General features: G+C 60.2%; 99 protein-coding genes, 2 pseudogenes and 1 riboswitch (1 of these 102 running past the window's edge). Of the genes and pseudogenes, 50 read left to right on the top strand and 51 right to left on the bottom strand.

Translation table 11 applies throughout. The features are described from left to right. From ppc to ABQ278_RS15325, 8 genes are all read left to right on the top strand, one after another. A protein-coding gene (ppc, locus tag ABQ278_RS15360) for a phosphoenolpyruvate carboxylase (RefSeq protein ID WP_349322180.1) crosses the window boundary here: on the top strand, positions 1-2154 show its 3' portion. 186 nt of this gene lie to the left of the window's left edge; the window shows 2154 of its 2340 coding nt (coding positions 187-2340); its start codon lies off the left edge, out of view; its stop codon occupies positions 2152-2154. A 230-nt stretch (positions 2155-2384) separates the two neighbouring features. Then, the gene (locus ABQ278_RS15355; RefSeq protein ID WP_349320361.1) at positions 2385-2660 is read left to right on the top strand and encodes a hypothetical protein; all 276 of its coding nucleotides are present in this window, start codon (positions 2385-2387) and stop codon (positions 2658-2660) included. Between the two features lie 338 nt (positions 2661-2998). Then, on the top strand, positions 2999-4489 hold the full coding sequence (zwf, locus tag ABQ278_RS15350) for a glucose-6-phosphate dehydrogenase (protein ID WP_349320360.1): 1491 nt from the start codon (positions 2999-3001) through the stop codon (positions 4487-4489). Between the two features lie 10 nt (positions 4490-4499). Beyond that, a complete protein-coding gene (gene pgl / locus ABQ278_RS15345; RefSeq protein WP_349320359.1) occupies positions 4500-5285 on the top strand; it encodes a 6-phosphogluconolactonase in 786 nt (261 codons plus the stop codon). Positions 5286-5295: 10 nt separating this feature from the next. Further along, a complete protein-coding gene (gene edd / locus ABQ278_RS15340) occupies positions 5296-7110 on the top strand; it encodes a phosphogluconate dehydratase (protein WP_349320358.1) in 1815 nt (604 codons plus the stop codon). A 4-nt stretch (positions 7111-7114) separates the two neighbouring features. Then, positions 7115-8131 carry a glucokinase gene (locus tag ABQ278_RS15335; protein WP_349320357.1) on the top strand — a complete coding sequence of 339 codons (1017 nt, stop codon included), beginning with the start codon at positions 7115-7117 and terminating at the stop codon, positions 8129-8131. Between the two features lie 131 nt (positions 8132-8262). Next, positions 8263-8895: a bifunctional 4-hydroxy-2-oxoglutarate aldolase/2-dehydro-3-deoxy-phosphogluconate aldolase gene (gene eda / locus ABQ278_RS15330; RefSeq protein WP_018081931.1), complete on the top strand. Its 633-nt coding sequence runs from the start codon at positions 8263-8265 to the stop codon at positions 8893-8895. Positions 8896-9169: 274 nt separating this feature from the next. Continuing rightward, positions 9170-10249 (top strand): LacI family DNA-binding transcriptional regulator, encoded by a 1080-nt coding sequence (locus ABQ278_RS15325; protein ID WP_349320356.1) that lies wholly within the window; start codon positions 9170-9172, stop codon positions 10247-10249. 77 nt (positions 10250-10326) lie between these two features. Here ABQ278_RS15325 and ABQ278_RS15320 read toward each other — a convergent pair whose 3' ends face one another. After that, on the bottom strand, positions 10327-10776 hold the full coding sequence (locus tag ABQ278_RS15320; protein ID WP_349320355.1) for an OmpA family protein: 450 nt from the start codon (positions 10774-10776) through the stop codon (positions 10327-10329). A gap of 224 nt (positions 10777-11000) precedes the next feature. Continuing rightward, positions 11001-12524: a thioredoxin family protein gene (locus ABQ278_RS15315; RefSeq protein WP_349320354.1), complete on the bottom strand. Its 1524-nt coding sequence runs from the start codon at positions 12522-12524 to the stop codon at positions 11001-11003. Positions 12525-12669: 145 nt separating this feature from the next. Between ABQ278_RS15315 and ABQ278_RS15310 the strand changes: the two genes are divergently transcribed. The 3 genes from ABQ278_RS15310 (at position 12670) to ABQ278_RS15300 (ending at position 17825) form a co-directional block, all read left to right on the top strand. After that, entirely contained in the window at positions 12670-12894 is a 225-nt protein-coding gene (locus tag ABQ278_RS15310) for a hypothetical protein (protein ID WP_349320353.1), read from the top strand. Between the two features lie 509 nt (positions 12895-13403). Next, a complete protein-coding gene (locus ABQ278_RS15305) occupies positions 13404-16058 on the top strand; it encodes an exo 1,3/1,4-beta-D-glucan glucohydrolase (RefSeq protein ID WP_349320352.1) in 2655 nt (884 codons plus the stop codon). Between the two features lie 162 nt (positions 16059-16220). Then, positions 16221-17825, top strand: coding sequence for a sodium:solute symporter family transporter (locus ABQ278_RS15300; RefSeq protein WP_349320351.1), 1605 nt, complete (start codon positions 16221-16223; stop codon positions 17823-17825). Between the two features lie 55 nt (positions 17826-17880). Here ABQ278_RS15300 and ABQ278_RS15295 read toward each other — a convergent pair whose 3' ends face one another. Both ABQ278_RS15295 and ABQ278_RS15290 read right to left on the bottom strand, forming a co-directional pair. After that, the gene (locus tag ABQ278_RS15295; protein ID WP_349320350.1) at positions 17881-18258 is read right to left on the bottom strand and encodes a hypothetical protein; all 378 of its coding nucleotides are present in this window, start codon (positions 18256-18258) and stop codon (positions 17881-17883) included. 11 nt (positions 18259-18269) lie between these two features. Then, a complete protein-coding gene (locus tag ABQ278_RS15290; RefSeq protein WP_349320349.1) occupies positions 18270-18674 on the bottom strand; it encodes a nuclear transport factor 2 family protein in 405 nt (134 codons plus the stop codon). Between the two features lie 94 nt (positions 18675-18768). On the opposite strand from ABQ278_RS15290, the gene ABQ278_RS15285 reads away from it, so the two are divergent. The 6 genes from ABQ278_RS15285 to ABQ278_RS15260 all read left to right on the top strand — a co-directional run bounded on the left by ABQ278_RS15285 (position 18769) and on the right by ABQ278_RS15260 (position 26660). Next, positions 18769-19215 carry a MarR family winged helix-turn-helix transcriptional regulator gene (locus ABQ278_RS15285; RefSeq protein WP_349320348.1) on the top strand — a complete coding sequence of 149 codons (447 nt, stop codon included), beginning with the start codon at positions 18769-18771 and terminating at the stop codon, positions 19213-19215. Positions 19216-19389: 174 nt separating this feature from the next. Further along, entirely contained in the window at positions 19390-21660 is a 2271-nt protein-coding gene (locus ABQ278_RS15280; protein ID WP_349320347.1) for an outer membrane beta-barrel family protein, read from the top strand. Between the two features lie 176 nt (positions 21661-21836). Further along, positions 21837-23363, top strand: a complete 1527-nt coding sequence (locus ABQ278_RS15275; protein WP_349320346.1) for an MFS transporter — start codon at positions 21837-21839, stop codon at positions 23361-23363. Positions 23364-23394: 31 nt separating this feature from the next. Then, positions 23395-24492 (top strand): Gfo/Idh/MocA family oxidoreductase, encoded by a 1098-nt coding sequence (locus ABQ278_RS15270; protein ID WP_349320345.1) that lies wholly within the window; start codon positions 23395-23397, stop codon positions 24490-24492. Continuing rightward, a complete protein-coding gene (locus ABQ278_RS15265; RefSeq protein WP_349320344.1) occupies positions 24489-25550 on the top strand; it encodes a sugar phosphate isomerase/epimerase in 1062 nt (353 codons plus the stop codon). The genes ABQ278_RS15270 and ABQ278_RS15265 overlap by 4 nt, the downstream gene beginning before the upstream one ends. A 117-nt stretch (positions 25551-25667) precedes the next feature. Next, complete coding sequence (locus ABQ278_RS15260) at positions 25668-26660, top strand: alpha/beta hydrolase (RefSeq protein WP_349320343.1); 993 nt, start codon at positions 25668-25670, stop codon at positions 26658-26660. Positions 26661-26853: 193 nt separating this feature from the next. Here the strand turns inward: ABQ278_RS15260 and ABQ278_RS15255 are convergent, their stop codons facing one another. Next, complete coding sequence (locus tag ABQ278_RS15255) at positions 26854-29202, bottom strand: glycoside hydrolase family 127 protein (RefSeq protein ID WP_349320342.1); 2349 nt, start codon at positions 29200-29202, stop codon at positions 26854-26856. 162 nt (positions 29203-29364) lie between these two features. Between ABQ278_RS15255 and ABQ278_RS15250 the strand changes: the two genes are divergently transcribed. The 6 genes from ABQ278_RS15250 to ABQ278_RS15225 all read left to right on the top strand — a co-directional run bounded on the left by ABQ278_RS15250 (position 29365) and on the right by ABQ278_RS15225 (position 33946). Further along, positions 29365-30357, top strand: a complete 993-nt coding sequence (locus tag ABQ278_RS15250; protein ID WP_349322179.1) for an ATP-binding cassette domain-containing protein — start codon at positions 29365-29367, stop codon at positions 30355-30357. Further along, positions 30354-31028 carry a methionine ABC transporter permease gene (locus ABQ278_RS15245; protein WP_349320341.1) on the top strand — a complete coding sequence of 225 codons (675 nt, stop codon included), beginning with the start codon at positions 30354-30356 and terminating at the stop codon, positions 31026-31028. Before ABQ278_RS15250 ends, ABQ278_RS15245 begins: the two co-directional genes overlap by 4 nt. A gap of 10 nt (positions 31029-31038) precedes the next feature. Continuing rightward, positions 31039-31833 (top strand): MetQ/NlpA family ABC transporter substrate-binding protein, encoded by a 795-nt coding sequence (locus ABQ278_RS15240; protein ID WP_349320340.1) that lies wholly within the window; start codon positions 31039-31041, stop codon positions 31831-31833. 2 nt (positions 31834-31835) lie between these two features. Then, positions 31836-32960 (top strand): M14-type cytosolic carboxypeptidase, encoded by a 1125-nt coding sequence (locus ABQ278_RS15235; protein WP_349320339.1) that lies wholly within the window; start codon positions 31836-31838, stop codon positions 32958-32960. A gap of 86 nt (positions 32961-33046) precedes the next feature. Continuing rightward, the gene (locus ABQ278_RS15230) at positions 33047-33337 is read left to right on the top strand and encodes a hypothetical protein (protein ID WP_349320338.1); all 291 of its coding nucleotides are present in this window, start codon (positions 33047-33049) and stop codon (positions 33335-33337) included. A 177-nt stretch (positions 33338-33514) separates the two neighbouring features. Then, the gene (locus tag ABQ278_RS15225) at positions 33515-33946 is read left to right on the top strand and encodes a helix-turn-helix transcriptional regulator (protein WP_349320337.1); all 432 of its coding nucleotides are present in this window, start codon (positions 33515-33517) and stop codon (positions 33944-33946) included. Positions 33947-34114: 168 nt separating this feature from the next. Here the strand turns inward: ABQ278_RS15225 and ABQ278_RS15220 are convergent, their stop codons facing one another. The 3 genes from ABQ278_RS15220 to ABQ278_RS15210 all read right to left on the bottom strand — a co-directional run bounded on the left by ABQ278_RS15220 (position 34115) and on the right by ABQ278_RS15210 (position 37529). Beyond that, positions 34115-34372: a DUF2171 domain-containing protein gene (locus ABQ278_RS15220; protein ID WP_349320336.1), complete on the bottom strand. Its 258-nt coding sequence runs from the start codon at positions 34370-34372 to the stop codon at positions 34115-34117. Positions 34373-34482: 110 nt separating this feature from the next. Beyond that, positions 34483-35832: a sigma-54 dependent transcriptional regulator gene (locus ABQ278_RS15215; RefSeq protein ID WP_349320335.1), complete on the bottom strand. Its 1350-nt coding sequence runs from the start codon at positions 35830-35832 to the stop codon at positions 34483-34485. Next, a complete protein-coding gene (locus ABQ278_RS15210; RefSeq protein ID WP_349320334.1) occupies positions 35829-37529 on the bottom strand; it encodes an ATP-binding protein in 1701 nt (566 codons plus the stop codon). The genes ABQ278_RS15215 and ABQ278_RS15210 overlap by 4 nt, the downstream gene beginning before the upstream one ends. A 262-nt stretch (positions 37530-37791) precedes the next feature. Between ABQ278_RS15210 and ABQ278_RS15205 the strand changes: the two genes are divergently transcribed. The 4 genes from ABQ278_RS15205 (at position 37792) to ABQ278_RS15190 (ending at position 44466) form a co-directional block, all read left to right on the top strand. Then, positions 37792-39162 (top strand): dicarboxylate/amino acid:cation symporter, encoded by a 1371-nt coding sequence (locus tag ABQ278_RS15205; protein WP_349320333.1) that lies wholly within the window; start codon positions 37792-37794, stop codon positions 39160-39162. 99 nt (positions 39163-39261) lie between these two features. Next, the gene (locus ABQ278_RS15200; RefSeq protein WP_349320332.1) at positions 39262-39969 is read left to right on the top strand and encodes a TorF family putative porin; all 708 of its coding nucleotides are present in this window, start codon (positions 39262-39264) and stop codon (positions 39967-39969) included. 579 nt (positions 39970-40548) lie between these two features. After that, a complete protein-coding gene (locus ABQ278_RS15195; RefSeq protein WP_349320331.1) occupies positions 40549-43506 on the top strand; it encodes a TonB-dependent receptor in 2958 nt (985 codons plus the stop codon). Positions 43507-43674: 168 nt separating this feature from the next. Continuing rightward, positions 43675-44466 (top strand): FadR/GntR family transcriptional regulator, encoded by a 792-nt coding sequence (locus ABQ278_RS15190; protein ID WP_349320330.1) that lies wholly within the window; start codon positions 43675-43677, stop codon positions 44464-44466. 124 nt (positions 44467-44590) lie between these two features. Here ABQ278_RS15190 and ABQ278_RS15185 read toward each other — a convergent pair whose 3' ends face one another. After that, on the bottom strand, positions 44591-47524 hold the full coding sequence (locus ABQ278_RS15185) for a TIM-barrel domain-containing protein (protein ID WP_349320329.1): 2934 nt from the start codon (positions 47522-47524) through the stop codon (positions 44591-44593). Between the two features lie 391 nt (positions 47525-47915). On the opposite strand from ABQ278_RS15185, the gene ABQ278_RS15180 reads away from it, so the two are divergent. Next, positions 47916-49310, top strand: coding sequence for a glycoside hydrolase family 43 protein (locus ABQ278_RS15180; protein ID WP_349320328.1), 1395 nt, complete (start codon positions 47916-47918; stop codon positions 49308-49310). Positions 49311-49325: 15 nt separating this feature from the next. Here the strand turns inward: ABQ278_RS15180 and ABQ278_RS15175 are convergent, their stop codons facing one another. The 3 genes from ABQ278_RS15175 to ABQ278_RS15165 form a co-directional block, all read right to left on the bottom strand. Next, positions 49326-50192: a substrate-binding domain-containing protein gene (locus ABQ278_RS15175; RefSeq protein WP_349320327.1), complete on the bottom strand. Its 867-nt coding sequence runs from the start codon at positions 50190-50192 to the stop codon at positions 49326-49328. After that, positions 50146-50358 (bottom strand): LacI family DNA-binding transcriptional regulator, encoded by a 213-nt coding sequence (locus tag ABQ278_RS15170; RefSeq protein WP_349320326.1) that lies wholly within the window; start codon positions 50356-50358, stop codon positions 50146-50148. The genes ABQ278_RS15175 and ABQ278_RS15170 overlap by 47 nt, the downstream gene beginning before the upstream one ends. Positions 50359-50433: 75 nt before the next feature. After that, positions 50434-52653 (bottom strand): glycoside hydrolase family 3 C-terminal domain-containing protein, encoded by a 2220-nt coding sequence (locus ABQ278_RS15165; RefSeq protein WP_349320325.1) that lies wholly within the window; start codon positions 52651-52653, stop codon positions 50434-50436. Between the two features lie 636 nt (positions 52654-53289). Between ABQ278_RS15165 and ABQ278_RS15160 the strand changes: the two genes are divergently transcribed. Both ABQ278_RS15160 and ABQ278_RS15155 read left to right on the top strand, forming a co-directional pair. Beyond that, positions 53290-55167, top strand: a complete 1878-nt coding sequence (locus ABQ278_RS15160; protein ID WP_349320324.1) for a carboxylesterase family protein — start codon at positions 53290-53292, stop codon at positions 55165-55167. A gap of 160 nt (positions 55168-55327) precedes the next feature. Further along, complete coding sequence (locus ABQ278_RS15155; RefSeq protein WP_349320323.1) at positions 55328-57631, top strand: glycoside hydrolase family 3 C-terminal domain-containing protein; 2304 nt, start codon at positions 55328-55330, stop codon at positions 57629-57631. Between the two features lie 6 nt (positions 57632-57637). On the opposite strand, the gene ABQ278_RS15150 is transcribed toward ABQ278_RS15155, so the two are convergent. Then, the gene (locus ABQ278_RS15150) at positions 57638-59272 is read right to left on the bottom strand and encodes an alpha-L-fucosidase (RefSeq protein ID WP_349320322.1); all 1635 of its coding nucleotides are present in this window, start codon (positions 59270-59272) and stop codon (positions 57638-57640) included. A 406-nt stretch (positions 59273-59678) separates the two neighbouring features. Between ABQ278_RS15150 and ABQ278_RS15145 the strand changes: the two genes are divergently transcribed. Further along, entirely contained in the window at positions 59679-60608 is a 930-nt protein-coding gene (locus ABQ278_RS15145; RefSeq protein WP_349320321.1) for a zinc-binding alcohol dehydrogenase family protein, read from the top strand. Between the two features lie 21 nt (positions 60609-60629). Here ABQ278_RS15145 and ABQ278_RS15140 read toward each other — a convergent pair whose 3' ends face one another. Next, positions 60630-62885 (bottom strand): prolyl oligopeptidase family serine peptidase, encoded by a 2256-nt coding sequence (locus tag ABQ278_RS15140; protein ID WP_349320320.1) that lies wholly within the window; start codon positions 62883-62885, stop codon positions 60630-60632. Positions 62886-63271: 386 nt separating this feature from the next. Here ABQ278_RS15140 and dusA point away from each other — a divergent pair, with 386 nt between their 5' ends. After that, on the top strand, positions 63272-64258 hold the full coding sequence (gene dusA, locus ABQ278_RS15135) for a tRNA dihydrouridine(20/20a) synthase DusA (protein ID WP_349320319.1): 987 nt from the start codon (positions 63272-63274) through the stop codon (positions 64256-64258). Here dusA and ABQ278_RS15130 read toward each other — a convergent pair. Then, complete coding sequence (locus ABQ278_RS15130) at positions 64242-64766, bottom strand: TIGR02281 family clan AA aspartic protease (protein WP_349320318.1); 525 nt, start codon at positions 64764-64766, stop codon at positions 64242-64244. The genes dusA and ABQ278_RS15130 overlap by 17 nt on opposite strands. 359 nt (positions 64767-65125) lie before the next feature. On the opposite strand from ABQ278_RS15130, the gene ABQ278_RS15125 reads away from it, so the two are divergent. Continuing rightward, entirely contained in the window at positions 65126-65266 is a 141-nt protein-coding gene (locus ABQ278_RS15125) for a hypothetical protein (RefSeq protein ID WP_349320317.1), read from the top strand. An 86-nt stretch (positions 65267-65352) separates the two neighbouring features. On the opposite strand, the gene ABQ278_RS15120 is transcribed toward ABQ278_RS15125, so the two are convergent. From ABQ278_RS15120 to ABQ278_RS15105, 4 genes are all read right to left on the bottom strand, one after another. Continuing rightward, positions 65353-65727, bottom strand: a complete 375-nt coding sequence (locus ABQ278_RS15120) for a hypothetical protein (protein ID WP_349320316.1) — start codon at positions 65725-65727, stop codon at positions 65353-65355. A gap of 247 nt (positions 65728-65974) precedes the next feature. Beyond that, complete coding sequence (locus tag ABQ278_RS15115) at positions 65975-66352, bottom strand: hypothetical protein (RefSeq protein WP_349320315.1); 378 nt, start codon at positions 66350-66352, stop codon at positions 65975-65977. A 215-nt stretch (positions 66353-66567) separates the two neighbouring features. Then, positions 66568-68292 (bottom strand): methyl-accepting chemotaxis protein, encoded by a 1725-nt coding sequence (locus tag ABQ278_RS15110; protein ID WP_349320314.1) that lies wholly within the window; start codon positions 68290-68292, stop codon positions 66568-66570. Between the two features lie 402 nt (positions 68293-68694). Then, positions 68695-69804 (bottom strand): cell wall hydrolase, encoded by a 1110-nt coding sequence (locus ABQ278_RS15105; RefSeq protein ID WP_349320313.1) that lies wholly within the window; start codon positions 69802-69804, stop codon positions 68695-68697. A 655-nt stretch (positions 69805-70459) separates the two neighbouring features. Here ABQ278_RS15105 and uvrB point away from each other — a divergent pair. From uvrB to ABQ278_RS15090, 3 genes are all read left to right on the top strand, one after another. Further along, positions 70460-72670, top strand: coding sequence for an excinuclease ABC subunit UvrB (gene uvrB, locus ABQ278_RS15100; protein WP_349320312.1), 2211 nt, complete (start codon positions 70460-70462; stop codon positions 72668-72670). 390 nt (positions 72671-73060) lie between these two features. After that, positions 73061-73438, top strand: coding sequence for a hypothetical protein (locus ABQ278_RS15095; protein ID WP_349320311.1), 378 nt, complete (start codon positions 73061-73063; stop codon positions 73436-73438). A gap of 163 nt (positions 73439-73601) precedes the next feature. Further along, positions 73602-74243 carry a DUF3617 family protein gene (locus tag ABQ278_RS15090; protein WP_349320310.1) on the top strand — a complete coding sequence of 214 codons (642 nt, stop codon included), beginning with the start codon at positions 73602-73604 and terminating at the stop codon, positions 74241-74243. 3 nt (positions 74244-74246) lie between these two features. Here the strand turns inward: ABQ278_RS15090 and ABQ278_RS15085 are convergent, their stop codons facing one another. The 5 genes from ABQ278_RS15085 to ABQ278_RS15065 all read right to left on the bottom strand — a co-directional run bounded on the left by ABQ278_RS15085 (position 74247) and on the right by ABQ278_RS15065 (position 76766). Beyond that, a complete protein-coding gene (locus ABQ278_RS15085) occupies positions 74247-74681 on the bottom strand; it encodes a hypothetical protein (RefSeq protein ID WP_349320309.1) in 435 nt (144 codons plus the stop codon). A 63-nt stretch (positions 74682-74744) separates the two neighbouring features. Further along, complete coding sequence (locus tag ABQ278_RS15080; RefSeq protein ID WP_349320308.1) at positions 74745-75293, bottom strand: DinB family protein; 549 nt, start codon at positions 75291-75293, stop codon at positions 74745-74747. After that, a complete protein-coding gene (gene folB / locus ABQ278_RS15075) occupies positions 75286-75642 on the bottom strand; it encodes a dihydroneopterin aldolase (RefSeq protein ID WP_349320307.1) in 357 nt (118 codons plus the stop codon). Before folB ends, ABQ278_RS15080 begins: the two co-directional genes overlap by 8 nt. Further along, the gene (locus tag ABQ278_RS15070; protein WP_349320306.1) at positions 75639-76196 is read right to left on the bottom strand and encodes a 6-carboxytetrahydropterin synthase; all 558 of its coding nucleotides are present in this window, start codon (positions 76194-76196) and stop codon (positions 75639-75641) included. The genes folB and ABQ278_RS15070 overlap by 4 nt, the downstream gene beginning before the upstream one ends. Before the next feature lie 90 nt (positions 76197-76286). Beyond that, on the bottom strand, positions 76287-76766 hold the full coding sequence (locus ABQ278_RS15065) for a hypothetical protein (protein WP_349320305.1): 480 nt from the start codon (positions 76764-76766) through the stop codon (positions 76287-76289). Between the two features lie 133 nt (positions 76767-76899). Here ABQ278_RS15065 and ABQ278_RS15060 point away from each other — a divergent pair, with 133 nt between their 5' ends. Beyond that, the gene (locus tag ABQ278_RS15060; RefSeq protein WP_349320304.1) at positions 76900-78009 is read left to right on the top strand and encodes a Fic family protein; all 1110 of its coding nucleotides are present in this window, start codon (positions 76900-76902) and stop codon (positions 78007-78009) included. A 35-nt stretch (positions 78010-78044) separates the two neighbouring features. Here ABQ278_RS15060 and ABQ278_RS15055 read toward each other — a convergent pair whose 3' ends face one another. The 6 genes and pseudogenes from ABQ278_RS15055 to ABQ278_RS15030 all read right to left on the bottom strand — a co-directional run bounded on the left by ABQ278_RS15055 (position 78045) and on the right by ABQ278_RS15030 (position 82804). Next, positions 78045-78266 (bottom strand): flagellar basal body rod C-terminal domain-containing protein, encoded by a 222-nt coding sequence (locus tag ABQ278_RS15055; protein WP_349320303.1) that lies wholly within the window; start codon positions 78264-78266, stop codon positions 78045-78047. Positions 78267-78646: 380 nt separating this feature from the next. Further along, positions 78647-78862, bottom strand: a pseudogene (locus tag ABQ278_RS15050) (flagellar biosynthesis protein FlgE); the annotation flags it as partial. A 28-nt stretch (positions 78863-78890) separates the two neighbouring features. After that, positions 78891-79445, bottom strand: a pseudogene (locus tag ABQ278_RS15045) (flagellar hook-basal body complex protein); the annotation flags it as partial. A 253-nt stretch (positions 79446-79698) separates the two neighbouring features. Continuing rightward, on the bottom strand, positions 79699-81816 hold the full coding sequence (locus ABQ278_RS15040; protein ID WP_349320302.1) for a TonB-dependent receptor domain-containing protein: 2118 nt from the start codon (positions 81814-81816) through the stop codon (positions 79699-79701). A 147-nt stretch (positions 81817-81963) separates the two neighbouring features. Next, positions 81964-82464, bottom strand: coding sequence for an SRPBCC domain-containing protein (locus ABQ278_RS15035; RefSeq protein WP_349320301.1), 501 nt, complete (start codon positions 82462-82464; stop codon positions 81964-81966). Beyond that, on the bottom strand, positions 82445-82804 hold the full coding sequence (locus tag ABQ278_RS15030; RefSeq protein WP_349320300.1) for a metalloregulator ArsR/SmtB family transcription factor: 360 nt from the start codon (positions 82802-82804) through the stop codon (positions 82445-82447). The genes ABQ278_RS15035 and ABQ278_RS15030 overlap by 20 nt, the downstream gene beginning before the upstream one ends. Positions 82805-83123: 319 nt before the next feature. Here ABQ278_RS15030 and ABQ278_RS15025 point away from each other — a divergent pair, with 319 nt between their 5' ends. Beyond that, a complete protein-coding gene (locus ABQ278_RS15025; protein WP_349320299.1) occupies positions 83124-83621 on the top strand; it encodes a DUF805 domain-containing protein in 498 nt (165 codons plus the stop codon). A 138-nt stretch (positions 83622-83759) separates the two neighbouring features. Here the strand turns inward: ABQ278_RS15025 and fba are convergent, their stop codons facing one another. The 6 genes from fba to ABQ278_RS14995 all read right to left on the bottom strand — a co-directional run bounded on the left by fba (position 83760) and on the right by ABQ278_RS14995 (position 90087). Beyond that, on the bottom strand, positions 83760-84797 hold the full coding sequence (fba, locus tag ABQ278_RS15020) for a class II fructose-bisphosphate aldolase (RefSeq protein ID WP_349320298.1): 1038 nt from the start codon (positions 84795-84797) through the stop codon (positions 83760-83762). Between the two features lie 266 nt (positions 84798-85063). Beyond that, positions 85064-86239, bottom strand: a complete 1176-nt coding sequence (locus ABQ278_RS15015; RefSeq protein ID WP_349322178.1) for a phosphoglycerate kinase — start codon at positions 86237-86239, stop codon at positions 85064-85066. 6 nt (positions 86240-86245) lie between these two features. Beyond that, positions 86246-86575 carry a hypothetical protein gene (locus ABQ278_RS15010; protein ID WP_349320297.1) on the bottom strand — a complete coding sequence of 110 codons (330 nt, stop codon included), beginning with the start codon at positions 86573-86575 and terminating at the stop codon, positions 86246-86248. Then, entirely contained in the window at positions 86575-87597 is a 1023-nt protein-coding gene (gene gap / locus ABQ278_RS15005) for a type I glyceraldehyde-3-phosphate dehydrogenase (protein ID WP_018081285.1), read from the bottom strand. The genes ABQ278_RS15010 and gap overlap by 1 nt, the downstream gene beginning before the upstream one ends. 197 nt (positions 87598-87794) lie before the next feature. Continuing rightward, positions 87795-89339, bottom strand: a complete 1545-nt coding sequence (locus tag ABQ278_RS15000) for a HAMP domain-containing sensor histidine kinase (RefSeq protein ID WP_349320296.1) — start codon at positions 89337-89339, stop codon at positions 87795-87797. Positions 89340-89346: 7 nt separating this feature from the next. Further along, complete coding sequence (locus ABQ278_RS14995; RefSeq protein WP_349320295.1) at positions 89347-90087, bottom strand: response regulator; 741 nt, start codon at positions 90085-90087, stop codon at positions 89347-89349. 215 nt (positions 90088-90302) lie between these two features. Between ABQ278_RS14995 and ABQ278_RS14990 the strand changes: the two genes are divergently transcribed. Both ABQ278_RS14990 and ABQ278_RS14985 read left to right on the top strand, forming a co-directional pair. Then, positions 90303-90836 (top strand): EF-hand domain-containing protein, encoded by a 534-nt coding sequence (locus ABQ278_RS14990; protein ID WP_349320294.1) that lies wholly within the window; start codon positions 90303-90305, stop codon positions 90834-90836. 175 nt (positions 90837-91011) lie between these two features. Further along, on the top strand, positions 91012-91476 hold the full coding sequence (locus ABQ278_RS14985) for an EF-hand domain-containing protein (protein WP_349320293.1): 465 nt from the start codon (positions 91012-91014) through the stop codon (positions 91474-91476). 300 nt (positions 91477-91776) lie between these two features. Here the strand turns inward: ABQ278_RS14985 and tkt are convergent, their stop codons facing one another. Continuing rightward, the gene (gene tkt, locus ABQ278_RS14980; protein WP_349320292.1) at positions 91777-93771 is read right to left on the bottom strand and encodes a transketolase; all 1995 of its coding nucleotides are present in this window, start codon (positions 93769-93771) and stop codon (positions 91777-91779) included. 172 nt (positions 93772-93943) lie between these two features. On the opposite strand from tkt, the gene ABQ278_RS14975 reads away from it, so the two are divergent. The 3 genes from ABQ278_RS14975 (at position 93944) to ABQ278_RS14965 (ending at position 95049) form a co-directional block, all read left to right on the top strand. After that, on the top strand, positions 93944-94240 hold the full coding sequence (locus ABQ278_RS14975) for a hypothetical protein (protein WP_349320291.1): 297 nt from the start codon (positions 93944-93946) through the stop codon (positions 94238-94240). Next, positions 94240-94566 (top strand): cell division protein ZapA, encoded by a 327-nt coding sequence (locus ABQ278_RS14970; protein WP_349320290.1) that lies wholly within the window; start codon positions 94240-94242, stop codon positions 94564-94566. Before ABQ278_RS14975 ends, ABQ278_RS14970 begins: the two co-directional genes overlap by 1 nt. Before the next feature lie 102 nt (positions 94567-94668). Then, positions 94669-95049: an endonuclease domain-containing protein gene (locus tag ABQ278_RS14965; protein WP_349320289.1), complete on the top strand. Its 381-nt coding sequence runs from the start codon at positions 94669-94671 to the stop codon at positions 95047-95049. Positions 95050-95086: 37 nt separating this feature from the next. Here ABQ278_RS14965 and ABQ278_RS14960 read toward each other — a convergent pair whose 3' ends face one another. The 5 genes from ABQ278_RS14960 to ABQ278_RS14940 form a co-directional block, all read right to left on the bottom strand. After that, on the bottom strand, positions 95087-95866 hold the full coding sequence (locus ABQ278_RS14960; protein ID WP_349320288.1) for a GDSL-type esterase/lipase family protein: 780 nt from the start codon (positions 95864-95866) through the stop codon (positions 95087-95089). Next, entirely contained in the window at positions 95866-96294 is a 429-nt protein-coding gene (locus tag ABQ278_RS14955; protein WP_349320287.1) for a GNAT family N-acetyltransferase, read from the bottom strand. Before ABQ278_RS14955 ends, ABQ278_RS14960 begins: the two co-directional genes overlap by 1 nt. Next, positions 96294-98627: a glycoside hydrolase family 3 C-terminal domain-containing protein gene (locus ABQ278_RS14950; RefSeq protein WP_349320286.1), complete on the bottom strand. Its 2334-nt coding sequence runs from the start codon at positions 98625-98627 to the stop codon at positions 96294-96296. Before ABQ278_RS14950 ends, ABQ278_RS14955 begins: the two co-directional genes overlap by 1 nt. A 157-nt stretch (positions 98628-98784) precedes the next feature. Beyond that, the gene (locus ABQ278_RS14945) at positions 98785-99351 is read right to left on the bottom strand and encodes a carbohydrate binding domain-containing protein (RefSeq protein ID WP_349320285.1); all 567 of its coding nucleotides are present in this window, start codon (positions 99349-99351) and stop codon (positions 98785-98787) included. Between the two features lie 64 nt (positions 99352-99415). Next, positions 99416-99718 carry a 4Fe-4S binding protein gene (locus ABQ278_RS14940; RefSeq protein ID WP_349320284.1) on the bottom strand — a complete coding sequence of 101 codons (303 nt, stop codon included), beginning with the start codon at positions 99716-99718 and terminating at the stop codon, positions 99416-99418. Positions 99719-99847: 129 nt separating this feature from the next. Between ABQ278_RS14940 and ABQ278_RS14935 the strand changes: the two genes are divergently transcribed. Continuing rightward, complete coding sequence (locus ABQ278_RS14935) at positions 99848-101023, top strand: hypothetical protein (RefSeq protein ID WP_349320283.1); 1176 nt, start codon at positions 99848-99850, stop codon at positions 101021-101023. Positions 101024-101080: 57 nt separating this feature from the next. On the opposite strand, the gene ABQ278_RS14930 is transcribed toward ABQ278_RS14935, so the two are convergent. After that, positions 101081-102103: a sodium:calcium antiporter gene (locus ABQ278_RS14930; RefSeq protein ID WP_349320282.1), complete on the bottom strand. Its 1023-nt coding sequence runs from the start codon at positions 102101-102103 to the stop codon at positions 101081-101083. 83 nt (positions 102104-102186) lie between these two features. Next, a riboswitch (yybP-ykoY riboswitch) is annotated at positions 102187-102307 on the bottom strand. A gap of 64 nt (positions 102308-102371) precedes the next feature. After that, positions 102372-103238, bottom strand: coding sequence for a 50S ribosomal protein L11 methyltransferase (locus ABQ278_RS14925; protein WP_349320281.1), 867 nt, complete (start codon positions 103236-103238; stop codon positions 102372-102374). A gap of 122 nt (positions 103239-103360) precedes the next feature. Here ABQ278_RS14925 and ABQ278_RS14920 point away from each other — a divergent pair, with 122 nt between their 5' ends. Further along, positions 103361-104167: a hypothetical protein gene (locus ABQ278_RS14920; protein WP_349320280.1), complete on the top strand. Its 807-nt coding sequence runs from the start codon at positions 103361-103363 to the stop codon at positions 104165-104167. A gap of 111 nt (positions 104168-104278) precedes the next feature. After that, positions 104279-106129 (top strand): ABC transporter ATP-binding protein, encoded by a 1851-nt coding sequence (locus ABQ278_RS14915; protein ID WP_349320279.1) that lies wholly within the window; start codon positions 104279-104281, stop codon positions 106127-106129. Here ABQ278_RS14915 and ABQ278_RS14910 read toward each other — a convergent pair. Then, positions 106126-106485 carry a hypothetical protein gene (locus ABQ278_RS14910; RefSeq protein ID WP_349320278.1) on the bottom strand — a complete coding sequence of 120 codons (360 nt, stop codon included), beginning with the start codon at positions 106483-106485 and terminating at the stop codon, positions 106126-106128. The two genes, ABQ278_RS14915 and ABQ278_RS14910, sit on opposite strands and share 4 nt — an antisense overlap. A 459-nt stretch (positions 106486-106944) precedes the next feature. Between ABQ278_RS14910 and fumC the strand changes: the two genes are divergently transcribed. From fumC to ABQ278_RS14895, 3 genes are all read left to right on the top strand, one after another. Then, positions 106945-108342 (top strand): class II fumarate hydratase, encoded by a 1398-nt coding sequence (fumC, locus tag ABQ278_RS14905; RefSeq protein ID WP_349322177.1) that lies wholly within the window; start codon positions 106945-106947, stop codon positions 108340-108342. A 93-nt stretch (positions 108343-108435) separates the two neighbouring features. Further along, positions 108436-108969: a hypothetical protein gene (locus tag ABQ278_RS14900; RefSeq protein ID WP_349320277.1), complete on the top strand. Its 534-nt coding sequence runs from the start codon at positions 108436-108438 to the stop codon at positions 108967-108969. Beyond that, complete coding sequence (locus ABQ278_RS14895) at positions 108966-109646, top strand: phytanoyl-CoA dioxygenase family protein (RefSeq protein ID WP_349320276.1); 681 nt, start codon at positions 108966-108968, stop codon at positions 109644-109646. The genes ABQ278_RS14900 and ABQ278_RS14895 overlap by 4 nt, the downstream gene beginning before the upstream one ends. Here the strand turns inward: ABQ278_RS14895 and ABQ278_RS14890 are convergent. The 4 genes from ABQ278_RS14890 to ABQ278_RS14875 form a co-directional block, all read right to left on the bottom strand. Then, positions 109643-110425: an EAL domain-containing protein gene (locus ABQ278_RS14890; RefSeq protein ID WP_349320275.1), complete on the bottom strand. Its 783-nt coding sequence runs from the start codon at positions 110423-110425 to the stop codon at positions 109643-109645. The genes ABQ278_RS14895 and ABQ278_RS14890 overlap by 4 nt on opposite strands. A 367-nt stretch (positions 110426-110792) precedes the next feature. Then, complete coding sequence (locus ABQ278_RS14885) at positions 110793-110957, bottom strand: hypothetical protein (protein ID WP_349320274.1); 165 nt, start codon at positions 110955-110957, stop codon at positions 110793-110795. 380 nt (positions 110958-111337) lie between these two features. Beyond that, complete coding sequence (locus ABQ278_RS14880) at positions 111338-112417, bottom strand: IS630 family transposase (RefSeq protein ID WP_023447558.1); 1080 nt, start codon at positions 112415-112417, stop codon at positions 111338-111340. A gap of 26 nt (positions 112418-112443) precedes the next feature. After that, positions 112444-112695, bottom strand: coding sequence for a hypothetical protein (locus ABQ278_RS14875; protein WP_349320273.1), 252 nt, complete (start codon positions 112693-112695; stop codon positions 112444-112446). Positions 112696-112875: 180 nt separating this feature from the next. Between ABQ278_RS14875 and ABQ278_RS14870 the strand changes: the two genes are divergently transcribed. Continuing rightward, positions 112876-113958, top strand: coding sequence for an IS5 family transposase (locus ABQ278_RS14870; protein ID WP_349320246.1), 1083 nt, complete (start codon positions 112876-112878; stop codon positions 113956-113958). Positions 113959-114079: 121 nt separating this feature from the next. Here the strand turns inward: ABQ278_RS14870 and ABQ278_RS14865 are convergent, their stop codons facing one another. Then, entirely contained in the window at positions 114080-114676 is a 597-nt protein-coding gene (locus tag ABQ278_RS14865; protein WP_349320272.1) for a GIN domain-containing protein, read from the bottom strand. Positions 114677-114716: 40 nt separating this feature from the next. Next, on the bottom strand, positions 114717-115151 hold the full coding sequence (locus ABQ278_RS14860) for a hypothetical protein (RefSeq protein WP_349320271.1): 435 nt from the start codon (positions 115149-115151) through the stop codon (positions 114717-114719). Positions 115152-115343 lie beyond the last annotated feature (192 nt).

The raw sequence follows: 115343 nt of genomic DNA, 5'->3' as shown, positions 1-115343 counted from the left end.
ACGCGCCTCAATCGCCCCGAACGCATCACCGTGCAGGACGAGATCAACAATCTGGTCAGCGCGGTCCAGCGTTCAGTCCTGCCGGCGCTGGTGACGCTCTACAGTGAATGGGGCCGCGATATCCCGCATGACGGCGCCCTGCCGAACGTGCTCAAGCTCGGCTCGTGGATCGGTGGCGACCGCGACGGTCACCCGCACGTCGATGAGATCACGCTGAACTATGCCTTCAAGGAACAGGCGCGCGTCGCCTTCGCCTTCTATGCCGGCCAGATGGACAAGCTCGATACCGAACTGACGGTGTCGGACGAGGTGACACCGGTCAGCGATGCTCTGCAGGAACTGGCGCGCAAGTCGCTCAACACCGACATCCACCGCGTCGATGAGCCCTATCGCCGCACCATCGCCCACATCAAGCAGCGTCTGGCGCGCACGCGGGCGCAGATCCTCGGCGAAACGCAGAACAGCCGCGCCACCGATACCTCCGCCCTGGCCTATGAGAGCAGCAAGGCCTTTGTGCGCGACCTGCGCGTGATCCGTGATTCCCTCGCCTCGCACGGCGGCCGTCGCCTGATCGGCACCACGCTCAAGACCCTGATGCGCATCGCGCGGTCGTGCGGTTTCCACCTGCTGTCGCTCGATCTGCGCCAGAATTCCGATGTTCATGAGCGCGTCATCGCCGAGCTTTTCACCCAGTCGTCGGAACTGGTCGATTATCTCGGCATGTCGGAAAGTGAGCGATGTTCGCTGCTGTATGCCGAACTGGCCAACGACCGAATTCTGCGCTGGGAATTTGGCAAGTATTCAGATGAAACGCGCCGCGAACTGCGTATCGTTGATGCGGCGGCCGAGATCGTCAAGATCTTTGGGCCGGAGGCTTTTGGTGCCTATGTCATCTCTAAGGCGGCGTCGGTGTCGGATATCCTGGAGCCGCTGGTGTTGCTGAAACAGGCCGGGCTGGTGCGCGGCGGCCCGCAGCCGCACTGTATGCTGAAAATCTCGCCCCTGTTCGAGACCATCGGCGATCTGGAAGCGGCGCCCGAGATCATGAAGAAGTGGCTGGGCAATTTCGCCGTGCGCTCGCTGATGGGGCGGCCGGCCATCCAGGAAGTCATGCTCGGCTATTCCGACTCGAACAAGGACGGCGGCTATACCTCGTCGCGCTGGTCGCTGCACAAGGCGTCGAAAGCGGTAAAGGCGGTATGCGACAAGGCGGGCGTGAGCCTGCGCCTGTTCCACGGCCGCGGTGGCTCGGTCGGACGCGGTGGTGGTCCGGCCTTCGCAGCGATCCTGGCCCAGCCAAAAGGCACGGTGGGCGGGCAGATCCGCGTCACTGAACAGGGTGAGATGATTGCGCGCAAGTTCGGCAATATCGTCACGGCGCACAAGACGCTCGACAGCTTCGCGGCGGCGACCTTCCTCGCCACGGTGCCGAAATGTCGTGACCATGGGCCTTCGCATGACGCCAAGCTGGAAGAACAGTTTGCGCCGATCATGGACCAGATCAACACGGTCTCGTTCGAGGCCTATCGCGGGCTGGTCTATGACGATCCGTACTTCCTCGACTTCTTCCATACGGTGACACCGGTCGATGAGGTCAGCCACCTGAAGATCGGTTCGCGGCCGGCCTCGCGCACAGCGTCGGGCAAGATCGAAGACCTGCGCGCCATTCCGTGGGTCTTCGCCTGGTCGCAGACGCGTTTCATGCTGCCCGGCTGGTACGGTTTCGCGGCGGCTGTGCGCGAACTGAAGATCGAGGACAGCGTGCTGCAGGCGATGATCCAATGGGATTTCTTTGAGGTGTTCATCGCCAATATGGAAATGGCGCTGGCTAAGGCCGATATGGAGATCGCGCGTCAATATGCCGATCTGGCCGGTGAGCCGGAAGAAGCCAACCGTATCTATGCTAAGATCAAGTCGGAGTTCGACGACACGGTGGCGCTGATCCTGCGCATCCGCAACGCGCCTTATCTGTTGTCGACGCATGAGCGTTTGCGCAACCAGATCGAGCGCGCCAATCCGCTGCTCAACTCGCTCAACCGCTTGCAGGTTTATCTGCTTGGCATCCGCCGCCATGGCAATCGCCACAAGCTGGTGCAACTGGCGATGCAGCTTACCGTCAACGGGATTGCGAGCGCGTTGCGCAATACGGGCTGATCGACCGCGAAGTGGTACTGACCGGAGAGCCGGCCGGCACAGTCTTTGACCGCTGGAGGCATGGGTTTCACATGAGGGTGAGGGTGAAAATTGGGCTAATTATTGGCGTGGGACTTGTTGTATGGGGCAGTCAGAGCGCATCTGCAAAAGCGCCTCAGGTGGTGCCTTTGTGTCATGTAAGTTCGGGCGAAGTTGTCCAGACCCTCGGAACTTATCGAACGTCCTATCACATGAGTTATCTCGCTTCGGAGGCCTGTCAGCAGCAATGGTATCATTTAAGAGTGCGTGGTACCGATACGGGGCAGGCTGCCCAGCGCTTCAGAGCGGCGCATGATGACCAGCAACGTATGAATGGCTCTGCCTATTACATTGAATTCATAGGCGAGTTTCATCAATATGCCAAAAATGAGAGGCGCCTCTATAAAGGATATGTGGGGTATTTCGATGTTATCGATCTGCGTAGTTTTACAGAGTTAGGGCATAGCGCCGGGCTTCAGGTCAACTAGGCCAAGACCTATGAGCACCTGCGTCTTATTACTAAACGCGGGAAGGGGCGTCGCGGTTAGAGACTTTGCCCGCAAAGTTGCGTCTAAGTGTTAAATTATGAGCCTCAGAGTTTGTGTTTTGTTCGTGAGGTTCGTGTTTCAAGGTCTGACGTTTCCACCTTGTATCTTTAGCGCCTCATGGCCTATATGGCCCGTGCGGGCGACAGCACTCTGGCGCCCTTGGTCACGCGGTTTATTTTCACGATTGACCTGCCGGAAAACAGGGTCTATGACAACGCTGTCATAACTATAAGCCCTGTTTAAGGGGCAGGTCGCAGGTTTCGGAACGAAAAGGTCTCATGTCGGCATCTTCTGCAAGTAATGGCGCACGCCAACCGGTTTTTGTTCTCGTCGGCGGCACGGGCGATCTCGCCATGCGCATGCTGTGGCCATCGCTGGCCATGCTCGATCAGGACGGTTTCCTCAGTTCCGATCTGCGCATCATTTCGGTGGCGCGCGAGGATTGCGGCACGGAGGTTTGCGTCGACCGCATCGGTGAGGCCGTGCAAAAGCGCGTGGGTGAATCGCTTGAGCCGGAAACCCTGTCGCGCTTCCGTAAGCGCATTGTCCACCTCGCTCTCGATGCCGCGCACGATGATTGGGGCGACAAGCTGAACGCTGAACTCGGCGATATCGATAAGCTCGACATCGTGTTCTTCCTGTCGGTGTCGCCGTCGCTGTTCAAGCCTATTTGCGAGCATATCGAGCGCGCCGGCCTGAGCAAGGCGCCGAACCGTGTCGTTATTGAAAAGCCGATCGGCCGCGATCTGGCCACCTCGAAGATCATCAACGATTCGGTGGCGCATGCGTTTGATGAATCGCGCACCTTCCGCATCGACCACTATCTCGGCAAGGAGACGGTGCAGAACCTGATCGCCCTGCGCTTTGGCAATATCGTTTTCGAGCCCTTGTGGAACGCGCAGTCGATCGACCACATCCAGATCACCATCGCCGAAACCGTCGGCGTCGGCGAGCGCCTCGGCTATTACGACGAATACGGCGCCATCCGCGACATGCTGCAAAACCATCTGCTGCAACTGCTCTGCCTGCTGGCCATGGAACCGCCCTCGGCCATCACGTCGGACGCCCTGCGCGACGAAAAAGTCAAGGTGCTGCGTTCGCTGAAACCCATCACCGCCGAAAACGTCCAGACCTCGACCGCGCGCGGCCAGTATGGTCCGGGCTTCGCCGATGGGCATCCGATCGCCGGCTACGAAGCGGAAAAGGGTTCGCCCTCGAACACCGAAACCTTCGTGGCCATCAAGGCCGAGATCGCCAACTGGCGCTGGGCCGGCACGCCGATCTACATGCGCACGGGCAAGTGCCTGCCGTCGCGCTCGACCGAGATCGTGATCCAGTTCAAGCCGCTGCCGCACTCGATCTTCGGTGCCGAGGCTCACGCCAACCGCCTGCTGATCCGCTTGCAGCCCGATGAAGATATCTCGCTGACCCTGATGAACAAGGCGCCCGGCCTGACCTCGGAAGGCATGCACCTGCAGGCGCTCGATCTCAGCCTGTCGCTGATCAAGGCCTTTGACGGGAACGGTGACGGCAAGCCGCCGCGCCGCCGCATCGCTTATGAACGCCTGATCCTTGATGCCCTGAATGGCAACAACGCCCAGTTCGTGCGCCGCGATGAGGTTGAGGCCGCGTGGACCTGGGTCGACGGCATCGTGCAGGCCTGGACCGACACCCACATGAAGCCGCAAATGTATCCCGCCGGCACGTTCGGCCCGGTTAGTGCTTTCCGCCTGATCGAGCGCGAGGGAGGCCGTACGTGGAATGATTGAAGATTTGGGAATGATTAATACCGCCGCAAACGTCGTCGATAACGTTCTGACCTGGGATGCCCACGGCAAGACCGTGACCGTCCATGCCTTCGATACGACCGGCGAGGCGGGCGTCTATATCTCCGGCCTGATTTCGGGTGCGCTGAAACAGGCAATCGATACGCGCGGCAAGGCGCAATGGATCGGCTGTGGTGGCACCACGCCCAAGCCGATCTACCAGAACCTGATCCATGCCGAACTCGACTGGACGAAGATCACCCTGGCCCAGGTCGACGAACGGTTTGTGCCGGTCGATGACGCTGCCTCGAACACGCGCATGATGCGCGAGGCCCTGGCGCCGGTGCTGGCTGATGCCGACCATACGGGCATGACCTTCCTGACGCTGATTCAGGACATCACCGATCAGGACGCCTGCGCCCTAAAGGCTGAGCAAACCCTGCTCGACCTCAATGACGGTCAGGCCCCGCTCTTCGATTTCGCCCTGATGGGCATGGGGCCGGATTCGCACTATGCATCGATCTTTCCCAACAATCCGGTCAATGCCGAGGTCTACACAACGGATCGCCTCGTCCTGCCGGTCAGGCCGCACAGCGATGGTTCGGAGCCGGCCCTGCCGCGCGTCACCCTGTCGGTGCCGGCCCTCAACCGTTCGCGTTGTATCGTCTTCTACATCACCGGCCAGGCCAAGCTGGATGCCCTGAAGGCGGCCTCGCAAAACACCGATCCTTACACGTCGCCGATCGGCGCGTTTCTCGCCCAGTGTCCTGTTCCCGTCGAGTTTGTCTGGGCGGCTTAAGGTATAGATTATGACTCAACTGCATCCCGTCATCGCCGAAGTCACCGACCGCATTATCGAGCGCTCAAAGGATCTGCGCGCGCAGTTCATGGAACGCGCCGACCGCTACAAGGCCGATGAGCCGCGCCGCAAGAAGCTGTCCTGCGCCAACTATGCGCACGTCGTGGCGGCTTCGAGCCCCGATGAAAAGCTGCAGCAGGCGCTCGACGCCGTGCCCAATATCGGCATCGTCACCTCCTATAACGACATGTTGTCGGCGCACCAGCCGTACCATGATTATCCCGAAAAGCTGCGCGTCATGGCGCGCGGCTACGGCGCCACCACCCAGGTCGCCGGCGGCGTGCCCGCCATGTGTGACGGCGTGACGCAAGGCCGTCCGGGTATGGAACTGAGCCTGTTTTCGCGCGATGTTATCGCCATGAGCACCGCCGTGTCGCTCAGCCATGACGCTTTCGATGCCGCCCTGATGCTCGGCATCTGCGACAAGATCGTGCCCGGCCTTGTCATGGGCGCCCTGTCGTTCGCGCACCTGCCGGTCATCTTCGTGCCGTCCGGCCCGATGGGCTCCGGCCTGCCGAACCCCGAGAAAGCCAAGGTCCGCACGCAATATGCGCTGGGTCAGGTGGGGCGCGATGCGCTTCTGGCCGCCGAAATGGCCTCCTATCATTCCGCCGGCACCTGCACCTTTTACGGCACGGCCAATTCCAATCAGATGCTGATGGAAATGATGGGTCTGCACGTGCCGGGCGCCGCCTTCGTGCATCCGGGCACGCCGCTGCGCGAAGCCCTGACGCAGGCCGCCGTGATGCGCGCCGCCCGTTCGGCCGAAAATTCCAAGACCCCGTCGTGCATGGCTGATGTCATCGACGCCCGCGCCATCGTCAACGGCGTGATCGGCCTGATGGCCACCGGCGGCTCGACCAACCACGCCCTGCACCTGCCGGCCATGGCCCGCGCCGCCGGCGTGATCCTGACCTGGGAAGACATGGACAAGATCTCGTCCGTGGTGCCGCTGCTGGCGCGCGTCTATCCCAATGGTTCGGCCGATGTGAACCACTTCCACGCCGCTGGCGGCATGGCCTTCGTGATCAAGGAACTGCTGGGCGCCGGCCTGATACACGCCGATGTCCAGACCATCTGGGGGCAGGGCATGGCCGATTACGCCAAGGAGCCGATCTTTCAGGATGGTCAACTGGTGTGGCGCGATGCGCCCGAGACCAGCCTTGACGAGAACATTTTGCGTCCGGTCTCCAATCCCTTCTCGCCCGAGGGCGGCTTGCGCGAAATCAAGGGCAACCTTGGCAAGTCCGTCGCCAAGGTCTCGGCCGTCAAGCTGGAGCATCAGATCGTTGAGGCGCTGTGCGTGGTGTTCGATGATCAGGACGATTTCCTGGCGGCCTTCAAGGCGAAACAACTGCCGGAAGGCGATTTCATTTGCGTGGTCCGCTTCCAGGGGCCAAAAGCCAACGGAATGCCGGAGCTGCACAGCCTGACTCCGTCTTTGTCGTCCATTCTCGATGCCGGCCGCAAGGTCGCGCTCGTGTCGGACGGCCGCATGTCGGGGGCATCGGGAAAGGTGCCCGCCGTCATCCACCTGACACCGGAAGCGGTGGACGGCGGACCGATTGCTAAACTGCGAAACGGCGACGTGCTGCGCGTGGATTGCGTGGCCGGCACCATAGACTTCCTCGGAGATGCCGCCGAGTTTTCACAAAGAACAAATGCCGATCGGCCCAAAGAGGCGGACGGCATGGGACGGGAACTTTTTGCGCACATGCGTCGAGCGGTAGGACCCGCCGATGAAGGTGGCGCAGTTTTTTGGTAGATATATGACAGCGCATTTCGAGACCAGTTCGGTCATCACATCGCATAACCGGCCCCTGCGCGGACTGGTGGGTGATATCGGCGGCACCAATGCCCGCTTCGCCATTGCCGAACGCATTGACGGCAAGACAACGCTTGCGGACTTCAAGTCGCTGGAAACAGTCGACCACAAGGATTGCTACGCGGCCCTGGCGGCCTATTTCACCTTGATTGGCGGCAGGCCCGATCTGGATTACGCCGTGGTGGCTGTGGCCGGTCCAGTCAAGGACGGCCGGATCAAGTTCACCAACCTTGACTGGGAAGTGCGCGAAGACCTGCTGGCGCAAGCCGTGGGGGTGCGCAAGGCGCGCCTGATCAACGACTACGCCGGCCTGGCCTTCGCCTTGCCGCACCTGGCCGACAGTGACACCAAGACGATCGGGCCGGTCAGCAAGGGCTTTGGCAATGTCCATGCCGTCATGGGCGCGGGCACCGGCTTTGGCGCCTCGGTGCTGGTGGGCGGTGAGTTCGGACCGTACTGCCTGTCGACCGAAAGCGGCCACATCTCGTTTGCGCCGGTCAATGACTATGAGTTGGAAATCCTGCGTTTCCTGCGCAAGAAGCATGGCCGAGTCACGGTCGAAATGCTGCTGTCGGGCCCGGGTCTGGTCAATCTCTATCAGGCTATCTCTTCGATACGCGGTGAGTTCGCCGAGAATCTGACGCCGGCGCAGATTACCCATCTCGAAGGCGAAGACGCCACGGGATCACGCTACACGGTCGAGGCCTTCCTCGACATCATGGCCTCGGTGTGTGGTGATCTGGCGCTGGCGCATGGCGCCACGGCGGGCATGTTCATCGCTGGCGGCGTGGCCCCGCGCCTGATCAAGCATATCGACGAACTGCGTTTCCGTGCCCGTATGGAGGCCAAGGCACCTTTGTCGGCCATGGTGGCCGCCATCCCGTCGAGCATTATTATCCATCCGTATGCAGCGCTGCTCGGTTCGGCGAACGCACTGACGGACATACAGATTACGGCTTAGTTTTTTCTCCTCCCTACGAAGTGGGGAGGGGGACCGCGAAGCGGTGGAGGGGCGCCCCTCCGTCATTTCGCTTTGCTCAATGCCACCTCCCCATCGCGATGGGGAGGAGAAAATTAGATAAGGAAACACCCATGTCCACGCATCCCGATATCCCCAAGTTCATGACCATGGGCCCCGTCCTGCCGGTGATGGTCATTCCGTCGCTCGATCAGGCGCTGCCTCTTGCCGACGCCCTGCTGGCCGGTGGCATCAAGGTGCTCGAAATCACCCTGCGCACCGATTGCGCGCTCGACGCCATCAAGCTGATCGCCAAGGAACGCCCGGAAGCGATCGTCGGTGCCGGCACGGTGCTGACGCCCAAGGATGCCGAAAAGGCCGCCAAGGCCGGCGCCAAGTTCCTTGTCTCGCCCGGCCTTACCAAGACCCTGGCGCATCAGGACGCGTTGCCGCTGTTGCCGGGCGTCGCCACCTCATCGGAAGTGATGAAGGCGCTGGAGTGGGGCTTCACCCATCTGAAATTCTTCCCGGCCGTGCCCGCGGGCGGCGTGCCCTACCTCAAGGGCATCGGCGGTCCGCTGCCGCAGGCCAGGTTCTGTCCGACCGGCGGCATCGACGCCAAGAACGCCGCGCAATTCCTCGCACTCGATAACGTGCTGTGCGTCGGCGGTTCGTGGGTCGCGCCGTCCAAGGCGATGGACGAAGGCAACTGGGCGGAAATCACCCGTCTGGCTGCAGAAGCCGTGGCGACCTTCGGCAAGAAATAGATACCACGACGACATGCTCTAGCGGCATGAGCGCAAACCTCCAAATCCCTTGGGATTTGGCAAGGGCACCATATTCTCGTTTTATGGCCGCCTGAGCCTTTGCGAGGCATGCCCTAGCGGGATGAGCGCAAACAATGCCCTAAAGAAACAAGCATTTGAAAACGCTGTTTCTTTAGGATTGACAAAGCTGCTATTGGGGCAGAAAGCTGCATATACCCATTTCCAGCTTTCTGGTTTATACGTTGACCCCATTTCCCCGCACAGGACTGTCCGCGTGACGCAGAGCAAGACGACGGCCGAGCGCGTCAAAGAGCCGATTCCTGCCGCGCCTGCGGTTTCCACCATCAACGATGTGGCGCGCCTCGCCGGGGTGTCGATCAAGACCGTGTCGCGCGTCATGAACAATGAGCCGAATGTGCGCGAGGAAACCCGCACCAAGGTCAAGGACGCCGCCAACCTGCTGAAATACCGGCCGAACCTGCTGGCGCGATCACTGGCGGGCGCGCGCAGCTTTCTTGTGGGCCTGCTCTACGATAATCCGTCTTCCAGCTATGTCATCGATATGCAGGCCGGCGTCATCGCGCGCTGCCGCGAGAGTGGCTACCATGTGCTGAGCGAGCCGCAGGACAGCCTGGCGCCGGATATCGGCCGCGCCATCGCCAGCCTGCTGGCCACCATCCGCCTTGATGGCGTGATCCTGACGCCGCCCCTGTGCGATATGGCGGTGGTGCTCGATGCGGTCGAGGCCGCGGGCGTGCCCTATGTGCGTGTGTCGCCGTCGCTTTTCCCCGGCCGTTCGGCGCTGGTGGAGATGGATGATACCCTGGCCGCCTATGAGATGACGAAGCACCTGCTTGGTCTGGGCCACAAAGACATCGGCTTCCTGCGCGGCCATCCGGAACACGGCTCCTCGCATCGTCGCTATGACGGTTTCCTCAAGGCGATGCACGAAGGCGGGCTGGAACCGCGACCGGCGTGGATCAAGCAGGGGCAGAACAGCTTTGCCTCCGGGCTTGAGGCCGGCAAGGCGTTGTTTGGTCAGGGCGGCGATCTGCCCTCGGCCATTTTCGCTTCCAACGACGAAATGGCCTTTGGCGTCATGGCCTATGCGCAGCAGGCGGGGGTGAGGATTCCCGATGAGGTGTCGGTGGTCGGCTTCGACGATACGCCGGGTTCGATGGTCATCTGGCCGCACCTGACCACTATCCGCCAGCCGGTCACCGATCTGGCCTATGCGGCGGCGGACATGCTGCTGTCACGCGCCCATGTCGATGACGATGCGCCGAGCTTCACCGATACCCGCCGCGAACTGCCGTTCGAACTGGTGACGCGCGATTCGGCCAGGGCTGTTTGACCGCGCCTGGTCCGAAGACCAGGGCGCGGCGCTTTAATTTTTATTTTTGCACGCTTTTTGAGCCGAAAAGCGCTCGTTTATGACAGCACGACGATGACGACGCGGCGATTGGCCGAGCGGCCGACGGCATTGTCATTCGAGGCGATGGGTTGTTCCGAACCGTAGGAGATCGACGCCATGCGGTTCAGCGCCACACCTTGCGTATTCAGGAAGCGGCGGACGCTGTCGGCGCGATCGGCGCCGAGGCTGTAATTGATGGCGTCCGTGCCCGTGGCATCGGTATAGCCCTGAATTTCCAGATAGACGTTCTTGTTGTCGCTCTTCAGTCGGTCGGCGAGCTGCGCCAGACTGGCCTTGGCGCCATCGGAAAGCACCACCTTGCCGGTATCGAATTTCACCGAATTGTCGGTCAGCACGATCGAATAGACGAACTTGCCTTCGGCCAGCTTGCCGGCGGCGGTGGCGCGATTGAGTGCATACTGTGTAGTCTGATCGAGCAGACCCAGGTGCGCGTCCTGCTGGTCCATGCGGCCATTGGCGGTGGCGATCTTGTCATCGACATATTTGTGGCTGGACAGGCTGAGACTGACAGCATAAGGGGGAGTGCAAGAAGCAAGGCGCCAGATTTGACATAGTTCATCGAAAAACCTCTCTGTTTTCGAATTCGCCCTTCACCCAGCCCTGTCACTAAAGCGACAAATAGGCACCGAAAAAAGGCGCTTCCGTCTGCGGAGTGATCTATGCCCCGATATTACGCCGCCTTGCCCCATGTCCGGCAGGTCGCCGCCGCTTCGCCTTGTTTGGCGCAAACCTCGATCATTCTGGCATCAAGGCGCTTGAGAATGGCGCTGCCGTCATACCCGTCGCTCCAGGTGCGCAGCAGCTTGCCCCAGGCATCGACCTTGACGCGCGTGCGCTGATAATAGTCGCCGGAATTCTTGCCGAGTTCGTCGATCACCGCCTGGGCGCTGGCCTCCACCGCCGCCTTGTCGCCGGGCGCCTGACGCAGCACGGTCTTGGAATAGGCGATGGCCCACTGGACGCGCGTGGCGTCGCCTTCCGCCGTCTCATAGGCCTTGCGCGCCCACGCAATCGCCGCCGGACCGTCCTTGCTATCCTCGGCGAGGCTCGCCAGATCGAGCATGTAATAATAGGGCGAGGCTGAGCGTTTCAGCTCGGCTTCCAGCAGTTTTTTCGCCCCGGCGTCATCGCCCGCTTCATGGAGCAGACCGGCCGCGTTCGAGATAACCGACTGGCGCACCATGGCGTCCTTGGCGGTCTTGTCGGCCCACGCGGCGCGCTCACGCACCTTGGTCAGCACGGTCTTTGAGACGTGTTCGCCCGTCCTGCCGAGTTCGATATCGGCATTGACCGTGGCCAGACGGTCGGGCAGGGGCAGGCTGTCATCGCGGTAGACACGATCAAGCCCCTTGATCAGCGAGGCGCCAAGCGTCGTGCGCCGGGCTGTATCCGGCAAGGCCGCCACAAGCGACGGAATCGCATAGCTAAGCTCCTGCCGATTGACAATGACCTCATCGCTGTTGGCGAGAATAGCCGGCACGAGCTGCTCGACCTGCGCCTGTTGCGCGGGGCTCAGCGCGTACTTGCCATCCGCGCCCGGTTCGGCCCGTACGGTCAGGGCGAGCAGGGAAAAGCGGCGCTTGACCGCGCCTTCGGGAGCGGCACCGGCGAGTTTTTCCAGCAATGACGCTGTACGGGCGTGATCGCGCTTGGGGTCGTTCTGCCAGTCAAAGGCACCGAGGATTTGCCATTCATCCGGGGAGAGGGCGGTCGGGCTTTTCTCGGCCTTGTCAAACAGGGCGTCGATCGGCGTGGTGCGGGCGGCGGCGACCCGCAAAACTTCCGGCAGGCGCGCGGCGGTCGACAAACGGGTGATCTCGGCGCCGTCGGCGTTCAGCACGATGACGGTTGGGTAGCCGCTGATGCCGAAGCGCTCGCCCCACTTCTGCGCGCCGGTCGTGTCGCCGTCGAGGTGGACGGGGATGAAGTTGCGCGTCTGGGCGATGAAGGCCGGGTCCTTGAACAGGGTGGACTTGAGCTGGTTGCACGGCGGGCACCACTTGGCGCCCCAATACAGCAGCACCGGCTTGCCGCTCTCTTTGGCCTCGGCAAGCGCGTCATCGACATCGCCTTCGCGCCAGGCGATTTGCTGGGTCTGTGCACTTTCTATCTGCGCCTTGTCGGAGGGATGGCGCTGGCAAGCCGCGAGATTTGCCGCCATTAGCCCAGCCAATATGATCGACGTCCAACGCATCAGATTTCCTTTCAACCCTATATCGCGTAAACTATAGGCTGGATTACCGCATAATGTCTATCGGATAGGTTTGGTATAGTGCCGTCAACCCTCTGATCTCATTTGGAGTAAAATCTGGAGGCGGAAATGACGCGAAAGGAAGGCCATGACGCAAATAAAGAAGAACACAACCACCCTGGCCGGCGCGGAGGTTGGCGCCATCGCGGTCGGGGCTTTTGCGCTTGGCGCGCTGGGCATCGGCGCGATTGCCATCGGTGCTCTGGCGATCGGTCGCGTGCGCATTCTGGAAGCACGTCTTGATAATCTGTCCGTGGGAACGCTCACCGTGGATCATTTGAATGTGCGTCATCAGGCGCCATCGTCGGAATAAGCAAAAAAAACCCGATGAACCAAAAAGGTTCATCGGGATATAAGGCCAGTGTCTTCCAAATAATGCCACATTTAAGAAGACGCTTTAAAACCACGGACGTGAAATGGCTATGAAAAAGGGAAAGAAGCCATAACGCGCAATGGTTTTAAACAGAGAACCCGAACCGCCAAAATCATAGAATTCGTCAGGCCGGATGAATAAGTCCTCTTCTTCATATCAAATCTGACAACGCTGTCAAATAGATTATGAAAACAAATATATTTTTGACGCTCCGGCTTGCGCTTCATGTAAACGTATACGGCGGCCGTTCGTTGTCCCGACAAAGTTATCCACACTTGACGCTGGCTGATAGCGCTGTCATTAAACTGGCTTCCAACCCTTGTTACAAAGAGGTTGCCCGGATAAGGGAGACGTGCCGCATAAGGTCTTTGACGCGACTGTTTATCGCGTCTCGGTCGTGTTACAGGTCAAAGAAAAAAAACGCTGTGGAAGAACGCTAAAGGAGCACTATGCCTGATCAAACATACAAATCCGCCCAGAAATCCGGCCACAAATCTGTCCTGATGCTGGGCGCGGCGCTCGGTGTTTTGTGCGCCTTAAGCTTCGTCATCCCCGATGTGGCGGAAGCCAAGGCGAAAGCCGCCGCCCACAAGACGGTGAAAAAGAAAAAGGCCGTTGCGAAGAAGGCCATCGCCAAAAAGCCGGCGGTGGTCAGAGAAGCGCTGATCGCGGTCGATCCGGCGTGGCCCAAGCTCGGCGATGCCGGTCTGATCGATGCCGCAACCGAAGCGCAGATCACCGACCTGATGAGCCGAATGACCCTGGAAGAAAAGGTCGGCCAGACTATTCAGGCCGATATCAACTTCATCACGCCCGAAGAGCTGAAAACCTATCCGCTTGGCTCGATCCTGGCCGGTGGCAATTCCTCTCCGGGCCAGAACGAACGCGCCACGCCGGATCAATGGCTGAAACTGGCCGATGACTACTGGCGCGCCGCGCTCGAGCGCCCGAGCAAGGCGCCGATCCCGCTTCTGTTCGGCATCGATGCCGTACACGGCCACTCGAACCTCGTCGGCGCCACGATCTTCCCGCACAATGTCGGGCTGGGCGCTGCGCATAATCCCGAGCTGATCCGCAAGATCGGCGCGGCGACCGCCGCCGAAATGGCCGCCGCCGGCGTTGACTGGACCTTTGCGCCCACGGTGGCCGTGGCGCGTGACAAGCGCTGGGGTCGTGCCTATGAGAGCTATTCGGAAAACCCCGCCGATGTCGCCGCCTATGCCGGCAAGATGGTCGAGGGCCTGCAGGGCGTGGATGGCGGCCGTAATGGCGTGAAGCCGGGCCACATCATGTCGACCGCCAAGCACTTCCTTGGCGATGGCGGCACAAAGGACGGCAAGGATCAGGGCGATGCCGAGATGAATGAGGCCGATCTGGCCCGCATCCATGGCGCCGGTTATCCGCCGGCCATCGAGGCCGGCACCCTGTCGGTGATGATCTCGTTCTCGTCGTGGAACGGTATCAAGATGGCCGCCAACAAGCGCCTGATCACCGGTGCGCTCAAGCAGCGCATGCACTTTGACGGCTTCACCATCACCGACTGGAACGCCCAAGGCCAGGTGCCGGGCTGCGCCAATGACGATTGCCCCGAAGCGATGAACGCCGGCGTCGATATGTTCATGGCGCCGGATAGCTGGAAGGGCATGTACAATAATACGCTGGCCGAGGTGAAATCGGGCAAGATCCCGATGTCGCGCCTCGATGATGCGGTGCGTCGCATCCTGCGCGCCAAGATCAAGGGCGGCCTGTTCACTCTGGGGGCGCCGCTCGATCGTCCGCTGTCGGGCCATTGGGATACGCTCGGCGCGCCGGAACACCGCGCCATCGCGCGTCAGGCCGTGCGGGAATCGCTGGTCCTGATCAAGAACGAGAACCATGTCCTGCCGATCGATCCCGGTGCGCGTATCCTCGTCACCGGCTCCGGCGCCAACGATATCGGCAAGCAGGCCGGCGGCTGGACGATCACCTGGCAGGGCACGGGCAATACGCGCGCCGACTTCCCCAACGGCGAATCCATCTATGAAGGCATTTCGAAAGCCGCCGAAAAGGCCGGCGGCACGGTCAGCTTAAGCGACAACGGCTTCTACAAGGAAAAGCCGGATGTGGCCGTCGTGGTCATCGGCGAAGACCCCTATGCCGAATTCCAGGGCGACCGCCCCAATCTCGATTACCAGTCGGGCGACCGCACCGATCTGGAACTGATCCATAAGCTGAAATCGCAAGGCGTGAAGGTGGTCACCATCTTCCTGTCGGGCCGTCCGCTGTGGACCAATCCGGAAATCAACGCTTCGGACGCCTTCGTGGCGGCCTGGCTGCCCGGCACCGAAGGCGGCGGCATCGCCGACGTCATCGTGGGCGATCTCAACCGCCAGCCGCGTTATGATTTCAAGGGCAAGCTGACCTTCTCGTGGCCGAAAACCGCCAATCAGGGGCCGCTCAATGTCGGCACCATGGGCTATGATCCTTTGTTCGCCTATGGCTATGGCCTGACCTATGCCGATATCGGCGATGTGCCGCAATTGTCGGAAGAGTCCGGCCTGCACGATGTCGCCGTGGTCAATGTCGATACCTATTTCGCCGCCGGCCGTATCAAGGCGCCGTGGAAGCTCAGCCTGATCGAAGGCCAAGGCGCAAATCAGGGTGACCTGACCAGCTTCGGCAGCCCCAATGGCGTGGTGACGCAATCGACCATCGATGCCGACAACAAGCAGGAAGGCGGCCGCGCGCTCGTCTTCAGCGGTGAGGCGCCGGGCGAGGCGGCGATCACGACGGCCGCGCCGGTCGATCTCAGCCGCCAGACCACCGGCAAGATGACGCTGGGAATCACCTATCGTCTTGATGCAGCCGTAACCGGTCCGGTCCTGCTTGGCATGGGCGCCGATCTGGCTTCGGAAAAGAAGATCGACATCGCCTCCGCCCTGACCGCGCCGGTGGGCCAGTGGAAGACGCTGAAGATCACGCTCGACTGCTTCGTGGCGGCCGGTCTCGATCCGAAGACGGTCGGCGTGCCGTTCTCCCTAAGCTCATCGCAGCCGCTAAAGCTCAGCTATTCGAGCATCAAACTGGCGTCCGATGAGGGTGATGCCACCTGTCCGGCGAAGTAAATAGAAAAAGCCTCCCCTTAAACGCGGAGAGGCTTTTTTCACAGAGCGGCGAAAAAATCGCCGCCGTTGGCGTGTTGGGATTTGAGATTGATTCAGCCGTCAAGCTGTGTCAATTGTATGATAATATCATCTAAGGCTTGTCAACGAGCCAAGAGGGGAAACATGCCTGATTTAGCTCAATACCTGCCATCGGCGAATTTTTTGAAAAGTCTCGATATCTGGATCGTGCTTTTCTACGCCGTCTCCATCTTCGTCCTGGCTCAGGTCGTTTCGCGCCGTAAGGCGGGGGAAGAAGCCTCGTCCAAGGGCTACTTTCTGGCCGGCAACACCCTGCCGTGGTGGGCCATCGGCGCCTCGCTGATCGCCGCCAATATCTCCGCCGAGCAGATTATCGGCATGTCGGGTTCGGGTTACCGCATCGGTCTGGCCATCGCCTCCTATGAATGGATGGCGGCCATCACCCTGATCATCGTCGGCAAATACTTCCTGCCGGTCTTCCTGAAGAACGGCGTCATGACGATGCCGGGCTTCCTGCAACAGCGTTTCGGCCCGTCGGTGAAATACCTGATGGCCATTTTCTGGCTGATCCTCTACGTCTTCGTCAACCTGACCTCGATCCTCTGGCTCGGCGGCACGGCGGTGACGACGGTGACGGGGATTGATCCTGTCCCGGTGCTGATTGCGCTGGGTGTTTTCGCGCTGCTCTATCAGATTTCCGGCGGCCTGAAGGCCGTGGCCCTGACCGACATTGTGCAGGTGACCCTGCTGGTGCTGGGCGGCCTGATCATCGCCGGTATCACCCTGACCCAGATCGGCGGCCAGGCCAATATCACCGGTTTCGCTGATGGCTTCAACAAGCTGCGCGCCAACTTCCCCGAACACTTCCACATGATCCTCGACAAGTCGTCGCCCTTCTACAAGGACCTGCCGGGCATCGCCGTGCTCGTCGGCGGCATGTGGATCATGAACATCTCCTACTGGGGCTTCAACCAGTACATCATCCAACGGGCGCTGGCCGCCAAGTCGCTTCAGGAAGCACAAAAGGGCATCGCCTTTGCCGCCTATCTTAAGCTGCTGATGCCGTTGATCGTTGTCGTTCCCGGTATGGCCGCCCTGCTTCTGGCGCCCAATCTGGAAGTGGCCGATCATGCCTATCCGGAAATGATGAAGCTGCTGCCGACCGGCCTTCTCGGCCTCGTCTTCGTAGCCCTGACCTTTGCCGTCATTTCCTCGACCGCCTCCAAGATCAACTCTATCGCCACCATCTTCACCATCGATATCATTCAGCCGCTCAAGCCGGAACTGACCGAAAAATCGCTGGTGACGGTCGGTCGCATCGTCTCGGTCATCGCGGTCGCCATCGCCATCGCCGTGGCGCAACCGCTGCTCGGTAAGACCGATCAGGCCTTCCAGTTTATCCAGAACTTCACCGGCTATTTTACGCCGGGCATCGTGGTTATCTTCGCGCTCGGCATGTTCTGGAAGCGGTGTTCGACCGCGGGCGCCTTCGCGGCCATTCTTGGCGGCGTGCTGATCTCAGCCATCTGGTCCTATCTTCAGCCTGACTATCCGTTCATGAACCGTGTCGGCTGGGTCTTCGTCGCCACCACCCTGCTGTGCGTGCTGGTGTCGCTGGTTGTGCCGAACAAGAAGCCGGTCTCGACCCTGTCGCTGGAAGGAGTCAGCTTCAAGACGACGACCAGCTTCAACGTGCTGGCTGTGGGCGTTATCGTTATCCTGATAGCGCTCTACACGCTGTTCTGGTAACGTAGCGCTTCGGCTATCCTTATTGAACGCGGCAGGGGACACTCTGCCGCGTTTTTTATGCCTGACGCGGACCCTCGCCATGGCGGAAGACATTGATGGTCAACAGAAGAAAGCCCGCCAGCACCAGAAACGCGCCGAGAATGGCTACTGGCGGTCCCCAAGCCTGACCTGTCACTGATCCGAAGATGCCGGTGGTGAGCGAGATCATGCCCGGCAGGGCAGCGGCGATATGGGCCACAGCCAGTCTGTTGTCGGCGGCGGGTCTGACCGCATAGAACAGGCCGGCCAGAAAGAACGATACCCAGCCGACGAGATTGATATGGGCGTGGACCGTCGTCAGGGTGAAGTCATGCGCCTTGCCCATGTAGATGCCAAGCGCGATGCCGATGAGGGCGAAGATGACGCCGAAGCGCAGAAACCATGCGGAGGTCATGGATCAGGCTCCTATTGAATGGGTTTCCAGGCTTCAAAAACGTTTTCGCGGGCGATCTTGCCGTCCCTCATGTGGAAAACGTGCAGCAGGCGCAGCTCGATGATGGCGCCCACCGGATAGGGCAGCTTGGCGTAGCCCTTGCCGGTGACGGTGAACTGCACGATGCAGTCATCGACCACGCGATCATGGGTGGCGAAGCGATCGAGCGGCTGCATCGACAGAATTTCAATGGCGCCGAACAGGGCGCGGTAATTGTTTTCAATGTCTTTCAGATCGGTCAGGCGCATGTCGCGGCAGGGCATGTCGAGCACGATACCGTCGGCATACAGGTTCATGATCGAAGCCGGATCGCTTGCTTCGCCCTGCATATGGGCGTTGACGACGGCCAGGTTGATCTCGGCGGGTGTCAGGGTCATCACGTTTAAGTCTCCTCAGACATATGAATATAGACAGAATGACTGTCCAAATACATATAGACAGATGGACTGTCAACATGGCATAAGCGGAAAAATGAACAATACCACTATTTCCGAAGCCCGCGTTACTCTGGGCGCCTTGTTGCGTAAGCCCTACGAAGCCTTACAGACGAAGGTCTATGCAGCCCTTGCCGAACGCGGTTTCAGCGATGTCCGCCCGGCCCATTCCAGCGTTTTCCGCTATATCAAGCCTGAGGGATCGCGCGTTTCCGACCTGGCCGAGCGGGCCGACATGACCAAGCAGAGCATGGCCTATCTCACCGCCAACCTGACGGATCTGGGCTATGTCACCATAGCGCCCGATCCGAGTGACGCCCGCGCCAAGCTGGCGGTTCTGACGGATCGCGGCCGCGCGGTCTGGGAAGCCCTGGTCGAACTGAGCCTTGATGCCGAGGCACACTATAGCGCCAGGATCGGGCCCGAGCGCATGTCGCAATTACGCGCCATCCTCAACGATCTGGCCAATGCCATGTCCGATTGACCTGCCGGGGCGCGTGTGTCCTGAAAGTCACGTCCCGATTTTATAACGACGTTGTATAAAAAGGGCGACGGAATTGTCTGACAAGGTCGTTAGAAAGGCACCTAGCTGTCGTGTAAAAGGTTGCCAATGCCTGTATGCGACGGATTTCCTGCGATTATTTTGGGGCAAAGCGCCATGCGTAAGACGTTTTTCACAACCACCGGCCTGGGTGTCCTTATCCTCGGCGGATATGTGTCCGGCGTGACACAATCGCTGGCGCAGGAAGCGCCGCCAGCGGCTGCCCCAGCTCAGGCGGCGGAGCCGCCCGCCGATCCGACCACGACGGTGACCGTGACGGGAAAGAAGCCGCAGAACAAGATTGACCGTCAGGTCTATGACAACACCAAGGATATCGACAGCGCCACCGGCACGGCGGCGGACGCGCTCAACAAGGTGCCGTCGGTCAATGTCGACCCGACGGGCAATGTCACCCTGCGTGGCAATTCCAATGTGCAGGTCTATATCGACGGCAAGCCGTCGGTGATGATGCAGGGCGATAACCGCGCCGGCGCATTGCAATCCATGTCGTCGGGCGATATCGACTCGGTCGAGGTGATGACCAATCCTGGTGCGCAGTTTTCCTCCGAAGGCTCCGGCGGCATTATCAATCTGGTGATGCGCAAGAACCGCAAGCCCGGCAACACCGGCGCCTTCAACGCCAATGTCGGTGACGGGCGCTACAACGCCTCGATCAACGGCGCGCGCAACAGCGGTAAATACACCATCAGCGGCGGCCTTAACATCCGCCACGATGTGCGTCCCAGCCGTTCGGGCTCGGTCCAGTCACGCCTCGACGCCAATGGCGATCCCCTATCGACGACGGAGCAAGTCGGCGCCTCGGAAGGCAAGAACGACAACATTTCGGCCAATGCCGGTATCGACTATAACCTGTCCGACAAGGATCAGATCGGTGCGCAGACCAGCTATTCGCGCCGCGAGATGGACAATACCAGCGACGACACCTACGCGCTTTATAATGCGGATGGCGACCTCACCAGTGGCTACACCCGTCATTCGGCGGTGACCGGCCCGCGCGATGACTTCAGCTTTGGCGTGCGCTGGGATCACACCGGCGATCTGACCGGCGAGACACTCAAAACCGATCTGCGGCTGGGCCGTTCGACCGGCAATACGGCAACCGATGCCTTGAACTATCCGACCGATGGTTCGGACACAACACGCGAAACCCGCAAGGTACAGAGTGATTTCCACAATGCCGTTCTGACGGTCGATTATGTGCGGCCATTCGGTGGCGCGCAAATGACCACCGGTTTCCAGATCACCCAGGATGACAACAGCTTTAATAATACGGCGACGGGGCCTGATGTATTGGGCGTGCCTGCCACAGACAACGACCGATTGACCAACAGCTTCGCCTATAAACAAACGATCAGCGCCGCCTATATGACCTGGCAGACGCCGATAGGTGAAAAGTGGATCGTCATGGGCGGTTTGCGCGCCGAGGCGCTCGATCTCGACACGCAGAATTTCGGCGTTCCCGGTACGGCCGATGATACCACCAGTCATATCAGCTACACCAAGTTCAATCCGAGCGCCTTCGCCACCTATACGCTGAACGACACGACCAAGCTGCGCTTCTCCTATTCGCATCGCCTGCAGCGCCCAAGTCCGCAGGACTTGAATCCGTTCCAGACCTATCAGGATCCGCAGAACGTTTCGGCCGGTAACACCGACCTGAAGCCGGCGGAAACGGACTCGTTTGAGGCGGGCTATGAAAAGAGCGGCAAGGTCAATTATCAGATCCGCGCCTATTACCGCAAAACCGAAGACAGCATCACCAGCTACAGCTACTTCCTGCCGGTGGCCAATCCGAGCGATACGCCGGTATTGCTGACCACCAAGCGCAATCTCGGTTCGGGTGAAGCCGGCGGCCTCGAAGGCAATTTCGACGGCAAGCTGTCCGACAAGATCAGTGTGCGCGTCAATGCCAACCTGGCCTGGAACAAGCTGACCACGCCGACCACGGGTGAGCAGGAAGCCACCACCTTGAGCGGCCGTGTCAGCATGGACTATAATGCCACGACCAAGGATCGCTTCCAGATCAGCTATTTCGGTCGCGGCAAGCAACTGACCGGCCAGGGCTATACCGGCCCGTTCGGCATGGGCAATATGTCCTATCGCCATCAGTATACGCCCAAGGCGGCGCTGGTCGTGACCGTGCAGGACCCGTTCCGCACGGCCAAGTTCCGCACCGTGGTGGATACCGACAGCATCCACAGCGAATCCTATCGCAGCCTGCAAGGTCAGGTGTTTATGGTGGGCCTCAGCTATACGCTGGGCGGCCCGAGCACCCAGAAGGACGGCGATCAGCAGCGCTGGAACGGGCCACGCGGACCGGGTGGCCCTGGTGGCGGCTGGGGCGGCCCTGGCGGCGGTCCTATGTAAGATGGAAGAGGCGGGGCTTATGGTCCCGCCTTTTTTTAGGCTTGAGCACGAAAGGGTGTGCTAAAACTAGCCTCTTCCCAAGTCGATTGTAATCGATTACCAATAGTCTCACGACAAACATTAAAAAGGCCGGGGCAGGGATGGCTCTCCGCGATCGGCCAAAGACAGGGGTTTTCATGGATACGTCTACAGCTACGGCGCGGCAGACGGGGAATGGCTGGCTGTTCGCCACCTCGTTCGCCGCCATCACCGCCACCTCCTTCTGTTTCATCCTGCGCGCGCTGGTTATCGATAACTGGGGCGTTGATTTCGCCCTGTCGGAAACCCAGAAGGGCGAGTTGCTCGGTGTCGGCCTGTGGCCGTTCTCGATCACCATCGTGCTCTTGTCGCTATTCATCGACAAGATCGGCTTCCGCCTGACCCTGTGGTTCGCCGCCATCTGTCATATCGTCGGCTTAGGCCTGCTCTTTACCGCCACGGGTTACTGGTCGCTCTACGCCGGCACCTTCATCATGGCGCTGGGCAATGGCGCGGTCGAAGCCGCGGCCAATCCTTTGATCGCCACGCTGTTCAGCCACGACAAGTCGAAATGGCTGAACCGCCTGCACGCCGCCTGGCCGGGCGGCATGATCCTCGGTGGCCTGCTGGCCATGGGACTGGACAATATCGGCGGCTTTGACTGGCGCGTGAAGGTCGGCCTGATGATCATTCCGGTGCTGGTCTATACGGTGCTGCTGATCGGCCGCAAATTCCCGGTGTCGGAGCGCGTCGCGTCCGGCGTCGATTATCGCACCATGCTGGGCGAGGCGGGCTTTATCTCGGCCTTTATCCTCGCTGCCCTGATCATGCTCGAAGTCGGGCGCGTCTTTGGCCTCAGTACGCTCATATCCATGGGCGGGGCGGTGGTGCTGGCGTTGATCTATGCCTTCTTCTCACGCGCACCGGGCCGGCCGCTCTATATCCTGCTGGTGCTGCTGATGATGCCGCTGGCGGTCACTGAACTCTCGACCGATAGCTGGATTTCCTCGCTGATGGCCCCGGAAATGGCCAAGCTCGGACTGCAGGCCGGCTGGGTGCTGATCTATACCTCGGCGCTCGTCTTTGTGATCCGCATCTTCGCTGGCCCGCTCATCAAGTGGCTTAATCCGCTCGGTGTTCTGGCTATGGCCTCGGCGCTGGCGGCGGCCGGCCTCTTCCTGATGGCGGGCGCGACCGGTGGCATGATCCTGGCGGCGGCCACCTTCTACGGCATCGGCAAGAGCTTCTTCTGGGGCACCTCGCTCGGCGTCGCTTCGGAGCAGTTCCCAAAGGGCGGCGCGGTGGCGATCAACATGCTGGCCGGTGGCGGTATGCTGGCGGCGGGGATTGTCGGCTCGGTGCTGCTGGGGGCTGCGCAGGACAATTCGACCCGCGAAGGCTTGAAGCGTCACGATGCCCAGCACCAGAGCGCCCTGACCGAGACCTATCTGACGCAGGAAAAGGTCAGCGTCTTTGGCAAGTACAAGGCGCTCGACGAGGCCAAGGTGGCGGCTGCCCCCGAAGCCGACAAGGCGGTGCTCGATGGCCTGTCAACCGGCGCCAAGAAGGACGCTTTGAAAGAGGTGGCCCTGCTGCCGGTCCTGACCTTCGTCATCTTCCTTTGCATGGTGCTGTGGTTCCGGCGCCGTGGCGGCTACAAACCGGTCGTCATCGGCGACCATTAAAATCATAACAAGAAAAGTTGAGACGATACCTGTGACCAAACTCAAACTCGGCATGATCGGCGGCGGGCCCGGCGCGTTTATCGGGCCGGTGCACCTGATGGCGGCACGGCTCGATGACCGGCTGGCCCTGACCGCCGGCGCTTTCAGCCGCGACGCGGGTAAAAACCGTCAGGCGGGCGAGGGCTACGGCCTCGCGCCCGATCGCGTCTATCCCTCGTGGCAGGCCCTGCTCAGCGAAGAGGCGCGCCGCCCGGACCGCATCGACGTCCTGTCGATCGTCACCCCCAACGACACCCACTTCCCGGTCGCCAAAGCGGCGCTGGAGGCGGGTTTTCATGTGCTGTGCGACAAGCCGGCGACGCTCAATCTCGAAGAAGCCCTGCGCCTGCGCGATGTGGTGCGGGCCACCGGCAAGCACTATGCCCTGACCTATACCTACAGCGGTTATCCGCTGGTGCGTGAGGCCAGAAAACTGATCGCCGAAGGCAAGCTCGGCCAGATCCGCAAGATCGTGGTCGAGTACAGCCAGGGCTGGCTGTCGCAGGACGTGCATTCAAAACAGGCAGACTGGCGGGCCGATCCGCGCCAGTCGGGCCTTGGCGGCTGCATCGCCGATATCGGCGTCCATGCCTTTCACCTGAGCGAATTCGTCAGTGGCGCGCATGTGGAAAGTTTGAGCGCCGATCTCAGTATCGTGGTGCCGGGACGCACGCTTGACGACGACTGCAACGTGTTGCTGCGCTACAATAAGGGCACCCGCGGCGTGCTGGTGGCGTCGCAGATCGCTGCCGGGGATCGCAATGGCCTGCGCCTGCGTGTCTATGGCGAGAAGGGCGGGCTCGACTGGAGCCAAGAAACGCCCAACACCCTGACGCTCAATTGGCACGACGCCCCGACGCAAATCCTGCACGCCGGCACGCCCTATGTGTCTTACGGCGCGCGCGTACCCGCCGGCCATCCGGAGGGCTATCTCGAAGCCTTTGCCACGCTCTACAGCGATTTCGCTCATCAGGTCACGACGGGGGAGGCCTCGATCGTGCCCGGCATCGAAGACGGCGTGCGCGGCATGGCCTTTATCGAGACCGCCATCACCTCAAGTCGCAACAAAAGCTGGGAGACCCTGCTGTGAAGACCCTCAAAGGACCGGGTATTTTCCTGGCGCAATTCCTCGGCGACACCGCCCCATTCAACAAGCTGGAAAGCATGGCGCAGTGGGCGTCGGGCCTCGGCTACAAGGGCTTGCAGATTCCGACCTCGTCACCGGCGATTTTCGATCTGGAAAAGTGCGCGCAAAGCCAGACCTATGCCGATGAGATCACCGGTATGCTGGGCAAGTACGGCCTGTCGGTGACCGAGCTTTCGACCCATCTGCAAGGCCAGTTGGTCGCCGTCCATCCGGCCTATGACAGCCTGTTCGATGGTTTCGCGCCCTTAGCCCTGCATGGCAAACCGAAGGAGCGTCAGGCCTGGGCGGTCGAGCAGGTCAAGCTGGCAGCGAAAGCCTCGCAGCGTCTCGGCCTTAAAGCGCACGCCACCTTTTCCGGCGCGCTGGCCTGGCCCTATCTCTATCCGTGGCCGCAGCGCCCCGCCGGTCTGGTGGAGGAAGCCTTTGCCGAACTTGGCCGGCGCTGGAAGCCGATCCTCAATGCCTTCGAGGACGCCGGCGTCGATTGCTGCTATGAGATCCACCCCGGCGAGGATCTGCACGATGGCGCGACCTTCGAACGTTTTCTTGATGAAGTTGGCGGGCATAAACGCGCCAACATCCTGTTCGATCCCAGCCATTTTGTGCTGCAACAGCTTGATTATCTGAGCTATATCGACATCTACCACGAACGCATCAAGATGTTCCACGTCAAGGATGCCGAGTTCAATCCCAATGGCCGCTCAGGTGTTTATGGTGGCTATCAGAGCTGGGTGGATCGCCCGGGCCGCTTCCGTTCGCTCGGTGACGGCCAGGTCGATTTCAAGGGCATTTTCTCCAAGCTGGCGCAGTATAATTACGAAGGCTGGGCTGTATTGGAATGGGAGTGCTGCCTGAAGCATCCGGAGGATGGCGCCCGCGAAGGCGCACCCTTTATCCGCGATCACATCATCCGCGTCACCGAAAAAGCCTTTGACGATTTCGCCGGGTCGGGGGCATCAAAGGAGTCGCTTCGTAACCTGATGGGAATAACGCCCCACTGATGGTCTGCAAATGGACACTTTTCTGCGCTTCGCTGCTCACGTACTTAAGTACGCTCCGCGGCGATGCTCAAAAACCATCCATTTTCGCCACATCATTGAGGGTTATTGAGAGATCATATGGATAAGTTTCGCCGTTCGCTCTTGCTTGCTCCCCTGGCGCTGACCGCTACGGCCGCCGCTGCCCAGACCGCCGCACCCGATACGGCCAAGGTGGTGCCCGGCTGGCCGGCACCGACCACCACCATCGACCTGTGGCCGAAGGGCGTCGCCGGGCAGGTTCATCCCGATATGAAGGAAGTCGTTGAGGAAACCTCGACCGATCCTGCGATCAAGTTCCGCCGCGTGCAGGGCATAACAAAACCGCGCATGGCGGTTTTTCCGGCTGCCAATCCCACGGGTGGTGCCATGCTGATCATCCCCGGCGGCGGCTTTTGGTGGAACTATTTCGATCATGAAGGCTATGCGCTCGCCGATTATCTCAACCAGCAGGGCATCACCTGTTTCGTGCTGTTTTACCGGCTGGCCAATGATGGCTGGGACAACAAGGCCGATGTCGCCACGATCGACGCCCAGCGCGCCATGCGTCTGATCCGCAAACATGCTGCGCAGTATAAACTCGATCCCAAGCGCGTCGGCGTGATCGGCTTCAGCGCCGGCGGCTTCATCACCGCCTCGCTGGCGACGCGCCACGCGCAAGCGCTTTACGCGCCCGTTGATGACGCCGATGCGCTCGACGCTCGCCCGTCTCTGGCCGCACCCATCTATCCGGTGCAGTCGCTGGACCCGGCCATTGCCTATGATGGCACAGCGCCTTCGCTTTTTGGCGGCCCCGCCACGGCTGAACAGATCGCCCGTTATGCGCCGGATCACAATATCGACGCCCGGACCCCGCCGGTTTTCCTGACCCATGCCGAAGACGACACGACCGTGCCGGTGGCCAATACGACGGTCTTCCGCGATGCGCTGAAAGCCAAGGGGATTATGGTCGAAACCCACCTGTTCGCGCGGGGCGGTCATGGCTTTGGCATGAAGCCCGATCTCGACCAGCCCTACCATATCTGGCCGCAGCTTTTCGTCAATTTCGCCCGCAGCCAGGGCCTGATGAGCTGAAGGTTCGACCGCTACACGCTGGCTGCGCTTGTGGTCCTGCGCGTTCGCGAGTCGTCTCTCCCTCAAAAGGGAAGCGTAACGTCGCCGATGTCGATCTTGTCGCCGGAGACAGCCAGACGGTGACGTTTGAACGCCACCGTCTTCCAGTAGGGGGACGTCGGCGCGCCTGACTTTGAAGGGGGGCGGGGCTCCCCTAAACCGCTGTACCGCCCGCTTTCAGGATGCGGCACTCATAGACCGTCGTCCATTGCCACTTATTGTCAGGCACATCGAAGCGCAGACGCACTCTGGTTTTCCCCTTGGTCAGGGCTTCCGGCAGGGCATAGGTCTTGATCTGGAGCGCTGAGGTCGGCGCGCCTTCGAGCTTTTCGATGGCGAACGGCTGGCCGTCGATCAGGATGCGGATGTCGCGGTTACGATCGGCGCCGTTATAGGTGACGTAAAGCGTCTGCGGCCCCGGCTGGACGCGCATGTCGAACTGGAAATAGCCATTGACCATGCGGCCGCGCGTGTTGATGTGCGTGATGACACTGGTGGCGTCGGTGCCGTCGAAATTATGATCCTTCTCCGGCTGTTGTTCGCCAAGCCGGATGACATCAACCGTGCGGGCTTCCTTGTCGGCCTTGGCGCGGGCTTCCTCGCGGTAGGCGGCCTCGGCCACCGGCCATTCCACCACGCCAAAGCGGCGGAAATAGACCGCGGTGCGGTTGTGGTGCTGATCGAAATAGGGACGCAAGGTGAGGGGGGCGGGATAGCCCTTGTCGCCGGGGGTAAAGCTCTGGGCCGCGCCTTCCAGCGCCGGCCGCAGGATATCGTGCTCGCTGTCGGCGATGATCACCGGATCGATACCGCTCCATGGCGCGCTGACCGGGCCGAGATCGGCGGCCAGCACCAGCGGGCCGTTGAGGAAGGCGATCAGGTTGGCGTCATCCGGCATGGCATCGCTGCGGATGGTCATCGGCAGTTTCAGGGTGAGGCTGTCGCCGGCTTTCAGGCCATCGAGCAGCAGATAGCCGTTTTTCGCCGGGGCGGTCACCGCCACGCCATTGCGCGTCAGCACCGGTGCGGCGCACCAGTCCGGCACCCGAAGACCCAGGCTCACCGGCTTTTTCGGTGTGCCGGAAACGCGCAGGCGCACCATGTCCTCATAAGGGAAGGCCGTCTCCATATCGATCTTCACGCCCTGATCCGCCGCGTCGAGCGTCGAGGCGTAATAGAGGTTGATCAGGATGCGGTCGCCCTGTTGCCAGTAGATGCTCTCACCGTGCTTGGCGTGGCTTTCCATGCCGGAGCCGACGCAGCACCAGAAGTCGTTGTCCGGCGTCGAATGCTTGCGGCCATAGCCTGAGGCCAGGGGTGAGAAGTAGGACACCATGCCGGTGGCCGGGTCCTGCTGCGACATGATGTGGTTGAGATGAGCGCGCTCGAAAAAGTCGAAATAGCGCTTGTCGCCGCTCCAGCCATAGAGATGGCGGCTCAGTTTCAGCATGTTGTAGGTGTTGCAGGCCTCGCAGGTCTGCTGACCCAGGCGGTTGGCCAGCATGCGCGGTTCGCCAAAGTGCTCGAAATTGGAATTGCCGCCGATGACATAGGAGTGGTCTTTTGTCACCGTCTCCCAGAAGAACATGGCCGCCTTGGCGTGCTTAGGTTCGCCGGTCAGTTCGTAGAGGCGCGCCAGACCGATGACCTTGGGAATCTGGGTGTTGGCGTGCTTGCCGGCCAGTTCATCGCGGCCCTCGGTGATCGGATCGAGCACGGCCTTGTGGCGGATGCGCTCGGCCAGTTTCAGCCAGCGTTTGTCCTGCGTGCGGGCGTAAAGCTGGGCATAGGTGTCGTTGATGCCGCCGTGTTCGGCCATCAGGACGGTCTGGACCTGATCGTCGCTTAAAGTCTCGAAAATCGTGCCGAGATAATCGGCCAGCCCGATCGCCACCTTCAGGGCGTCGGCATTGCCGCACAGGGCATGGGTATCGAGCACGCCGGCGAATACCTTGTGGTAGGTGTAGATCGGCACCCAGCCGCCGTTGAGATCGAAACCGGCCGTGCGGATATCGCCCTTGCGCAGTTCCTCATAGATGATCTTGCCATCGACCGTCTTGCCGTCGCGGTCCACCGTCGTGCCGCCGGCATAGCCGTCACCGTTCTTCGCCTGAATGACGAGCAGGGCGGCGATGATATAGTCGGCGCGCTGTTTCAGAGCCGCATCACCGGTCTGGGCGTACATCAGGGAACAGGCGCTCATATAGTGGCCGAGGCTGTGGCCGGCGATGCCGCGCGCTTCCCAGCCGCCATAGACCTCGCCCTTGGTCGGCAAGCCGGCGAACAGATAGAAATTGTGCAGCAGGCGGTCAGGCTCAAGCGCCAGCAGGTAGCTCTTGTTGGCCTCGCTGGCGGTTTCGAAGATCGAGGCTTTCAGCCGCACCGCCGTCAGTGGAAATGGCGTGACCTGAGCGTTCTTGCTTTGCGCCTGTGCCTTGATTGCACCTAAAGCGCTAAGCGCTGTGCCGGCGGCGATGGCCTGACGACGTGACAAGCGAACCATGATCTCATCCCGATATTGTTTTTATGCGCGCAGCATAGACGGCGCTCACGCCCGGTCAAGTTTATTGTCTGACATTTAAAAGCGCTTTCAAAAGTCGCTTTACCTCGCGGGGTCAGATCGCTAAACCCAACCGTCCAAGTTTTCTTTAGGTGTGCCTTGTCTCTGATCCGGTTCCATGATGTTTCCAAGCGGTTTGCCCTGAAGGGGCGGACGCAGGATGCCCTGTCCGGCGTCTCGCTCGGCATCGAGTTGGGTGAGGTCTTCGGCATCATCGGACCGTCGGGTTCGGGCAAGTCAACCCTGGTGCGCCTGATCAACCGGCTGGAGACGCCGACGCGCGGTACGGTCGAGGTCAATGGCGTCGATATCGGCAAGCTGAAAGCGGCGCAGTTGTCGGCGGTGCGTCATAAGCTCGGTATGATCTTTCAGGCGTTCGGGCTGCTGTCATCGAAAACCGCCCGCCAGAACGTGCTGTTCGCCCTGAAACTGGCCAAAAAAAGCCTGACCGACGCCGACCATCAGCGCGTCGATGATCTGCTGGCGCGGGTGGGCCTGAGCGATCACGCCGACAAGTACCCGTCGCAGCTTTCCGGCGGCCAGAAGCAGCGCGTCGCCATCGCCCGCGCGCTGGCCAATGCGCCGGATATCCTGTTGTGCGACGAACCGACCAGCGCGCTCGATCCCGAAGCGACGCAGGGCGTGCTGGCCCTGCTGGCCGAACTCAACCGCGATCTTGGCCTGACCGTCGTCATCGTGACGCACGAAATGAACGTGGTGCGCCAGATCTGCGACCGCGTCGCCGTGCTCGAAGAGGGCCGGCTCGCCGAGGTAGGGACCGTGGCGCAGGTGTTGTTCGATCCGGTCAGCGATGCGGCGCGCGCGCTTGGCAGACACCTTCTGCCGCATGCGCCGTCGATCTCCGGCGCGGCCGATACCCGCCTGCGCCTGACCTATTTCGGTGAGGTGGTGACGGGCGATGCCCTGAGCGCCGCCACGCAAGGCGCCGATGTCCGTTTCAGTATTCTGGCCGGGCAGGTGTCCGAACTGAAATCCGTGCCCTATGGCCATCTGATCGTCGATATCACGGGCACGGATCGTGCCCTGGTGATCGAGCGCCTGAAAACGCGCGGCGTGCGCGTGGAGGGCCTGATATGAGTGATTTCGTGCAGTTTTTCAGCCATATAGACGGTGGTGAAATCGCGCTGGCGAGCTGGGAAACCGTCGCCATGCTGCTGGGCTCTCTGGTTTTGAGCGTTATCCTCGGTCTGCCGGTCGGGGTATGGCTGTCGGTGACCTCGCCGACCGGCCTGGCGCCCAACCGCTTCACCTATGGCGTGCTTAGCCTGATCGTCAATGTGCTGCGCTCCATCCCGTTCGTCATCCTGTTCATCCTGCTTATTCCGGTGACCCTGGCCCTGGTCGGCACCTCGCTGGGCGTCCGTGGCGCCATTCCGCCGCTCGTTCTGGGGGCGGCGCCCTTTTTCGCGCGTCTGGTCGAAACCGCTCTGCGCGAGGTTGAGCACGCCGTGGTCGAGGCCACGCAGGCCTTAGGGGCCAGCAAGCGCCAGATCATCGTCCATACCCTGCTGCCCGAAGCCATGCCCGGCCTGATCGCCGCCATCACCATGACCGCCATCGCGCTGGTGTCCTATACCGCCATGGCCGGCGTGGTCGGGGCCGGCGGCCTGGGCGATCTGGCCGTGCGTTATGGCTATCAAAGATTCCAGACCGATGTCATGGTGGTCACGGTCGCGCTGATCGTGGTGCTGGTGCAGGGGCTGCAAATGTTGGGAGATGCGCTGGTGGCGCGTTTCCATAGAAAGTAAGGATATTACAATGTTGTCTCGTCGTCTGTTCGTGTTGTCGGCCCTGGCGGTTTCGGCCTGCGCCAAACCCGCTGCGAAGGCCAATGTCCTGACCGTGGCCGCCACCGCCGTGCCGCACGCTGAAATCCTGAAAGCGGTGCAGCCCGATCTGGCCGCCAAGGGCATCGACCTGCAGATCAAGGTGTTCAATGATTACGTCCAGCCCAATATGCAGGTTGAGCAAAAGCTGATCGACGCCAACTATTTCCAGACCCTGCCGTATCTTCAGGCCTTCAATTCCGAGCACGGCACCCATCTGCTGCCGATCGTGGGCGTCCATGTCGAGCCGTTTGGCGCCTATTCGCGCAAGGTCAAGGCCATCGCCGACCTGAAAAATGGCGCGGTCATTGCCCTGCCGAACGACCCGACCAATACCGGCCGCGCCCTCATCCTGCTGCACAAGAACGGCCTGATCACGCTGAAAGACCCCAACGATATCGCCGCCACGCCAAAGGATATCGTCGCCAATCCGAAGACCTTCGTCTTCAAGGAACTGGAATCGCCGTCGCTGCCGCGCGTGCTGGGCGAGGTCGATATGGCCCTGATCAACACCAACTACGCGCTTGACGCCAAGCTCGATCCGCAAAAGGATGCCCTGATCATCGAAGGGCCGGACAGCCCCTATCTCAACTATCTCGTCGCCCGTCCGGACAACAAGGACGACGTCCGCATCACGGCGCTGGCCGAGGCCCTGACGTCGCAAAAGGTGCGTGATTTCATCGCTGGCACCTATCACGGAGCGGTTATCGCCGCCAAGGGAGCCTGATCATGGCCATCAGCATCACGTCCGATTTCGATGGGGGCAATATCGAGGTTTTAAGCGGCGAGGGCGCCAGTTGGGATCTGGCGATACGGCCGGATAACGGTTCGCACTATTACCAGTGGTTCCATTTTCGCGTTGATGGCGCCGCCGGCGTGCCGCTGGAGCTGCGCCTCACCAATGCCGGCGGCTCGGCCTATACCGGCGGCTGGGAAAACTACCGCGCGCGCGTCAGCAGCGATCATGCCGACTGGCTCCAGACCGAAACCGCTTATGCCGATGGCGTGCTGACCATCCGCCACACGCCCCTGACCGATACGGTATGGTTCGCCTATTTCGCACCGTTTCAAAGCGAACGCCACCGCGCTTTCGTGGCCGAAATCGCCGCCAAAGAAGGCGTGTCGCACACCGTGCTAGGCCAGACGCTGGATGGCCGCGACTTCGATCTTTTCACCCTCGGCACGGGCATGAAGCGCGTCTGGCTCTATGCCCGTCAGCATCCCGGCGAAACCATGGCCGAATGGTGGATGGAGGGCACCATCGCCTTCCTGACCGGTGATGATCCCGTGGCAGTGAAGCTGCGCGAGGCGGCCACCTTCTACATCGTACCCAATATGAACCCCGATGGCAGCGCGCGCGGCCATCTGCGCACCAATGCGGTCGGCACCGATCTCAACCGCGAATGGGCCGGCCCCACGCCGGAGCGTAGCCCCGAAATTCTCTATGTGCTCAAGGCTATGGATACCAGCGGCGTCGATTTCGCCATCGATGTGCATGGCGACGAGGCTATCCCGCACGTTTTCATGGCGGGTTTCGAGGGCACGCCGTCGTGGACCGAGGCGCGCGGCGCGCTCTACGCATCCTATCTCGACCGCCTGAAAGCCCGCACGTCCGATTTCCAGACGACCTATGGTTACGATATTCCCCCCCCCGGTGCGGCCAATCTGAAGGTCTCGACCAATGCCGTGGCGGAGCGTTTCAACGCCATCGCCATGACGCTGGAAATGCCGTTCAAGGATCACGACGATGCGCCCGACAGCTTACGCGGCTGGTCGATCGAACGTTCGCGGGCGCTTGGCGTGTCGTGCCTCGTCGCGCTGGCCGATATCATCGACAGTTTGCCGCGAAAGTGATCGACCGTGTTCGGCGGGCATGCCGAACCACATGGCTTTTTAATGCGTTTTTTCTCATATTTTATGGACAAAATATGGAGGAAACCATGCAACTTTCAGCTTCAAGTCAGTGTGAAAATCTCGCTGTAGGGACCACTTTTTGCGTTCAGGGCGGCAGACTTCACCGCGGCGATCGTCTTCAGTTGAGGCTTGAGAACCGAAATGTCGAGGCCGTGGTAGAGCGCTTCGACATCACCGGGCTCTATCTGGATATCAAGGGGTCGCGCGCGATCTGCCGTCCGTGGCAAAATGGCGATCAGTTCCTGATGCGGTGCCGGGGAACCAGTTCGAGCTGGACCGTCGACTCTGTCGAGGCACATGAGATGACGGCAGCCTGATTCGTCCTATTATCTTTGGCGACGTACTGGATTTTGGCATGTAAAGGCTGTAAGTTCAAAAAAGAAACTCACAGCGTGTTTAAGTGAAAATCCAATCGCCTGAAACGTGCGTATGCTTGCTTAAGTCTCGCGGCGTGTTGATGGGTATCGCGACGAACTGGAGTAAGGCTAAAGCGTATGTCAACTGAAGTAAAAGATATCAACCCCGTCGATCTCCATGTCGGCATGCGGGTGCGTTCCCGCCGCAAGTCCCTCGGCCTGACGCAGGAAGCTCTGGCCAAGTCGATCGGCCTGACATTTCAGCAGGTGCAAAAATATGAGCGCGGCGCCAACCGCATCAGCGCATCGAAGCTGTATGAAATGGCGCTCTTCCTGAAAGTGCCGGTGAGCTTCTTTTACGAAGGCTTTGTACCCGGCAGCAACGGCGAGCCCTTCATGGAATCGGCATCGGAACGCTCGGTCCATGATTTCCTGGCTACCGGTGAGGGTATCGAACTGGCCGAGGCCTTTCCGCGCATCAAGGGCGCTCTGCGCCGCCGCAAGATCCTCGAACTGGTGCGGGCTATGAGCCTTGACGCAGACGATGCACCGGTGCGTGAGCGCCACTAAAGGCGTTTTCACGGCACCGGCTCATGACGTGCGCTAGAGCGCTTTCCGAAAAGTGTGACGCACTTTTCGGATAAAAAAGCGCGTCAAAACAAAAAATTAGAGCACCGATCAGATTCAATCAGATCGGAACACGCTCTAAGGCATCAGAATGCCGTTTGACGCCGCACGTCAGACACCATCGCCGTCTTCTTCTTCCTCAAGCGTCACAGCGACATCGGCATTGGCCGACAGCCGCACCTGATCGCCTTCTATGTCGGCGACAAGCCCAAGGTCGATGAAGTGGTGATGGCCCTTGCGCGCATTGCTTTCCACCTCAAGCTTTTTAAGCTTGATGCGATGGCCTTCAACGCGGTCCACCGTGCCGACATGAACGCCATCGGCGCCGATAACGTCCGCATGTTCATGAATATCTGCTGCATCTACCATGATCGTCTCCTGAAACTTTGATCGGCCGTGCCAGGCACGACGCCGTTTCAGTCATGCGCTGCCGGCTTGTAAAATAACAATGCGGCGGCTGTTTCGGCAGCTTTGTTTCCTTACCGGAACGCCCGGATATCAATCCTGTAGCGGTTGAGCTTGTCGTAAAAGGTTTTGCGCGGCAGCTTGAGGCGCTTCATGGCTTCGGCAGCGCTGCCCTGACAGCCAGAAAGCGTTTCGCGCAGCAGCGCGGCTTCGAAGGCGGCGACACGCGCTGACAAGCCCTGATCGCCATCGAAGGAATCCAACTCGGCCGCTGTGGCCACCTCAAGCCCCAGGGCGTAGCGTTCGGCATATTGTTCAAGTTCGCGCACATTGCCCGGCCAGTCGTGCGCCTGCAGATGTCGGCTGAGCTCGGCGGTTAGGGGCGGAGCGGAGCGTTTGAGGCGGGCGGACGCAGCGACAAGACAGTGCTGGAACAGCAAGAGAATGTCGTCCTTGCGGTTTCTGAGCGGTGGCACTTTGAGGGTCACCCCGCTCAGGCGGTAATAGAGGTCGGCCCGGAAGGCGCCGGCCTCCATCGCCTGACTGAGATCGCTGCGGCTTGAGGCGATGATGCGCAACTCAACCGGCCTCGGTTCATCGGCGCCCAGAACCCACAGTTCGCGCGCTTCGACGACGCGCAGCAACTTGGCTTGGAGCGGCAGGCTCAGGCCTTCGATATCATCGAGAAAGAGCGTGCCCTTCTGGGCCTTTTCAATCTTGCCCACACTGCGGCGTGACAAGGGCGCGCCGGCTTCGAGCCGTGCGCCCGAGTCGACGCCGAAGAGCTCGGCAGCGAAGATCGAATCCGGCATCACCGCGCAATTGACCTGAATGAAGGGCTTGTGCCGGCGATCGCTCTGGCGGTGGATGGTGCGCGCCACCCGTTCCTTGCCGACCCCGGTTTCGCCCGCGATCAGGATATCGACATCGGCCGCGGCGATCTGCGCGATCGTCTGGCGCAGGTGCTGCATGACGGAGCTCTCACCCAAGAGGCGGTCCTCGTCGTCTCCGGCGGCGGTATAGAGCGCGCGAAGCTGGCGGTTTTCCAGGATCAGACGGCGCGCTTCAAGCGCGCGGCGCAGGGCCGCGCTCAGCGTATCCATGGCGAAGGGCTTGGTGAGGAAGTCGTAGGCGCCGTCTTTCAACGCCCTGACGGCCATCGGCACATCGCCATGCCCGGTGATCAGCACGACCGGAATGGTGTCGTCGATGGCCTGAATACGTTTGAAGACCTCGAAACCGTCCATGCCGGGCATCCGCACATCGGTCACCACGACGCCGGCGAAGTCAGGCGTGAGGCCTTTCAGCGCGTCGTGTCCGCCGGCGAAAGACCGGAGGGTGAAGCCGGCCAGTTCGAGCCCCTGCACGTGTGCGGCGCGCAGATCGTCATCATCGTCGATAAACAGGATCGTGGCGGCGGTCATGGCGAAACCTTGCGCAGCGAAACTATAAAGCGCGCGCCGTGCGCCACGTCGCTATCGGCCATCAGCTCGCCGCCGAAATCGGAGACGATGTCGCGGGCGATGACGAGGCCCAGGCCCAGCCCCTTCGGTTTGGTGGTCTTGAAGGGGATGAACAGCGCCTTCCGGATGGTTTCCGGCAGGCCGGGGCCATTGTCCTCGATGATCAGGCGCAGGGTGTCGCCCTGATCCTCAAGGCGCAGGGTAACGGTTGGACTGGCAACGCTCTCGACCGCTTCAAAGGCGTTCTGCAACAGGTTGACGAGCACCTGCTCCAGCCGCACGCGTTCGCCCCAGACCTTAAGACCCGCGTCGATTTTGGGGCGCTGAAAGCGGACCTTGTGCGATTTAAGCCGGCTGTGCGTGAGCAGGATCGAGCCCTCGACCGCCTCGCTGACCGAGGTGGGTTCGCTTTCGCCCGTGGCCTTGCGCGAGAAGGCGCGCAACTCGCCGGTGATATGACCGATGCGCTCGCTCATGCGCACGATCGTCTCCAGATTCGTCTGGATGGCGGCCGGTTTCAGACCGCTCAGGGCGTTATCGGCCAGAACCCGGATGGTCGCCAGCGGCTGGTTGATTTCGTGCGCCACGCCGGCGGTGATCTGGCCGAGCTGCGCCAGCTTGTTGGCCTGAACCAGATCGGCCTGCAGTTCGTTAAGCCGTGTCTGGGCGTTGCGCCGTTCCTCGATCTCTTCGGAGAGCTTGTCATTGGCATAGCGCAGCGCGTGGGTGCGATCGCCGACATCGCGCTCCAGACGCGTCAGATAGGCCTGATCGGACTGAGCCTTGAGGCGCAGATTTTCGCGTCGCCGCCACGCCCACAGAATCGTGCCCGCCAGCAAGACTTCAATGAGCAGCAGAATCGCCGCAGCGGCCAGACCGGCTTGGCGGGCCGCTGCGGCAGAGCGATAGAGGTGAAGCTGCCAGCCGGTCATGCCCTTGACGTCGAGCGCGAGGCTGATCTGATCAGGAGGCGCGGCCGGTGGGCTTTTGAACCGCCAGTTGTCCCGCGCCGTGATGATGACCAGATGGCGGTTATCGGTCACGAAGGCCGTATCCTTGAGGCGGGCCCAGTCGGATTCAAGGCTATCGAACTCCAGCTTGACCACGACGACGCCGATCAGTCGGCCCTCCGTCACGACGCTGTGCGACAGGAACAGGCCGGGACGGTGGCTGACCGTGCCCAGGGCGAATTCGGCCGCTTCGGTCTTGCGGACGGCATCGCTGAAATAGCGGCGAAAGCCGTAGGCCGAGCCGACAAAGCTTTCGGGCCGGTTCCAGTTGCTGGCGGCGACGGCGACGCCGTGCCGGTCGAGCAGATAGATGACGGCGCCATGGGTTTCGTGACGCAGGCTCTCCAGCTTGGCCGAGATAAGATCAAGGCCCGAGCGTGTCGGCTGTTGTAGGGCTGCTTTCACGTCACTGTCAGAGGCCAGGACCGCCGGGACAGCGCGTTGTTTGTCAATCTCGCTTTGCAGCGCCGAGACGCGCAGTTGCGCCGATGTCCGGACGTCCTGGGTCAGGCCATCAAGTGCGCGATCGTAGGCGATATGATAGGCCGCGACGACCAGAGCGAGCCCAATGAGGACGCTAAGGCTCAAGAGCGCAAGCTTGCGGCGTGACAAACGCAGCAAGGCCTTGACGAGAGTCGGCGGTTCCAAGATCGCGATCTCCGCTGTGTGAAAATCCACACAAATAAGCCATGTCTGTGTGTGGATATCAATACAAATTTTTGCAAGCTATTGGCTGGTTTCGCAGTTTATCAAATAAAAACAAATGCCTACGTGTGGCGAAATTTTCCATTGTTTGAGGTGGGTGTTGCCGCGAATATCGAAGGTCAGAGGCGTCATCAGAAAAGCGCCAGGGCGAGGAAGCGCGGCATCATCCTTTTAAGGGCTTGCCGCTCAGCAACAGGAGACAGGCATGGCCTACAGTTCATCCGTACCGGCGCCCGAAGAGGCGACCAAGAAGGGCAAGTGGTACAGCCACCTCTATCTTCAGGTGATCATCGCCATCACGGCCGGCGCCCTGATCGGGCATTTTTATCCGCAGACCGGCGAGGCGCTGAAACCGCTTGGCGATGGCTTCATCAAGCTGGTGAAGATGATCATCTCGCCGGTGATCTTCCTGACCATCGTGACCGGCATAGCCGGCATGGGCAGCTTGAAAGGCGTCGGCAATGTCACCTGGAAAGCCTTCGCCTATTTCTTCACCTTCTCGACCCTGGCCCTGATCATCGGCCTCATCGTCGCCAATGTGGTGCAGCCGGGCCATGGCATGAATATCGACCCTGCCACCCTGCACAACGAGAAGGTGGCCGAATATGCCGCCAAGGCGCATGAGAGCACGATCACCGGCTTTCTGATGGGGATTATTCCGGACACCTTCGTCTCGGCCTTTACCCAGGGCAATATCCTTCAGGTGCTTTTCATCGCCATCCTCTTCGGCATCTCGCTGATCCTGATCGGCGAGAAGGCCAAGCCGATCGTCAGCCTGCTCGAATTGGTCAGCCAGGCGATCTTTCGCATGGTGAATATCCTGATGAAGGTCGCCCCCATCGGTGCCTTTGGCGCCTTCGCCTTTACCATCGGTAAATATGGCATCGCCTCGGTCGTGAACCTGGCGGCGCTTGTCGGCACGTTTTACTTCACCTCGGCCCTGTTCGTGGTCGTGGTTCTGGGCGCCGTCGCCGCCTTCAATGGTTTCTCGATCTTCAAGCTGATCGCCTATCTCAAGGCCGAACTGCTGCTGGTGCTCGGCACCTCGTCGTCGGAATTGGCCCTGCCCAGCCTGATGGAAAAAATGGAAAAGGCCGGCTGCGCCCGTCCGGTCGTGGGTCTGGTCGTGCCGACCGGTTACTCCTTCAATCTCGACGGCACCAATATCTATATGACCCTGGCGGCCCTCTTCATCGCCCAGGCCACCAACATCCACCTGACACTTGAGCAACAGTTGCTGCTGCTTTCGGTGGCGATGTTGTCGTCCAAGGGCGCGGCGGGCGTCACCGGCGCCGGCTTCATCACCCTGGCCGCCACATTGTCAGTCGTCCCCACCGTGCCGGTGGCCGGCATGGCGATCATCCTGGGCGTTGACCGCTTCATGTCGGAATGTCGCTCGATCACCAACTTCATCGGCAACGCCGTCGCCACGGTTGTCGTCAGCCGCTGGGAGAAGGCCATTGATATGGACGTCTTCAAGGCGGCGCTCAATGGCAAGCCGCGCGCCATTGCCCCGGTTACCCAGGTCATCACCCTCACGCCGGGCCTTCAGGCCGGTGAGCAGAGCGCGGACTAGTCCGGCCCGCCTCTGAAACTTAAAGCCCCGCCGATTTCGCCACATTTCCGGCGGGGCTTCTTTCCTTAAAAACATAAACTTACACCCCACGGAGACGACATGTCGTACACCGAAGCCTTTCGCCTGCCCGCTCTTATGGCCGTCACCCTCCTTGCTGTAACCACCGCGCCGGCCCATGCCGAAGCGCTGCAGCCCAAGCTCTCTGGCCAGATCACCCTTCTGTCGGACGGGATCTATCGTGGCGTCAGCCAGACCGACGGTCAGGCGCAATATATCGCTGGCGCGCAACTCGCCTATGGCAAGGTCTTCGTTGGCACCCTGTTCAAGTCCATGCGCGATCCGTCCACCGGCGTCGATAATCAGGTTCAGGCGCTGATCGGTTACAAGACGGCTATCAAGGGCTACGATGTCACGGCCCGCGCCATCTATAAGCAGTATAACGGCACCAAAGCGGGCGTCGATAACGACTTCATGGAATACGAAGTCAATGTATCTCGCAAGCTGGCGGCCATGACCACGGCGCGCCTGACCCTGGCCTACAGCCCTGATAATTACGGCAAGGCGAAGGAAGCCACCTATTCCGAGATCGTACTCGAACAAAAGATCCGCCCGAACTTCAGCGTTCAGGCCGGCACCGGCTTCCGCCACAATGCCGGCAGCGTCGATTACAGCACGGCGCTGCTGGGCGCGACCTACACGACCAAGCACAAGCAAAGCCTGTCCCTGACCTATACGCACACCGATCGGGCTGAGCTGGGCGACAAATATGGTGACAGCCTGTTCGTGACGCTGTCGCAAAAGTACTGAGCCTGAGAGCGGCCTTCTGCGGGTCAAGGGCGGCTCTCACGATGGCCGTGTCACGCAACGTTTGCAACCTCCAGGGCGGCCAGGGCCGTTGTCAGTAGGCCGTGAGTTCTGACAATCTATGGGGGAAATTTCGCGCTATCTTGGCCAGACCAAAACATAAAAAGTATTACAATGATATGGTTTTCCGTTTAGGTCTTACCAATATCGGAGGCTTGATCCAAGGAGGCGTGCACATGCCTATTGGAAATTTGTAATATTTTATCCAATATAATCAGCATTTAAGCATTTTCCCAGCTGTGAAATTGTTTTCATTGCTCTTTGGTGCGCTCGTTGCAATGTTTCAGTGTTGCATAAATGTAGCTAGCGCCGTCAATTGGTAAGGCCAACTTGACGTAGCGCCAATTCACCTTCTAGTTATGTCCATATACGCAACAGACTTGCGTATATGCCTGTGCTTTTGGCGGCCCGTTATCCGACAGTTTCTCGGGGAGAGGCGGCACGCGACTCTGAGGCCGGATGAGACCGGCGGCCTTTGTGTCTGCGCTGCAGGTTTAAATACATAAAAAAAGAGGGAACATCATGGACTATTCACCAACACATCGTGGCGCGCGTTTTCGTGCGTTTTTGACAGGGGCGACCTTTCTGGCCGGTCTGGCCGTATGGCCGGCCTGCGCCCAGTCGTCGGGGCAAGAGGCTGCGCCGGCGGACGACAATACCGTAGTGGTCATCACCGGCTATCGCGGCTCGCTGCAAAACGCCACCAAGGCCAAGAAAAACGCCACCAATTTTACGGAAACGATCTTTTCGGAAGACATTGGCAAGTTCCCTGACCTGAACATGGCTGAAGCCCTGCAACGTGTGCCGGGCATGATCGTGCAGCGCGACGCCTTTACCGGTGATGGCACCCAAATCGTTGTGCGCGCCCTGCCTTCCAATTTTACCCAGGTGACCATGAACGGCAACCGGATCGCCATGGCGACCGATAACGGCATATCGGGTTCGAGTTCGACCAATCGTCAGGTCGATCTCGACTCCTTCCCGACAGGCCTTTTCAACCGGGTTGACGTCTCCAAGACGCCCAGCGCCAATGAGCTTGAGGGCGGCGTGGCCGGAACCGTGAACCTGCAGAACGTGCGGCCATTCGACCGTAAAGGCGAACATGGCGCGCTGGCGATCCAGGAAAGCTATGGTGTCAATTCGGAAAAGTTCTCGCCGCGTATAACGGGCGTGTGGTCCAAGACGTGGGATAAGTTCGGTGTGCTGGCCGGCATTTCGATGAGCGAAAAGAAGCTGTACACATCCGGCTATGAAACGCTTGGTTTCGGCGATCCCAACTTCAACAACTATTGCGGCGCCTGCGACCCAGCCGTGACCAAGGATGCGTCCGGCAATTTCATCAATCCGGAAGGCTCTAACCAGTGGGCTTGGAGCAAGACGGTCTATGCTTACACCGGCAACGGCCTGACGCCGGGCACTTTGACGGAAGCGGACCTGCTCGCTTTAAATCCGGGCATGACGGAAGCCACTATGAAGGGCGCCAAGATGCCGCGCCTCGGCCGCGCCTCCCTGCTTGACGGCACGTCGAAAACCAAGGTCGGCCTCATCGCCCTGGAGTATCGGCCAAGTGAGACGCTGAAATTCAACCTCGATATCCTCGGTGGCGGCGGTGACCGTGACGCGGAACGCACCAATATGATGCTGGCCTTACGCAGCACAGGCGCAGGCGATGATTATAACGGCGGCATGATCCCTCTGAACATGAAGGTCGACGAGAATGATGTTGTGACATCGGCCACGCTTGCCAATTCGACCTTCTTCCTGGAATCCAACTTCTACCGCGACAAAAACGCCTATTGGAGCGCCAACGGTAGCTTTGAATGGCTGTTTGGCAATAGCTGGAAGCTGAATGGTGAAGTGGCGTTCATGCGTTCGACCTACGAACGTGATGTGACCTTCTTGAAATACCGCACGCCTTTTCAATCTAATGTTACCGCTACCTATGAAAATGTTGAAGGTAACGACGTCCCGACCATCACGTCCAATGTCGATCTGAATGACCCGGATATTGGCTGGCGCACCTTTGTCGGGCAGACGATCATGCAGCGTGACAAGCGCAATGCCTTCACCAAGGCACTGCATCTGGATCTCAGCAAGGAGATGGGCGACTGGACGTTCAAGGGTGGCTATGCCTATGATAATTACCACCGTAATATCAATATTATAGATTTGTCGCAGGCCTTGAAGGACGCCTATGCGGCGGCCATACCGGAATCGGAGGTGTCGCAGTATCTGACGCCGATGACGCGCTCCATATATTCGGGCGATGTATCCGGTGGTGGCTTCAATATGTGGGTCGTCCCAGATTTCGACAAGATTTCAAAAGCCGTTGGCTATGACTCTTTGATCCAAGGAAAGGGCAACACCTCCACAGGCGGCTCTTATAATGGCGCCGGCGCTGCTACGATCCAGGAAACGATCACGGGCGCCTATGCCATGACGGCCTATAACGGCCATCTCTTCTCCTATCCGGTCAGGTCCAATTTCGGCGCACGCTTTGTGTCTACGGATCAGAAGGTCACGGCGCCTTCGGTCATTGGCGGCAATATTGTTTATCTGACCACCAAAGCCAGTTATGAAGACGTCCTGCCTTCGTTCAACTTTGTCACCAATGTAACGGACAGCGTCAACCTGCGCTTCGCCGCTTCCAAAACCATGACCCGGGCGAACCCTGCGCTGCTGACCTCTTCGCTCAGCCTTGATACCTCCGCGTCTTCCGGAAATACGGGCAATCCGAACCTGAAGCCGTTCTACTCGAACAATTTCGATATCGGGGGTGAGTATTACACCGGCAAAACGGGCTATATCGGCCTGACCTTCTTTAAGAAGGACATTCAGAACTTCACCTTCAATCAGGTGAACTCTGTGGCCTTTTCCTCTTTAGGTGTTGATTATTCAACCCTGAATGAAAATCAGCAGCAGGGACTTGCCCTCAATGCCGGCGTAACCTGGGCAGATGCTCTGGCCAATCCGTCTCTGGTGTCTGGCGCGAACGTTAACATGACGCAACCGACCAACCTGACAGAGATTATGAAACTGACAGGTCAGGAAATGATTTGGGTTCAGCCCCTGGATAACCTGGTTGAAGGGCTTGGCTTTACCACCAACTACACGCACTTCAGCGTTACACCGGCCAAATATGCTTTCGGTATCCCGGACTACACCTATAATCTGACCGGCTACTATGAGCATGGCGGCTTCTCGGCGCACCTCAGCTATGTGAAGGTCAGCGAGGTCGTTACAGGAGCGCCGTTGCAGGCCAATAACATTATCCTGGCCGCCAATAGTGAAGCCCGTCACCAGATCGATATGTCGGCTTCCTATAAATTCAAGGCTTTTGGCATCGAGCAGAGCATTACGCTCGACGCGACCAACCTCGATAATCAGGGCTTCAAGAGCTACTATACCTATACCAATATGACGACGGGCTTCCAAAGCCCGGGGCAAACCATCCTGATTGGCTGGCGCGCTCAATACTAGAACGCTCTAAACGCTTGCGCCGGGCCTTCCCCCTATCTCAAGGGGCAGGTCCGGCGTCTTGTCGCGCCTCAGGGCGTCGCAAATTGGCGCCGGCTCGATATGGCTTGAAACCCGCAACAGAACTATTCTACACTGATGACCGTATCTGGCTTCGCCGGACGGAGGAAGATGAACGTGTCGGCAGGCCAGGCCCCTAACAGACTTTACCGAAATGTTGCCGATCAGATTGTCGCCATGATTAAGGACGGCACGTTTTCCGCGACGGGGAAGCTTCCGCCGGAGCGCGATCTGGCAAACTCCCTGGGTGTGAGCCGGCCCACCATTCGAGAGGCCATGATCGCCCTTGAAATTCTCAACATCGTCGAAATCCGTGATCGTTCAGGCATCTACGTCGTTCAGGGACAGGCCCGTGAGGGCAAACTGTCCGAGGGCATGGATCTGCCGACCGACGACCTGAGCGTGGGCGCTTTTGAGCTGGTTGAGGCCCGTATCCTTATTGAAGGCGATGCCGCCGGTCTTGCGGCGGAAGCGGCTTCTGCCGATGATATCGACACTCTGAACGACTATGTGCTTCACATGGAATTGACCGACCCTGACGTTTGCGAAACGGCGGATCGGAATTTCCATATCCATATCGCCTCCATGACGCACAATGGCGCGCTGATCGCGGCCATAGAGTTGTTGTGGGATTTGCGCAAAAAATCCCCCCTTGCCACCCAGATCATGTCGCGGGCGCGCGGGGGAGGGCTTGGCGCCCGCATTCTTGAACACAAAAACATCATCAGCGCGCTCAAGGCGCGCAATCCATCCGCTGCCCGTCAGGCCATGCGCGAGCATCTGGAGGGGGTGCGCGAGTACCTGCTCGATGCGACAGAGACGGCGGAAATAGAAGCGCTCAAAAGGCAGCTCAAGCAAAAAAGGCAGACGGTCCTGAGCCGGACCAAGAGCATTGTACCCTAGCCCGGGCATTTTGCCTCCGAGTACTCTATGAAACCCGTCTGTTGTCTGGCGGGCCGAAGTAACTGTCGGGTAGTCTCGCGCCATTGACGATAATCTTTTGAACGACCAGTCCAACCCCCAGGCGCTATGGCCTGAAGGAGAGGGTTTCCGCCTTGCCGCTATAGACAATCGTTTTTGAAGGGGCCGCCGGTTCGCCGCCGGTCGCGTTGCCAGGGGCGGCGATGACGATGTTCAGGGTGCGCGAGGTGACCAGCCCCGGATAGGTGCCCTTGCGCGCGCCGATCGAGAGGGTCTGCGCCTTGTCATTCCACGTCAGATCATAGGTCGCGTACTGGCCCTTTTCATAGTTGTACGTTTCGTTGTCGTCTTCGTAGAGGGTGAAGGACGCGTCCGCGCCGGGGTAAACGCGGATTTCATAAGGCGCGTCGGGCTTCTCGGTGGCGTATTGCTGAACCGGCCCCATCGGAACAATCGAGCCTGCCTTGACATAAAGCGGGATGATATCCAGCGGCGCCTCGCGCGTGACGGTCTGGCCGCCGTCGAGACGGGCATTGGTATAGAAGTCATACCAGCCGGTCCCCTGCGGCAGATAGGTGGCAACCTTGAGATCTAGGCCCTTGTAAGCGGAAGCCAGCGCCTTGATCTGGCTTGGCGTGCGCCAGGCGAGTCGCAGGCTGCGATCCGAGGCGCCCTGATAATACTCGATCCTGAGGGGAACCCTCTCGCCTGCCTTGAGCGTCACCTTTGCGCTCTTGTAGCGTTTGGGGCCATTGTTCCAGTCATCGATGACCTTCTCCCCCTTCAGGAACAGGCGGAAGCCGTCATCGCCTTCCACCCCGATTTCATAGTCACCGGCTTCAGGCGCTACGAGTTCGCCTTCCCAGCGCGCGGAGAAGTGGTCGAGCCCATCGAGGCCTGCAGGCGGTTGCGCCAGAGGCGGCCCCGGCCATTTCAGGTCAAGCGTCGCATCCACCGTCTTGCCCTTGGGGGTTTCAAAGGTCTCACCGGCAAAATACTGCCCTTCCAGTCCTGCTTGACCCGCTTTGGTGCGCAGGGCGCTCGAAGGGATGGTCTCCGCGGGCGGATTCTGGATGTGATACATCGGGCGCGTGACCGGATGAACGAGCAGTGTCCCGCCAAACATGAAGGCGTCATTGATGGCATAGGTCGTCTTGTCTGCGGGGAAATCCATCGGCATGGCCCGCATCAGGGTATAGCCGTCGGAGGTCACCTTCCAACTCAGGCTGTAGATATAGGGCAGCAGGCGGTAGCGCAGGTTGACACTCTTGAGAAGCGAGCCGTACATCTCCGGATCAAGATCCTTGAAGATATAGGGTTCGCGCTCTATGCTGGTGCCATGAACCCGGAAGATCGGGTTGAAGGCGCCGAACTGGAACCAGCGTGCGAAAAGCTCACGATAGGCGGGGTTCTGTTCGCCGCCGGCAAACTCGGTGACGAAGAAGCCGCCGGTATCCTGCGACCAGTAGGGATTGCCGGTAATGGTGACATTGGCGCCGCCATTGATCTGCTCGCCGAAGGTCTTCCAGTTGGCGAAAATATCGCCCGACCACGAGGCCGCGCCGGTGCGTTGCGCCCCAGCCCATGCCGAGCGTGTCAGGGTGAAAACGCGCTTGTCGCTGGTGGCGCGCTGGCCGTCATAGGTGCCTTGCGTCGTCATCAGGGTATAGGGATTGAGATAGCGCGAGAAATCACCGAGCGCATTCTTACCCAGGCTCTTGATATCGCGGATGTTATCGTCCGGATCCCATGCCGCCGTGCCGACCTCCACCTCGGTGCCGTCCATCCACAGCGCGTCGACGCCCTTGTCGAGCAGGCCCTGCTTTATGTACTTGAAATAGATCTGCCGGCCGAGCGGGCTATAGGCGTCATAGACGCGCGCGTGTTTCGAGATCCAGTGCAGCGGCTCGAAACGCAGGCCGTGAGAATCCAGTTCCTTGCCGAGTTCGGTGTCGTTGCCGACCGACGGCCAGATCGAAATCATCAGCTTCAGATGTTCTTCGTGCAGCGTCCTGATCATGCCTTCCGGATCGGGATAGCGCGCCTTGTTCCAGATCATGCCGCTCCAGGTGCCATCGGTGTCGCTGCCCCAGTATTGCCAGTCCTGAACGATGTAATCGAGCGGGAACTGCTTTTCGCGGAAGGTGCGGGCCACCTCCAGCAGGCGGTCCTGCGTCTTGTAGCGCTCCTTGCTCATGAACAGGCCAAACGCCTGCTTGGGATACATCGGCGCCTCCCCCGTCAGGTGACGATATGACTTGACCACGTTGTCAATGCTGTCGCCACCCATGAAGTAGTAATCGACGCCGCCCGGCGCGCTCTCGGCCCACAGCGTCGCGCCTTCGGCATTATCCTTGAAGATCATCTTGGAATAGGTATCCCAGAGGATGCCGTATTTTTCGGACGACACCATGACCGGAATGACGATTCCGGTATTGGTCTGGACCAGCAGGATATCCTTGTTGCGACGGTTGAGCTCACCCTCGTCGATGAAGCCAAAGCCGAATATGCCCTCATCGGGTTTGAGGGTGAAGGTATTTTGCGCCTCATAGGTCGGCGCGCCGGAGATCTCGACCGGCTTGAGGCTCTCCGGGGCTCTGGCGCGTTCGCGGGTATAGACCTTGCCGATGGCATCCTTGAAGGTGAGGGCGCCCGAAGATTTATCGACGACGATGGTCAGTTTTTCCGAAACGATACTGAGATCGGTCGGCGTTTCCCTGATGTCAAAGGCCACGGCTGTCGGCTTGTCGACGACGACGATGCTCGGCGCGGTCCAGTAGTTTTTGCCCAGGTTCGCATTGATGCGCACGGTCTGCGGGCCATAGAAGATGATGTTCTTGGTGATGCCGTCATGGGTGATCTGCAAGCCGTCTGCGAGTCGCGTAAAGGACAGGCCGGCCTTAACGGGCGCTTCCACCTTCAAAAGGTGGCCATTCGCATCGAGGCCGGTCGGGGCAGCAGCGCCAGCCATGGCGGGCATAAGCGCCAGAAACGACACGCATGTTGTTAGGAGAAGCGTCTTTGTCGGCAGATATTTCATTTGGCATTACCCTTTTTCGCGGTTCACCTTCAGCCAGCGCGTTCACGCTGCTGACAAATGCAGCCTTGGAAGATGTGCAGAGTATCCCCCGCACGCATACCATGGCTGCCTGTTGATTAAGGCGAAGTCCTGTTTGTTTCCTGTAGCCAGCGTCTTTTTAGCGCGCCTGAGACTGCCTTCACTTTACCGATTTGCCGCACTCATATTGGCGCCGAGTGCGCTCAACCGACATAAAACTCCGTAAGGTGTTAGCGGTATCAATTTATCGACGGGTTGAAATAAGTCAATCGCTTATGGCCGTGAAAGACACGTAAGAATTGCCTTATATTTAAAAATAGTTTTTATTAGAGGTAGCCGGCGCAAGACTCGGCGCTTTATCAGGGAGCTTCCAATGTCTGTTCGCAGCTTAATGTATACGGGTTTATTCGCTGCGGTCGCCTTATGCGCTGCGCCCTCGTCCTTCGCGGAAAACCCGATCATCCAAACGCATTTCACCGCCGACCCGGCGCCTCTGGTGCACGATGGCGTGGTCTATCTCTACACCAGCCACGATGAAGATGACGCCAACGGCTTCAAGATGCTGGACTGGCGGCTTTATGCCTCCACGGATATGGTCAACTGGACCGACAAAGGCGTTGTGGCGTCGCTGAAGACCTTCCCCTGGGCCGTACAGGACAATGACGCCTGGGCACCGCAGGTGGTGGAGCGTGACGGCAAGTTTTACATGTACGTCCCCATCAGCGTTGCCGGATGGCCCAAGAATGTGATCGCTGTGGCGGTCGCCGATAAGCCGGAAGGGCCCTTCCGTGATGCGCTTGGCAAGCCTTTGATCGATAAGGCGGAGGGCTATATTGACCCTACCGTCTGGGTCGATGAAGACGGCCAGGCCTATATGTACTGGGGCAATCCGAATCTCTGGTACGTCAAGCTGAACAAGGACATGGTCTCCTATTCCGGAAAGATCGAGAAAGTCGCTTCCAAGCCGGCCAACTACCAGGAAGGCCCGTGGTTTTATAAGCACAAATCGAAATATTATCTGGCCTATGCCTCGACCTGCTGCCCCGAAGGCATCGGCTACGTCATGAGCGACAAGCCCACCGGGCCATGGATCTACAATGGCGACATCATGGCCGGCAACCCGGGCGCGACCGGCAACCATCCCGGCATCATCGATTACAAGGACAAATCCTATGTGTTCGGCTTCAATTATCGCCTGAATTTTGCCGAAACGCCGATCCACCACGAGCGGCGATCGGTTACCGTGACGGAACTCACCTACAACCCCGATGGCACGATTCAGCTCCTGCCGTGGTGGGATGGTGTTGGCGCCAAACAACTGCATACGCTATCCCCTTATGAGCGGGTGGAAGCCGAAACGATCGCCTGGACGTCAAAGGTCAAAAGAGACAGGGATCGTCCGATCGACTGGGCGCCGGGCGTCAAAACCGCCAAAAGCAGCAAGGTGGGCATGTATCTCACGCGTATCACCGACCTGACCTATACCAAGGTCAATGGCGTTGACTTCGGACAGGCGGGCGCCTCGACGTTCACGGCCAATCTGGCCAGCGGTGGCAAGGGCGGGGTGATCGAACTGCGTCTGGATTCGGTCGATGGCCCGCAGATCGGTCGCTTGACCGTCAAGCCGACCGCCGGCTGGGATGACTGGCAAACCCAGACAACACCCGTATCCAATGCCATTGGCACGCATGACCTGTTCCTTGTCTTCAAAGGCGAAGGTGACGCGCCGCTGTTCAATCTCAACTCTTGGCGCTTTTCGAAGCCGTAAAGGCGGAGGAAAGCCTTAAGCGTCGGGCTGGCGCGGCGGCGCGGTCGAGCCCCGGATGATCAGGCTGAAGTCCAGTATATGGGCCGCCTTGGCCTTGACGGCGAGATCGCCACCGAGCGCTTTGACGATGTTGTCGACCGCGCTTTCCCCCATGTCAACGATGGGCTGCTGAATGGTTGTGAGCGGCGGCCAGACGCTTTCCGCGCCCGGACTGTCGTCGAAACCGACCACGGATATGTCGCCAGGCACCGATAATCCGCTCTTTGCCGCGGCCGTCATCAGGCCAAAAGCGATCATATCGCTGCCGGCGAAAATCGCCGTCGGCCGGTTATCGGACATCATGATCGTTTCGCCCGTCGCGATCGCACCCTTGGGCGTCGCATTGCCGACCTCAATCAGGGGGAAGGGGGGCACTTGCCCCTTATCACGGAAAAAGCGTGTGTAACCGTCATAGCGATCAAGGCTGGCGCCGGTTTCCCGGAAGCCGACATAAAGGATCTGCCGATGGCCGAGGTTCCACAGGTGTTCCATCACCTCATAGGCGGCCTGGCTGTCGTTCATGTAAATGTAGGAGGATCGCTCCAGCTGCAAGCGCGGCGCAATCCGGATATAGGGTATGCGCAAGGTCTCCAGCATGTCGAGAATAACCGGATCGTCGCACATGGGCGGCGGCACGACCATGGCGTCAAACCGGGATGAGCCGAGACGCCTGAGCACGGCGTGCCGGTCCTCGGATTCGTAGCCCTTCATCAACTCCATGATCATATGGTAGCCATGACGCCGGGCGGCGCGCATGACGCCTGCCTGTAAGGCGCTGTAATAGTAATGAATGTCTTCACTGAAGATCATCAGCCCGACCAGATAGCTGCGCGAGCCAGGCAAGGAGCGCGCCGCCGCATTCGGCTTGAAGCCATGCGAACTCGATAATTGCCTGAACCCGCGCGCGCGTATCGGCGCCCACGCCGTTTTCGTGGTTGAGAACGCGCGAAACCGTTTTTATGGAGACTTCGGCTTCGCGCGCAATATCAATAATCGTCAGGTTTTTCATTATTTCGGAGTTGTTCGGAAACAGTCTCCCGAGACTTAATCCATTCGTGGCGAGAGTAAACGCTTTTCCCCGCTTCTAGGGCTTGCGCGTGGCCGCAGGTAGTGTGGCCGCGCCTTTGAGGCCGGCATCTTCGGCATCGTGAGCGACGGAAACAGCGTAGCGACCGGCGGATTGTGACCAGGCGTTGGCCTTGTCATCAAAGCGCGAGAGCAGGCGCGAATCTGCGGTGACGGAGACGGTGGTGCTTTCGCCGGGCGCCAGATCCACCTTAGAGAAAGCGATCAGACGCTTGGCGGGCCCCGCCGGCGTTTGTTCGAGATATACCTGAGGCGCATCCTTGCCACGCACAGAGCCAGTATTGGTGACCTTGAAGCTGACCGTCAGCTTGTCGCCACCGGTCACCTTGACGTCGCTATAGCTGAATTTGGTATAGGACAGGCCGTAACCGAAGGGGAAAAGCGCTTTCTGGTTCAGGGCGGCGAAGCGGCGGTAGCCTATGTCGGCGCCCTCGTCGTAATGCACGTCGAACACCTGTCCTTCGGGCAGGCCCAGACCGGGCATGGTGGCGCGCGGATACTGGTCGATGGTAACCGGGAAGGTGACGGGCAGATGGCCGGACGGATTGACCGCGCCGGTCAGGACGTCAGCGATGGCCTCGCCGCCCTTCTGGCCGGCATACCAGGCCTCGACCACGGCCGGCGTCTTTTTCAGCCAAGGCATGCTGACGGCGCCGCCGGTTTGCAGGACCACGACAGTGCGAGGATTGGCGTCGGCGATCGCGCTGATCAGGGCATCCTGGCCATCGGGCAGATTGAGGTCAGGCGCATCATCGCCTTCTGCCATCCACTGATTGCCGAAGACGATCACCAGATCGGCATCCTTCGCCTTGCGCGCCGCTTCCGCCGGATAGCGGCCGGTATCGAAGCGGATGGTGGCGTTGGGCAGGCGATCCTTCAAGGCCTTGACCGGCGATGACATATGGAAGTTCATGCGGTTAAACGCCGCCATCATGCCTTCGCCGCCCACCGGAAGGGCGAGTTGATGGGTATCGGCTGTGACCTGCGACGAGCCGCCGCCCGACAGGACGCCGGCATCGGCATGACCGCCGACGATCAGGATCGACTTGGCGCTGGCGGCGAGAGGCAGCAGGTTGCCGTCGTTCTTGAGCAGGACGATGCCTTCGGCGGCCGCCTGGCGCGACACCTCGGCGTTGGCTGTCTTGTCGACCGTCACCGCTGCCGGGGAATCAAACAGGCCGGCGGCAAACATCGAGCGCAGGATGCGGTGCGTCATATCGGAGAGGCGCGCCGGAGCTATGGCGCCGTTTTGCACGGCGGCTTTCAGCGGTTCGCCGAACCAGATCTGTTTGTCGAGTTGTTCGCCGGATTGCTGGTCGAGGCCCTTTACGGCGAAATCGGTGGATTTGACCGCGCCCCAATCGGACATGACGTAGCCCTTATAGCCCCAGTCACCTTTCAGCACCTTGTTGAGCAGGTGGTCGTTGCCGCAGGCATAGGCGCCATTGACCAGATTGTAAGAACACATCACCGAGCCGGGCTGCCCTTTTTCGATGGCGATCTGGAAGGCCAGCAGGTCTGACTCGCGCATAGCGGATTCGGAGATGACGCTGTTGGCGAAGTTTCGGCCGGTCTCCTGATCGTTTATGGCAAAATGCTTGACGGTGGAGATGACATTCTGGCTTTCAATGCCCTTTATGGCCGCGCCGGCGATGTTGCCGGCCAGCCAGGGATCTTCACCGGCATACTCGAAATTGCGGCCGCCGCGCGGATCGCGCGCCAGATTGACGCCGCCGGCCAGTTGCACATTTATGCCTCGCGACCGCGCCTCTGCGCCCACGACCGCACCGCCCTTGAAGGCAAGATCAGGGTTGAAGGTGGCGGCCAGCGACAGGCTGGAGGGCAGGGCCGTCGCTGTATCGCCCGGTCGCGCATTGCCGGGATTGGTGACGCCCAGGGACGCATCGCTCTCCTGCTGGGCGGGAATGCCGAGGCGCGCGATGCCTGGAATAAAACCGGCTGAACCGATGGCGCCCTCGGGCAGCTTCATGCCGGGCATAAAGATCATCGCCATCGGGCCGTGGACAAGGCTGATGCGTTCGTCGAGCGTCAGTTCTTTTTCCAGCAGGCTGGCGCGCTGATCCGCGTTCAGGCTCTTGTCAAGCCACGGGCGGGCGTCAGCCGCATAACCCGGTGTTGACAGGCCCAGCGCCAAGGTGAGGGCGGTGGCGGAAACGATATTTTTGAGAATTACGGTGATGTGAGGCTGTGGCTTCATAACTTATCCCTGAGCGATATGCCGTGCCTCGCATGATGTGTGCGGGCCGGCTTTTATTGATTTTAAAGGTGCGCCGGTTGAGGGGCGAAGGTCGTAAGGCGGTGGACATAGCGTAGTGGCGCCGCACAGTTGTAGCGGGCGGGTAGGCATAGCGTCAGACAACGTTGTCTCAATATTATCCATTTTTCAGACGAGTCAAGGTCAAATTCCGATGTCCTGGACATTCTGCGGCCGTCTACCGTCTGGGGCGCGGTGGCACGCAGAAGGGGACGAAGGGCTTTTCAAGCGGGGTATGATGAATAAAAATTAATAAACCGCCTTGAAGCCGCTCGATGCGGGCACAGTCAGGGGGCCTTGAGGTTGCTCCTGGCCTTGATTACATGAAATAAGTTTGTTCTCGCGGGTATTTCCTATGCCGTGCCGGACGGATTGGCGGCGCGATTATGCTGGGCTGAATCCTGGGGAATGCGCCTTTCTTCCGGAAGGTGCGGTGCGGAGGCGTGTAAAATCCGTTGACAACGTTATCCCAATTCGCCACGTTCAAGTCGCCAGACTGCTGCCCGAACCCAGAACTCGCGGCTGATGCCCCCTGTTGCAAATAATAAGATCCGCAAAGCCGGATCAGGAGAGGAAACCATGCGCTTATCCCCCTTTTCGTGCGCCCGTCGCCGGACCATGACGGCTGTCGCCGCCGCGATCTTTGCTGCGGCCGGCCCGATGACGGCCGCCTTGCCGGCTTACGCCGCGCCACAGACGGTCAAAACGCTTAGCGGCCCGATCCAGGGCGTCACGGTCGACGGCGTCGAGTCCTTCAAAGGGCTTCCCTTTGCCGCCCCGCCCGTCGGTGACCTGCGATGGCGCGCCCCGCAACCGGCCCCCAAGTGGTCCGCCGTGAAAATGGCCGATGCCTACGGCCATGACTGTATGCAGACCCCCTTTGGCGGCGATGCCGCGCCTCTGGGCGCAACGCCGGGCGAAGATTGCCTGGTGCTTAATGTCTGGCGTCCGGCCGGGGTGCCGAAGGATGCCAAACTGCCGGTCATTTTCTGGATCTATGGTGGCGGTTTCGTCAATGGTGGCTCATCCCCGCCGGTCTATGACGGTTCGTCCTTCGCCAAGAAGGGCGTGATCATGGTCAGCGCCAATTATCGCCTGGGCCGGTTCGGTTTCTTCGGCTTTCCGGCCTTGACGCAGGAAAACAAGGATAAGGGTCTTTTGGGCAACTATGGTTACATGGACCAGATCGCCGCGCTCAAATGGGTTCAGGCCAATATTGCCGCCTTTGGTGGCGATCCGGCCAATGTAACCATCTTTGGTGAGTCGGCCGGTGGCGGATCGGTTCACACCCTGATGACGACGTCGCAGGCCAAGGGGTTGTTCGCCAAGGCAATCGTCCAGTCGGGCGGTGGCCGCGGCAATCTGATGGGCAATCGCGAACTGAGCAAGGATAAGCCCAATCTGCCGTCGTCGGAGACCCTCGGCGTCAACTTCGCCAAAAAGAACGGCATCGCGGGCACCGGGCCGGACGCCCTTGCCGCCTTGCGCAAGCTCTCGGCCGAGCAGATCAATGATGGTCTGGGCATGATGACGATGGGCCAGGCCGGTCAGACCTATGGCGGTCCGATGCTGGATGGAGTGATTGTCGCGGAAACGCCACAGTCCGTTTATGAGGCCGGCCGTCAGGCCAAGGTGCCATTCATGATTGGCGCCGATACGGCGGATATCGGTTTTGGCTTTGCCGCGAGCAAGGAGGCCGCCTTCGCCGCCTTTGGCCCGCATGCCGATCAGGCCAAGGCCGCCTACGACCCCGATGGCACCAAATCGCTGCAGCAGATCAACAGCGAGATCGCCATGGACAAAACGATGGTCGAGCCATCGCGCTTTGTGGCGGCCACCATCGCCAAACAAGGCCTTCCGTCCTATGAGTTCCGCTTCGGCTATGTCGCGGATTCGATGGAGAGCGAATGGAAGACGGGGACGCCGCACGCCACCGAAATACCCTATGTGATGAATACGGTTCAGACCAAGTACGGCGACAAGCTGACCGCTACGGATGCCAAAATCGCCGACCAGACCAACAGCTACTGGGCCAATTTCGCCAAGACCGGCAATCCGAACGGGGAGGGGTTGCCCCAGTGGCCGCAATACGATCCGAAGGCCGACGTTCTTATGGTGTTTACGCCCGAAGGTGTGCCGGTCTCGCAACCGGACCCGTGGCGGGCGCGTATGGAGGTAACGGCGGCCGTGGCTGATCTGCCGCCCCCGCCGCCACCGGCCACCAAAACCGCCGATGGTCACTACGCGACCAAGATGACGCCTCTGGGCGACATGATTGACGATCCGGCCGCCAAGGCCGTACTCGGCAAGTATATTCCGGATGTGATCAACAGTCCGCAGATCGGTATGGGGCGCGGCATGACGCTTGTGGCGCTTCAGCAATATATTCCGGCGCTCACCGACGAGGTGCTGGGCAAGATCGATGCGGATCTGGCGGCCTTGCCCGCGAAGAAGTAGGCCAAAGCCCCGCCGTCGTCTTGGCGGCGGAGGGGCTTTGCACCCAAACCCTATTGTCATGCGGCCGGCCCTTGTCATTGCCAGAGCCAGAGCACGGCGGAGTCTGGCCGCAACCGTGGCCCGGAATGAACCGCCCAACCATATCCTGCAGGGAATTCACATGTCTTGTCGTCATCGTTCGCTTTTTGCCTCCGTCGCTTTGGGCGTCGTCCTTCTGGCCGCTCATCCCGCTGCGGCTCAGTTTGGACCGCCCGCGCCGCCGCCACCGCCCAAGGAGACGCCGTGGAAAAATACCGGCCTCGACGCGCAGACACGAGCCGATCTCATTCTCAAGGAAATGACGCAGGCCGAAAAGCTGACCCTCCTGATGGGGCATTTCGCGTCGACAGCCGACTGGATGAACCTGCGCGGTGACATTCCGGGCCTGGGCTGGAAGCCGCCCGCAGAAAGCCGCGCGCAATCGGCCGGATTCGTCTTCGGTGTGCCCCGACTGGGTATTCCCAACCAGTGGCAGGCCGATGCCGGCATCGGTGTCGCCTCGCAGCCTGGCCCGCACCCGCGTCTGCGAACGGCGCTACCGTCGGGCCTGGCCACCGCTGCGACGTGGGATCGCGCCCTGGCTTTTGACGGCGGCGCCATGATCGGGCGTGAGGCGCGCCTGTCGGGCTTCAATGTGCAACTGGCCGGCGGCGTCAATCTGGCGCGCGAACCGCGCAATGGCCGCAATTTCGAATATGCCGGCGAAGATCCGTTGCTGGCTGGCGTCATGGTGGGGGAGCAAATCCGTGGCATCCAGTCAAACCACATCATTTCGACCGTAAAGCACTACGCGTTCAATGATCAGGAAACCTATCGCAACTCGGCCTCTTCGAACATTTCGGACAAAAACGGACGGGAATTGGATCTGCTCGCCTTCCAGTTCGCGATCGAACTCGGCAAGCCCGGCGCGGTGATGTGCAGCTATAATCGCGTCAACAGCATCTATGCCTGCGAAAACGATTACCTGCTGAAGGATGTCCTCAAGACGGACTGGGACTTCCATGGATTTGTAATGTCGGACTGGGGGGCGACTCACTCGACGATCCCTGCGGCCAATGCTGGCCTCGACCAGCAATCCGGTTATCCGTTCGACCGGGCGCCATATTTCGCCGGTGCGCTTAAGGATGCGGTTGAAAGCGGTCAGGTTTCAGAGGCGAGGCTTGACGACATGACGCGCCGCGTCCTCTGGGCCATGTTCTCTACCGGCGCCTTCGACAATCCGGTGGCGGTCAAGGAGGATGAACTAGATTTTGTGGCGAACGGACAGGTCTCTCAGTCCGACGCCGAAGCGGGGATGGTTCTGTTGAAAAACGACGGCGCCCTGCCACTGGCCGCCAGCGCAAAGAAGATTGTGGTGCTGGGTGGTCGCGCGGATCGCGGCGTCATCTCCGGCGGGGGCTCATCCCAGGTCTATGGTCGTGGCGGTAACCCGGTCGCCGATCTCGATCTCGGCCCCAAATTCTTCCCAGGCCCTGTCACCTATTATGCGGACTCGCCCGTCGCGGCCCTCAAGCGCCTGACGCGGGCTGAGGTGGTCTACGATGACGGCAAGGATCCGCAAGCCGCCGCCGAACTGGCCAGACATGCGGATGTGGTGATTGTATTTGGTACGCAATGGACCGGCGAGGGTGTGGATGCGGCCATGAGTTTGGATCAGAAGGGCGACGCCTTGATCGAGGCGGTGGCCGGCGTCAACTCCAATACCGTCGTCGTGCTCCAGACGGGCGGACCGGTCTTCATGCCGTGGCTATCCAAAACGCGCGCCGTGCTTGAGGCCTGGTATCCCGGCAGTCAGGGCGGCACGGCGATTGCCCGCGTGCTGACCGGCGCTGTATCGCCCTCCGGCCGCCTGCCGGTGACCTTTCCGGCGGCCCTGGATCAACTGCCGCGTCCGGTTCTGGACGGCTTCGGCAAACCCGACAAGCCGATCACCCAGATCAATTACGATATCGAAGGTGCCGCTGTCGGCTACAAGTGGTTCGACAAGCAAAAGCAGCAACCGCTCTTCGCTTTCGGGCATGGCCTGACCTATTCGAAGTTCGCCTACAAGGCACTGGCCGCCGATACGCGCCGGAATACGCTTCTCGTCAGCGTGACGGTTTCCAACACCGGCAAGCGGGCGGCGGCGGACGTGCCGCAAATCTATGTCAGCGCGCCGGATGCGGCCGGATGGGAGGCGCCGAAGCGTCTGGCTGGCTGGAGCAAGGTCTATCTGAAGCCGGGGCAGTCGAAAGAGATCAACGTGACCGTTGATCCCCGTCTGCTGTCGACCTTCGATGCCGCCACCAAAACCTGGAAACTCAAGGCCGGCACCTATCGCATTTCTGTCGGAGCCTCGGCCGCCGCTCTGGTTAAAACCCTTGATGTCGCCTTGCCGGAGGCCGTCTTTGACATGAAGGGCCAGCCCTTGGGTGGCGGTAAATAAACCTTCTCAGATTAAGCCTCGGCCGCGAATCTTCAAAGCCGTACCGAAGGCGTGACTTGAGTTTTCCGGTAAGGTGACGTGAAGGCCCTGCTTATCCTGCCGGAAGCTGAGGGGGGCGTTGCTCCCGACAATCTCGACGCGCTCAACCTTGAGCCTGGCCAGAGTCATAAGCGTGACGACCGGCTTGGCCGGGCGGCCGAGTGTCATGGCGTACAGTGCGTCGTGGCCCTGGGTGAAGCGAATGTCCTCGGAGGTGAAGGGTTTCGCGGCGCCTTCGCCGAACTGTCCTGACGCGACTTGGGTGGGGCCTTCGCCGGCAATCCGCCAAGGCCGCGTGCCGAAAATGGCCTCGCCAAACCGGCTTGTCCATGTCGCGATGTCTTCGACGATGCGTTGTTCTTCTGAGTCGATTGTGCCGTCGCCGCGCACCGGTATGCTCAGCAGAAGGTTGCCGTTCTTGGCAACGACATCGCACAGCCGGTGTATGACCGCCTGCGCGCTCATATAGGATTTGTTGTCAAATTTTTCGCGATTATAGTGCCAGTCGCCGATGCAGGTGTCCGTCTGCCAGGGATGGGGCACAATATCCGAGCGGAAGCCACGTTCAACGTCTTCGATAACGGCCGCCCGACGATCTTCCGGCAGGTTTTTCGTATTGATCACCACATCCAGTTTGCCGTGCCAGGCCAGTGAGGCATTGTAATAGTGGGCGGCGATGTCCAGTCCCGCCTGACCGAGGGGAAGGTCGAAATTGTCAAAATACAACAGGTCAGGCTTGTAGGAATCAATCAGGTCCTTGCAGCGGAGATACCATTGCCGGACAAACGCCGGATTGGCCAGGGGCGGGCTTTCGTTCCAGACCCGGTCATGGGCTTCGTGCCAGGCCATCGCTTCTGACGTTGATTTAAGCCCTTCCGGTATGGGCATCACGGCGCCGGCATACAGTTCCTGTGGATCCAGGCCTTCCCACCATTTGCCTTTGCCGTCGTATTTGGTCAGGTTCCAGGCGTCATAACGCTCACCGACGCGCGGGCCTTCAGGATCGTAACCGTAGGCGGTCTGGAACCAATGCCAGGCATGGGCCGAATGGTTTGACACCCCGAACTTCAGGCCGCGCGCCCGTGCCGCTTTTGCCCAGATGCCGATAATATCCTTTCTGGGCCCCACGCGCAGCGAATTCCAGTCATGGAATTTGGAGTCATAGGCGTCAAAATTATCGTGGTGATTGGCGAGGGCGACAAAGTATCGTGCGCCGGCGGCCTTGTAGAGGTCGAGCAGAGCGTCGGGATTCCAGTTTTCGGCTTTCCACAGATTCTCGATTTCCATGAAACCGGTATCCGCCGGATGGCCATAGGTCTTGGCATGGTGATCATATTGGCGCTCACCCTGCATATACATGTTGCGCGCATACCAATCACCCGCTTCGGGTACGCATTGTGCGGACCAGTGCGCCCACAGCCCGAACTTGGCGTCGCGGAACCAATCCGGCGCCTTGTAGCCGGCTTTCAGGGACTCCCAGTCTGGCCTGAATGGCCCCTGAGCCATTTCGGAGAATGACCTGGCCGCTTCCGCTGGCCGACCGGAGAGGCATGCACCGCCAACGCCCGCCGTTATGGCGGCAAAATCCCGTCTGGTAATCATGTATCCTGTTCCCTGTCTGGCATGAGCGGCTAAGGTCTTGATGCGCCGCTTTCACGTGAAGTCTATTGTCGGACATTTTATATATGGCAATTATATTTGCTTGTAAATTCACAAATGGGCTCGGTGATTCAAAACCTGCGGGTTGGGTAAACCGCGCCCGTATGGCGTATACCGTTCAATTTAAACTCAATTGGCCGGTGCGCCATGAAACCAGAAAAGTTCGCCCGTATGCGGCCGGCAGATGTCACAGGGCTTGTGGTTTCATTGTTATATATGGTAGTTGCTATTAAATAAGATATTTGTACAAAAAGTAAAGTTATACCCTATGAAAGCCATTGTGTGCGACAAACCTTTTTCTCTTGGCATCGAAGACAGGCTAGCACCTGTACGCAAGGCCGGAGAGGCCATGATCCGTATCCGCCGCGTCGGGCTCTGCGGCACGGACTATCATATTTTTTCCGGCAACCAGCCCTTTCTCGCCTATCCGCGCATCATGGGGCATGAGTTGGCCGGTGAGGTTGCCGAAGTCGATGAGGGCTCGTCGCTGCGTATCGGGCAACTGGTCACGATCAATCCTTACCTGCCGTGCGGCGTCTGCGTGGCCTGCCGCAAAGAAATGCCGAACTGCTGCGTCAACATAAAGGTGCTCGGCGTTCACATTGACGGCGGCATGACCGAATTCATCTGCGTGCCGGCCGACGCGGTGATCCCGGTGGAGGGCCTGTCTCCGGATCAGGCCGCTATGGTGGAATTTCTGTCGGTGGGGGCTCATGCCGTGCGTCGCGGGCAGGTGAGCAAAGCCGACAGAGCGCTTGTTGTGGGGGCCGGGCCGATTGGTGTGGGCGTCGCCTTGTTTTGCAAATTTACCGGCGCCGAGGTCAGCCTGATCGACACCAGCGCCGAGCGTCTGGCCTATGCGCGCGATAAGGTGGGCCTGGAGCATGTGCAGCAGGTCGGGGAAGATCTCGACGCCTTCCTCACCGAGCGCTCCAACGGGGAATATTTTGACGTTGTGTTTGACGCCACCGGCAATGGCAAGGCCATTGAAAAAGGGTTCGGCTATGTCGCGCACGGCGGACGCTATGTTCTTGTGAGCGTGGTCAAGGACACCATTTCTTTCTCCGATCCGGAATTCCATAAGCGTGAAACGACGCTGCTGGGCAGCCGTAACGCGACCCGCGAAGATTTTGAATATGTCATCAGCAAGCTGCGGTCCGGCGCCATCCCCAGCGACATGCTCCAGACCCATAACTTCGATCTGATGGAGACGCCGACGCGGATCAAGGAGCTGATCGCCAATCAGGGCTCGGTTCTGAAGGCGATAGCTACGTTTTGATGGCCTGACACGTCCCCTTTGCTACTTCGCGGGATTATTGACTTTGAGGAAATCGACCACGGCTTGGGCTGTGCCAAGGCGGCAGGCCTCGGTGGCGAGGTCATGGCCGCAATCAGCCAGTTCGACATAGGTGACCGGCTTGCCGGCCTTCTGCAGGGCATCGCGCAAAGTGCGGCTCTGGCTGGCCGGTACGGTCTTGTCGTATTGGCTGTGCACCAGCAGCACCGGCGTGCGGACCGCCGCCGCCGTGATGGCCGCCGGCGTCTGGCTGCCGAAGTAGCGCTGAGCCAGGGCCGGCGAGTTGGAATTGGCGCGGAAGGCGCGCGGTTGCGTCGAATTGGCCTTGAGCGCGGCGATCTCGTCGGCCACGGCGTTTTGCTTCGCGCTCTTCAGATAGTCATCAGGATCGGCAATGCCGTTGATGGCGATGGCGCAGCGATAGGGACTGCCGGATTGCGCACCGGCCAGCGCCGCGTAGCCGCCATAGCCCTCGCCGGCGATGCAGACGCGCTTGGCATCGACAATCCCCTGACCGGCGAGATAGCGCACGCCATCGGCCATGTCGCTCAAGATTCGGCCCGACCATTCGCCCTTGCCGGCTTCGGTCAGGGCGGCGCCATAGCCATCGGAACCGCGGTAGTTGGGTTGCAGCACGACATAGCCGCGTGACGCCAGGGCCTGTGCCAGCCCGTCAAAGCCACGTGCATCGTGGCCAAGCGGTCCGTCATGCGGCAGCACGACCAGAGGCCGGTTCTTCGCCTCGCCCTGCGGCGGCAGGGTGATCAGGGCGCGGATCTCCACGCCATCGGCCGCCGTGTAACGAACCGATCGCTGCGACGCCACCCATTCCGCCGGCACCGAGGGATACTGGCTGCCGATATCGACGCGCTTGCCGGTGGCAAAATCGTAATAGTGCCACGAACCCGGATCATCACCGCCCTGATTGAACAGGATCATCTGATGCGGATCGCGCGCGGTGGCGACGACGCGCACGGCCTGACCCGGCGCGGTGTCGACGGCGTGCTTGTAGACCTCGGCGAGATCAGGATCGAAGAAGGTGTAGGTGGTGATTTCGCCATCGTGGGCGAAGCCCGACAGGGCACCGGTCTGCGGATCGAACAAAGGCCGGTCGCGGGTGGCGTCGCCGCTATCGAGCGCTTCGGACAGCTTGCCATCGGCCGACAGCTCGTAATAGTGGAAGCGGCGCTGGCCATCGGCACCAATGGCCACATCGAGGATCAGCAGGGACTGGCCGTCGCGGCCTAACCCTGCCAGAAACGGCGCAAAGGTATGCGCCTTGGCGTCGATCTTGCGCTTGAGAATCGGCGTCCACTTGCCGGACTTTTTCATCTCGATGCTGAAGGTCTCATCGAGATAGGTGTAGAGCGCTCTGACGGTGGGCTGTCCGGTCTCATCGGTCAGCCAGTCATCGACATACCTGCCAATGCGATCGAGATCACCGCCGTGATCATCGATGATGCGGCCCCGGCCGGTCTCGGGATCGACCCGCCACAGATAGGCACGCTGCGCCACCTGGCCGGCGATCGATTTGTCGCGCAGTTCGAGAAAAGCACCAACGAGCTGCATCTTACCGTCAATCATCACCGGCTTGGGCAGACCCAGCACCATGCCGTTATAATCGCCGCTCATCCTTTTACCGAGCGTCACTGACTGATTGTTGCGTAAATCAACGATCGTTCCCGCGTCGTGAGACCGAACACCATATTCAGCACATTTCGGCGGTGTCAGGCTGCTTGCAAGTATCAGGGCGAGGATAGGGTCAGGCGCAAGACCCTTGCCCGTGCTGCCTCCACCTTGGAACCCGCCGACAGTCATAGCCGCGATATAATCATCACCCGTTTGCGCCGCTTTAAAGGCCTGCCCCGCGCCAGAAGGACAGGTACCGCGCAGGCCGGTCTGGGTCTCCGACAGCAGGATATGATCATTGTCGAGCCAGGTAATTGCCGACAAAGGATCTTCGCTGAGGCGTATGGTTTGGTTGCTGCCGTCGGTCACAGTGTAGGTCGTCAGCAGGCGCAGACCGGCCTTGCGGGTGATGAAGGCGAAGCGGCTGCCATCTGAGGACAGGGCAATCTGTTCAACGCGCGGGGATTTGACATAGACCTCCAGCGGCGGAGGCGACGCCTCTTCGGCCAGTTTGGGGCGGACGGCGCCCTTGACAACAACCTCGGTGGCATCGGGCGGTGTCGTCTGGGCACCCGCCTGTGACCCGGCCAGCAAAAATATGACACTTAACGCGGTAAGACACCTAAGCATGAAATTTCCCCCTGATTGTTATTTACTTTAACTATCATCATAGTTGCTTCCCCATCTATGACAATGATAATTTTTGCGCGTGCCAAAAGATGGCCTTCAGGACCTGTCAGCGAAACAGTCTTGCTCTTTCCAGGCAACAGACCGGCTCATCTTCTGCCAATATCGAACAGGCTCAGCGTTTTATGCTTTTAAGGCGCGTCTCACCGCGGGGGGAAACGTCCCATTTATTTGCTCACTGCCTTCATATCTGTGACGTGACGGTCTATAAGGCCGTTAAATGTCTTGATGATTGCAGCCTTCTTTGGCGCCGGCCAGCATTGCCTTTTAGTCTTTGATAGTATTGAAAATGAATAAAAACCAAGCGCATAGATTTCAGCGTTGCACCCATGATGGATTGGACGGACCGGCACTGCCGCGCCTTCCATCGCACTCTGACGCGCCATGCCCTGCTCTATACCGAGATGGTGACCACCAAGGCGGTGATCCATGGCGACCGAGAGCGCCTGCTTGGGTATTCCGAGGTCGAGCATCCCGTGGCGCTGCAACTGGGTGGCTCTGAGCCTGCGGAACTGGCGCAGTGCGCCAAGATCGCCGAGGACTGGGGCTATGACGAGGTCAATCTCAACTGCGGCTGTCCGTCCGATCGCGTTCAGTCGGGCAGTTTTGGCGCCTGCCTGATGCGTGAACCGCAACTGGTGGCGGATTGCATGCAGGCCATGATCGAGGCCACGCATCTGCCGGCGACCGTCAAATGCCGCATCGGCGTTGACGATCAGGAGGCGCGCGACAGCCTGTTCGCCCTGGTCGAGGCCTGCAAGACAGCTGGCGTGACATCATTCGCCGTCCATGCGCGCAAGGCCTGGCTAAAGGGACTGTCGCCCAAGGAAAACCGCGATGTGCCATCGCTCGATTACGACCTGGTCTATGCACTGAAGCGCAGCTATCCGGAACTGACCATCGCGATTAATGGCGGGATCTGTTCGCTGGAGGCGGCGCAAGGCCATTTGCAACACGTCGATGGCGTTATGCTGGGGCGGGTTGCCTATCACGAACCGGCGCTGCTGGGGCAGGTCGATCGTCTGTTCTTTGGCGAAGGTGAGGATGTCGGGCCGTTCGCGGCGCTGGAGGCCTGTCGCCCCTATATGGCCGGTCAGCTGGCGGCCGGAGTGCCGCTGACCCACATGACGCGGCATATGCTCGGCATCATGCATGGTCTGCCGGGCGCGCGGGCCTTCCGCCGCATCATGACGGTCGATTCTATCGCGCCGGGCGCAGGCCTTGAGGTGATGGATCGGGCGGTTGCGGCGGTGCGCGAGGCTCTGGCGGCTTCGGAAGCGCGCCGTGAAGCCTATGAACTCAAGGGTGCAGAATAAGGCTCGACTGCGTGACTTCCATGCGGCTCAGCTTGCCGAGATAGCTCATGCCAAGCAGGGAGTCCGACAAGCCTTCCTTGACCACCACGCCCTCGACATTGCGCACCGTGCTCTGGCCCACGGTGACGGAGCTTAAGGTAATGCGCGCAACGGCGGTCTTGCCGTTGGCGGTGCTGACCTCGGCATCGTAGGCCAGATCGGTGAAGCCGAGGCGGCGGGCGTCAGCGGGGGTGAGGGCTATCATGCTGGCGCCGGTATCGACCAGAAAGCGCACGGCCTTGGTGTTGACGACCGCGGTTGCGTAAAAATGGCCATTGGCCGATTTCGGAATGGCGGTGATATGGCCCTGGCTGGCGGTGGTGCTGACCGGCACGGTCTCGGGCGCGCTATAGGATGCGATCTGGACGCTATCGGCCTTATCGGCGTGCTCGCCGAGTGACAGGATGCCAGTTCCGGCCAGCACGGCGCAGAAGACGGCGCTGCCTAAAACAATAGCTGATTTGATCATAACGCTAACGCTCCGCGGATCACCGGTCAGGACATGTGCCGGCGGCCTCCTTTTGAGACGGACCCAAATTAACCCAAGAGGGTTGCTTTAGAATGAATTGGGTTGGAGAATTTTATGTGGAAATTTTTGCGAAAGATGAACTTTTTCCTCAAATTAACTAATATTAATATCAATAAAAACAAATGAATATAAATTTAAAACGAAATAATATGATCCGGGTTCGGATTAATTATTGCGCGTCGGAAAATTTCTGTCATAGTATGCCTACGACGCGACGACGACTGAGAGGGTGAAAACCCCTGCGAGCTGCGCCGCGTCTTCTGGTCCATCAAACGCATTTGGAAAAGGAGACGCAACCCATGCATGACCAAGATCAAGACAAGAAACAACACGCCATGACATCCTTCGCGCTGTTCGGAGGGCTGTTCGCCAGTCCACGCAGCAAGGAGCCGCGCGTGGTCAGTCGCCCGCAGGATTTCAAACCGATTCACCGGAAGTAGGTCCATCCTTCATCGCTAAAAAGCAAAACCCCTCATGACGCGGTCATGAGGGGTTTCGTTTGACCCTGAGGTCACAAGATCAGGTCTTAGTTGGCGGCAAGCTTGACGCCGGCCTTGGCTTCCGCAGCGGCCATGTTAGGGCTGGCCTTGGTCACCTTGCTGGTGGCGCCGGAGCCATCGGCGCCGAACTTGGCCGACAGTTCGACCCAGTAGAGGCCGTCAGCGGCGAGGAAGTTGTACTTGTAGTCGACCTGATAGGCACCGGCGCGAAATTCGCAGGTTTCGATGTTGACCATCTGTTTGCCGGTGACGGCAACGACTTTGGAAACCGCGGCCTTGCCAACACCGGCGGCGAGCATGCCGGCAGCGGATTCCTGTTCGTCCGAGCAGGGGGCGGCGACGGCGGCGACTGTGGACATGGCCATGATGGCGGCGGCGGCAATAAGGGTTTTCTTGATCATCTGTTCTCTCCTTGAGGTTCTTCAGGATGAGGATCACTGTACAAAAGATAGGAAAATATTCGGTTAAATCAGAGAATTATGTTCTATTTATATGGCTTAACGGGTCGTCTCAACATCCCTTGCCGGGTAACGACGTAAAGGTTAACGGCGGCAATATCGCTGCATTAAAATGCAAAAAAAGGTGCAGGCCTATAGCCCGCACCTCATTTGCAAAACAGTATTCTGGGCGTCAGGCGCCCAACCCATCTTAGTTGGAGGCGAGCTTCACGCCAGCCTTGGCCGATGCCGCCGCCAGGTTGGGGCTCATGCCACCGATCTTCATGTCCGCGACCTTGCCGCCGGCAACCTTGGCCGAACCGGTGACCCAGTACAGGCCATCCGCGCCGATGACATTGAACTTGAATTCAGCGGCCAGGCCGCCACCCACGGCGTCGCAGGTTTCCAGGTTGATCATTTGCTTCGACTGGGTTGGCACCACAGTGGCGATCTTGGCGCTGGCGGCGGCGGCGATGGCCTTGCCGACCTGAGTTTCCTGAACTTCATCACAATCCGCGAAGGCGGCGGTGGAGGCGAAGGACAGGGCGAGAGCGCCGGCCAGAAGGGTCTTGGAAATCGAGCTATGCATTTTGCAAACTTTCACGCTGGAACTATGTTCTTGGTTTCTGAAGGGCCATGCAAGGTAAGATAGGCCCGCAAGCGCTGATGTACATCCGAAGGTTTAATTTCGTATGAATCAATATTGCGCTGCGTCAAATATTATGAGCTCGGATAATTGGGCATAAAAAAACGGAGACACATCGAGGTGTCTCCGTCTTCTTTTCAGCATCAGGCGTTCAGCTTTTAAGCGGCCGTCAGTTCCGACAGGAAGCGGCGGATATTTTCGCCCATGGCTTCCGTGCGTTGCGTGAGCTGGTTGGCGGCGCCGAGCATTTCAGTCGAGGCCTTTTCCGTATCGGCGGCAGACGCGGAGAGCTGTGCCACCGAGCTGGAGGCCATCGAGGTGCCGTCAGAGGCCTCGTTGACGTTGCGGGCAATCTCGTTTGTGGCGTCGCCCTGCTGATGAACCGAGTTGGCGATGGACGAGGCGATCTCGTTCATGTGCTTGATCGTTTCGCCGATGCCCTTGATGGCGCTGACGCCATTGGAAGCAGCCGACTGGATGTCCTTGATGCGTTCGCGGATTTCGTCGGTCGCCTTGGCGGTTTGCTGGGCCAGCGACTTCACTTCAGAGGCGACGACCGCGAAGCCCTTGCCGGCTTCACCAGCGCGTGCCGATTCGATGGTGGCGTTGAGGGCCAACAGGTTGGTTTGCTGGGCGATGGCGTTGATCAGGTCAACCACTTCACCGATCTGGTCGGCGGCGCGGCTGAGTTCGGCCATCGAGGCGTTGGTGCGGTCGGCTTCCGACACGGCTTCAGCGGCGATTTCAACCGAGCGGACGGCCTGGTCGCCAATGACGCCGATCGAGGCGGAAAGCTCGGTCGTGGCTGAGGCAACGTTCTGGACGTTGTCGGCCGAGTTGCGGATCGAGGACACTGCCGATTGCGAACGGCGCTCGTTTTCCTGGGCGATAGTCAAAAGGGTGCGGCCGTTGGCGTCGAGATCCGAGGCAGCGTTGCCGAGCGCATCCAGCATGTCCTGAGCTTCATGACGGAAGCGGTCAGCCAGTTCGGCCATCTGACGGGCGCGTTGCTCGCGGGTGGCGCTGGTGGCGGCTTCCATGTCGGACAGGCGCTGCTTTTCTTCGGCGTTCGACTTGAAGACGTTGAGGCTGTCGACGACCGATTTCAGTTCGTCGCGGCGGGCGAGGGCCGAAATGTCAACCGACAGGTTGCCGTTGGCCAGCTCTTCGGTCGTCTTCGCGATGCGATTGATGCCGGTCACGGTGACGCGCGAGAAGATGTAGGCGATGCTGCCCGAGATGACCGCCACGATGACAGCGAAGAGTGTCAGCATGCTGATGCCGGCGGTTTGCGCCGTCTTGGCGTCGGCGGCGGCCTTCTTGGCGGCAGCGACGTTGGCATTGATCAACTGGTCGCTGAGATCAGACATCTTCTTATAGCCGTCGTCGAACTGCGACATCATCGGCCCGACCGACGGGAAATCGACGTCCATCACCTGACCGGCGAATTCTACGGCTTCCTTGTAGGTCTTCACTTCTTTGGCCAGATCGGTCAGCAGCTTCTTCTGGGCCGGATCGGTAGCCTTGCTGCCGTCCGCCTTGACGCGGGCTTCGATGGTGCCGAGATCTTCGGTCACCTTGGTGACCTGGGCCGAGGCGTTGGCCGTCGGGTCGGTGGCCTTCTTGGTCAGGGCGTTATAGAGCTGGCCATTGGCTTCCTTGATGGAAGCCTTGATGTCGCCGAGTTCAACGACCTGAGGCAGGGCGTTCATATTGATGTCGTCGATGGTCTTACCCTGGCCGTTCATGATGGTGACGGCGCCGAATGCCAGAACGGCGATCAGGGCGGTGGCGACCGCAGCGGGCGCCATGAATTTTACGGTAAAAGACCAGTTCGATATCTTGAACCCGCCGGAGGTGCCGGCTGCACTGAGTTTCGTCATTATTGGCCCCTGACAAACTTTCGTATGACTAAGAAGATGTTGATCCATGAGAGGCTTTGCCAGTTTTCGGAATGCAAACAGGCATGATCGAGCCCGTTGCGACTCCTGGTAAAGACGCGCCTTTGCGCCAACCTGTCAGATTAAGGTTGTTGAAATCCTAACGACGGATGCCAAAAGCGTAAAATATGACAATTAAAAGGCGTGTATAAAAAGGACTATCGGGTTTTTGCCGCTTTCAACCTGCGGTAAGTGTTTGCTTCGCGTCATGGCGATAAGTGTGCTGCTGCGGATGCCGCATCAGACTGCGCTCGAAGGCAGGCGCGCTTTCCTACTCAAAAAAAGAGCCTGTAGAGATCTGATTCTTTCAGACCGGCACAGGCTCTGATTTCAAAATGGCGGGTGTTATTGAGGAGCGCCCTTAGCGGCCGAAGTAGGCACAGGTACGGCCTTGGTCGGCAGGGCGACCTCGGCGACGATGTCCTGCGCCGTCTTGCCATGTACGTGAGCAGTGGTCTGAACCGGCTTGACCGATGCGCCCTGCATTTTCGACAGGGTAGTGAGCAGGGCTGTCGTCTGGGCCGGTGTTTGGGCCTCGGCAATAATAGCCGTAGCGGCCGGGGGCGTCACTTGCGGCATGGAGTCCGAAGGCCTCACGCCATCCGCTGTGCCTGAGATACGCGCACCGCGACCGCGGAACTGATAGAAGATATGAGTGCCGATCTGGGCGACCCGTTCCATGGTGCCCGACCAGCCGGGTGTCACGCCGGTGGTGTGGAAACTGGTCGAGGTGCCGACCGACGGCATCACGTAGCCAGCCAAAGCGGCTTCCGAGACCTTCTTGGCGCGACGCCAGGCGGAGGTTTCGACCGGTGCGCCCATGGCGCCATTACAGACAAAGCTGAACTGGCAGGAAATGCGTTGCGCAGCACCCTGATAAACGACGCCGCAGATCGACTTCGGATAGGCGGGGTGGCGGACGCGGTTGAGGATCACCTGAGCGACGGCGCGCATGCCGTCGGTGCCTTCGCCGCGCGCTTCGTAATAGACGGCCTGTGTCAGGCAGTCGCTGTCGCTGCGGGTGGCGGCCTTGAAGTTCATGGCCGCAGCAGCGCGAACAGCCGGCGTTGAGAGGGTGTTGACAGGTGCGCTGGTGTCGAGGCTCGTGCGGACCACAGCCGCGCCTGAGTTGGCGTCTGACATAGAGCCGGGCAGGTAGCGCTGGCTGCGCATATCGCTCGACGTGCGAATGGTGGTCAGGTTTTGGGCGAGCAGGGTGTTTTCGGTGCCGGAATCGGCAAAACGCGAAAAGCGCATGGCGATGTTCAGCGCGCTGGTATCAACTCGGCCGGTGCCCGAAGCATCGAGCGCCGCCATATCTACGGTACCATCCTTGCTGGCCATCATGAGGCGGGCGGCGTCTTGCCGCTGGCCGCTCTCGCGGGCCATGTGGCTACCCAGACAGGCTGCGCCAACCGACGCGCCGACCAGGAGACCTACAGAACTCGCTGCCATGAGGGCGCGCATGCGATAGCGCGCTAAAAGTGTTGACGTCAAAACTATCTGGTCCTCTGTGACAAGGGCGTTATGTGCCCCCCGAGTAGCCTTCGGTTCGTAATTCCAGCACAGTTCTATGCAAATTACAGACCAGAGACTGACGCCAGCAGGCCAGATAGGACCCGCTGGGCGAGCCGCTGTCTAGGCGGCAATTATGGCTAAAATGTGTTCATTTGCCTTTGATGCTTTTAGATCGATAGTTACGCTGACGATCTTGTGGGGGATGGCTAAGCAAATAGGGGTAATGACGTGCAGGTTAGAATCTTTATATTGACAGGATGAACGAAGTAATCGACCGATCGATTATACGCGCCATCCGATCTTTATTATTTGCCAATGCTTTATAGTCAAAATCTTATTCAGAAAAGCTTAACTTAACGAAGCTTTAAGGGGCGCCTTCATCAGTTTTTAGAACGTCTTTCCGTGAGCGTAAGGTTGGGCGGTCAAAATAACCGGCTGGAATCCAAGCGGAAATCCAACCCGTATGACAACCCAGCTGACAAGTTCTGACGGCTTGAGGCGTTAAATCCGCGGTGTGGACAAAACGGTCGGTGGTTCACATTCTTTTTAATGCGCCTCTTTCATTTTTTTTACCCCGGCTTATGTTGTGTTCATGGCACGTTCCCCCAAAAATCAAGGCTTGGCCCCCCAAAATCCCGGCTTTTCGGATAACTCCGGTGCGTTTGTGGCAGATTTTGACTCGGCGGCGCTCAAGCAGCATAGCGGTGGCGCAACGAACATGCCGGCGACATGGGTGCCGCATAAGCCTGAGCGACCGGAAAAGTCGGAAGGCGGTCGCAAGTTCCGGCTTGCCGCGCCCTATGAGCCCGCCGGCGACCAGCCGACCGCCATCGCCACCCTGCTGGAAGGCATTGCCGAACACGAGCACGATCAGGTGCTGCTGGGCGTCACCGGCTCGGGCAAGACCTTCACCATGGCCAAGATCATCGAGCAGACCCAGCGTCCGGCCCTGATCATGGCGCATAACAAGACCCTGGCCGCCCAGCTTTACAGCGAATTCAAGGCCTTTTTCCCGGATAACGCGGTCGAGTATTTCGTCTCCTACTATGACTATTACCAGCCGGAAGCCTATGTGCCGCGCACCGACACCTTCATCGAGAAGGATTCGTCGATCAACGAGCAGATCGACCGGATGCGTCACTCGGCCACCCGCGCCATTCTGGAACGCGATGACGTCATCATCGTCGCCTCTGTGTCCTGTATCTACGGTATCGGCTCGGTCGAGACCTACACCGCCATGACCTTTGAACTGAAGGTCGGCCAGTCGATCGATGAAGGCCAGTTGCGCGCCGATCTGGTGGCCCTGCAATATAAGCGCAATGATCAGGCGTTTGAGCGCGGCACCTTCCGCCGGCGCGGCGATGTCATCGAAATCTACCCCGCCCACTATGAGGACCGCGCCTGGCGCATCAATATGTTCGGCGACGAGATCGAGTTGATCCAGGAATTCGATCCCCTGACCGGCAAGAAGATGCAGGACCTGAAAGACGTCAAGGTCTACGCCGCCAGCCACTATGTGACGCCGCGCCCGACGCTCAATCAGGCGGTCAGCCGCATCAAGGCCGAACTGAAGATGCGCCTTGAGCAACTCCATGGTGAAGGCAAGCTGCTGGAAGCCCAGCGCCTTGAGCAGCGCACCACCTTTGATATTGAGATGATCGAGGCGACGGGCGCCTGCGCCGGCATCGAAAACTACAGCCGCTACCTGACCGGCCGCGGGCCGGGCGAGCCGCCGCCGACCTTCTTTGAATATATGCCGGATAACGCCCTCCTGTTCGTCGATGAAAGTCACGTCTCGGTGTCGCAGATCGGCGGCATGTATCGCGGAGACTTTGCGCGCAAATCGGTGCTGGCCGAATATGGCTTCCGCCTGCCGTCCTGCATGGATAACCGTCCGCTCAAGTTCGAGGAATGGGACGCGATGCGTCCGCAGTCGATCTATGTCTCGGCCACGCCCGGCAAATGGGAGATGGAGCGCACTCAGGGCGTCTTCGCCGAGCAGGTTATTCGCCCGACCGGCCTGATCGATCCGCCGGTCGAGATCCGTCCGGTACACAAGGACAATTTCAGCCAGGTCGATGACGTCATCGCCGAGGTGCGTGAGGTCGCCAAACAGGGCTATCGCTCGCTGGTGACGGTGCTGACCAAGAAGATGGCCGAGAACCTGACCGACTATATGCATGAGCAAGGCATTCGTGTCCGCTATATGCACAGTGATGTCGAAACCCTGGAGCGGATCGAGATCATCCGTGACCTGCGGCTGGGCGCTTTCGATGTGCTCATCGGTATCAACCTTTTGCGCGAGGGCCTCGATATTCCGGAATGCGCCTTCGTCGCGATTCTGGACGCCGACAAGGAAGGCTTCCTGCGCTCGGAAACCTCGCTGATCCAGACGATCGGCCGCGCCGCGCGTAACGTCGATGGCCGCGTCATCCTCTATGCCGACAAGATGACCGGCTCGATGGAGCGGGCGCTGGCCGAAACCTCGCGCCGCCGTGACAAGCAGATGGCCTATAATGCCGAGCATGGCATCACGCCGGAATTGGTCAAGCGCGGCATTTCGGATATCCTCGACTCGCCGTTTGAAAAGAGCGGCCGTGTCGATATCCCCATGGGCGTGGCGGAGAAGGACACCAAGCCGTTCCTCGGTTCCAACTTCCAGGCCACCCTGCGCGATCTCGAAACGCGGATGCGCGAGGCGGCGGGCAATCTCGAATTCGAGACGGCGGCGCGTATGCGTGACGAGATCAAGCGACTCAAGACACTTGATCTCGAATTCGCCAAGGATATGCTGAGCGATTAAGTTTGGGCGACGGATCGCGCAACTCATCCCAATCACGCGACCGGCACCTTGCCTGTTTTCGCCTGTCAGCCATTCTCAGGGCTGATATTAACCAAAGCGCGTTATATGGATCACACACTGTGGATAAATCAGCGGCGTTTGACGTCTCTGAAACATATTCATACTGGATTTTTATACGGTTTCGGGTGACCCTTGCCCTAAGGGCGCAGGGGGCACATGCGCAGTCGGGAACAGGTTCAGGTTGTTGATTTAAACAGCTTATTAACCGGAACCTACGATGCTGCCCGAACTATGCCTGACTATGTGCCTGAGCTGAATGCCTAATCTAGTGTACGTGTTGCATATGTCACACCGGGGTTGATCGAGATGCGTCGAACAAGATTAAATGTAGTGCCGCCTGTCTCTAAAGAGATAGCGCTTGGCAAGAAGGAACTGGCGCTTGGCCAGGTGATCGATGGCGACAAGGTGATGAGCCTGCCGACCACGGTTGCCCATGCGCCGGCCTATATCGACGATGTACCCGCCACAACCTCTGTGCGTGAAAGCCGCACCCAGCGCGTCCGCCGCCTGCAGGAAGAAGCCCGTGCGCTGGCCCGCGAACAGATCGCTGAATTTGAAGTGCTGCTCGACGCCACGGCCAAGGCCGCCATGGAAATCGCTGACGGCGGCGAGGTCTATTCGATCGGCGCGCGCGAAATCTGCCGTCGTCTGGCCGATGAGTTGCCGCGCACCCTGCAAACCCTCCAGGTTATCTCTAAAAAGCGTTAAGCGGCATTAACTAAAAACTTTTCTGCGTCAGGACTATACGCTGGCACAGGCCTGCCTTTTCCCTTATCCTGTCGTTACCTCCTGTGGATGATGTGCTTTGCAAGCCTTGCCGGCGAAGCCATTATACGGCCGCTCACCGGCATGGGGATACTGGGGAAGTGTCATGTTGCAGGCCAGCCTTAGCCGTATCGCCTTGATCGCTGGCCTAGCCGCGACAGTGGCCGGCTGTCAGAAAAAGCCCGAACCGCCGGCACCTGTGGCGCCCGCCCCGGTCGTTGTTGCCAAACCCAGCCAGCCGCTGCCGGCCCGCAAGCCGGGTCTTTGGGAAACCCGCCTGAGCGAAGAGGGCAGTCCCGATGCGGCGCAGGTGCTGAAAATCTGCATCGACGCCCTGACCGATCAGCATCTGGGCATCCTGGGCACCGATCTGTCCGGCGGCAGTTGCTCGAACAAGACCTACAGTCCGCAAGGCGATAACACCTGGGGCTTGCTGGCCGAATGCGCCATGGGCTCGGGCGTCGTGACCGAATATTCCGGCTCGATCACCGGCGATTACAGCCGGTCCTACGAGATGCGCGTGCGTTCGCAGACCACGGGTGGCAACCTGCCGCAGATGAACCGGGTCACCAACTATGTGGTGACATCAAAGCGCATCGGCGCCTGCACCAAGGAACAGAAGCCGGGCGATATCATCAATGACGGCGTCAAGATGAACCTGTTTGACATGTCCGGCATCCGGCGTGACGGCGCCGCCTCGGCCACGGCCGCCTCCGATATGGCCGAACCGGCCGATGTGGTTGACTAGAGTTTAAACCAGCCAGTCCTTGCTGTTCGGGATCGGCCGGCTGTAGAGCAGGTGGTTGAAGCCGACGATGGCGCGGCCAACCGTATAGGCCAGACACAGCAGGACAAGTCCCATCAAGATGGCGGTGACCGGGCCACTGACGGCATGACGCTGGGCGAAGGTATAGATGATGGCGGTCAGCAGCACCGGCAGGATGCTGTACCAGAAGGTGCGCTTCTGGAACTCATAGTGGCTCTTGAGCCAGTCCGGCGTCTTGTCCTCGGCAAAATTGGCGATCAGCATGACGATCAGGGCGCTGAGGCCAAAGGTCATGGTGGTGAAGAACAGCAGCAGATAGGTGGCAAAGGGTAACAGGCGCGGGTCCGCGACAAAGGCCTTGAGGTCGGCACTAGCGCCTTTTGCTGGTGTGGCGGGCTTCTGAGGCGGTTTAGCGGGCATGGGCAGTATCCATTTGAAGGCATCAAAAGCCTACCCCAGCTTACCAATGCTGCATAGCGGTATTTATGGCGCCGTCAGATCGGGCACCAGCGGCGCCAGGTCGGTGACGCCGATATCGAGCCCCATCTGGCTGAGCAGGGTGGTCACCTGACCGCGGTGGTGGGTCTGGTGGTTGAAGACGTGGCTCAGCACCAGACCAAGCGTCTTGGTGAAGGGCACGCCGCCTGCGTTCTTGTAGCTGAGCGGCGAAGCGATATCGGCATCGCTCAACTGCTCGATAAAGCGCAGGATCAGCCCGTCCAGCTCTTCGCGCACCGGTGTTAGTTCGGCCATCGTCGGGTAGAGCAGATCGGCCAGCGCCGCCGGCTTCGGCAGGGCGTCGAGTGCCATCAGCACCTGACCATAGGGCTGTGGGCGGAAGCGGTTGAGCCACATCAGGTCAGCGACGACCAGATGGTTGAGCGTGCCGAGCACCGAACCGAAAAAAGCACCGCGCGATTCCAGCAGAGCCGCGTCGGAGAGCGGCGTGAGCACCGCGATCAGCCGCGCGTTCATCACGCTGTTATAGGTCGCCATCAGGCGCAGGTGGTCTTTATAGGCCAGTTCAGTCATTTTCGTACACCACGCACACCCCGGCCTGATCGGCATCCGACAGGGCTTCCGGCTTGATCACCGACACCTCGACGCGCAGCACATGCGGCAGGGCGACGAGCGTCCGCGCCATGTCCTCGGCCAGGGTCTCGACCAGCTTGATATGGCCGCGCGCGATGAAATCCCGCGCGATCTGCCCCACCAGTTCGTAGTTGAGCGTGTCGTTCAGGCCGTGGATCTCGTGGCGTTCGAGATCGAACACGGCGTCGATGATCAGCGGCTGGGTGCGGCCATGCTCATGGTCATAGATGCCGATGGCGGCCTCGACCCGAAGCCCTTTGACGAAGACGCGGCGCGCTATCAGGCTCATGACGCACTCCCGATTTGGGGCCAGCTTGAGGGCGGCAACAGGTCGTTGAGGCTCATATCGGCGCGGTGGCACCAGTCGCCCAGCCGGATCGGGCAGGCGGCGATATCGGCCGGCCCCAGCACCACGCTGTTGGTCGGGGTTTCCTCGATCTCGAAGCGCACGCATTCGAAATCGGGCAGGTGCGCGGCCAGAATGGCGTTCAGCTTCATATAGAGCGCGGTGGCGACGGCCTCGGTGGTAGGGTCGCCCGCGATCACCAGCAGGCGCGTCAGCAGTTCGGGCTCATGCTGCTGGAAATAGCCGAGCATCGGGTCATTGTGGCCGAGCTGAAAGGCGTGGTCGAGACTGTCATCGACGAAGCCGTGCCAGTGGCGCTTGAGATCGGCGAAGCTGGCGGCGTAGTTGGCGTTGCCCCAGTCGATCTGGCGGCCGCCCTTGCTTTGCAGGTTCACCACGACGAATTCGTTATGGCCATGCGGCGTCATGCACTTCGAATTGTGATCGAAGCGCAGACGATGGGCCATGGAAAAGCGGCGTTTGAACTGGAGCTGCATGCCTGAAAACCTTTGAGGGCGTTCAAACAGCAAAGCGGCGCCAAAGTCAATGCGGGCAAAGTCAATGCGCGTGACCTGGGCGGTGCCGCGTCAGGCGGGCGGCGGGGGCTTCTTCGCAGAGGGCGCTGTCAATCCGAGATCGGCCTGCGCTTTCAGGATGGCGCCGGTATAGTCGATAGTGTCGACCTCGGCGCCTGAGCGCTTAAGCGCGCCCGCGCCCGCAGGGGCGGGGGTTCCGGCGCTGGCCGGCTGGGGTGTTGGCAGTGCCGCCGCGTTTTGGGTCGCGTTTTGGGCGGCGTCCCACCAGGGACCGAGATCGCGGCGGCGTTTTTCGCCCCATTCCAGGGTGTTGGCCAGAGCGACGCGCGCCTTGATGGCTTCGCTTTCCTGGCGGGCGCGCTCGGCTTGTTGTTGAAAGGGATCGGGGGCGTGGCGCTCGGCGCGGTCGCAGCGGCTATAGATGCGCTCGATCACGGCAGCCACGCGCACGGCACGCTCGACGCCCGGCATGTCTTCTGGATCGTCCATGGCGGTGATTTTCAGCAGCATCCGGTCGGCGAAGGCGCGCAAATGGCCTCATTTTGCTAACGAGAATCGACTATTCGGCGAATATCGGGACAATCTCCGCATATTATGCGGCGATTGTCTAGCTTTTGCGGTGATTAGATGGCATATTCTCCGCACTACGTGCGGAGAATATGCGGTGCCAATATATATCCATCAGCGCGATACCTGGCCCGTTTTCCGTTGGCACGAGGGGGCGCTGGCCCGCCAGCTTGCCGATGTGCGTCACCGGCAGGGCCGATTGATCGGCCGCATGGAAGCGCTTGGCTTCAACCTGCGCGCCGAGGCCGTGCTGGCGACCCTCACAGAGGACGTCATGAAATCCTCCGAGATCGAGGGGGAGGCGCTGGATCGGGAACAGGTGCGTTCCTCCATCGCGCGCCGGCTCGGCATGGATGTGGGCGGGCTGATAGCGGCGGATCGTCATGTCGATGGCGTGGTGGAAATGATGCTCGACGCCACGCAGAATTTTCGCGCCCCCCTGACCGAAGAGCGGCTGTTCGACTGGCACGCCGCCCTTTTTCCGACAGGGCGCAGCGGGATGACGAAGATCGTGGTTGGCGCGTGGCGCGGCGAAGCCTCTGGTCCGATGCAGGTGGTTTCAGGCCCGCTTGGCAAGGAACGGGTTCATTACGAGGCGCCGCCTGCGCATCTACTCGATGGCGGCATGAGGGCCTTTCTTCAGGGCTTCGAGCAGGGGGAGCCGACAGATCCCGTTATCAAGGCCGCGGTGGCGCATCTCTGGTTTGTAACCCTCCACCCCTTTGAGGATGGCAATGGGCGGATTGCCCGCGCGATTGCCGATATAGCGCTGGCGCGCTCGGAAGGCAGTCCGCAGCGCTTCTACAGCATGTCGGCGCAAATCCGTGCTGAGCGCAAGGGCTACTATGATATTCTGGAAGCCACGCAGAAGGGCGATCTCGATATCACCCGCTGGCTTGAATGGTTTCTGGCCTGTTTGGGACGCGCCATAGACAGCGCGGACGTGACCCTTGGAAAGGTGCTTATCAAGGCGCGCTTCTGGGAGGCCGCCAAGTCGCAGACCCTTAATGAACGGCAGAGCGCCATGATCAACCGGCTGCTTGATGGGTTTGAGGGCAAACTTACCTCGTCAAAATGGGCCCTCCTCACCAAATCGTCACAGGACACGGCGTTGCGTGATATGACCGATCTCGTACAGCGCGGACTGCTGGTCCGCGATGCCAGCGGCGGACGTAGTACCAGCTATTCCTTGCGGGCGCCGAATTAGGCTTACTTCGCCCCGCCTATCCCTCCGCGGCAAACCTAGCGCTTGATGCTGAGCAATTCCTGGAGCATCTCGTCGGCCGTGGTCACCACCTTCGAGGCCGCCGAATAGGCGCGCTGCACGGTGATCAGGCTGGTGAACTCCTGCGACAGATCGACCGTGGATGCCTCCAGCGTATCGGCCTCGATCGTGCCGGCGCCGCCTTGCCCCGGTGCTTTCAGCGAATAGGTGCCCGAACTCGGTCGAAACCGCGTAGGCATTGCCGCTGACCGCCGTCAGGCCGTTGGAATTCAGGAAGGTGGCTACGGCGACCTGAGCCAGGGTGCGGGTATGGCCGTTGTTGTAAGTGGCGGTGACCATGCCATCGGTGTCGATATCGATGCTGGCCAGGGTGCCGAACTCGGTGCCGTTGGCCGTAATCGTTGAGGTGGTGGTGTCGGTCGCCTGCTGCGTCAGGCTGCTTGTGCCGTCCGTGCCGAAACCCATGGTGATGCTTTGCGCGGTGGCCCCGACCGAACTCGTCCCAGCGCACGCCGGAAGTCTCCGACGAAGCGCCGATGGTCAGGCCGGTTGCCGAGAACAGGTCGCCGGTCGAATTTTCGCTGTCGAGATTGCCGCTGGAATCGAACCAGATGGACCCCGTGGTGATCTGGTTTAGGCCATTGTCGGAGGTGACGTCGTCCGATGATACCTCGTAGTACCATTGCGTTTCGCCATAGGTGGTGCTTGAGGAATTGGTATCGATGCTGCCCTTCAGCAGGGAGATGGTGAGGGTGTGCTCCTGGCCCAGAGAATCCGACACGCTGGTCGAGATGGTGGCGTCGGGCTTGGTGCCTTCGCCGGTCGTTGAAATCATAAACCGATAAGGCGGCGGAGGTCGGATCGTAGGTGTTCGACGTCACGGCCTCGGAGGTCGTGGTGGTCGAGTTCAGATTGGCCGAGAAGCTGACGGCGGTCGTCGCCGAGGGCGTGTTGGCGAGGTCGCTGACATTGATCGGCACCAGCAGGTTGGCGTCGGTGGCGGAACTGGTGATGTCGCCATTGGCGTCCGCAGCCCAGCCGAGCAGGTAATAGCCGCCCGAATTGACCAGATTGCCGTCGGTATCGGTAGAGAAGGAGCCGTCACGCGTAAACAGCAGCGAACTGCCGCTGGTGACATCCGACGACGAGTCCGAGACGACGAAAAAGCCCTGCCCGTCGATGCCAAGGCTGTAGCCTGAGGTGTCGCTGTTCAGGTCGCCCTGTGTCGTCACGCTCTGGCGGTTGACCGCCACGACGCCGCCCGAACTGTAGCTGTTTGAGCTGGCAGAACCGCTGACCAGATCAGTGAAGCTGGTCGTCATTTCCTTGTAGCCCGTGGTGTTGGCGTTGGCGATATTGCTGGAAATGCTGGCCAGGGCCGTCGCATTTGCCGCCAGGGCTGTAACGCCCGATTGCATGGCGCTGTTAATACTCATGACTACGGATCGGCCTAAAATGTGTGTATAATGTGCAGTGTAAAATTCACCATTATAAATAAATGCAAATTAATGGTTAATTTTGCAGTATATGACTTATAAATGTTGTGTCACAACTGAAATAATGTTGTTTATTTTGAAATAAATAATATGATATTTAAGTATTTAAAGTAAATATTGAAATATAGTCTAATTAATACTGAATTTCATTCGGTGTGATGCGGCGGGGTGGCCGTTACTTCGCCCCGCCCATCCAGTAGCTCAGCCCGACGAAAAACACCCGCCCGCCGCTCAGATTGGCGCCGACCGACGACACCGACGCCGTCTGCATCGTGGTGCGCACCAGTCCGCCATTATAGATATCGCTGGCGCTCACTGTCAGGCTGAGGCGCGGTTTCAGCTTGCGCTTCCACGACAGGTTGACGGCGCTGATGCCGGAGCGCGTGCCCTGCGCGGTGATGGTGTCGCCGGACAGATTGCCGTCCAGATGCAGGCTGTCGGTCGTGGTCGGCTTGTAATCGAGCGAGACCTGCGCCGTGCCGGACACTGCCGAATGGCGCAGGGTGCCGGACATATCGTCGGCCTGGAGTTCGGCGCAAAACACATTGCCTGACAGGCTGTATTTCCACTTTTCGCCCCACTTGCCGGAGGATTTAGCCGACACCCCGCCCGAGCGGCCATTGCCGGCGTTGCGCTTGGTGGTCAGGAGCACATCGGCCGACAGAAAATAACTGTAGTCGGTGATGGTGCGCTCGCTCTCGCGGTAATAGGCGGTGGCCGACCAGCTATTATCACCGCGGCTGTGCTCGTAACCGCCCTCCAGCGCGCTGACCGTTTGCGGCTTCAGGTAAGGGTTGCCGGAGCGCAGGTTCTGCGGATCGGTGTAGGCGAGGAAGGGGTTGCGGTCGCGGGCATCGGGGCGCTGGAGGCTGCGGGTATAGCTCAGTTTCCAGCGGTTTTCGTCGCTGAGGATATAGGCGGCATGCAGGGTGGGCGACAGGTTACCGAATTCGGAGCGGGTTTGCATGACGCTGGTGATCTGGTTGCCGCGCGTCACCACGCCTTCTACGCGCGCGCCGGGCTGGAACTGCCACTTGCCGAAGCGCCCCTGCCACGTCACGTAACCGGCATAGAGGCGTTCAGTGACGACAAAGCGATTGGTCAGGCCGGTTTCGATCGTCTCGGCGCCGGTGGTGGGGTCGATATCGCCTTTCAGGGTGTCGAAGCGGTTGTTTTCGCGCTGGATATCGAAGCCAGTGGCGATCTCCTGCGTCGCACCGAAAGGATGGTTGTAATCGCCCTTCAGGTCGTCGCTGGCGGTAACCGTTTTGCCGAAGAAATGCTCGATCCGGTCGGGCTGGACGGGCAGGCTGTAGATATTGCGGATGGTGCGGTCGTTGCGGTTGCTGGTCAGCGAATGGTTGGCGCTGAGGGTGAGCTTGTCACCATTGGCCGCGTTGCGCGTGAAGGACGCCTCGGCCTCGATATCGTCCTGCTGGTTGGGGCCCGTCTTGGGGCGGACATAGTCGCGGATCAGCTTGCCGGCGCTGTCGAAATCCTGACGGAATTCCTGCGTGTGGTTGTTGGAATAGCGGTGGCTGGCCGAGGTCTGGAAGTTCAGCGTGTCGGTGTCGTTCAGCGTATATTCGATCTCGCCCTGCACGCGGGTGGACTGGCGGCGGCCGAAAAACGCGGAAGAGACGGTGTTGCGGCCGGAGGTGCCGTCGGCCAGATTGCGCCAGGTGCGGTCGTCGCGGTTGATCGTCTGGCGCACATCGTCGCGCATGCCGATGCGGCCGCTGAGATTGAGCTTGCCGTTATTATAGTTGCCCGAAAGCGTGGCGTTGCGGCGATCGTCATTGCCGATATTGGCGATAAGCATGCCGTTGGCGCCGGGCTTGCGGTCCGATTTCAGCACCAGATTGACGATGGCGCCGCCATTGGTGTCATATTTGGCCGAGGGGTTGGTGATAACCTCGACGCTGGCGATATCGCCGCCGGACATGGATTGCAGGGTGGCGGCGCGGTTCTCGCCCTTCATCATGGCCGAGGGCTTGCCGTTGATATAGATCTGGACATTGCCATTGCCGCGCAAGGATACGTCGCCATCGGGGCTGACATTGACCGAGGGCACGGTATTGAGCACATCGGCCGCGGTGCCGCTCTGGGTGGCGGCGCTGTCGCCCTGATTATAGATGGTGCTGTCGATCTTGCGCACCACGTCCGGCTTTTTGGCCGTGACGGTGACCACCGTGGTGTCGTCTTTTTTGTCGGCAGGTTTAGCCGTTTCCTGCGCAAGAGCGGGCATACCCGCGCACAGGTTCAGGCTCAGCAGAATGAGCGAGCGTTTCATGATGAGATCCGGGAAGCGCGTTGCCCCTAATGAAAACGCGCGCTCAGGACATAGCACATTCCGAATCACCCGTCAGGTGATTTTTGGTTAAGAAAAGCTTAAGATTGAGCGGGTTGCGGGTGCAGCGCTGTTTATCCGGCAACACTGTCACGCGGGGCCTGTACCCGGCTCGCTGAGGATGTTCTCCAACTGGTCGAATTGCTCGTCGAACCCGCTGGTTGCCCCCGTCTCCATGGCCTCATCGAGCGCTGCCTTTGACGGATAGAGGTCGTGCCACGTGACCAGGGTCGTGCCGCCGCGCTCTTCGAAGGTCACCGTGGTGATGGCACCCGCATCGTCACCTTCCTCATTGGTCCAGACGATGCGGGCGTTTGGTACGACGTCGAGGTAACGGCCGAAGAACGCCATCGGCTGTTCGACCGACGGGTGGCTTATCATCAGGCGGTAAGTGCCGCCGGTGCGGACGTCCATTTCGCATGACACGATGGTCATGCCGAACGACTTTGGCGTCCACCAACGCCTGAACAGTTCCGGCTGACTCCAGGCCTCGAACACAATGCGCGCCGGCCCGTTGACCGTCCGCGTCACAACGAATTCGCGCTCGGATGTGCGCTCTGCCGTCGTGCGGTTATCCTGACCTTGGCCCATCGGCTGCCTCCTTCTGTTTTAATTCATCGACAAGTGTATCCAGGGCATCAAAGCGCGCGGCCCATAGCTGACGATGCCGCTCGATCCATGCCGCCTCTTCTTCCAGCCTGCGCCGGCCGAGCCTGCAGGTGCGCACGCGCCCGACCTTTTCGGTGGTGACCAGACCCGCCTGCTCCAGAAGGCCGACGTGCTTCTTCATGCCGGTAAGGGTCATGTGGAACCGGTCGGCCAGGTCGGTGATCGACGCATCGGCGTGTCCGAGCTGCTCCAGAACGCCGCGGCGGGTGGGGTCTGAGAGCGCGGCGAACGCCGTATCGAGGCGGGCTATATACTGAACCATTTGGTTCAGTATATAGCCCGCTTGTTCAGAACATGCAAGAGCGTTGTGCGGGGATGAAGCGGTGCCTAATAGCCGGGCGAGGGGTGAAAATGATCTTTGGAATGAAGTGCTGCCATTGCCCGCTGGGACATCCAGGAGAAGGCATATCTTTGCCCTTTGCGGAAGTAGTTACTTTCGCGAACTCAAGCAAACGGACGTCTGCTATTGGTCAACATATTTGCTGCTGGCGCCCATGCGAGTCAATCCCCGCGATTGGCGCAGATTCCGTAGACAGACGAGCAGAGCCGTCATATGAAATGAAGCTACTAGAGGGAAACGCATGAATAAGCTGTTTGACTTTGCCGGAACACTGCAGCGCCGAGACTTCTGGATGGGCTGCATGGTTTGGTTTTCGGTTTCGATATGCTTGTGCACTGCTTGGTTTTGGCTCGAGTCGCGTCACGGCGCGTCCGGCGCTAGTCTGATATTGGTGCCCTTGCGAGCTGCAATACTTGTTCCCAACCTGTCGCTCAACGTGCGGCGCCTGCACGACGCCGGATGGTCGGGGTGGACTGCTCTATTCCTTTTACTTCCGCAGGCACTAGGGATATGGGCCGTAACGGAAATGGGCAAGGAAATGGATCTGCTGGAACAAAGGGCCAATGCCGGTGATTACACAGCCGACGACCAGAAAAGCATCCAAGAAATGGGCGATCTACTCTTCGAAGCATGTCTGGTCTCTGGGGTTCCCGGGCCGCTCCAATTCCTTTTTGCCCTCGTGGTTGGCCTACTGCCGCCTAAGTTGCGAAACGGCACGCTTGGGCAGTGCGTGTCGTAAAGTAGGTGTAAACGAGTTCCGCCTTGGGCGCAAAACTACCCATCGCCTACTTCGCTGCGGGCATCGCGCCTTTCCCTGACCCCAGCAAAAAGGCCACCGCGATCGGGTGGCCTTTACCGCGCTCAAAACAAGCGATCCTTACAGGTAGAACTGCGCCATGGCGCTGAGACCGACCGGCTTGATCTTGGGGGCATTGCCCGCCGTGCCGAACTGTTCGAAGCGCTCCTCGCAGACCTTCTGCATCAGGGCGTAGGCTGGCTTGAAGTAACCGCGCGGATCGAAGCCGGCGGGGTTTTCGGACATGGTCTTGCGGATGCCGGCGGTGATGGCCAGGCGCAGGTCGGTGTCGATATTGATCTTGCGCACGCCCGAACGGATGCCGCGTTGCAGTTCCTCGATCGGCACACCCCAGGTTTGCGGGATGGCGCCGCCATAGGCGTTGATCTCGTCCTGCAGATCCTGCGGCACCGACGAGGAGCCGTGCATGACGAGGTGGGTATTGGGCAGGCGCTTGTGGATTTCCTCGATCACGCCCATGGCCAGCACGCCGCCATCGGGCTTGCGTGAAAACTTGTAGGCGCCGTGGCTGGTGCCCATGGCGATAGCCAGCGCATCGACGCCGGTTTTGGCGACGAAATCGACGGCTTGGTCGGGGTCGGTCAGGAGCTGATCATGCGACAGCACGCCCTCGGCGCCGTGGCCATCCTCGGCCTCGCCCATGCCGGTTTCCAGCGAGCCGAGCACGCCCAGTTCGCCTTCGACCGACACGCCGCAGGCATGGGCCATCTCGACCACCTTCTTCGTGACATCGACATTATACTCATAATCGGCGGGGGTTTTGGCGTCGGCCATCAGCGAGCCATCCATCATCACCGAGGTGAAGCCGTGCTGGATCGCCGAGGCGCAGGTGCCTAAGCTATTACCGTGGTCCTGGTGCATGCAGAGCGGAATTTCGGGGTAGATTTCGGCCAGCGCATTGATCATGCGCTTCAGCATCAGGTCGTTGGCATAGGCGCGGGCGCCGCGCGAGGCTTGCAGGATTACCGGGGAAGCCGTCTTGCGGGCTGCTTCCATGATGGCGATGCCCTGCTCCATATTGTTGATATTGAAGCCGGGGACGCCGTAGCTATGTTCGGCGGCGTGATCGAGGAGTTGTCGTAGGCTGATGCGAGCCATTATTTTCCCTTTTTCTGGCCCCTCTGTGGTGGTCTGCAAACGCCCGTCTTCTTCCGCTTCGCTGCTCACGTACCGAAGTACGCTCCGCTGCGAGGCTCAGAAGCCAGTCATTTTCAACTCACCACAGCGGGGCCAATACCTGTGGTGAGCGGTGCCGGCCCTGTGGCGGGGCCGGTCGTGGTTCGGACGGCTTGGTCTTTGACCTGTTTTGAACCGTCCGGATGTAAATTTTAAATAGGTCAATAGCCCTGCAACTATTGTTCCAATTACGCTTCCAGCGCCGCGACGCCCGGCAGAACCTTGCCTTCCATCCACTCCAGGAAAGCGCCGCCGGCGGTCGAGACGAACGTCATGTCGTCGGCCACACCGGCATGGTTCAGCGCAGCCACGGTGTCGCCACCGCCTGCCACGGCCACCAGCTTACCCGATTTGGTTTGCGATGCAGCAAATTTCGCGGCAGCGACGGTTGCGGCGTCGAAGGGTGGCAATTCAAACACACCCAGAGGGCCGTTCCAGATCAGGGTCCTGGAGCCCGTCATCACGGTGGTGAGGGCCTCGACCGTCAGGGGGCCTGCGTCGAAGATCTTGTCCTCGGCGGATAATGGCGCGTTCAGCGATTGCGTGCGGTGTGGGGCATTGGCCTTGAATTCCTGCGCCACCACGATATCGAGCGGCAGCATGATCTTGCAGCCTTTCGTTTCGGCTTCGCGCAGGATTTCGAGCGCGGTATCCTTCAGATCCTTTTCGCACAAGGAGCCGCCGACATCGTGGCCCTGCGCGTAGAGGAAGGTGTTGGCCATGCCGCCGCCGATCGCCAGCGCATCGAGCTTGCCTACGAGATTTTTCAGCAGGTCGAGCTTGGTCGAGACCTTGGAGCCGCCGACAATGCCGAGCGTCGGGCGCTCGGGGTTGCCCAGAGCCTTGTCCAGCGCGGTCAGTTCGCGGCGCATCGATTCACCGGCATAGGCGGGGATCAGGTGGGCAACGCCCTCGGTCGAGGCATGGGCGCGGTGGGCGGCGGAAAAGGCGTCGTTGACATAGATATCGCCAAGCGCGGCCAGTTGTTTGGCAAAGCCGGCGTCGTTAGCTTCTTCGCCGGGATGGAAGCGGACGTTTTCATAGAGCACGACGCGGGCGGCGCCGGCATAGCGCTGATCGAAGCTCTCCGCGAAGGCGACCTCTTCGCCCAGCAGGGCTGAAAGGGCAGGCGCCACGAAGGCGAGCGACATGGCCGGCACGACCTTGCCCTTGGGGCGGTCGAAGTGGGCCAGCAGGGCGACCTTGGCGCCCTTGTCGAGCAGCTTCTTTATGGTCGGCAGGGCGACGCGCAGACGGGTGTCGTCGGTGATGCGGCCATCCTCGACCGGCACGTTGAAATCGACGCGCACCAGCGCGGTCTTGCCATTGAGATCGGAAACATCGTCGAGGGTTTTGAACATTATGGTGCCTCAAAAAGCGTTGCAAACTGGATAGGCAAAACGATAGATGTTTTGGGCGCTTAAAGCGAAAACGAGAAATGCGATCACTAATAAGGCCAAGCCAAGGCGCGTTCGGTTGCGCCAGGCAAATACGCAGGCAATTGCCACCCAAGCCACCATCAAAGCGAAGAATGTCGCATAAACAGGTATACCAGGGTCGACGCCTAAAATTTTATACGTACCTGTGTAAATGTAGTTTCGAACTACGCACACGAAGGTCATGCCAATGGCGGCTAGGAATCCTGTAACAATAAGGGCGACCCCTTGGATAATTAGCCAAGGCGTCGCCGATATCTTCATCAGAGGAACTTGCCGAACGCCACGGCCGTGTCGGCCATGCGCGAGGAGAAGCCCCACTCGTTGTCGTACCACGACAGGACGCGGACCAGTTGGCCCTCGATGACCTGGGTTTGCGGCAAGGCGAAGGTGGAGGACGCCGGATTGTGGTTATAGTCCGAGGAGACCAGCGGCGCGTCGCTGTAGTCGAGCACCCCCTTCATCGGGCCGTCGGCGGCGGCGATGATGGCGGCGTTGATCTCTTCCTTGGTGACGGCGCGCGACGGCGTGATGACCAGATCGACGACCGAGACGTTCGGGGTCGGCACGCGGATCGATGAACCGTCGAGCTTGCCCTTCAGGTGCGGCAGGACCAGGCCGACGGCCTTGGCAGCGCCGGTCGAGGTCGGGATCATGCTGAGGGCGGCGGCGCGGGCGCGATACAGGTCCTTGTGCATGGTGTCCAGCGTCGGCTGGTCGCCGGTGTAGGAGTGGATCGTCGTCATGTAGCCGCGCTCGATGCCGCACAGGTCCGACAGCACCTTGGCGACCGGCGCCAGGCAGTTGGTGGTGCACGAAGCGTTGGAGATGACGACATCGTCAGCCGACAGGGTGTCGTGGTTGACGCCATAGACGATGGTCTTGTCGGCATTGTCGCCGGGGGCCGAGATGATGACCTTCTTGGCGCCGGCTTCGATGTGCGCCAGGGCCTTTTCCTTGCTGGTGAAGATGCCGGTGCATTCCAGGGCGATATCGACCTTGAGATCCTTGTGCGGCAACTCGGCCGGGTTCTTGATCGCCGTCACCTTGATCGGGCCGTAGGTCTTGCCATTGGCGATGATGATCAGGCTGTCGCCTTCGACCTTGACCTCTGCCGGGAAGCGGCCGTGCACCGAGTCATAGCGCAGCAGGTGCGCATTGGTTTCCACCGGGCCCAGATCGTTGATCGCGACGACCTCGATATCCGTACGGCCATGTTCGATGATCGAACGCAGGACAAGACGACCGATGCGGCCAAAACCGTTGATGGCGACACGTAAAGCCATGGGGAAATCCTTTTCTGAAAGAGCAGCGTCCCGGACGCATTGCGCCGTGGTTTTTTCGCCTTAAGGCTTTGAAGTCAAGCCTTAATTCGCGCACCCACCTATATGATAGCGCTATCAACTCAATTCCAGTCCCGATCCTTACAAGGCCTGCAAAAAACCTCTGTCGGATGGTCGAAAATGCAACGAGATCGCGGGGCTTATTTCAGGCTGAGCGTCGGCATGACCAGCAGCAGTTCGAGGCCGATCACCTGCCTGCCGGCGTAGCGGTTGGTCGCGGTCAGGGTGCCGCCTTGCGCCTCGGTCAGGGCGCGCGCCACCGAAAGGCCAAGGCCGGTGCCGCCGGTATCGCGATTGCGTGACGATTCCAGCCGGTAGAAGGGCTCGAACACTGTCTCTAAGGCTTCCAGCGGAAGGCCGGGGCCATCATCGATGATGCGCAGTTCGGCCTTGTCTCCGCGTGACGACAAATCGATGCGGCAGCCGCCGGCGTAGCGGGCGGCGTTTTCCACCAGATTGGTGATGATGCGTTTCAGCGCCACACCGTCGCCCTTGACCATGATATTGTCTTCGATCAGGGGCGGCTCCATCGTGCAGACGGCGCACAGGTCCTCGGACAGGCTCTCGACCAGTGACGACAGGTCGAGCGGCCGCAGGGTCTCGTTCATCTTGTGCGCGCTGGTGAAGCTCATGGCCGAACGGATCAGGCCGTCCATGTGGGCAATATCGCCGCCCAGCTTTTCACGCATCGGGCCGGGCAGGTCTTCGATACGCAGCCGCATGCGCGCCAGCGGCGTTTTCAGATCGTGGGCGATGGCGGCCATCAGAGCGGTGCGGCTCTCGACCTGCTTGCGGATACGCGTCTGCATCTCATTGAGCACATCGGCGGCGGCGCGCACCTCGCGCGGACCGACCGAGAGCACCGGCGGGGCGTTCTCCTCGACGCTGAGCTTGGCGGCGGCTTCGGAGAAGGCGATGATGGGGCGCGAGAGGCGCTGTGACAACCACCAGGCCAGAGGCAGGATGAGCAGGGCGGTCAGGCCGAAACCGAGCAGAAGACGCGCCTGCCACGGCTCGATCAGCACCTTCGGCGGGGTGATAACGCGCCAGGTGCCGTCCTTCAGCTTCCAGGCGGCGTTGAAGGCGGGGTAGAAGGTGTCGGTGCGTTCGACGCCAAAGGAGACCCGGGGTATGGCGCCGGCATTTACATCTGCGGGCATGTCCGCCGGCAGCGGCTGGTCGCCGAAGGGGCCGCCATCGCGCTGATTGTAAGGGCGCGGGCCGCCATTATCGGGTGGACCGCCGAAATTGCCATCACCCATCATACGAACCGAATTATAATCACGCATCGGCCCGTTGAACCGTTTGCGCTGCGGGAAACGGACGATGATGGTATCGGCGGGCACCTTGAGTTCGGCGGCCAGGCGCTGGGCGATGAGGGTCTGGAAACCCAACGGACGTTGGCCCCGCGTGTCTTCAGCCTTGATGAAAGCCGGTTCGCTCGTCACGGTCTGGGCGGTGAGCCGGTGGCCGTTCTGCAGCCTGACCTCGCCGGTGCGCAGCGCGGTGACCACCTCGTTCAGCGAATAGCCTGACGGCAGCGGCTCAGGCGCTTTCAGCACCACCAGCGCTGGGATGACGATGGCGAGAACAAGCACGGCGAGGCTTAAGCCCATCACCTGCCAGAAAATCGGCAGGGAGATGAGGCGCGGACGGCCAGGGTGCGGTTTGGGCTTTTCGGACAAGCGGAGACTACTTGAGAGGTTTGAACATATAGCCGATGCCGCGGATCGTACGGATGATATCTTCGCTGGTGTCGTCGCTCAGCTTGCGGCGCAGGCGTGAGATCTGCACATCGATGGCGCGATCGAAGCTGTCGGCATTGGGGCCGTGCAGGTAATCGAGAATCTGGTCACGCGACAGGGCGCGGCCGGGACGATCGAGGAAGACGCGCAGCAGTTCGAACTCGGCGTTGGAGAGCGCCACCTGAACGCCATCCGGGCGGACGAGGGTGCGCTTGATGTTGTCGAGCTGCCAGTTGAAGAAGTGCGAAATCGGCGACTTTTCGCCGCGCGAGGCGCTGTTTTCACGGCGGCGTAGCACGGCGCGGATGCGGGCCAGAAGTTCGCGCGGATGGAAAGGCTTGGCCATGTAGTCGTCGGCGCCGAGCTCCAAGCCGACGATGCGGTCGATTTCCTCGCCGCGCGCGGACAGCATGATCACCGGTGGTCCGCCCTGCTCGTTGATGCGCTTGCAGATGCTGAGGCCGTCTTCACCCGGCATCATGTAATCGAGCACGACGAGCGCGATATCGCCGCGCGTCATCGCTTTTTCCATATCGCGGCCATTGGCGGCGGTCAGAATCTCAAAGCCGTTCTGACCGAGGAAATTGCTGATCAGTTCGCGCAGGTCCTGGTCGTCATCGACCACGAGGATGCGGAGGGGCGCGGCGAGTTGCGGTTCGTTGGTTTGGGGCAGGGGGGCTGAGGACATGGAACACTCTGGGGGGAGGGGAGGGGCTGTTCGGTGTGTGTCCTGAATGACGCACGCTTGCGGCTTTCGAATGTCAACACAGTAATATTAAATCTTAGTTTCGCCCCATTATGCGCCAGCGTGACATCGCCGGGCAACATGGCGCGCGCATCCTGACGACCAGCAAGCCCTGTCATGTTCGACCGGGTCTGCCTGCTCAAAATGAGGACAACAGCATGATGAAAACTGCCTCCTGGATGGGCCTCGGTCTGGCCGCCGCCCTCTGCGCATTGCCGGCTTCGGCTGAGGCGCCCAACGCCAAAACCAAAGGCACAGCCGGAACTGAACTTGACGGGCCCAAGCGTCCGGTGTTCAGCGATATCGACACCAATAAGGATGGCACGATCAGCCAGGCTGAGTTCGAGGCCTTTAAGCCCAAAGGCCCGGAAGGCCGTGACGGTCCGCCGCCTCCGCCTGAAGGGCGCGGTGAGGGGCCCGGAGGGCCGCGTGGACACGATGGTCCCGGTGGTCCCGGTGGTCCTGGCGGGCCTGGCGGACCACACCGCATGGGGCCGCCCGATCTGAAGACGCTCGATAGCAATGGCGACGGCAAGGTCAGCTTTGCTGAATTCTCGGCGCGCGCAAAGGCGCTGTTCGATAAGATCGATACCGATCATGACAGCGCGTTGAGCGAGGCCGAGTTGAAGGCGCCGCCGCCGCGTGGCTTGGGCGGCGAGGATGGCCCGCCGCCACCTACGCCGGAAAAGTAATTCAGATCAGGTGTTTACGCTGAAAAGAGATGCCGTGGATGGCATAACCTGGCCGGGGCGCAAGCTCCGGTCTTTTTTTATGCAAAAAGCGGCGACGGAAAGTTTCGCAGCCGTCGTTAGATTGGATAACGGCACGAATGGGGACTGTTCTTTCATACCTTAAGGAACGCAATCCATGTCACGCAAACTGACGTTTGTTTCTCTGCTGGTGCTCGGTGCTGCCCTTGCTAGCGGCGCTGTTGCCCAGACCTCTGCCCCTGCAACTCCGCAGGGCCATGGCCAGCACTTCGACGCCATGGACACAAACCACGATGGCGCGATCGACAAGACCGAAGCCAAAGGACGCCTTGCCAAGGCCTTCGACGAGATCGACCCGAACAAGGATGGCAAGTTGACGAAGGACGAGATCAAGGCCGGCTGGCAGGCGCGTCGCACTGTAAAGCAGGCCGATCGTCTCGCCCGCCTCGATACCGATAAGGACGGCAAGCTGTCCTGGGCTGAAGCCGAAGCCGCCGCGAGGGCGCGTTTCGACAAGGCTGACGTCAACAAGGACGGCGTCCTTGATGCGGTGGAAATGGCGAAGGGCCACAAGGGCTGGCGTCATCACCGCAAGGATACGGCGCCCCGGCAAGGGCGCTGAGGGCTTCTGTCATATTCGTATCTCCCCGGAGCGGACATGACAGATTGGAGCTGTGACGGCCGCCGCCGTCACAGCTCTTTCTTTCGAAAGAGCGAAGATGCGCGCACTGTGCTCAAGAAGCGAAGCGTTAGCACGCTTCTAAGGCATGCGCGGCGGGCGCTATGCCGGTTATCCGGTCGCCCTTGACGAAACGCGACTAGTCGTCACGTTTCGGAATTATGCTTCAAGCTAATATTTCAGGCATGAAAAAATCCCCGCCCGAAATCGGACGGGGATTTAATTTTTTTGTCATGTCTTGCCTTAAAGCGCGGCCTTGGCCTTGGCGACGACGGCCTCGGCGGTGATGCCGAACTCCTTGTAGAGGCGATCGGCAGGGGCCGAAGCGCCGAAGCTCGACATGCCGACGAACACGCCGTTCTCACCGATGAAGCGTTCCCAGCCGAACTTGGCGGCGGCTTCGACCGCCACACGCACCGGCGCGGTGCCGATGACCGAGGCCTTGTAGGCGTCCGGTTGGGCCTCAAACAGATCCCACGACGGCGTCGAGACGACGCGGGTCGGGATGCCGTCGGCTTCCAGTTGTTTTTGCGCGGCGATGGCGATGGAGACCTCGGTGCCGGACGAGAAGATCGTCACCTTAGCCTCAGCCGAGGCGGCGCTCAGCTCGTAAGCGCCCTTGGCCGACAGGTCGCCGGCGCTGTTGCGCACGGCGGGCACCTTCTGGCGCGACAGGACCAGCATCGACGGGCCCTTGGCCGCGATGGCGGCCTTCCAGCATTCGGCGGCCTCGACCATATCGGCCGGACGGAAGACGTGCAGGCCGGGCATGGAGCGGTAGGACGCAAGATGCTCGACCGGCTGGTGCGTCGGGCCGTCTTCGCCGACGCCGATCGAATCGTGCGTCATGACGTGGACGACCTTGGCGCCCATCAGCGCGCCCAGGCGGATGGCCGGACGGCAGTAATCGGAGAAGACGAAGAAGGTGCCGGCATAGGGCAGGACGCCGCCATGCAGGGCCATGCCGTTCATCGCCGCGGCCATGCCGAATTCGCGCACGCCGTAATGGACGTAGCGGCCGGCATAGTTGTCGATATCAAAGGCCGTCATGCCCTTGACCAGTGTATTGACCGAGCCGGTGAGGTCGGCCGAGCCGCCGATCATGGACTCCAGGGTCGGGGTCAGGGCCGCCAGCGCCTTGCCGGAGCAGGAGCGGGTGGCGTCGGCAGGCTGGGTGGCGATGGCGTCAGCAATGTGGGCATCGAGCGCCTTGAAGGCGTCGGCCGGGAGTTCGCCAGACATGGCGGCGGTCAACTCGGTGAACTTCGGATTGGCTTTCGCCTTGGCTTCCCAGTCCTTGCGCACCTTGGTGCCCTTGCGGCCGGCGGACAGCCAGGCCTTCTTTACGTTGTCCGGCAGGGTGAAGGGCTCGTGCAGCCAGTCCATATGATGGCGGGCAGCGGCGATTTCATCATCCATCAGATTGTAGCCGTGGCCGTGCTTGTCGCCTTCCTTGTCACCGGCGCGACGCGACACGGCGGTCTTGCAGGCGATCATGACCGGCTTCTTGCGCTCCAGCGCCCAGCGCATGGCGGCGGCGATCTTCTTGTGGTCATGGCCGTCGACGGCCTTGACCGCCCAGCCGGCGGCCTTGAAGCGGGCGAGCTGGTCGCCGGTTTCGGCCACGGTGGCGTAACCGTCGATGGTGACATTGTTGTCGTCGAACAGCACGATCAGGTTGTTGAGCTTGAGGCGGCCGGCCAGCGAGATGGCTTCATGCGACACGCCTTCCATCAGGCAGCCGTCACCGGCGATGACCCAGGTCTTGTGGTTGACGAGATCATCACCGAAGCGGGCGTTGAGGTGGCGTTCGGCCATGGCCATGCCGACCGCGGTGGCCAGGCCCTGACCGAGCGGGCCGGTGGTGCATTCGACACCGGCGGTGTGGCCGTATTCCGGGTGACCTGCGGTGGTGGAGCCCCACTGGCGGAAGTTCTTGATGTCTTCCATCGACACCGACTTGTAGCCGGTCAGGTGGAGCAGCGAATAGATCAGCATCGAGCCGTGGCCGGCGGAGAGCACGAAACGGTCGCGGTCGGCCCAGTCGGGGCGCGACGGATCGTACTTGAGGAACTTGGTCCACAAGACGGTGGCGACATCGGCCATACCCATTGGCATGCCCTGGTGGCCCGACTTGGCGCGGTGGACGGCTTCCATCGAAAGCACGCGGATCGCATCGGCCATCAGGACGCCGGACGGCTTGGCGCCGGGGATTTTGTCAAGAACGCTTGTGGACATGGGTGAGTCTCTATTAAAGTATTAACGTGGCATGGGGATTTGTCGTGCCTTTAACCGATGTTGCCGGTTAAGTGTAGGAATTAATGCGTACACGGTGCAATTCTTGCCCCATTTATAGGCCAGGTATCTGGCTGGCGGGGCAAAGCGGACCAGAAACGTAAGGAGATCGGTCATGGAACATACGCCCAATCATCCCGGTGGCAGCCTGAGCCTGGCGGTGGATCGGCTTGATCGCGCCCTCGAAGCGCTAGAAGCCCGCGTGCGCGCCCTGCAATCAGGCGAGCCCCTGCCGGCGTTCAATGGCGGCGAAGCGACCGGCGTCAAAGATGAATACGACCGCGTGCTGGCCGAACTGGAAGAGGCGCGTATCTCCAATGCCGAACTGGCGGCGGCGGCCACCGAGGCCCACGCGGCGCTGGGCGCGGCGGCGGCCAATATCCGCCAGATGCTGAACAGCGAGGCGGCGTAATGGGTGAGGTTACGGTCAGGGTCAACCAGAAGCCCTATACGGTCGGCTGCGCCGACGGTCAGGAAGGCCGCGTGCAGGAACTGGCGCGCAAGTTCGACGAGCATGTCGAGATGGTGGTGTCGGATGTCGGCGCCATTGGCGAGGTGCGTTTGTTCCTGATGGCGGCGCTACTGATGATCGACGAAATGCAGGATCTGCGCGCGCAACTGGATGAGGCCAACTCGGTCAATGCCCGCATGAACGCCGGCGCGCATGAAATGGAACGCAAGGCGGCCTTTGCCATTGCCGATGCCGCCGCCCGCCTTGAAAGGCTTATGGGGGCTTAGTTTCTAATACCTCCCCGCTTGCCGGGGTTTGGCGTCAGCGAAAGTATAGCTTTCGCAAGCCATGGGACCGCGCCGAAGGCGTGGTGGTGGGGTTTCTGACTTATGACGGAACGCAAGATCGCTCTGGCGCGTCAAATGCGCCGCAAGTTGACGCCACCTGAGTTCTTGCTGTGGGAGCGACTCAAGGATCGCTCATCGGGTTTGGTTTTCAAACGCCAACAAGCGATCGGACCTTACATCCTTGACTTTTATTGCCGCAAGGCGCGCCTGGCTGTCGAAGTTGATGGCGGTCATCATGGCTACGATGCGCATAGAATGCGCGATGAAATTCGCGATATTAGGTTTCGTAACGAAGGCATTGAAACCTATCGTGTTTCAGCCGCGGAAGTTCTTCAAAATCCGGATGCTGTGGCCGATGGAGTTTGGCTTCTGGCTCTGGAAAGAAGCCAGCAAGATACCCCACCACCATTCAGCAAGGGCTGAATGGTCCCCCTCCCCGGCAAGCGGGGAGGTATAAGGTTCATTGCTTCAGCGCTCTCTCAATCGCGGCCTCGGCCAGTGGCGCCATGACGGCGTAGGCCGCGTCGTTCGGATGGATGCCGTCGGAGGTGTATTCCGCCTTCAGCAGCCCCTTGTCGTCGCGCAGCAACGGACCGTAATCGATCAGGCTATAGCCATGATCGGCGCAGAAGCCCGACAGCCACGCATTGAGCCAGGCGACGCGTTCCGGTCTGCGCTCCTCCAGCATGGTGGCGGCGTTGGGCGTATAGTTATTGACCGGAATCAGCAGGGTGAAGATCGGCTTGATGCCGTTGGCCTCGGCGATCTCGGCCATGGCGCGGTAATTGGCGGCGATCTGCGCCTCGGTCTCGACCTGCAAGGCGCCGTGGATATCGTTGATGCCGGCCAGGATCACCACGGCCTTCGGTTTGAGCGCCACCACATCGGCGTGGAAACGCACCAGCATCTGCGGGCTGACCTGTCCGCCGATGCCGCGATTGACGTAGGGCCTGCCGGGAAAGAACCTCGCCAGATTCCAGCGGTCGGTGATCGAATCGCCGATGAAAACCACGCGCTTTTCAGAAGGTGCCGGCGGCGGCAGGGCTGCGTTTTGTGCCGCATAGATATATTGCTCGCCGAAATCCTCCCCCATCTTGGCGACGATGCCCGCGCGATAAGGCCCAAGCCACGGACCCCAGTCTTTTTCCGCTGCTGGCTGGCGCGGCGGCGAACTCTGGTAGTCTTCCGCCAGAGCGGCCGGCGCGAAAAAGAGGGCCAAAATCACGATCAGGTAGCGCATCAGGTCGCCTTGTACATATCCGGAAAGTAGCGTTCCATCAGGGTTTCCGGCATCAGCGGGGCGTGGAAACCGAACTTAACATAGAGCGCATGTTTGTCACGCGTCGCCAGCGTGAAACGGCGCAGGCCCTGCAGGTCCGAATGCGCGAACACCGCTTCCAGCAGACGCGTGGCGTAGCCGTTACCGCGATACTCCGGCACCACGAAGACATCGACCAGATTGGCGAAGGTGGCGTAATCGGTGATGACGCGGGCAAAGGCGATCTGCTCGCCTTCGAGATGGCCGGCAAAGCAAAGGGCATTCCGCATCGCCCTGTCGAACAGGTCGCGCGGAATGCCCTCGGCCCAATTGGACTCTCCGTTGAGGAAACGATAGACCGCGTCGAAATCGATCCGCGCCTTGTCTGTCGTGACCTCAAACCTGAGCACTATTCGCCTTTGACGTTCAGCGTTTGCGCGTCGAGGCGCACGGTAACGGTCTGGACAATCTCGGTGGCGGAGGTCGCCAGCATCACCTTGTAGTCGCCGGCGGCAACCGTCCAGGTCTTGCTGGCGGAGTCGTAGGTCGCCAGCAGGCGCGGATCGACCGTGACCGAAACCGACTGGCTTTGGCCAGGCGCGACCTCGACCTTCTTGAAGGCGCCAAGACGCTTGGGCGCCTCCCAGCCGTTGCCGGACACATAGACCTGCGCCACTTCCTTGCCAGCGGTCGTGCCGGTGTTCTTCACCGAGAAGCTGGCTTTCAGGCCTTTGCCTTCGGGGGCTGCGGTTAGACCCGACAGGGCGAAGGTGGTATAGGAAAGGCCGTGGCCGAAGGCGAAGAGCGGCTTATAGCCCTTCTTGTCGAACCACTTGTACCCGATGGCGGCGCCTTCGATGTTGTAATTGCCCATCGGATGCGAATCCTGATCGAGCTTGGGATCGCCTTCCAGAACCGGGCGCGGGGTCTGGTCGAGCGAGGCCGGGAAGGTGGCCGGCAGGTGGCCGGACGGATTGACCTCGCCGGTCAGGACGCGGGCGATGGCCTCGCCGCCGGACGTGCCGGGATACCAGGCCTCGACCACGGCGCCGACCTTGGCCAGCCAGGGCATGACCACCGGGCCGCCGGTTTGCAACACCACGACGGTCTTTTTGTTGGCCTTGGCGACGGCCGCGATCAGGGCGTCCTGATTGTTGGGCAGGTTAAGATCGGGGGCGTCGATCGATTCGCCCGTCCATTGCTCACCAAAGACGATGACGACATCGGCCTTCTTCGCGGCGGCGGCGGCGGCTTTCACGTCCTTGCCGTCGAGATAGCTGACGGTGGCGGCGGTGTGGGCCTGAAGGCCCTTCATCGGCGACGACGGATACCAGACCTTCGGACCGGGGAAACCCTTGCCAAATTCATCGGCCACCGGCGAACCGCCGACCGGATAGACCTGCGAGGAACCGCCGCCCGACAGGACGCCGACATCGGCATGGGCGCCGACGATCAGAATCGATTTGGCCGTCTTGCTGAGCGGCAACAGGCCCGGCGTGTTTTTCAGCAGGACGATCGCTTCCTCGGCGTCGGTCTGGCTGATCTTGCCGTTCTTGACGAAGTCGATCGTGCCCGACTGGTCGCCCTTGACCGGGTTGTCGAACAGGCCGACCTCGAACATGGCCCACAGGATGCGCTTCGCCATATCGTTGGCGCGCGCTTCGGAGACGTAGCCGCCGTTGACGGCTTCGCGCAGCGCCCCTTCGAAATAGTTGGAGCGGTCGAAGGCCCAGCCCGATTGCTGGTCAAGACCGTGATTGGCGGCGGGGATGGTCGAGTGGGTGGCGCCCCAGTCCGACATGACATAGCCCTTGAAGCCCCAGTCGGTCTTCAGAACCTGATTGAGCAGCCAGTCGTTTTCGCAGGCATAGAAGCCATTGACGCGGTTATAGGCACACATCACCGAACCGGGCTGGCCGATTTCATTGGCGATCTGGAAGGCGAGCAGGTCGGATTCCCGTGCCGCCTTGTCCTCAATCTGGTGATCCATAGTGAAGCGGTTGGTTTCCTGACCGTTGAAGGCGAAGTGCTTCATGGTCGAGATGACGTTCTGCGACTGGATGCCCTTGATTTCGTTGCCGGTGATGACGCCGGACAGCAGCGGGTCTTCGCCGCCATATTCGAAATTGCGGCCGTTGCGGGCTTCGCGCAGCAGGTTCATGCCGCCGGCGAGTTGGACGTTAAAGCCCGACAGAAAGGACTCGTTGCCGATCATGGCGCCGCCGGCGAAGGCCGTTTCAGGGCTCCAGGTGGCGGCGGTGGCGATGCCGGAGGGCAGGGCGGTGCGGCCACGCGGAAACTCAGCCGTTACGCTTTCCTTAGGCACGGTCTGGGTGGCGACGCCAACGCCGGCATCGCTCTGCCACTGGTTCGGGATACCGAGGCGCGGGATGCCGGGCACGAAACCGGCCGAGAAGGGCCGGCCGTCCTTCGGATAGACGTAATTCTTGAGGGGGGTGATCTGCCACTTGTTGTCGGTCGAGAAGTAACCGAAGGTCAGTTGCAGCTTTTCGGCCAGCGTCATTTCCTTGAGGATCAGGTCGGCGCGGGCTTCGGCGCTGAGCTTGGTGTTCATCCAGGGCTGGTCGGTCGGCACGTCGGTCTTGGCCGCGGCGGCGCCGGGGGCGTTGTTCGTGAGTTGGGCGTTCGCGGCAACAGGAACAAGCGCTGTAAGCGCGATAAGCGCACCGGCAAGCGCCGTGGTGGTCGCCAGTTTTCCGAGCAGGGGGCGTGAGGCTGTCATAGGTGTATCTCCCGAGTGTTTACATTGCACATGGGCACCTTTTTTTGGCGCCGCTGGTTATTGCGATCGAAATCGTACTGGCGCGGCTGTTATAGCCGAAAAGTGCCTTGCCCCAAGCGAAAAATCACTTTGAGATGCGAAGCTAAGCTTTGCCGCATCAGGGAATATTATGGGGCAGGTACTTCGGATTGTAGCCCGGGCCATAGTTCAGCAGGAAGACGGGGCCGAGCGCCACGGTCTGGGCACCGGTCGCCAGTTGCACGCTGGCGCCGAGTGTGCCGGCCGCGTAATCCTGATCGGCAGGACCGCTGACGTAATAGAGTTTCCAGTCCGCTGTGATCGTCAGGTTTTCCATGCCGATCCGGGTGTAGGGCGCGCTGGTCTGCTGCAGGACGGCGGGGACGTTGACGGTTTGCGGTGTGACGGCGCGCGCCCAGAAGGCCAGCAGGATGACATCGCCCTTCTTGACCGCTTTCGAGGTGGTGACGCCTGCCTGGATATCCCACGGATTGAGCGCTGCGCCGGCCGAGGTGACCTGGAAGGCTGCGCCGCCATTGACGCCGTTGTCCTTGACCAGTTCGTGCTTTTCGCCGGTGCCATACACGCCCCATTGATCCGCGGCCGGATGATTGATCGCCTTGCCGATGACGTCGACAGAGGCCTGAGCGGCGGGTGCGAGCAGGCTGAAGGATGCGATCAGGACAGCCGTAATGTAGCGTTTCATGGTGCGTCTCCCGTTTTATTTTAGCGCTACCACTGACCAAAGGGCAGGCTCGCGTCAAGCGTGATTATCGCCGCACCAGCGTGATCGCTTTTTCCGGACAGGCCGAGACGCACAGGCCGCAGGCGCGACAGGCCTCGGCATTGACCGCGAAGGCCTGTTTCCAGCCGTGCACAAAGCCCTTGATCTTCGCCAGTGTGCCAAGGTCTTTACGGCTTTCCGGCGGCAGGATATCCAGTTCAAACACGTCATACGGGCAGATAACGACGCAATCGGCCTTGCCTTCGCAGCGGCCACGGTCGATCTCCGGTGTGAATATACCCGGTTCCTGCTTGCAGCCCGAAGTGGTTTTTTGTGACGCGCTATCCATTTTACGAAGGGTCTTTATAGGAAATTTATACGCCTTTAACGCTTTGCAACTAGGGTAAATAGCATCATACCCCAGCGTCTCAGGCAGAAGCCACAGCTATCGGGTTATTCGGACAGAAAGTCTATTTTTATGAACGCGCGTGCTGCATCCCACAGCAAAACCAACAACCAGAGTGCGCGTGAAGTCCGCAATCTGGTCAATCTTGGCGAAACGGCCTCGACCAGCCGTGTGCTGAACCTGTCGCAGATTTTTACCGTCAGCGGCCGCACCGATGGCTATCGCGCCCAGCCCTTCTTCAAGCATTCGCAGCTCAACAAGGCGCTGGTGATCAAGCATACCCTGCGCGCCGGCGAGCGGGGACTGTTCGCCAGCCCGCGCCGCACCGCCACCAAGCTCATCCTGCCGTTTGATCCCGCCGACCTGCGCCTGGGCGGCCGGTCGATCTTCGTCAACCAAAGCGGCTACATGTCGTTCGTGAAGTCCTTCTTCAACAGCCCCGACATGGCCACCAACACCGATCTGCAACTGTTGCAGCACATCGATAATATCCCCTCGCTCGATCCTTTTCTGGTGCGCGAACATCTTTCGCGTTTCGGCTTCCGTCCCGATCCGTGCTACCTGAAAATCTCGCCGCACGACCTGAAGGAAATGGTCGGTTTCGCCAACGAAGAAATCGAGCGCCTGGTCATGACGGCCTTTGGCGCCGGCATGGAGGCCGCGGCCATGCGCCTGACCTCCAAAATCCTCGCCAACAATCTCGACAGCGATCTCGAACCGCTCAAGCAGACCTTCCGCATGAGCGACGAGGACTTCAACGAAGGCATGTTCTCGTGGCGCGGCTTCCTCTATTTCAAATGGCGGCAGGTCCAGCTTCAGGACGAAATCCGTCAGGTGGTCGAGGGGCTGAAAAGCTATCGCACCATCGGTCCGGCCGACGCCGGCACGCGCGAGTATCTGGAGGAGGCGCGGCCACGTCTCGCCAAGAAGATCATGACAGCGATTGTTGCCACGCGCAAAACCCTGCGCATCTATGACGACGCCTATCAGGCCCTGACACAAGGTTCCGACCCCGTGCCCTTCCGCAAGTTCCTGCTCAATGGCCCGTCGATGTTCTTCGATCTGGGCGAGTGCATCGGAATCCTCAGCCATATCGGTTCGTTCTGGACCTACCGCATGGGCGCCAGGATGGCGCATGCCCGCGTGACGCCGGCGGAATTTGCCGATATCCTCGTCGATTTCGAGGACAGCTTGCTCAATGTCGAGGTGGCGACGCCGCAGCCCGCCGTCTCGGCGACCTTACTGTAGTAAGGCCTTTCGTTCCCCTCCCCCATGACCGGGGAGGAGGGGCAACATAGGCTGGCTCTAAGGCAGGCCCAGCGTCTTGCCGAACAGCAGATAGCCGGCGAACAGGCCATAGAGCAAAGCGATGGCGGCCAGGGCACGGCTGTCGACCTTGCCCTTGCGGAACATCAGCCACAGCACAACGATGGTCAGGCCGGTGACGAGCCCCGATACCAGCAGAGGCCCATCGAAGCGCCATGGCGTGAAGAAGATGCCGAGCGCGCTGGGGATGGTGGCCTGGATCATCATGGCGCCGGATATATTGGCCAGGGCCAGCCGTTCCTTGCCCTGACGCACCCAGATGATGGCGTTCATGATTTCCGGCAGTTCGGTGGCGACCGGGCTGAGCAGAAGGGCGGCCAGATGGGGCGCCATGCCCATGGCCTCACCGATAGCCTCCACCTGAGCGACGAAGATATGCGAGGCAAAGGCAATGACGCCGAGCGCCAGTGTGGCCTGCAGGCTGGCCCACATCAGGCTCGGATTACCGGGGCGGATTTTCAGCGGCTCCAGGTCTTCCTCTTCCTCGCTGGTTTCTGCGGTGGTGATTTCGCGCCAGACATAGAGGGCGTAGGCGGCAAGGAACAGGACGCCCAGCCAGGGCTTGAAGGTGAAGGCCACGAGGCCCAGCGTCACCTTGACGACGAAGATGGCGAGAAAGCTCAACTGGTCGCGGCCAAGGCGCCGGGCGTCGATCGTCACCTCGTGCGAGATGCGGGCGGCCGCGGCCTGGCTGCGTTTGCGACGGTTGAGCCATAGCGCCAGCCCGACCACGCCATAGGCGAGGGTGGCCAGCACCAGCGGTCCGCCCATGGCGGCGCCAACGCCGATATCCTTCTGCGCGGCGGTTTTACCGAAGACGACGGCGGTGAAGGTGACGGCGCTTTCCGGGAGGGCGGTGCCGAAGGCGGCCAGCACGGAACCTACGGCGGTGGCGCCGAGGTTCATGCGTTTGCCGAACCATTCGATACTGTTGACGAAAAATTCGCACGCCAGATAGATGGCGATGGCCGAGCCAAGGAAGAGGGCGAGGGTCAGGAGCATAAAGTCACGGTGAGCCGGGCAAGCAGGACAAAAAAACCAATGGCAATGGTACGGCTTGCCCGGCAAAGGCAATTCGCAACATGGCCAAAGGTCTCGCCTGACGAAGTTTGGAACTTCGGTGATCACACCATGGAGCGGCGCTCCAATTATGTTGACGTGATCCCTTCGCGAAGGCGAAGGCGGCTACTCCCCAATGACAACACGCGCCTTATGGCGGATTTCCCGCCATTTGGAAAGTGGTTTTTGTGCGGGTGCAGCATAGCCGCCGTCAGACCTTCTGCATCACCAGGGTGCACCAGGCGTCGCGGTGGATATGGCGGATAAAGCGGAAGCCCTTGCTGAGATAGGCGGCCTTGACGAAACGCTCCTGCGTGCGCAGGAGGCCCGACAGGATGACGAGGCCGCCCGGCTTGAGCGCGCCACGGATCGGCATGGACAGGCTGACGAGGGGGCGCGCCAGAATATTGGCGAAGACCAGATCATAGGGCGCGTCCTGACGGACAAGGCGGTGATCGAGGCCATTGGCGTAAACGAAGCGGGCGTTACACTTGTTGAGGGCCGCGTTCTCGTTGGAAATGCGCACGCTGTTGGCGTCGATATCGGTGCCGACGGCGGTTTTCGTGCCGGTTTTGGCGGCGGCGATGGCCAGCACGCCGGTGCCGGCGCCGACATCGAGCACGCGCTTGAAGCCGCGCTTTTTCAGCAAATCGCTGTAGGCCTGCAGGCAGCCGACCGTGGTGCCGTGGTGGCCGGTGCCGAAGGCGGCGCCGGCTTCGATGCGCAGATTGACCGTGTTATGAGGTTTTTTGCCGCCGTCATGGATGCCGTAGACGAAAAAGCGACCAGCGCGCACCGGCGGTAGGCCCGACAGCGCCATGGCCAGCCAGTCGGCGTCAGCCAGTTGCTCGGCGGTGACGACGAGTTGCGGGAAATTGGCCAGAACCTCTTGAAGACGCGTGCTTTCTTCCTCGGTGGTCGGGAAGGCATCGATGCGCCAGACGTCGCGGTCTTCGTCTTCTTCGAGAATAGAATAGGTCGCGCCTTCGAGCAGAAGATCGCCATCGATGGCATCGGCAGCCGATTCTGAGATTAAGCGCGGGCCACGGGCTATGATTTGCTGCGGGTTATAGGTCATATTACTCTGCGATAAGAAATGATTCGGCTTGATTTGATTTGATCGACCGATTCGGGTAACTTCATTTTCAAGGCGGACATCCGGGGATGTCGCTACTTGATCGGGGCATTTAAGGACAGACGATGGCGAGAGCTACCACAAAATCAACAACGGGCGAAAATAAAGAGATCGCGGCAGACGCCGGAGTGAAGAAAACTCTGGCGCGCAAGGCACCGGTCCAGGCTTCTGGGGCCGCCGCTGAAAAGGCTGTCTCTGCTGCAAAGCCGGCCGTCAAGAAGGTGGCTACGGCTGTGAAAGCCGCCCCTGCCAAGGCCGCTGCCGCGACGAAGACCGCAGCCACCAAGACAGCGGCTGCCGTGAAGGCCGCGCCGAAGAAGGCCGCCGCCGCCACCAAGTCGCTGGTCGCCGATGTGAAGAAGCCGGTCGTTGCTCAGGCCAAGAAGGTCGAGAAAAAGGCTGAAGACGCCGTCAAGACCGTGAAAAAGGCCGCCGCTGCCGCCACGACGAAGGCCACCAAGGCCGTTGCCGCCGCGCCGGCCCCCGCCGCCAAGAAGCCTGCCGCCAAGAAGCCCGCCGCCAGCAAGGCCGTCACCGAAGCCAAGGCCAAGGTCGCCAAGGCGGTCGAAACCGTGAAGGCAGCCGCCTATGAGGCCAAGGCTGACGTCGCCGAAAAGGTGGCCGATATCAAGGCCGCCGCCGAGCCGGTGATCAAGGAAGCCGCCGCCAAGGCCGAGGCCGCCGTGGACGCTGCCGTGGATAAGATTGACGACGCCGTGAAGGCTGCCAAGCCGGCCATCGACGATCTCGCCAGGAAGGCCGACGACGTAGCTGCCGGTGTGACCGAAAAGGCCAGCGACTTCATGGCCAGCACCGCGAAAGCCGCCAAGAAGAAGCCCGGTTTCTGGGCCCGTCTCTTCGGCGCCAAGTAAGGTTCGCAGGGACACCAGGGTCGCGGACCCTGGACCCGTAAGTTTGAAGTTGCCCCGTCGGATCAGTCCGGCGGGGTTTCTTTTTGCCGGTTGAAGGGGCATATGCAGCCCATGTCCTTGATGAACGCCCTCTATAGCCGCTTTGAACGGATGATCGATCCGTTCGATCCTCACGAAGACGGTCCGCCGCCGGATAAGCTGCTGCCTTTTTTCTGGCAGTATCTGAAACAGGCGTGGCCTTCGTTCGTGGCCATCCTGATCGCCGGCTTTCTCTTCACCATCACCGAGGTGGCGGTGTTCCGCTACATGGCGGATATCGTAGATTACCTGACGCACACGCAGCCTGCCGATCTGTGGCGGACGCATGGCGCCGATTTCATCCGCATGGGGCTGATCCTCGGCATCGCCTGGCCGCTGATCGGTCTGGTCCATTCTTTGTTTCTGCGTCAGGCCATCACCAGCAACTTCCCCAACCTGATCCGCTGGCAATCGCACCGCCATGTCGTGCGTCAGTCGATCGGCTTCTTCACCAACGACTATGCCGGTCGTGTCGCCTCCAAGGTGGTCGAAACCGCCTCGGCCGTGCGCAACACCCTGACGACCCTGTGCGACACCATGCTCTATGTCGTCATCTATTTCGGCAGCGCCATCGTGCTGTTCTTCGAGGCTGATTACCGGCTGGTGATCCCGCTCGTGGTCTGGAGCATTGCGTATGGCCTGGTCTGTACGTTCTTTGTGCCGAAGCTGGGCCAGGCTGCCAGCGAGGGCGCGGAGGCGCGTTCGGCGCTGGTGGGGCGAATCGTTGACACCTACACCAATATCCAGACGGTCAAGCTCTTCGCCGGCACGCGCCACGAGGACGACTATGTCCGCGAAGGCCTGCTCAACAACAGCCGCAAATGGCAGGTGCAGGAGCGCCTGATCACCGGGCTCGATACCGCCACCAGCTTCCTCAATTCCATCCTGCTGCTGGTTATGGCGGGACTGGCGATCTGGCTGTGGAGCCAGGGGCAGATCACGGTCGGCGCCATTGCGCTGGTCGGTGCCCTGACCCAGCGCCTGATCAGCATGTCGAACTGGGTGATGTTTCAGGTGACCAGCCTATTCGAGAATATCGGCTCGGTGCAGAACGGTATCGAGACCATTTCGCGCCCGCATACGGTGGTGGATGCAGCCGAAGCGCCGCCGCTTGATATCCGCCGCGGCGAGGTCCGTTTCGAGCATGTCGGTTTCGGCTATGGCGGTGGCGCGGCGGCAATTTCCGATTTCGACCTGACCATCGCAGCCGGCGAAAAGATCGGACTGGTCGGGCCATCCGGCGCCGGCAAGTCGACCCTCGTCAACCTGTTCCTGCGGCTTTACGACCTTACCGGCGGACGTATCCTGATCGATGGTCAGGATATTGCCGGCGTCAGTCAGGAAAGTTTACGCGCCCATATCGCCATGGTGACGCAGGATACCTCGCTGCTGCATCGCTCGATCCGCGACAACATCGCCTATGGCTCACCGGGCGCCACGCAGGCCGAGATCGACCGCGCCGCCGAGCGTGCCCATGCGGCGGGCTTTATTCCTGCTCTGACCGATAGTCAGGGACGCGCCGGTTATGACGCCCATGTCGGCGAGCGCGGGGTCAAGCTCTCCGGTGGCCAGCGCCAGCGCATCGCCATTGCGCGGGTGTTGCTGAAGAACGCGCCGATCCTGGTGCTCGATGAGGCGACCTCGGCGCTCGATTCCGAGGTTGAGGCGGCGATTCAGGAAAGCCTGCTCGAACTGATGACCGGCAAGACGGTTATCGCCATCGCACACCGGCTTTCGACCATCGCCCGCATGGACCGTCTGGTGGTGGTTGATGGCGGTCGCATTATCGAGACCGGCACACATGAGGCGCTGATTGCGGCTGGCGGTCTCTATGCGCGGCTTTGGGCGCGGCAGACCGGTGGTTTTCTGGCGGAGGCGGTTTAGTCGTAGGTTTCGGGTAGCGTCAGGACTTCGGCGAACGCGACAAGCCTCCCGCCTTCCTGAATGCGCCATCGGCGCCCGAGTGTAAGCAGATCCTTGAGGCCTTTTGCACCAAAGAACCGGACATCGATGTCGTAGCTTTCCCCCGGCATGAGATTGCGTTTAGCGGGATCTTCGATCTGTCCGATGTAAAAACTGCGATTGTCCGCATCGCCGAAGTTATGATTTGGCCTGTATTTGTATTCAGTGAAGATAGGGCCGGAACGTCCGCCTTCGGATATAGACAAGAGTTCCAACCGCGCCTTTATGATCAGGCCCAATTCATTCGGATCCATATTGTCAGAAAAAATGAATGCCATAGGTAAGGTCTCCAGCCGGACGGCACACCAGATTGTAACGAGATATAAGCTAAAGTCATCTTTGTTTCACCAGCACATCTCTTATACCTCCCTGGCTATGCCGGGGAGGTGGACCGCGCCTGAAAGGCGTGGTGGTGGGGTTTCTTACTTAAGTAAGACAGATACCCCACCACCACATCTCACCGCTTCGCGGCGCGTGCGGTCCCCCTCCCCACGAAAGGTGGGGAGGTATAAGAAAGAAAATCTCGGCTCTTCCCGCATAAATTCATTGCGCTTTAAGTCCTGTGGACATAACGGATAGGCGCAAGTTTTTACAGTAAGGAGGGCGTTATGGGCCTGTTAGACTGGCTGTCCGGATCGAAGAAGAAACGTCGCATCACGGCGACGGATTTCACCGTCCAGCCCCAAGCGCCTTTAGCCGGCCCTGCCGATCCGACACCTCCAACGGAGACACCGAAAATGACCAAACCGACTTTCCGCAGCGAAACCGATACCTTTGGCCCCATCGAGGTCGATAACTCAAAGTACTGGGGCGCGCAGGCCCAGCGCTCGCTCGGTAATTTCAAGATCGGCTGGGAAAAGCAGCCCCTGCCGATCGTACGTGCGCTCGGCATCGTCAAGCGCGCCGCCGCCGAAACCAATATGGCGCTCGGCAAGCTCGATCCCGCCATCGGCAAGGCCATCATCACCGCCGCCAACGAGGTCATGGAAGGCAAGCTCGACGAGCACTTCCCGCTGGTCGTCTGGCAGACCGGTTCCGGCACGCAATCGAACATGAACGCCAACGAGGTGATCTCGAACCGCGCCATCGAGATTCTGGGCGGCGAGATGGGCTCGAAAAAGCCCGTCCACCCCAATGACCACGTCAACATGTCGCAATCCTCGAACGACACCTATCCGACCGCCATGCACGTCGCCTGCGCCGAGGAAATCGTTCACCGCCTGCTGCCGGCCCTGCAAACGCTTCGTAATGCTTTGAACGACAAGGCCGAAGCGTGGAAGGACATCATCAAGATCGGCCGCACCCACACGCAGGACGCCACCCCCCTGACGCTCGGTCAGGAGTTTGGCGGCTACACCCAGCAACTGACCAACGGCATCGACCGCATCCAGCAGACCCTGCCGAAGCTGATGCAACTGGCGCAGGGCGGCACCGCCGTCGGCACCGGCCTCAACGCCCCGATCGGTTTCGCCGAGGGCGTGGCTGAAAAGATCGCCGCTATCACGGGCATGGGCTTCACCACGGCGCCGAACAAGTTCGAAGCCCTGGCCGCGCATGACGCCATGGTCTTCAGCCACGGCGCCATCAATACGGTGGCCGCCTCGCTGTTCAAGATCGCCAACGATATCCGCTTCCTAGGCTCCGGCCCGCGTTCGGGTCTGGGCGAACTGGCCCTGCCGGAAAACGAGCCGGGCTCGTCGATCATGCCGGGCAAGGTCAACCCGACCCAGTGCGAGGCGATGACGCAGGTCTGCGTGCAGATCTTCGGCAACAATGCTGCGCTGACCTTCGCCGGTTCGCAAGGCCACTTCGAACTGAACGTCTTCAACCCGGTCATGGCCTACAACTTCCTGCAAAGCGTGCGACTGATGGCCGATGCGGCGGTTTCCTTCACCGACAACTGCGTGGTGGGCATCGAGCCGCGCCTCGACAACATCAAGCGCGGTCTGGAAAACTCGCTCATGCTGGTGACGGCGCTCAATGGCCGCCTGGGCTATGACGCCTGCGCCAAGATCGCCAAGACGGCCCACAAGAACGGCACCACCCTGCGCGAAGAAGCTGTGGGTGGCGGTTACTTGACCAATGAGGAGTTCGACCAGTTTGTCCGTCCGGAAAATATGGTTTCGCCGGGTTAATCTGGCTTATTCTACCGAATGATAGAGGCGCAGGGGCTGGTCACCTGCGCCTTTTTCGTGCCTTATGGGCGAGGTCCGGGCAAATGAGAGATAATGATGAAACGACGGATACTGCTGTTCGCCATAACCACCGCTTTGGCCAGCCCCGCCTTTGGGCAGGACGAAGACGATTTCGACCCGTCGACGGTCCGTATCGCCGACCTGATCGAATGCAAGGCCGATGTGCCCACCTATAACGGCGTGGCCTTCTGGATGAATTCCGACGAGGCGCCGGAGCATCCGCTTGGCATGACCATGGTCGAGTCCGGCAATCCGTTCGTGAGCCAATATGAGCTGGACGCACCGATCGAGGTGTTTGGGTACACGACGCAGATCGTCGTCTTCACCAATTCAGGGCCTATGGCGGTGCTGGATACGCCCGATGCGGCGGCGGTGGCCAAGGCGCTGGAGATCAAGCCCGCCTATGTGACCGAGGCTAAGTTCATGGGCGAGCGCATCATCTCGGAAACCGAGGAGAGCGAAGGCGACTTCAAGTGGAAGACCAAGATTAGCCTGAATGTTTCCAATGTCGACTCCCATCCCGGCAAGACCCTGGCGGGGTGCAGCTACGGGATTGATATGGAGTGACAGACGGAGAGAATGTCGTTTTTTCAGCTGGCGGCGCGGCCCTCTATCCTGCGATATTGGCACCGGAAGAGGTTCAGGACTTGGCCGGGCGAATGGAAGCCCTGATTTCGGGACGTCCTGGCAAGCGTCTGGTAGGCATGGAATGGGATGGCCTGGTTGATGCAGAGGGTCGGATCGGCAGGATCGCTGCAGGCCTTATAGGCATGCAGGCCAAACCGGTGCGCGTCGCGGTCCTCGATAAGACGGTGGAAGCGAATTGGAGCGTGGCCTGGCATCAGGATCGCACCATTGCCCTGCGCGAACGCATAGAGACTGACGGTTTTGGGCCTTGGTCAACCAAGGACGGCATCTGTCATGTCGCTCCGCCCGTATCGTTGTTGGCCGGTATGGTGACCCTGCGCGTGCATCTTGACGACTGCCCTGCCGATAACGCGCCGCTGAAAGTCGCCTTGGGATCGCACGTGCTGGGGTTTGTCGCGGCGGATCGGGCGGCTCGGGTAGCCGAGGCACATCCTATACTTTCCTGTCTGGCCGAGGCCGGTGATATATGGGCCTATTCCACCCTGATCCTGCATGCCTCGGAGCGCGCGCAAAAGGCGGGTCGACGGCGGGTGCTACAGGTCGATTACGCGGCAGAGGATTTGCCGGGCAACCTTGAATGGCGCGGACTGGATTAAGCGCGCAGGACTTGTGTGGCAGGGCGGATCGCAAAGCCCGCGACCGTCGGTAAGGCCTCGACCTGTGGTCTGGCGAAATAATAGCCCTGAAACAGCGATATACCGGCGGCGCGCAAGGTGGTCAGTTCGGCCTCGGATTCGATCCCTTCGGCGATGACCTGAATATCGAGCGCCCGAGCGATCGACATGATGCCGGCCACGATCGCCTGACGCACGCAGTCGGTATGGATATCGCGGATCAGGTCCATGTCGATCTTGATCAGGTCGGTCTGGAGATTGGCCAGAAGGTTCAGGCCGGCATAGCCGGAGCCAAAATCATCAAGCGCCGTCATGAAACCCTGGCGTTTGTATTCGGCGACGATGTTCGAGATATGGGCCGTGTCGGTAAAATGCTCCTGCTCGGTAAATTCGAACATCAGGCGCTTGGGGTTGAGCCCGACGCGGGCGGCGGCGCTTAAGGAGGCGCGGATACAGGCCGCCGGTTCATAGACGGCATTGGGCAGGAAATTGATCGACAGGCGCGAGTCGTCATGCGGGGAGAGCTGACCGAACAGTTCGATGGCGCGCACACGGCACGCCTGATCGAACCTGTACCTCATCTCCGGCGTGACCTGATCCAGCACCGTGCCGGCGCCTTGCCCTTCCGGCCCGCGCACCAGCGCTTCATACCCCCACATACGGCCTTCGCTGGTGTCAAGGATCGGCTGGAAAGCCATGGTGAAGGCGAAGGGGAGGTTGGCGCCGTCACGGCATCCCTGACAGGACAGTTTGGGGTTCATGAACGCATACTCCGGGGGATCTGGTCTGAAACCCTATCCCAAAAAACTCAAGGTTGCGTTAAGGCAAAGAAATAGGCGCGGGAGCTGGCTCTCCGCGCCTTATTTTATGCGTAGATAAAGAAGGTGCCTAGAGGTGGCCGAGGCTCAGCAGGGCGAAGGCCATAAAGGCGGTGAAGGCGGCCAGGGCCGAAACGGTGGAGATCGAGAAAGTCATAGTCGTGGACCTTGTGGAATGAGGGTGTTGCGGCTTACAGGCCGACAGTGAACAGCGAGGCCAGCATGAACAGGGTCAGAGCGGCGAGGGCGGTTACGGTGGCGATAGGGGCGATGGAATGGGTCATGGCTATGTTCCTTTTTTGTGGTTGAGTTAGAGGCCGAGGCTGAGGAGCGCGACGATCATGAAGAGCGTGCCGGCGGCGAGGGCGGAGGCGGTGTAAACTTGGGTGGTCATGGTGGATATCTCCTTGGTGTGTGTTGCGATGACCCCCATATGCGCCTTCAACGTGCAGAGTTCAAATGAATTGGATGTCATGAATCATTTGCAATAAGTGTTTAAAATCAAATACTTAAAATTACAAAACGTTAATGTTGCCGGATTGTTGTGCGGCGCAACAAGACTTAAGCGTGTGGTGGCGAAAGTTCGGAAATTTTCCTGAAATCCGGCGATAGTTTCGGATGAAATGTGTGCGGCAGGCTGTCGCAGGGGGGAAAACGCCCCGTTATCCGCTCTCACAGCGAACGCTTGACGGCGTTGCCTGGGGCGTAATGCGTGTGCGTGCGGCCAAGGCGCGGCGCTGCTGACGGTTAAGAGGCGGTGGTGCGCTGCCTGTCTCTTCGCTACCGGTATCTTGGCTCCGGGTATCTTCGGCCGGTGTCTTTTCGTCGGGTGTCTGTTCGTCTTTGGCGGGCGCGCTAGTGTTGTGACTCTAACGCCTGTCGCCCCCTGGCGACCTTTTCAAGAATGTCTGTAGCGGATTTGGTCCAAACGAAGGGCTTTGGATCGGCGTTGTGATGATCGAGATAGTCTTGAATTGCGCCTTCGAGTTCGGCGACACTCTTGAACACGCCGCAGCGGATGCGATCGCCTGTTATCAAGCCGAAAAAGCGTTCGACCTGATTGAGCCAGGACGCCGAAGTGGGGGTGAAATGCATGTGGAAGCGAGGATGTTTGGCCAGCCATGCTTTGACCGCCGGATGCTTATGGGTGGCATAGTTGTCGGCGATCAGGTGCAGGTCGAAGCCCTTGGGCGTGCTGCGGTCGATGAGTCGAAGGAATTTGAGCCATTCCTGGTGCCGATGACGTTTCATGCATTCGCCGATCACCCTGCCGGTGGCGACATCGAGGGCGGCGAACAGTGTCGTCGTGCCATGCCGCTTATAGTCGTGGGTCATCGTTCCCGCCCGCCCCTTCTTCATTGGCAGGCCCGGTTGGGTGCGGTCCAGCGCCTGGATCTGTGACTTCTCATCGACCGAGAACACCAGTGCCCGGTCCGGCGGATCAAGATAGAGACCGACGACGTCCGTCACCTTCTCGACGAACTGCTTGTCGTTCGACAGTTTGAACGTCTTGGTCAAATGGGGCTTGAGCCCATGCGCGCTCCAAATGCGCTGTACGCTGGTGTGGCTCAGACCCACCGCCTTGGCAAGCGTGCGCGCGCTCCATTGCGTGGCAGCCGGTGGCTTCTGTCGCAGCGTCATCTCGACCACACGCGCAATGACTTCGGCGCTCAACGGCGTCTTACGGCCAGGCCGGGTCGCGTCGCGCCCAAGCCCATCGACACCCTGCTCAAGATAACGATCGCGCCAGCGGTAGGCCGTCTTCTTGGTCTTGCCCAGCGTCCGCACAATCGACGCCAAACTCGCCGCGTCCGCCCACATCAGCACGATCCGCGCACGCCAAACAAGCTTCTGCGGCGTGTTCCGGTCCGCCACCCAACCTTCCAACCGCACCCGAGCCTCAGGCGACAGCAACAGCCTTTTGTCCATGTCCATCGACACAAACTCGCATATTTGCAAGATCAAGGGAATCCATCCGTTGATTCCGCAACACTAGCTATGGTCTTCGCGCGACGAACGGGTGTGTCGCCCGGTTCCGCCCATAACTGGGTCAGCATGCGGTCGAGCACGATCAGGGCGCGGGCGGCGCGGGTGATCTCGGTGACGGTTTGCGGTGACGTCGCCTCAAAGGCGGCGATAAGCTGCGCGGCGCGCTGCCGCAGGCGCTGGCGGTCAGGGAGCGGGATGTGGGACGGGGTGAGGAGGTGGGGCATGCCCACGCCTTATACCTCGCCTAAACAGCGGGGATAACAGGCTGCCGACAGACCGGAGCGCTATGGAAGCGTGGCGTCAGGCATGGAGGATAGATTTAAGGCGACCTAACAGTCTGCTGAAAAACCTCTGGTCATTTTGATTTTGCCGTGATTCCCTTCTTGAGCGAGAAGGAGCAACCAATGCGTGGCGAGTTTCGGGATCAGGGCGGATTATTTTCGTACATATCGTTGGAAGAACGCGTTCCGGATACGCATCCTCTTCGCAAGGTTCGTGAGTTGGTTCGCTCGGTTCTGGTCGACCTGAACGCGGACTTTTCGGCGATGTATTCGGAGGAAGGGCGCCCTTCCATTCCACCGGAACAGTTACTGAGCGCCTTGCTTCTGCAGGTGTTCTACGGCGTCCGCTCGGAACGCCAGTTGATGGAGCAGTTGGATTACAACCTTCTGTTTCGATGGTTCGTGGGCTTGTCACCCGACGCGGCTGTGTGGGTGGCGACGACATTCACCAAGAACCGTGAGCGCCTGCAGAAGGGTGATGTTTTTACGAAGTTCATGACGGCCTTGCTGTGCCACCCAAAGGTTACGCCCTTACTCTCGGACGAGCATTTCTCAGTCGATGGCACGCTGATTGAAGCCTGGGCTTCGTTCAAGAGCTTCAAGCCGAAGGACGGGCCGGACGATACGGACGGGTCTGACTTCCATAATCAGAAACGCGGCAATGACACCCACGTCTCGACGACCGATGGCGACAGCCGCTTGTACCGCAAGGCTCAGGGCCGTGAAGCGAAGCTGTGCTACATGGGCCACGCGCTGATGGAGAACCGCAACGGACTGGCGGTTGGTAGCGTTGTCACCCAAGCCACCGGCACGGCCGAGCGCGAGGCATCCGAAGCCATGCTGGCGGTTAGGGTCAAGCACACCGGCAAGCCGGCGACCGTAGGCGAAGACAAGGCTTATGATGTCGCTGCACATGGCGAAGCCTTACGCAATCTTGGCGTGGAGCCGCATGTCGCCCGTAATAACGCCACGACTAAAACCGGCAAGACCAGAACGACCATCATCGACGATGAAACGGCCGCCAGCGATGGCTACGCAATGTCACAGACCCGGCGAAAGATGATCGAGTGCATCTTCGGTTGGGGCAAGCAGCACGGCACGATGCGTAAGACAAAGCATCGCGGCCTTGAAGCTGTAGCTGGAGATTTTCTGCTCAATCTCATAGCCTACAACCTCATCCGGATACCCAAGTTGCTAACCGCATAGGAGAGGTCCGTCTAAATTTAGGAAAGCAACAAAAACAACAACGAATGAAGACCCATAAAAGACCAAGAGACTTACGCAAAAATGCGGAAAGGCCAAAGGCAAAGCCTTTTTCAGCAGACTGCTAATGCCCGATATGCATTTCACCGGAACCGACCACCTTGGTGACGACGGCGCCGGTGGCCTTGGCGATGCTGACATCGCCCGAACCGTTGGAATCGACGTTGACCGTGTTGGTGATGCCGCCGTAGGAGACATCCCCCGAACCGGAGCCCTTGAGCATGAAGTCGGAGACCTGGCCTTCCGAGATCGAGACATCGCCGGAGCCCGACAGATTGAGCGTGACGGGACCGGCCACGCGGCCGACATTGATATCGCTAGAGCCGTTATTGATCACCGTCAGCCCGCCCATGACATTGCCAAGCGACAAATCGCCGGACGCATTGAGCTGAACCTTGATGGCGCCGGTGCGGCTGAGCGTGACGTCGCCTGAGCCCTGATTTTGCAGCAGGGTATTGGCGCTCTGGCTGACGTTGAAATTGCCGGAGCCGGTCAGCACGGCCTTGAGATTGCGCACCGTGCCGAGATTGATGTCGCCGGAGCCCATATTGTCGACGATGCTGTCGCCGGCGGTGGAGACATTGATGGTACCCGAACCGCTGTTGATGATGCTGAGCTGGCCGCCGACGGGATCAATGGCCCATTCGCCGCTGCCGTTCATGATGAAGTCCAGCGATTTGCTGGGGCCTATGCGGCCGAAGCTATAGGCCGAAATCCTTGACCACGGCCTTGTTGGGGACGCGAACGAAGACCAGTGGCAGATCCGACACATCGACCATGCCGATGCCGGAAATATGCACCTTGCCGCCGTTGACCGACACGTCATCGTCGTCGTGTATATTGATGCGGAAATTGAAGCCGGTGCCGCGTGCCGGATTGCTGAGGTGGCCATTGAGCACGGTGACATTGCCGCGTTGCGACACCATCAGGGTCGGCACCTTGACCTTACCGTAGCGCACGCGGATATCGACGTCGCTGCGGTCTTCGGGCGTGATAACGACACGGGCCACCATGTCGCGCAGTTCGATCTGAGGGCCGTCGTTGTTGGCGGCGCCCTGCGCCGAGGCCGTACCGGCCGTCAACAGGGCGAGGACGCCGACCGCGCCCAGGGAGAGTTTGAGAACATCGTTACGCATACTGGGCCTCCAAAGGACTTTCGGCACGGGCCTCACTCGATGTCGCGTTTAAGGAAAAGTGCGCCAGAGCAGAGCTTTAGGGTGAGCCAAAAGCCGGAAAACATCGGTCTATAGCGACCGAACTTGACGCTAAAGTGAAGGAAGGTTGCTTTTAAATCAAATTAAAAGGGGTTCATGAACGAGATGTAACCG

Source organism: Asticcacaulis sp. MM231, from assembly GCF_964186625.1.
Lineage (GTDB): Bacteria > Pseudomonadota > Alphaproteobacteria > Caulobacterales > Caulobacteraceae > Asticcacaulis.
This window is presented reverse-complemented; position numbering and strand designations above follow the sequence as displayed.

Bases quoted from the DNA above. Each gene is read 5' to 3' on its own strand.
- ABQ278_RS14950 (WP_349320286.1), bottom strand. From the start codon at position 98,627: ATGACAGCCTCACGCCCCCTGCTCGGAAAACTGGCGACCACCACGGCG.
- ABQ278_RS15125 (WP_349320317.1), top strand. From the start codon at position 65,126: ATGCATGACCAAGATCAAGACAAGAAACAACACGCCATGACATCCTTC.
- ABQ278_RS15090 (WP_349320310.1), top strand. From the start codon at position 73,602: ATGTTGCAGGCCAGCCTTAGCCGTATCGCCTTGATCGCTGGCCTAGCC.
- ABQ278_RS15035 (WP_349320301.1), bottom strand. From the start codon at position 82,464: ATGGGCCAAGGTCAGGATAACCGCACGACGGCAGAGCGCACATCCGAG.
- ABQ278_RS14880 (WP_023447558.1), bottom strand. From the start codon at position 112,417: ATGGACATGGACAAAAGGCTGTTGCTGTCGCCTGAGGCTCGGGTGCGG.
- ABQ278_RS14910 (WP_349320278.1), bottom strand. From the start codon at position 106,485: ATGGCATTCATTTTTTCTGACAATATGGATCCGAATGAATTGGGCCTG.
- ABQ278_RS14890 (WP_349320275.1), bottom strand. From the start codon at position 110,425: ATGAACCCCAAACTGTCCTGTCAGGGATGCCGTGACGGCGCCAACCTC.
- ABQ278_RS14870 (WP_349320246.1), top strand. From the start codon at position 112,876: ATGCGTGGCGAGTTTCGGGATCAGGGCGGATTATTTTCGTACATATCG.
- ABQ278_RS15245 (WP_349320341.1), top strand. From the start codon at position 30,354: ATGAGTGATTTCGTGCAGTTTTTCAGCCATATAGACGGTGGTGAAATC.
- eda (WP_018081931.1), top strand. From the start codon at position 8,263: ATGTCCACGCATCCCGATATCCCCAAGTTCATGACCATGGGCCCCGTC.
- ABQ278_RS14915 (WP_349320279.1), top strand. From the start codon at position 104,279: ATGTCCTTGATGAACGCCCTCTATAGCCGCTTTGAACGGATGATCGAT.
- ABQ278_RS15305 (WP_349320352.1), top strand. From the start codon at position 13,404: ATGCCTGATCAAACATACAAATCCGCCCAGAAATCCGGCCACAAATCT.
- ABQ278_RS15150 (WP_349320322.1), bottom strand. From the start codon at position 59,272: ATGATTACCAGACGGGATTTTGCCGCCATAACGGCGGGCGTTGGCGGT.
- ABQ278_RS14990 (WP_349320294.1), top strand. From the start codon at position 90,303: ATGATGAAAACTGCCTCCTGGATGGGCCTCGGTCTGGCCGCCGCCCTC.
- ABQ278_RS15140 (WP_349320320.1), bottom strand. From the start codon at position 62,885: ATGCTTAGGTGTCTTACCGCGTTAAGTGTCATATTTTTGCTGGCCGGG.
- ABQ278_RS14865 (WP_349320272.1), bottom strand. From the start codon at position 114,676: ATGAACGGCAGCGGCGAATGGGCCATTGATCCCGTCGGCGGCCAGCTC.
- edd (WP_349320358.1), top strand. From the start codon at position 5,296: ATGACTCAACTGCATCCCGTCATCGCCGAAGTCACCGACCGCATTATC.
- ABQ278_RS14885 (WP_349320274.1), bottom strand. From the start codon at position 110,957: ATGACATCCAATTCATTTGAACTCTGCACGTTGAAGGCGCATATGGGG.
- ABQ278_RS15320 (WP_349320355.1), bottom strand. From the start codon at position 10,776: ATGGACCAGCAGGACGCGCACCTGGGTCTGCTCGATCAGACTACACAG.
- ABQ278_RS15130 (WP_349320318.1), bottom strand. From the start codon at position 64,766: ATGATCAAATCAGCTATTGTTTTAGGCAGCGCCGTCTTCTGCGCCGTG.
- ABQ278_RS14875 (WP_349320273.1), bottom strand. From the start codon at position 112,695: ATGCCCCACCTCCTCACCCCGTCCCACATCCCGCTCCCTGACCGCCAG.
- ABQ278_RS15040 (WP_349320302.1), bottom strand. From the start codon at position 81,816: ATGAAACGCTCGCTCATTCTGCTGAGCCTGAACCTGTGCGCGGGTATG.
- ABQ278_RS14960 (WP_349320288.1), bottom strand. From the start codon at position 95,866: ATGCGCTACCTGATCGTGATTTTGGCCCTCTTTTTCGCGCCGGCCGCT.
- ABQ278_RS15215 (WP_349320335.1), bottom strand. From the start codon at position 35,832: ATGACCGCCGCCACGATCCTGTTTATCGACGATGATGACGATCTGCGC.
- ABQ278_RS15085 (WP_349320309.1), bottom strand. From the start codon at position 74,681: ATGCCCGCTAAACCGCCTCAGAAGCCCGCCACACCAGCAAAAGGCGCT.
- ABQ278_RS14985 (WP_349320293.1), top strand. From the start codon at position 91,012: ATGTCACGCAAACTGACGTTTGTTTCTCTGCTGGTGCTCGGTGCTGCC.
- uvrB (WP_349320312.1), top strand. From the start codon at position 70,460: ATGGCACGTTCCCCCAAAAATCAAGGCTTGGCCCCCCAAAATCCCGGC.
- ABQ278_RS15195 (WP_349320331.1), top strand. From the start codon at position 40,549: ATGGACTATTCACCAACACATCGTGGCGCGCGTTTTCGTGCGTTTTTG.
- ABQ278_RS15275 (WP_349320346.1), top strand. From the start codon at position 21,837: ATGGATACGTCTACAGCTACGGCGCGGCAGACGGGGAATGGCTGGCTG.
- ABQ278_RS15230 (WP_349320338.1), top strand. From the start codon at position 33,047: ATGCAACTTTCAGCTTCAAGTCAGTGTGAAAATCTCGCTGTAGGGACC.
- ABQ278_RS15145 (WP_349320321.1), top strand. From the start codon at position 59,679: ATGATCCGTATCCGCCGCGTCGGGCTCTGCGGCACGGACTATCATATT.
- ABQ278_RS15310 (WP_349320353.1), top strand. From the start codon at position 12,670: ATGACGCAAATAAAGAAGAACACAACCACCCTGGCCGGCGCGGAGGTT.
- ABQ278_RS15235 (WP_349320339.1), top strand. From the start codon at position 31,836: ATGGCCATCAGCATCACGTCCGATTTCGATGGGGGCAATATCGAGGTT.
- ABQ278_RS15260 (WP_349320343.1), top strand. From the start codon at position 25,668: ATGGATAAGTTTCGCCGTTCGCTCTTGCTTGCTCCCCTGGCGCTGACC.
- ABQ278_RS15105 (WP_349320313.1), bottom strand. From the start codon at position 69,804: ATGGCAGCGAGTTCTGTAGGTCTCCTGGTCGGCGCGTCGGTTGGCGCA.
- tkt (WP_349320292.1), bottom strand. From the start codon at position 93,771: ATGTCCACAAGCGTTCTTGACAAAATCCCCGGCGCCAAGCCGTCCGGC.
- ABQ278_RS15300 (WP_349320351.1), top strand. From the start codon at position 16,221: ATGCCTGATTTAGCTCAATACCTGCCATCGGCGAATTTTTTGAAAAGT.
- ABQ278_RS15290 (WP_349320349.1), bottom strand. From the start codon at position 18,674: ATGACCCTGACACCCGCCGAGATCAACCTGGCCGTCGTCAACGCCCAT.
- ABQ278_RS15285 (WP_349320348.1), top strand. From the start codon at position 18,769: ATGAACAATACCACTATTTCCGAAGCCCGCGTTACTCTGGGCGCCTTG.
- ABQ278_RS15080 (WP_349320308.1), bottom strand. From the start codon at position 75,293: ATGACTGAACTGGCCTATAAAGACCACCTGCGCCTGATGGCGACCTAT.
- ABQ278_RS14860 (WP_349320271.1), bottom strand. From the start codon at position 115,151: ATGCGTAACGATGTTCTCAAACTCTCCCTGGGCGCGGTCGGCGTCCTC.
- ABQ278_RS15225 (WP_349320337.1), top strand. From the start codon at position 33,515: ATGTCAACTGAAGTAAAAGATATCAACCCCGTCGATCTCCATGTCGGC.
- ABQ278_RS14995 (WP_349320295.1), bottom strand. From the start codon at position 90,087: ATGTCCTCAGCCCCCCTGCCCCAAACCAACGAACCGCAACTCGCCGCG.
- ABQ278_RS15355 (WP_349320361.1), top strand. From the start codon at position 2,385: ATGAGTTATCTCGCTTCGGAGGCCTGTCAGCAGCAATGGTATCATTTA.
- ABQ278_RS15315 (WP_349320354.1), bottom strand. From the start codon at position 12,524: ATGCGTTGGACGTCGATCATATTGGCTGGGCTAATGGCGGCAAATCTC.
- ABQ278_RS15185 (WP_349320329.1), bottom strand. From the start codon at position 47,524: ATGAAATATCTGCCGACAAAGACGCTTCTCCTAACAACATGCGTGTCG.
- ABQ278_RS15165 (WP_349320325.1), bottom strand. From the start codon at position 52,653: ATGAAGCCACAGCCTCACATCACCGTAATTCTCAAAAATATCGTTTCC.
- ABQ278_RS15220 (WP_349320336.1), bottom strand. From the start codon at position 34,372: ATGGTAGATGCAGCAGATATTCATGAACATGCGGACGTTATCGGCGCC.
- ABQ278_RS14925 (WP_349320281.1), bottom strand. From the start codon at position 103,238: ATGACCTATAACCCGCAGCAAATCATAGCCCGTGGCCCGCGCTTAATC.
- ABQ278_RS15295 (WP_349320350.1), bottom strand. From the start codon at position 18,258: ATGACCTCCGCATGGTTTCTGCGCTTCGGCGTCATCTTCGCCCTCATC.
- ABQ278_RS15180 (WP_349320328.1), top strand. From the start codon at position 47,916: ATGTCTGTTCGCAGCTTAATGTATACGGGTTTATTCGCTGCGGTCGCC.
- ABQ278_RS14930 (WP_349320282.1), bottom strand. From the start codon at position 102,103: ATGCTCCTGACCCTCGCCCTCTTCCTTGGCTCGGCCATCGCCATCTAT.
- ABQ278_RS14935 (WP_349320283.1), top strand. From the start codon at position 99,848: ATGAACGCGCGTGCTGCATCCCACAGCAAAACCAACAACCAGAGTGCG.
- ABQ278_RS14900 (WP_349320277.1), top strand. From the start codon at position 108,436: ATGATGAAACGACGGATACTGCTGTTCGCCATAACCACCGCTTTGGCC.
- folB (WP_349320307.1), bottom strand. From the start codon at position 75,642: ATGAGCCTGATAGCGCGCCGCGTCTTCGTCAAAGGGCTTCGGGTCGAG.
- ABQ278_RS14970 (WP_349320290.1), top strand. From the start codon at position 94,240: ATGGGTGAGGTTACGGTCAGGGTCAACCAGAAGCCCTATACGGTCGGC.
- ABQ278_RS15170 (WP_349320326.1), bottom strand. From the start codon at position 50,358: ATGAAAAACCTGACGATTATTGATATTGCGCGCGAAGCCGAAGTCTCC.
- ABQ278_RS14975 (WP_349320291.1), top strand. From the start codon at position 93,944: ATGGAACATACGCCCAATCATCCCGGTGGCAGCCTGAGCCTGGCGGTG.
- ABQ278_RS14920 (WP_349320280.1), top strand. From the start codon at position 103,361: ATGGCGAGAGCTACCACAAAATCAACAACGGGCGAAAATAAAGAGATC.
- zwf (WP_349320360.1), top strand. From the start codon at position 2,999: ATGTCGGCATCTTCTGCAAGTAATGGCGCACGCCAACCGGTTTTTGTT.
- ABQ278_RS15190 (WP_349320330.1), top strand. From the start codon at position 43,675: ATGAACGTGTCGGCAGGCCAGGCCCCTAACAGACTTTACCGAAATGTT.
- ABQ278_RS15335 (WP_349320357.1), top strand. From the start codon at position 7,115: ATGACAGCGCATTTCGAGACCAGTTCGGTCATCACATCGCATAACCGG.
- ABQ278_RS15155 (WP_349320323.1), top strand. From the start codon at position 55,328: ATGTCTTGTCGTCATCGTTCGCTTTTTGCCTCCGTCGCTTTGGGCGTC.
- ABQ278_RS15280 (WP_349320347.1), top strand. From the start codon at position 19,390: ATGCGTAAGACGTTTTTCACAACCACCGGCCTGGGTGTCCTTATCCTC.
- ABQ278_RS15055 (WP_349320303.1), bottom strand. From the start codon at position 78,266: ATGCCTACGCGGTTTCGACCGAGTTCGGGCACCTATTCGCTGAAAGCA.
- dusA (WP_349320319.1), top strand. From the start codon at position 63,272: ATGATGGATTGGACGGACCGGCACTGCCGCGCCTTCCATCGCACTCTG.
- ABQ278_RS15030 (WP_349320300.1), bottom strand. From the start codon at position 82,804: ATGGTTCAGTATATAGCCCGCCTCGATACGGCGTTCGCCGCGCTCTCA.
- ABQ278_RS15115 (WP_349320315.1), bottom strand. From the start codon at position 66,352: ATGCATAGCTCGATTTCCAAGACCCTTCTGGCCGGCGCTCTCGCCCTG.
- fumC (WP_349322177.1), top strand. From the start codon at position 106,945: ATGACCAAACCGACTTTCCGCAGCGAAACCGATACCTTTGGCCCCATC.
- ABQ278_RS15120 (WP_349320316.1), bottom strand. From the start codon at position 65,727: ATGATCAAGAAAACCCTTATTGCCGCCGCCGCCATCATGGCCATGTCC.
- ABQ278_RS14940 (WP_349320284.1), bottom strand. From the start codon at position 99,718: ATGGATAGCGCGTCACAAAAAACCACTTCGGGCTGCAAGCAGGAACCG.
- ABQ278_RS15240 (WP_349320340.1), top strand. From the start codon at position 31,039: ATGTTGTCTCGTCGTCTGTTCGTGTTGTCGGCCCTGGCGGTTTCGGCC.
- ABQ278_RS15070 (WP_349320306.1), bottom strand. From the start codon at position 76,196: ATGCAGCTCCAGTTCAAACGCCGCTTTTCCATGGCCCATCGTCTGCGC.
- ABQ278_RS15110 (WP_349320314.1), bottom strand. From the start codon at position 68,292: ATGACGAAACTCAGTGCAGCCGGCACCTCCGGCGGGTTCAAGATATCG.
- pgl (WP_349320359.1), top strand. From the start codon at position 4,500: ATGATTAATACCGCCGCAAACGTCGTCGATAACGTTCTGACCTGGGAT.
- ABQ278_RS15255 (WP_349320342.1), bottom strand. From the start codon at position 29,202: ATGGTTCGCTTGTCACGTCGTCAGGCCATCGCCGCCGGCACAGCGCTT.
- ABQ278_RS14965 (WP_349320289.1), top strand. From the start codon at position 94,669: ATGACGGAACGCAAGATCGCTCTGGCGCGTCAAATGCGCCGCAAGTTG.
- ABQ278_RS14945 (WP_349320285.1), bottom strand. From the start codon at position 99,351: ATGAAACGCTACATTACGGCTGTCCTGATCGCATCCTTCAGCCTGCTC.
- ABQ278_RS15010 (WP_349320297.1), bottom strand. From the start codon at position 86,575: ATGAAGATATCGGCGACGCCTTGGCTAATTATCCAAGGGGTCGCCCTT.
- gap (WP_018081285.1), bottom strand. From the start codon at position 87,597: ATGGCTTTACGTGTCGCCATCAACGGTTTTGGCCGCATCGGTCGTCTT.
- ABQ278_RS15025 (WP_349320299.1), top strand. From the start codon at position 83,124: ATGAATAAGCTGTTTGACTTTGCCGGAACACTGCAGCGCCGAGACTTC.
- ABQ278_RS15205 (WP_349320333.1), top strand. From the start codon at position 37,792: ATGGCCTACAGTTCATCCGTACCGGCGCCCGAAGAGGCGACCAAGAAG.
- ABQ278_RS15200 (WP_349320332.1), top strand. From the start codon at position 39,262: ATGTCGTACACCGAAGCCTTTCGCCTGCCCGCTCTTATGGCCGTCACC.
- ABQ278_RS15160 (WP_349320324.1), top strand. From the start codon at position 53,290: ATGCGCTTATCCCCCTTTTCGTGCGCCCGTCGCCGGACCATGACGGCT.
- fba (WP_349320298.1), bottom strand. From the start codon at position 84,797: ATGGCTCGCATCAGCCTACGACAACTCCTCGATCACGCCGCCGAACAT.